109 protein-coding genes and 1 pseudogene (1 of these 110 running past the window's edge) are annotated in these 115,343 nt (G+C 48.4%); 54 read left to right on the top strand and 56 right to left on the bottom strand.

All coding sequences use genetic code 11. From position 1 onward, the window contains the following. Window positions 1–12: 12 nt before the first annotated feature. From dnaA to yidA, 5 genes are all read left to right on the top strand, one after another. A complete protein-coding gene (dnaA, locus tag CPY98_RS00005; RefSeq protein WP_071842595.1) occupies window positions 13–1,410 on the top strand; it encodes a chromosomal replication initiator protein DnaA in 1,398 nt (465 codons plus the stop codon). A gap of 24 nt (window positions 1,411–1,434) precedes the next feature. Beyond that, a complete protein-coding gene (gene dnaN / locus CPY98_RS00010; RefSeq protein ID WP_025797343.1) occupies window positions 1,435–2,535 on the top strand; it encodes a DNA polymerase III subunit beta in 1,101 nt (366 codons plus the stop codon). A 159-nt stretch (window positions 2,536–2,694) separates the two neighbouring features. Further along, the gene (gene recF, locus CPY98_RS00015; RefSeq protein WP_025797341.1) at window positions 2,695–3,771 is read left to right on the top strand and encodes a DNA replication/repair protein RecF; all 1,077 of its coding nucleotides are present in this window, start codon (window positions 2,695–2,697) and stop codon (window positions 3,769–3,771) included. Between the two features lie 30 nt (window positions 3,772–3,801). Then, on the top strand, window positions 3,802–6,216 hold the full coding sequence (gene gyrB, locus CPY98_RS00020) for a DNA topoisomerase (ATP-hydrolyzing) subunit B (protein ID WP_025797338.1): 2,415 nt from the start codon (window positions 3,802–3,804) through the stop codon (window positions 6,214–6,216). Between the two features lie 141 nt (window positions 6,217–6,357). Continuing rightward, window positions 6,358–7,173, top strand: a complete 816-nt coding sequence (yidA, locus tag CPY98_RS00025) for a sugar-phosphatase (protein ID WP_096385867.1) — start codon at window positions 6,358–6,360, stop codon at window positions 7,171–7,173. A 322-nt stretch (window positions 7,174–7,495) separates the two neighbouring features. On the opposite strand, the pseudogene CPY98_RS20960 reads toward yidA, so the two are convergent. Continuing rightward, a pseudogene (locus CPY98_RS20960) lies at window positions 7,496–7,688 on the bottom strand (threonine/serine dehydratase); the annotation flags it as partial. A gap of 212 nt (window positions 7,689–7,900) precedes the next feature. On the opposite strand from CPY98_RS20960, the gene CPY98_RS00035 reads away from it, so the two are divergent. The 7 genes from CPY98_RS00035 (at window position 7,901) to CPY98_RS00065 (ending at window position 15,023) form a co-directional block, all read left to right on the top strand. Next, entirely contained in the window at window positions 7,901–8,599 is a 699-nt protein-coding gene (locus CPY98_RS00035) for a FadR/GntR family transcriptional regulator (protein WP_043489979.1), read from the top strand. Continuing rightward, window positions 8,596–9,498, top strand: a complete 903-nt coding sequence (locus CPY98_RS00040) for a 2-dehydro-3-deoxygalactonokinase (RefSeq protein WP_043489981.1) — start codon at window positions 8,596–8,598, stop codon at window positions 9,496–9,498. The genes CPY98_RS00035 and CPY98_RS00040 overlap by 4 nt, the downstream gene beginning before the upstream one ends. Further along, window positions 9,482–10,099 (top strand): 2-dehydro-3-deoxy-6-phosphogalactonate aldolase, encoded by a 618-nt coding sequence (locus CPY98_RS00045; protein WP_043489983.1) that lies wholly within the window; start codon window positions 9,482–9,484, stop codon window positions 10,097–10,099. The genes CPY98_RS00040 and CPY98_RS00045 overlap by 17 nt, the downstream gene beginning before the upstream one ends. Beyond that, window positions 10,096–11,244: a galactonate dehydratase gene (gene dgoD, locus CPY98_RS00050; protein WP_096385870.1), complete on the top strand. Its 1,149-nt coding sequence runs from the start codon at window positions 10,096–10,098 to the stop codon at window positions 11,242–11,244. Before CPY98_RS00045 ends, dgoD begins: the two co-directional genes overlap by 4 nt. A gap of 264 nt (window positions 11,245–11,508) precedes the next feature. Next, window positions 11,509–12,801, top strand: a complete 1,293-nt coding sequence (locus CPY98_RS00055; RefSeq protein WP_096385871.1) for an MFS transporter — start codon at window positions 11,509–11,511, stop codon at window positions 12,799–12,801. 109 nt (window positions 12,802–12,910) lie between these two features. Beyond that, on the top strand, window positions 12,911–13,672 hold the full coding sequence (locus CPY98_RS00060; protein WP_043489990.1) for an EAL domain-containing protein: 762 nt from the start codon (window positions 12,911–12,913) through the stop codon (window positions 13,670–13,672). Between the two features lie 61 nt (window positions 13,673–13,733). Beyond that, window positions 13,734–15,023: a DUF3748 domain-containing protein gene (locus CPY98_RS00065; protein WP_096385874.1), complete on the top strand. Its 1,290-nt coding sequence runs from the start codon at window positions 13,734–13,736 to the stop codon at window positions 15,021–15,023. Window positions 15,024–15,060: 37 nt separating this feature from the next. Here CPY98_RS00065 and CPY98_RS00070 read toward each other — a convergent pair whose 3' ends face one another. Then, on the bottom strand, window positions 15,061–15,429 hold the full coding sequence (locus tag CPY98_RS00070) for a YceK/YidQ family lipoprotein (protein ID WP_072008136.1): 369 nt from the start codon (window positions 15,427–15,429) through the stop codon (window positions 15,061–15,063). Between the two features lie 347 nt (window positions 15,430–15,776). Here CPY98_RS00070 and ibpA point away from each other — a divergent pair, with 347 nt between their 5' ends. The 3 genes from ibpA (at window position 15,777) to CPY98_RS00085 (ending at window position 18,263) form a co-directional block, all read left to right on the top strand. Further along, window positions 15,777–16,190 (top strand): small heat shock chaperone IbpA, encoded by a 414-nt coding sequence (gene ibpA / locus CPY98_RS00075; protein WP_025797316.1) that lies wholly within the window; start codon window positions 15,777–15,779, stop codon window positions 16,188–16,190. A gap of 126 nt (window positions 16,191–16,316) precedes the next feature. Continuing rightward, on the top strand, window positions 16,317–16,790 hold the full coding sequence (gene ibpB / locus CPY98_RS00080; protein ID WP_096385876.1) for a small heat shock chaperone IbpB: 474 nt from the start codon (window positions 16,317–16,319) through the stop codon (window positions 16,788–16,790). A 189-nt stretch (window positions 16,791–16,979) separates the two neighbouring features. Beyond that, on the top strand, window positions 16,980–18,263 hold the full coding sequence (locus tag CPY98_RS00085) for a valine--pyruvate transaminase (protein ID WP_043489995.1): 1,284 nt from the start codon (window positions 16,980–16,982) through the stop codon (window positions 18,261–18,263). Window positions 18,264–18,324: 61 nt separating this feature from the next. Here the strand turns inward: CPY98_RS00085 and CPY98_RS00090 are convergent, their stop codons facing one another. The 9 genes from CPY98_RS00090 to CPY98_RS00130 all read right to left on the bottom strand — a co-directional run bounded on the left by CPY98_RS00090 (window position 18,325) and on the right by CPY98_RS00130 (window position 28,890). Next, window positions 18,325–18,693, bottom strand: coding sequence for a YibL family ribosome-associated protein (locus CPY98_RS00090; protein ID WP_043489998.1), 369 nt, complete (start codon window positions 18,691–18,693; stop codon window positions 18,325–18,327). Window positions 18,694–18,808: 115 nt separating this feature from the next. Beyond that, the gene (locus CPY98_RS00095) at window positions 18,809–19,363 is read right to left on the bottom strand and encodes an MltR family transcriptional regulator (protein ID WP_227658341.1); all 555 of its coding nucleotides are present in this window, start codon (window positions 19,361–19,363) and stop codon (window positions 18,809–18,811) included. Between the two features lie 165 nt (window positions 19,364–19,528). Next, entirely contained in the window at window positions 19,529–20,686 is a 1,158-nt protein-coding gene (locus tag CPY98_RS00100; RefSeq protein ID WP_043490003.1) for a mannitol-1-phosphate 5-dehydrogenase, read from the bottom strand. A gap of 120 nt (window positions 20,687–20,806) precedes the next feature. After that, the gene (locus CPY98_RS00105; protein WP_025797304.1) at window positions 20,807–22,789 is read right to left on the bottom strand and encodes a PTS mannitol transporter subunit IICBA; all 1,983 of its coding nucleotides are present in this window, start codon (window positions 22,787–22,789) and stop codon (window positions 20,807–20,809) included. 500 nt (window positions 22,790–23,289) lie between these two features. Then, window positions 23,290–24,114 carry a DNA damage-inducible protein D gene (dinD, locus tag CPY98_RS00110; RefSeq protein ID WP_043490006.1) on the bottom strand — a complete coding sequence of 275 codons (825 nt, stop codon included), beginning with the start codon at window positions 24,112–24,114 and terminating at the stop codon, window positions 23,290–23,292. Window positions 24,115–24,326: 212 nt separating this feature from the next. Then, window positions 24,327–25,046: a DUF3053 domain-containing protein gene (locus CPY98_RS00115; protein ID WP_043490008.1), complete on the bottom strand. Its 720-nt coding sequence runs from the start codon at window positions 25,044–25,046 to the stop codon at window positions 24,327–24,329. Window positions 25,047–25,195: 149 nt separating this feature from the next. Continuing rightward, on the bottom strand, window positions 25,196–27,265 hold the full coding sequence (glyS, locus tag CPY98_RS00120; RefSeq protein WP_025797298.1) for a glycine--tRNA ligase subunit beta: 2,070 nt from the start codon (window positions 27,263–27,265) through the stop codon (window positions 25,196–25,198). A 7-nt stretch (window positions 27,266–27,272) separates the two neighbouring features. After that, window positions 27,273–28,205 (bottom strand): glycine--tRNA ligase subunit alpha, encoded by a 933-nt coding sequence (gene glyQ / locus CPY98_RS00125; protein WP_004094047.1) that lies wholly within the window; start codon window positions 28,203–28,205, stop codon window positions 27,273–27,275. A 163-nt stretch (window positions 28,206–28,368) separates the two neighbouring features. Beyond that, on the bottom strand, window positions 28,369–28,890 hold the full coding sequence (locus CPY98_RS00130) for an autotransporter domain-containing protein (protein WP_096385879.1): 522 nt from the start codon (window positions 28,888–28,890) through the stop codon (window positions 28,369–28,371). A gap of 221 nt (window positions 28,891–29,111) precedes the next feature. Between CPY98_RS00130 and CPY98_RS00135 the strand changes: the two genes are divergently transcribed. The 4 genes from CPY98_RS00135 to CPY98_RS00150 all read left to right on the top strand — a co-directional run bounded on the left by CPY98_RS00135 (window position 29,112) and on the right by CPY98_RS00150 (window position 32,155). After that, on the top strand, window positions 29,112–29,690 hold the full coding sequence (locus tag CPY98_RS00135) for a DNA-3-methyladenine glycosylase I (protein ID WP_043490017.1): 579 nt from the start codon (window positions 29,112–29,114) through the stop codon (window positions 29,688–29,690). 3 nt (window positions 29,691–29,693) lie between these two features. Beyond that, window positions 29,694–30,146 (top strand): N-acetyltransferase, encoded by a 453-nt coding sequence (locus tag CPY98_RS00140; RefSeq protein ID WP_043490020.1) that lies wholly within the window; start codon window positions 29,694–29,696, stop codon window positions 30,144–30,146. A gap of 209 nt (window positions 30,147–30,355) precedes the next feature. Beyond that, complete coding sequence (locus CPY98_RS00145; RefSeq protein WP_025797291.1) at window positions 30,356–31,015, top strand: OmpA family lipoprotein; 660 nt, start codon at window positions 30,356–30,358, stop codon at window positions 31,013–31,015. Window positions 31,016–31,135: 120 nt separating this feature from the next. After that, a complete protein-coding gene (locus tag CPY98_RS00150) occupies window positions 31,136–32,155 on the top strand; it encodes a LacI family DNA-binding transcriptional regulator (RefSeq protein ID WP_046360667.1) in 1,020 nt (339 codons plus the stop codon). Here CPY98_RS00150 and tusA read toward each other — a convergent pair whose 3' ends face one another. Next, window positions 32,156–32,407: a sulfurtransferase TusA gene (gene tusA, locus CPY98_RS00155; RefSeq protein ID WP_040045256.1), complete on the bottom strand. Its 252-nt coding sequence runs from the start codon at window positions 32,405–32,407 to the stop codon at window positions 32,156–32,158. It lies immediately after the preceding gene. 232 nt (window positions 32,408–32,639) lie between these two features. On the opposite strand from tusA, the gene CPY98_RS00160 reads away from it, so the two are divergent. From CPY98_RS00160 to CPY98_RS00170, 3 genes are all read left to right on the top strand, one after another. Further along, window positions 32,640–33,305, top strand: coding sequence for a 7-cyano-7-deazaguanine/7-aminomethyl-7-deazaguanine transporter (locus CPY98_RS00160; RefSeq protein ID WP_025797284.1), 666 nt, complete (start codon window positions 32,640–32,642; stop codon window positions 33,303–33,305). A gap of 76 nt (window positions 33,306–33,381) precedes the next feature. Further along, window positions 33,382–33,840 carry a GNAT family N-acetyltransferase gene (locus CPY98_RS00165; protein ID WP_096385881.1) on the top strand — a complete coding sequence of 153 codons (459 nt, stop codon included), beginning with the start codon at window positions 33,382–33,384 and terminating at the stop codon, window positions 33,838–33,840. Between the two features lie 94 nt (window positions 33,841–33,934). Beyond that, entirely contained in the window at window positions 33,935–34,510 is a 576-nt protein-coding gene (locus CPY98_RS00170) for a DcrB family lipoprotein (protein ID WP_043490026.1), read from the top strand. A 41-nt stretch (window positions 34,511–34,551) separates the two neighbouring features. Here CPY98_RS00170 and CPY98_RS00175 read toward each other — a convergent pair whose 3' ends face one another. Both CPY98_RS00175 and CPY98_RS00180 read right to left on the bottom strand, forming a co-directional pair. Then, a complete protein-coding gene (locus tag CPY98_RS00175; protein ID WP_096385884.1) occupies window positions 34,552–36,228 on the bottom strand; it encodes an AsmA family protein in 1,677 nt (558 codons plus the stop codon). Window positions 36,229–36,363: 135 nt separating this feature from the next. Further along, entirely contained in the window at window positions 36,364–37,773 is a 1,410-nt protein-coding gene (locus CPY98_RS00180) for an NCS2 family protein (RefSeq protein ID WP_043490030.1), read from the bottom strand. 233 nt (window positions 37,774–38,006) lie between these two features. Here CPY98_RS00180 and gltS point away from each other — a divergent pair, with 233 nt between their 5' ends. Continuing rightward, entirely contained in the window at window positions 38,007–39,221 is a 1,215-nt protein-coding gene (gene gltS / locus CPY98_RS00185; RefSeq protein WP_040045251.1) for a sodium/glutamate symporter, read from the top strand. Between the two features lie 80 nt (window positions 39,222–39,301). On the opposite strand, the gene recG is transcribed toward gltS, so the two are convergent. Genes recG through gmk form a run of 5 tightly spaced genes read right to left on the bottom strand, consistent with a single transcriptional unit; the run spans window position 39,302 to window position 45,155 of the window. Then, entirely contained in the window at window positions 39,302–41,383 is a 2,082-nt protein-coding gene (recG, locus tag CPY98_RS00190; protein ID WP_096385886.1) for an ATP-dependent DNA helicase RecG, read from the bottom strand. Between the two features lie 2 nt (window positions 41,384–41,385). Next, complete coding sequence (trmH, locus tag CPY98_RS00195; protein ID WP_096385889.1) at window positions 41,386–42,078, bottom strand: tRNA (guanosine(18)-2'-O)-methyltransferase TrmH; 693 nt, start codon at window positions 42,076–42,078, stop codon at window positions 41,386–41,388. A 4-nt stretch (window positions 42,079–42,082) separates the two neighbouring features. Then, a complete protein-coding gene (spoT, locus tag CPY98_RS00200) occupies window positions 42,083–44,182 on the bottom strand; it encodes a bifunctional GTP diphosphokinase/guanosine-3',5'-bis pyrophosphate 3'-pyrophosphohydrolase (RefSeq protein ID WP_025797268.1) in 2,100 nt (699 codons plus the stop codon). 19 nt (window positions 44,183–44,201) lie between these two features. Further along, entirely contained in the window at window positions 44,202–44,477 is a 276-nt protein-coding gene (gene rpoZ / locus CPY98_RS00205) for a DNA-directed RNA polymerase subunit omega (RefSeq protein WP_004094076.1), read from the bottom strand. Between the two features lie 54 nt (window positions 44,478–44,531). Next, the gene (gene gmk / locus CPY98_RS00210; protein ID WP_025797264.1) at window positions 44,532–45,155 is read right to left on the bottom strand and encodes a guanylate kinase; all 624 of its coding nucleotides are present in this window, start codon (window positions 45,153–45,155) and stop codon (window positions 44,532–44,534) included. A 272-nt stretch (window positions 45,156–45,427) separates the two neighbouring features. Here gmk and ligB point away from each other — a divergent pair, with 272 nt between their 5' ends. Then, on the top strand, window positions 45,428–47,158 hold the full coding sequence (ligB, locus tag CPY98_RS00215) for an NAD-dependent DNA ligase LigB (protein WP_096385891.1): 1,731 nt from the start codon (window positions 45,428–45,430) through the stop codon (window positions 47,156–47,158). Here ligB and CPY98_RS00220 read toward each other — a convergent pair. The 3 genes from CPY98_RS00220 to CPY98_RS00230 form a co-directional block, all read right to left on the bottom strand. Next, window positions 47,085–47,702: a trimeric intracellular cation channel family protein gene (locus CPY98_RS00220; protein ID WP_025797260.1), complete on the bottom strand. Its 618-nt coding sequence runs from the start codon at window positions 47,700–47,702 to the stop codon at window positions 47,085–47,087. The two genes, ligB and CPY98_RS00220, sit on opposite strands and share 74 nt — an antisense overlap. A gap of 200 nt (window positions 47,703–47,902) precedes the next feature. Beyond that, window positions 47,903–48,835 carry a LysR family transcriptional regulator gene (locus CPY98_RS00225; protein WP_096385894.1) on the bottom strand — a complete coding sequence of 311 codons (933 nt, stop codon included), beginning with the start codon at window positions 48,833–48,835 and terminating at the stop codon, window positions 47,903–47,905. Window positions 48,836–48,970: 135 nt separating this feature from the next. Next, window positions 48,971–49,846, bottom strand: coding sequence for an NAD(P)-dependent oxidoreductase (locus CPY98_RS00230; RefSeq protein ID WP_096385896.1), 876 nt, complete (start codon window positions 49,844–49,846; stop codon window positions 48,971–48,973). 270 nt (window positions 49,847–50,116) lie between these two features. Here CPY98_RS00230 and CPY98_RS00240 point away from each other — a divergent pair, with 270 nt between their 5' ends. Together CPY98_RS00240 and CPY98_RS00245 are read left to right on the top strand one after the other, a co-directional pair. Beyond that, window positions 50,117–50,557: a DMT family transporter gene (locus tag CPY98_RS00240; protein ID WP_096385901.1), complete on the top strand. Its 441-nt coding sequence runs from the start codon at window positions 50,117–50,119 to the stop codon at window positions 50,555–50,557. Window positions 50,558–50,562: 5 nt separating this feature from the next. Beyond that, on the top strand, window positions 50,563–51,027 hold the full coding sequence (locus tag CPY98_RS00245) for a DMT family transporter (RefSeq protein WP_025797252.1): 465 nt from the start codon (window positions 50,563–50,565) through the stop codon (window positions 51,025–51,027). A 76-nt stretch (window positions 51,028–51,103) separates the two neighbouring features. Here the strand turns inward: CPY98_RS00245 and CPY98_RS00250 are convergent, their stop codons facing one another. Next, entirely contained in the window at window positions 51,104–51,967 is an 864-nt protein-coding gene (locus tag CPY98_RS00250) for a YicC/YloC family endoribonuclease (protein ID WP_096385904.1), read from the bottom strand. A 226-nt stretch (window positions 51,968–52,193) separates the two neighbouring features. Between CPY98_RS00250 and rph the strand changes: the two genes are divergently transcribed. Together rph and pyrE are read left to right on the top strand one after the other, a co-directional pair. Then, a complete protein-coding gene (gene rph, locus CPY98_RS00255) occupies window positions 52,194–52,910 on the top strand; it encodes a ribonuclease PH (protein WP_096385907.1) in 717 nt (238 codons plus the stop codon). A gap of 112 nt (window positions 52,911–53,022) precedes the next feature. Then, a complete protein-coding gene (gene pyrE, locus CPY98_RS00260; protein WP_040045244.1) occupies window positions 53,023–53,664 on the top strand; it encodes an orotate phosphoribosyltransferase in 642 nt (213 codons plus the stop codon). A 60-nt stretch (window positions 53,665–53,724) separates the two neighbouring features. Here the strand turns inward: pyrE and slmA are convergent, their stop codons facing one another. The 3 genes from slmA to coaBC all read right to left on the bottom strand — a co-directional run bounded on the left by slmA (window position 53,725) and on the right by coaBC (window position 56,069). Continuing rightward, entirely contained in the window at window positions 53,725–54,321 is a 597-nt protein-coding gene (gene slmA, locus CPY98_RS00265; protein ID WP_043490061.1) for a nucleoid occlusion factor SlmA, read from the bottom strand. 97 nt (window positions 54,322–54,418) lie between these two features. Beyond that, the gene (gene dut / locus CPY98_RS00270; protein ID WP_043490063.1) at window positions 54,419–54,877 is read right to left on the bottom strand and encodes a dUTP diphosphatase; all 459 of its coding nucleotides are present in this window, start codon (window positions 54,875–54,877) and stop codon (window positions 54,419–54,421) included. Beyond that, entirely contained in the window at window positions 54,855–56,069 is a 1,215-nt protein-coding gene (gene coaBC / locus CPY98_RS00275; RefSeq protein WP_046449024.1) for a bifunctional phosphopantothenoylcysteine decarboxylase/phosphopantothenate--cysteine ligase CoaBC, read from the bottom strand. Before coaBC ends, dut begins: the two co-directional genes overlap by 23 nt. Window positions 56,070–56,247: 178 nt before the next feature. On the opposite strand from coaBC, the gene radC reads away from it, so the two are divergent. The 4 genes from radC (at window position 56,248) to mutM (ending at window position 58,512) form a co-directional block, all read left to right on the top strand. Continuing rightward, complete coding sequence (gene radC, locus CPY98_RS00280) at window positions 56,248–56,934, top strand: DNA repair protein RadC (protein ID WP_025801515.1); 687 nt, start codon at window positions 56,248–56,250, stop codon at window positions 56,932–56,934. A gap of 237 nt (window positions 56,935–57,171) precedes the next feature. Next, complete coding sequence (rpmB, locus tag CPY98_RS00285; RefSeq protein ID WP_008815765.1) at window positions 57,172–57,408, top strand: 50S ribosomal protein L28; 237 nt, start codon at window positions 57,172–57,174, stop codon at window positions 57,406–57,408. 11 nt (window positions 57,409–57,419) lie between these two features. Then, window positions 57,420–57,587 carry a 50S ribosomal protein L33 gene (rpmG, locus tag CPY98_RS00290; protein WP_001051798.1) on the top strand — a complete coding sequence of 56 codons (168 nt, stop codon included), beginning with the start codon at window positions 57,420–57,422 and terminating at the stop codon, window positions 57,585–57,587. A 115-nt stretch (window positions 57,588–57,702) separates the two neighbouring features. Beyond that, the gene (gene mutM / locus CPY98_RS00295; protein WP_043490157.1) at window positions 57,703–58,512 is read left to right on the top strand and encodes a bifunctional DNA-formamidopyrimidine glycosylase/DNA-(apurinic or apyrimidinic site) lyase; all 810 of its coding nucleotides are present in this window, start codon (window positions 57,703–57,705) and stop codon (window positions 58,510–58,512) included. Window positions 58,513–58,515: 3 nt separating this feature from the next. Here mutM and coaD read toward each other — a convergent pair whose 3' ends face one another. Then, on the bottom strand, window positions 58,516–58,995 hold the full coding sequence (gene coaD, locus CPY98_RS00300; protein ID WP_025801513.1) for a pantetheine-phosphate adenylyltransferase: 480 nt from the start codon (window positions 58,993–58,995) through the stop codon (window positions 58,516–58,518). Window positions 58,996–59,006: 11 nt separating this feature from the next. Further along, window positions 59,007–60,284: a lipid IV(A) 3-deoxy-D-manno-octulosonic acid transferase gene (waaA, locus tag CPY98_RS00305; protein ID WP_096385909.1), complete on the bottom strand. Its 1,278-nt coding sequence runs from the start codon at window positions 60,282–60,284 to the stop codon at window positions 59,007–59,009. 438 nt (window positions 60,285–60,722) lie between these two features. Between waaA and rfaQ the strand changes: the two genes are divergently transcribed. From rfaQ to CPY98_RS00340, 7 genes are read left to right on the top strand one after another with little or no spacing between them, the layout of a single operon-like run. Further along, a complete protein-coding gene (gene rfaQ, locus CPY98_RS00310) occupies window positions 60,723–61,796 on the top strand; it encodes a lipopolysaccharide core heptosyltransferase RfaQ (protein ID WP_096385912.1) in 1,074 nt (357 codons plus the stop codon). Beyond that, window positions 61,796–62,920, top strand: a complete 1,125-nt coding sequence (locus tag CPY98_RS00315) for a glycosyltransferase family 4 protein (RefSeq protein ID WP_096385914.1) — start codon at window positions 61,796–61,798, stop codon at window positions 62,918–62,920. Before rfaQ ends, CPY98_RS00315 begins: the two co-directional genes overlap by 1 nt. Then, window positions 62,913–63,710 (top strand): lipopolysaccharide core heptose(I) kinase RfaP, encoded by a 798-nt coding sequence (rfaP, locus tag CPY98_RS00320; protein ID WP_096385917.1) that lies wholly within the window; start codon window positions 62,913–62,915, stop codon window positions 63,708–63,710. The genes CPY98_RS00315 and rfaP overlap by 8 nt, the downstream gene beginning before the upstream one ends. Window positions 63,711–63,748: 38 nt before the next feature. Next, a complete protein-coding gene (waaO, locus tag CPY98_RS00325) occupies window positions 63,749–64,756 on the top strand; it encodes a lipopolysaccharide 3-alpha-galactosyltransferase (RefSeq protein ID WP_096385918.1) in 1,008 nt (335 codons plus the stop codon). 28 nt (window positions 64,757–64,784) lie between these two features. Next, the gene (rfaY, locus tag CPY98_RS00330; RefSeq protein WP_043490161.1) at window positions 64,785–65,510 is read left to right on the top strand and encodes a lipopolysaccharide core heptose(II) kinase RfaY; all 726 of its coding nucleotides are present in this window, start codon (window positions 64,785–64,787) and stop codon (window positions 65,508–65,510) included. 9 nt (window positions 65,511–65,519) lie between these two features. Further along, window positions 65,520–66,299, top strand: coding sequence for a 3-deoxy-D-manno-oct-2-ulosonate III transferase WaaZ (waaZ, locus tag CPY98_RS00335; RefSeq protein ID WP_025801506.1), 780 nt, complete (start codon window positions 65,520–65,522; stop codon window positions 66,297–66,299). Window positions 66,300–66,344: 45 nt separating this feature from the next. Beyond that, a complete protein-coding gene (locus tag CPY98_RS00340; RefSeq protein ID WP_096388696.1) occupies window positions 66,345–67,430 on the top strand; it encodes a glycosyltransferase family 9 protein in 1,086 nt (361 codons plus the stop codon). 26 nt (window positions 67,431–67,456) lie between these two features. Here CPY98_RS00340 and rfaL read toward each other — a convergent pair whose 3' ends face one another. Genes rfaL through rfaD form a run of 4 tightly spaced genes read right to left on the bottom strand, consistent with a single transcriptional unit; the run spans window position 67,457 to window position 71,685 of the window. Next, window positions 67,457–68,683 carry an O-antigen ligase RfaL gene (rfaL, locus tag CPY98_RS00345; protein ID WP_096385921.1) on the bottom strand — a complete coding sequence of 409 codons (1,227 nt, stop codon included), beginning with the start codon at window positions 68,681–68,683 and terminating at the stop codon, window positions 67,457–67,459. Window positions 68,684–68,711: 28 nt separating this feature from the next. After that, the gene (rfaC, locus tag CPY98_RS00350) at window positions 68,712–69,671 is read right to left on the bottom strand and encodes a lipopolysaccharide heptosyltransferase RfaC (RefSeq protein WP_096385923.1); all 960 of its coding nucleotides are present in this window, start codon (window positions 69,669–69,671) and stop codon (window positions 68,712–68,714) included. Continuing rightward, window positions 69,671–70,720 (bottom strand): ADP-heptose--LPS heptosyltransferase RfaF, encoded by a 1,050-nt coding sequence (gene rfaF / locus CPY98_RS00355; protein WP_025801502.1) that lies wholly within the window; start codon window positions 70,718–70,720, stop codon window positions 69,671–69,673. The genes rfaC and rfaF overlap by 1 nt, the downstream gene beginning before the upstream one ends. A 35-nt stretch (window positions 70,721–70,755) precedes the next feature. Beyond that, window positions 70,756–71,685: an ADP-glyceromanno-heptose 6-epimerase gene (rfaD, locus tag CPY98_RS00360; protein ID WP_096385926.1), complete on the bottom strand. Its 930-nt coding sequence runs from the start codon at window positions 71,683–71,685 to the stop codon at window positions 70,756–70,758. A 309-nt stretch (window positions 71,686–71,994) separates the two neighbouring features. On the opposite strand from rfaD, the gene kbl reads away from it, so the two are divergent. Together kbl and tdh are read left to right on the top strand one after the other, a co-directional pair. Beyond that, entirely contained in the window at window positions 71,995–73,191 is a 1,197-nt protein-coding gene (kbl, locus tag CPY98_RS00365; protein WP_043490096.1) for a glycine C-acetyltransferase, read from the top strand. Between the two features lie 13 nt (window positions 73,192–73,204). Continuing rightward, window positions 73,205–74,230 carry an L-threonine 3-dehydrogenase gene (tdh, locus tag CPY98_RS00370; RefSeq protein ID WP_025801499.1) on the top strand — a complete coding sequence of 342 codons (1,026 nt, stop codon included), beginning with the start codon at window positions 73,205–73,207 and terminating at the stop codon, window positions 74,228–74,230. 41 nt (window positions 74,231–74,271) lie between these two features. On the opposite strand, the gene CPY98_RS00375 is transcribed toward tdh, so the two are convergent. From CPY98_RS00375 to gpmM, 4 genes are all read right to left on the bottom strand, one after another. Beyond that, window positions 74,272–75,885, bottom strand: a complete 1,614-nt coding sequence (locus CPY98_RS00375; RefSeq protein ID WP_096385928.1) for a phosphoethanolamine transferase — start codon at window positions 75,883–75,885, stop codon at window positions 74,272–74,274. A 75-nt stretch (window positions 75,886–75,960) separates the two neighbouring features. Further along, window positions 75,961–76,878 (bottom strand): divergent polysaccharide deacetylase family protein, encoded by a 918-nt coding sequence (locus CPY98_RS00380; RefSeq protein WP_096385931.1) that lies wholly within the window; start codon window positions 76,876–76,878, stop codon window positions 75,961–75,963. 58 nt (window positions 76,879–76,936) lie between these two features. Further along, window positions 76,937–78,298 carry a murein hydrolase activator EnvC gene (gene envC, locus CPY98_RS00385; RefSeq protein WP_096385934.1) on the bottom strand — a complete coding sequence of 454 codons (1,362 nt, stop codon included), beginning with the start codon at window positions 78,296–78,298 and terminating at the stop codon, window positions 76,937–76,939. A gap of 9 nt (window positions 78,299–78,307) precedes the next feature. Then, entirely contained in the window at window positions 78,308–79,852 is a 1,545-nt protein-coding gene (gpmM, locus tag CPY98_RS00390; protein WP_046360688.1) for a 2,3-bisphosphoglycerate-independent phosphoglycerate mutase, read from the bottom strand. 386 nt (window positions 79,853–80,238) lie between these two features. Between gpmM and CPY98_RS00395 the strand changes: the two genes are divergently transcribed. The 5 genes from CPY98_RS00395 to cysE all read left to right on the top strand — a co-directional run bounded on the left by CPY98_RS00395 (window position 80,239) and on the right by cysE (window position 83,435). Next, complete coding sequence (locus CPY98_RS00395; protein WP_040045304.1) at window positions 80,239–80,670, top strand: rhodanese-like domain-containing protein; 432 nt, start codon at window positions 80,239–80,241, stop codon at window positions 80,668–80,670. 17 nt (window positions 80,671–80,687) lie between these two features. After that, window positions 80,688–80,936 (top strand): glutaredoxin 3, encoded by a 249-nt coding sequence (gene grxC, locus CPY98_RS00400; protein WP_025801494.1) that lies wholly within the window; start codon window positions 80,688–80,690, stop codon window positions 80,934–80,936. Window positions 80,937–80,998: 62 nt separating this feature from the next. Further along, window positions 80,999–81,472 carry a protein-export chaperone SecB gene (gene secB / locus CPY98_RS00405; protein WP_040045303.1) on the top strand — a complete coding sequence of 158 codons (474 nt, stop codon included), beginning with the start codon at window positions 80,999–81,001 and terminating at the stop codon, window positions 81,470–81,472. Further along, window positions 81,472–82,491 carry an NAD(P)H-dependent glycerol-3-phosphate dehydrogenase gene (gpsA, locus tag CPY98_RS00410; protein WP_040045226.1) on the top strand — a complete coding sequence of 340 codons (1,020 nt, stop codon included), beginning with the start codon at window positions 81,472–81,474 and terminating at the stop codon, window positions 82,489–82,491. The genes secB and gpsA overlap by 1 nt, the downstream gene beginning before the upstream one ends. Window positions 82,492–82,613: 122 nt before the next feature. Next, on the top strand, window positions 82,614–83,435 hold the full coding sequence (cysE, locus tag CPY98_RS00415) for a serine O-acetyltransferase (protein ID WP_040045225.1): 822 nt from the start codon (window positions 82,614–82,616) through the stop codon (window positions 83,433–83,435). A 60-nt stretch (window positions 83,436–83,495) separates the two neighbouring features. Here the strand turns inward: cysE and trmL are convergent, their stop codons facing one another. The 3 genes from trmL to cpxR are packed head-to-tail and all read right to left on the bottom strand — an operon-like array spanning window position 83,496 to window position 86,077. Continuing rightward, window positions 83,496–83,969 (bottom strand): tRNA (uridine(34)/cytosine(34)/5-carboxymethylaminomethyluridine(34)-2'-O)-methyltransferase TrmL, encoded by a 474-nt coding sequence (gene trmL, locus CPY98_RS00420; RefSeq protein ID WP_040045302.1) that lies wholly within the window; start codon window positions 83,967–83,969, stop codon window positions 83,496–83,498. A 42-nt stretch (window positions 83,970–84,011) separates the two neighbouring features. After that, the gene (gene cpxA, locus CPY98_RS00425) at window positions 84,012–85,382 is read right to left on the bottom strand and encodes an envelope stress sensor histidine kinase CpxA (RefSeq protein ID WP_025801489.1); all 1,371 of its coding nucleotides are present in this window, start codon (window positions 85,380–85,382) and stop codon (window positions 84,012–84,014) included. Next, complete coding sequence (gene cpxR, locus CPY98_RS00430) at window positions 85,379–86,077, bottom strand: envelope stress response regulator transcription factor CpxR (protein ID WP_025801488.1); 699 nt, start codon at window positions 86,075–86,077, stop codon at window positions 85,379–85,381. The genes cpxA and cpxR overlap by 4 nt, the downstream gene beginning before the upstream one ends. 151 nt (window positions 86,078–86,228) lie before the next feature. Here cpxR and cpxP point away from each other — a divergent pair, with 151 nt between their 5' ends. Further along, window positions 86,229–86,702 (top strand): cell-envelope stress modulator CpxP, encoded by a 474-nt coding sequence (cpxP, locus tag CPY98_RS00435; protein WP_025801487.1) that lies wholly within the window; start codon window positions 86,229–86,231, stop codon window positions 86,700–86,702. Between the two features lie 82 nt (window positions 86,703–86,784). On the opposite strand, the gene CPY98_RS00440 is transcribed toward cpxP, so the two are convergent. After that, window positions 86,785–88,512, bottom strand: a complete 1,728-nt coding sequence (locus CPY98_RS00440) for an LTA synthase family protein (protein WP_096385936.1) — start codon at window positions 88,510–88,512, stop codon at window positions 86,785–86,787. 332 nt (window positions 88,513–88,844) lie between these two features. Here CPY98_RS00440 and fieF point away from each other — a divergent pair, with 332 nt between their 5' ends. The 3 genes from fieF (at window position 88,845) to CPY98_RS00455 (ending at window position 92,159) form a co-directional block, all read left to right on the top strand. Next, window positions 88,845–89,747 carry a CDF family cation-efflux transporter FieF gene (gene fieF / locus CPY98_RS00445; protein ID WP_025801485.1) on the top strand — a complete coding sequence of 301 codons (903 nt, stop codon included), beginning with the start codon at window positions 88,845–88,847 and terminating at the stop codon, window positions 89,745–89,747. 255 nt (window positions 89,748–90,002) lie between these two features. Beyond that, the gene (gene pfkA / locus CPY98_RS00450; protein WP_004094193.1) at window positions 90,003–90,965 is read left to right on the top strand and encodes a 6-phosphofructokinase; all 963 of its coding nucleotides are present in this window, start codon (window positions 90,003–90,005) and stop codon (window positions 90,963–90,965) included. 204 nt (window positions 90,966–91,169) lie between these two features. Then, window positions 91,170–92,159, top strand: a complete 990-nt coding sequence (locus CPY98_RS00455; RefSeq protein WP_040045222.1) for a sulfate ABC transporter substrate-binding protein — start codon at window positions 91,170–91,172, stop codon at window positions 92,157–92,159. A 63-nt stretch (window positions 92,160–92,222) separates the two neighbouring features. On the opposite strand, the gene tpiA is transcribed toward CPY98_RS00455, so the two are convergent. Continuing rightward, entirely contained in the window at window positions 92,223–92,990 is a 768-nt protein-coding gene (gene tpiA / locus CPY98_RS00460) for a triose-phosphate isomerase (protein WP_025801482.1), read from the bottom strand. Between the two features lie 126 nt (window positions 92,991–93,116). After that, window positions 93,117–93,800, bottom strand: coding sequence for a DUF1454 family protein (locus tag CPY98_RS00465; protein WP_096385939.1), 684 nt, complete (start codon window positions 93,798–93,800; stop codon window positions 93,117–93,119). Between the two features lie 177 nt (window positions 93,801–93,977). Here CPY98_RS00465 and CPY98_RS00470 point away from each other — a divergent pair, with 177 nt between their 5' ends. Continuing rightward, window positions 93,978–94,409, top strand: coding sequence for a DUF805 domain-containing protein (locus CPY98_RS00470; protein ID WP_025801480.1), 432 nt, complete (start codon window positions 93,978–93,980; stop codon window positions 94,407–94,409). Between the two features lie 48 nt (window positions 94,410–94,457). Here the strand turns inward: CPY98_RS00470 and fpr are convergent, their stop codons facing one another. Together fpr and CPY98_RS00480 are read right to left on the bottom strand one after the other, a co-directional pair. Beyond that, on the bottom strand, window positions 94,458–95,204 hold the full coding sequence (fpr, locus tag CPY98_RS00475) for a ferredoxin--NADP(+) reductase (RefSeq protein WP_025801479.1): 747 nt from the start codon (window positions 95,202–95,204) through the stop codon (window positions 94,458–94,460). Window positions 95,205–95,206: 2 nt separating this feature from the next. Beyond that, complete coding sequence (locus CPY98_RS00480) at window positions 95,207–95,830, bottom strand: metalloregulator ArsR/SmtB family transcription factor (RefSeq protein WP_025801478.1); 624 nt, start codon at window positions 95,828–95,830, stop codon at window positions 95,207–95,209. Window positions 95,831–96,122: 292 nt separating this feature from the next. Between CPY98_RS00480 and emrD the strand changes: the two genes are divergently transcribed. Beyond that, window positions 96,123–97,307 carry a multidrug efflux MFS transporter EmrD gene (emrD, locus tag CPY98_RS00485; RefSeq protein WP_025801477.1) on the top strand — a complete coding sequence of 395 codons (1,185 nt, stop codon included), beginning with the start codon at window positions 96,123–96,125 and terminating at the stop codon, window positions 97,305–97,307. 55 nt (window positions 97,308–97,362) lie between these two features. Here emrD and glpX read toward each other — a convergent pair whose 3' ends face one another. The 3 genes from glpX to CPY98_RS00505 all read right to left on the bottom strand — a co-directional run bounded on the left by glpX (window position 97,363) and on the right by CPY98_RS00505 (window position 101,432). Further along, a complete protein-coding gene (gene glpX, locus CPY98_RS00490; protein WP_096385941.1) occupies window positions 97,363–98,373 on the bottom strand; it encodes a class II fructose-bisphosphatase in 1,011 nt (336 codons plus the stop codon). 615 nt (window positions 98,374–98,988) lie between these two features. Further along, window positions 98,989–100,497 (bottom strand): glycerol kinase GlpK, encoded by a 1,509-nt coding sequence (glpK, locus tag CPY98_RS00500; RefSeq protein ID WP_025801473.1) that lies wholly within the window; start codon window positions 100,495–100,497, stop codon window positions 98,989–98,991. Window positions 100,498–100,586: 89 nt separating this feature from the next. Further along, on the bottom strand, window positions 100,587–101,432 hold the full coding sequence (locus CPY98_RS00505) for an MIP/aquaporin family protein (RefSeq protein ID WP_046360695.1): 846 nt from the start codon (window positions 101,430–101,432) through the stop codon (window positions 100,587–100,589). Window positions 101,433–101,952: 520 nt separating this feature from the next. On the opposite strand from CPY98_RS00505, the gene zapB reads away from it, so the two are divergent. Continuing rightward, window positions 101,953–102,195 carry a cell division protein ZapB gene (gene zapB, locus CPY98_RS00510; protein ID WP_025801471.1) on the top strand — a complete coding sequence of 81 codons (243 nt, stop codon included), beginning with the start codon at window positions 101,953–101,955 and terminating at the stop codon, window positions 102,193–102,195. A 73-nt stretch (window positions 102,196–102,268) separates the two neighbouring features. Here the strand turns inward: zapB and rraA are convergent, their stop codons facing one another. From rraA to priA, 7 genes are all read right to left on the bottom strand, one after another. Next, window positions 102,269–102,754 carry a ribonuclease E activity regulator RraA gene (gene rraA, locus CPY98_RS00515; protein WP_025801470.1) on the bottom strand — a complete coding sequence of 162 codons (486 nt, stop codon included), beginning with the start codon at window positions 102,752–102,754 and terminating at the stop codon, window positions 102,269–102,271. Window positions 102,755–102,887: 133 nt separating this feature from the next. Then, complete coding sequence (locus CPY98_RS00520) at window positions 102,888–103,805, bottom strand: 1,4-dihydroxy-2-naphthoate polyprenyltransferase (protein WP_025801469.1); 918 nt, start codon at window positions 103,803–103,805, stop codon at window positions 102,888–102,890. 232 nt (window positions 103,806–104,037) lie between these two features. Then, window positions 104,038–105,369, bottom strand: coding sequence for an HslU--HslV peptidase ATPase subunit (gene hslU / locus CPY98_RS00525; RefSeq protein WP_025801468.1), 1,332 nt, complete (start codon window positions 105,367–105,369; stop codon window positions 104,038–104,040). Between the two features lie 11 nt (window positions 105,370–105,380). Further along, entirely contained in the window at window positions 105,381–105,911 is a 531-nt protein-coding gene (hslV, locus tag CPY98_RS00530; protein ID WP_025801467.1) for an ATP-dependent protease subunit HslV, read from the bottom strand. A gap of 86 nt (window positions 105,912–105,997) precedes the next feature. Continuing rightward, the gene (ftsN, locus tag CPY98_RS00535) at window positions 105,998–106,978 is read right to left on the bottom strand and encodes a cell division protein FtsN (RefSeq protein ID WP_072053356.1); all 981 of its coding nucleotides are present in this window, start codon (window positions 106,976–106,978) and stop codon (window positions 105,998–106,000) included. A 65-nt stretch (window positions 106,979–107,043) separates the two neighbouring features. Then, window positions 107,044–108,072 carry a DNA-binding transcriptional regulator CytR gene (gene cytR / locus CPY98_RS00540; protein ID WP_025801465.1) on the bottom strand — a complete coding sequence of 343 codons (1,029 nt, stop codon included), beginning with the start codon at window positions 108,070–108,072 and terminating at the stop codon, window positions 107,044–107,046. Between the two features lie 279 nt (window positions 108,073–108,351). Then, a complete protein-coding gene (gene priA, locus CPY98_RS00545; RefSeq protein ID WP_096385944.1) occupies window positions 108,352–110,547 on the bottom strand; it encodes a primosomal protein N' in 2,196 nt (731 codons plus the stop codon). A 258-nt stretch (window positions 110,548–110,805) separates the two neighbouring features. On the opposite strand from priA, the gene rpmE reads away from it, so the two are divergent. Further along, entirely contained in the window at window positions 110,806–111,021 is a 216-nt protein-coding gene (rpmE, locus tag CPY98_RS00550; RefSeq protein ID WP_025801463.1) for a 50S ribosomal protein L31, read from the top strand. A gap of 123 nt (window positions 111,022–111,144) precedes the next feature. Here rpmE and CPY98_RS00555 read toward each other — a convergent pair whose 3' ends face one another. Beyond that, window positions 111,145–112,872 carry a phosphoethanolamine transferase CptA gene (locus tag CPY98_RS00555; RefSeq protein ID WP_025801462.1) on the bottom strand — a complete coding sequence of 576 codons (1,728 nt, stop codon included), beginning with the start codon at window positions 112,870–112,872 and terminating at the stop codon, window positions 111,145–111,147. 342 nt (window positions 112,873–113,214) lie between these two features. After that, window positions 113,215–115,343 carry the 3' portion of a phosphoenolpyruvate carboxylase gene (gene ppc, locus CPY98_RS00560; RefSeq protein WP_043490132.1) on the bottom strand. 508 nt of this gene lie beyond the right edge of the window, so 2,129 of the gene's 2,637 nt are visible here — the last part of the coding sequence; its start codon lies off the right edge, out of view; the stop codon is at window positions 113,215–113,217.

Here is a 115,343-nt window from a genome sequence, read left to right on the forward strand (position 1 = left end):
GTGGAGTCCGCCGTGTCACTTTCGCTTTGGCAGCAGTGTCTTGCCCGATTGCAGGATGAGTTACCTGCCACAGAATTTAGTATGTGGATCCGTCCTTTACAGGCGGAACTGAGTGACAACACCCTGGCGCTGTATGCTCCTAACCGTTTTGTATTGGATTGGGTTCGTGACAAATATCTCAACAACATCAACGGATTGTTGAATGATTTTTGTGGCAGCGATGCGCCGGTTTTACGTTTTGAAGTTGGCACCAAACCTGCGATGGCCATTCCGGCACAAAGCCCGGTTACGGCCAGCGTTTCTGCGCCTGTCATCCAGACCGCGGCTCGCAGTATTGCACCTATGCGTCCGAGCTGGGATAACTCACCGGCGCAGCCTGAACTGTCTTATCGCTCGAATGTAAATCCTAAGCATACGTTCGATAACTTTGTTGAGGGTAAGTCTAACCAACTGGCCCGCGCGGCGGCGCGTCAGGTGGCTGATAACCCTGGCGGCGCTTATAACCCGCTGTTTTTATATGGCGGCACCGGTTTAGGTAAAACTCACCTTTTGCACGCGGTGGGAAATGGCATTATGGCGCGCAAAGCCAATGCCAAAGTGGTGTATATGCACTCTGAGCGTTTCGTTCAGGATATGGTTAAGGCCCTGCAAAATAACGCGATCGAAGAGTTTAAACGCTACTATCGTTCTGTTGATGCTCTGCTTATTGATGATATTCAATTTTTTGCGAATAAAGAGCGCTCGCAGGAAGAGTTCTTCCATACCTTTAACGCACTGCTTGAAGGCAATCAGCAAATCATTCTGACGTCAGACCGCTATCCAAAAGAGATCAATGGCGTGGAAGATCGCCTGAAATCGCGCTTTGGTTGGGGATTGACCGTCGCTATCGAGCCGCCTGAATTAGAAACGCGTGTCGCTATTCTGATGAAAAAAGCCGATGAAAATGATATTCGCCTGCCGGGTGAAGTCGCCTTTTTCATCGCCAAGCGTCTACGCTCTAATGTGCGTGAACTTGAAGGCGCACTGAATCGCGTCATTGCGAATGCCAACTTTACCGGTCGCGCAATTACCATCGATTTCGTGCGTGAAGCATTGCGCGATCTGCTCGCTTTGCAGGAAAAATTAGTCACTATCGATAATATTCAGAAGACAGTCGCTGAGTATTATAAAATTAAGGTGGCCGATTTACTGTCTAAACGCCGTTCCCGCTCGGTTGCTCGCCCACGCCAAATGGCGATGGCGCTGGCAAAAGAGTTGACCAACCATAGCTTGCCGGAAATCGGTGATGCATTTGGTGGTCGTGACCATACTACGGTCTTGCATGCCTGTCGTAAGATTGAACAGCTGCGTGAAGAAAGCCACGACATCAAAGAAGATTTTTCTAATTTAATCAGAACGTTGTCATCCTAATCAAATAACAGTCATCGTAGCGATATGAAATTTATTGTTGAACGTGAACATCTGCTAAAGCCGTTGCAACAGGTAAGCAGCCCGCTGGGTGGCCGACCAACGTTGCCTATTCTTGGTAATCTGCTGCTGCAGGTTGAAGACGGCCATCTATTGCTGACAGGCACCGACCTTGAAATGGAAATGATCGCCCGTGTTCCTCTTGCTCAAGAGCATGAGACGGGTGCGACAACGGTTCCTGCGCGTAAGTTTTTTGATATTTGCCGTGGCCTACCAGACGGTGCGGAAATCACCGTGATATTGGATGGCGACCGCATGTTGGTTCGCTCTGGACGTAGCCGCTTCTCGCTGTCTACGCTGCCTGCCGCTGACTTCCCTAATCTCGATGATTGGCAGAGCGAGGTGGAATTTACTCTGCCTCAGGCAACGCTGAAAAAGCTGATTGAAGCCACGCAGTTCTCAATGGCTCATCAGGACGTGCGTTATTACCTGAACGGCATGTTGTTTGAGACCGAAGGCGAAGAGCTGCGTACCGTTGCGACCGATGGACATCGACTTGCCGTTTGCTCCATGCCTATTGGCCAGAGTTTGCCAAGTCATTCGGTGATCGTGCCGCGTAAAGGCGTGATGGAACTGTCTCGTTTGTTAGACGGTGGTGAAACACCGCTGCGCCTGCAAATTGGCAGCAATAACATTCGTGCTCACGTGGGTGACTTCATCTTTACCTCTAAGCTGGTTGATGGCCGTTTCCCTGACTATCGCCGCGTATTGCCGAAGAACCCGGACAAAACGCTAAAAGCTGGCTGTGACGAACTCAAGCAAGCATTTGCGCGTGCGGCGATTTTATCGAATGAAAAATTCCGCGGTGTTCGCCTCTATGTCAGCCATAACCAGCTGAAAATTACTGCGAATAACCCAGAGCAGGAAGAAGCGGAAGAAATTCTGGATGTGAATTACGAAGGCACCGATTTAGAAATTGGTTTCAACGTTAGTTACGTTCTGGATGTCCTCAACGCACTCAAGTGTGAAGACGTGCATATGTTACTGACTGACTCCGTATCTAGCGTTCAGATTGAAGACGCGGCGAGCCAGTCAGCAGCCTACGTAGTCATGCCAATGCGCTTATAACCATACCCGTCATACTTCGCGCTGCACGTGCGTTGGCTGCCTTCGCTCACCCCAGTCACTTACTTGTGTAAGCTCCTGGGGATTTGCTCAGTTGCCGCCTTCGTGCAACTCGAATTATTTAGGGTATACGAATGCTGGCTTTGCACGGAATAGCTTTTGATGGCTTTAACGCGTCTAACGATCCGCGATTTTCGCAATATTGAATCGGCGGATCTCTCTCCTGCTGAGGGATTCAACTTTCTGGTCGGTGCCAACGGTAGCGGAAAAACCAGCGTGCTCGAGGCTATTTATACGCTTGGGCACGGGCGGGCTTTTCGTAGTTTGCAGGCGGGAAGAGTGATCCGCCACGACCAGAATGAGTTTGTTCTACATGGTCGCATTGATACTGGTGCAGAACGCGAGCTGTCTGTCGGGCTGAGTAAAAGCCGTGCCGGTGATAGCAAAGTGCGTATTGATGGCAGCGATGGTCATAAAGTGGCGGAGCTGGCGCAGATGTTGCCGATGCAGCTTATTACGCCAGAAGGTTTTACCTTATTGAATGGCGGGCCAAAATTTCGGCGCGCTTTTCTCGACTGGGGCTGCTTTCATAGCGACCCCGGTTTCTTTGTTGCCTGGAGCAACCTTAAGCGGCTGCTAAAGCAGCGCAATGCGGCGTTAAGACAGGTAACCCGCTATGGACAACTACGTCCATGGGATCAGGAACTGATCCCGCTGGCAGAACGTATCAGCCAATTGCGAGCGCAATACAGCGCGGCGATTGCTGAAGATATCAGCGCAACATGCGCGCAGTTCTTGCCTGAATTTGCACTAACGTTTTCTTTCCAGCGTGGCTGGGATAAAGAGAGCGATTACGGAGAGTTGCTAGAGCGTCAATTCGAACGCGATAGAGCTCTGACCTATACCGCGGTTGGTCCACACAAGGCAGATTTCCGCATCCGGGCAGAAGGTACACCGGTTGAGGATTTGCTGTCGCGTGGGCAACTGAAGTTACTGATGTGCGCGCTGCGTTTGGCACAGGGTGAATATCTTACCCGCCACAGCGGTCGCCGTTGCCTTTACCTTATCGATGATTTTGCTTCTGAGCTGGATACGGGGCGCAGACGTTTATTAGCCGACCGATTGAAAGCCACTGGCGCACAGGTTTTTGTGAGTGCGGTGAGTGCAGAACAGGTCTCCGATATGGTTGATGAAAAGGGCAAGATGTTCCGCGTGGAACAGGGTAAAATAGCGGTTTAATCACAGTTTTTTAATGAGCGAGAAAGGCTGATGTCAAATACTTATGACTCCTCAAGTATCAAGGTATTAAAAGGGCTGGACGCCGTGCGTAAACGCCCGGGCATGTACATCGGTGATACCGATGACGGCACCGGTCTGCACCATATGGTATTCGAGGTGGTGGACAACGCGATTGACGAGGCGCTCGCTGGCTACTGTAAAGACATTATCGTTACCATTCATAGCGACAACTCAGTGTCGGTTCAGGATGATGGCCGTGGTATTCCTACTGGCCTACACGAAGAAGAAGGTGTGTCTGCTGCCGAAGTTATCATGACCGTGCTGCACGCCGGTGGTAAGTTCGATGATAACTCTTATAAAGTTTCCGGTGGTTTGCACGGCGTTGGTGTTTCCGTAGTTAACGCCCTGTCTGAAAAATTGGAATTGGTTATTCGCCGTGAAGGTAAAGTTCACGAGCAGACCTATGCGCACGGTGTTCCCCAGTTCCCGCTGAAAGTGGTTGGTGATACTGAAATTACCGGTACCACCGTACGTTTCTGGCCAAGCCTGCAGACATTCTCTAACCATACCGAATTCCAGTACGATATTCTGGCTAAGCGCCTGCGTGAGCTCTCCTTCTTGAACTCCGGCGTGTCTATTCGTCTGCGCGACAAACGTGACAACCGTGAAGATCATTTCCACTATGAAGGCGGTATCAAAGCGTTCGTAGAGTATCTGAATAAAAATAAAACCCCGATCCATCCAAACGTGTTCTATTTCTCAACCGTGAAGGATGATATCGGCGTTGAAGTTGCGCTTCAGTGGAACGATGGTTTCCAGGAAAACATCTACTGCTTTACCAACAACATTCCACAGCGTGATGGTGGTACTCATCTGGCCGGTTTCCGTGCTGCGATGACGCGAACCCTAAACAGCTATATGGAAAAAGAAGGCTACAGCAAGAAAGCCAAAGTTAGCGCCACCGGTGACGATGCGCGTGAAGGTTTGATTGCGGTGGTTTCTGTTAAGGTTCCAGATCCTAAGTTCTCATCTCAGACCAAAGACAAACTGGTTTCTTCTGAGGTTAAAACTGCCGTTGAAACGCAGATGAATGAACTGCTGGCTGAGTACCTGCAAGAAAACCCAGGCGATGCCAAAATCGTTGTGGGCAAAATTATTGATGCTGCGCGCGCGCGTGAAGCGGCTCGTAAAGCACGTGAAATGACGCGTCGTAAAGGTGCGTTGGATTTAGCCGGTCTGCCGGGCAAACTGGCTGACTGTCAGGAACGCGATCCTGCCCACTCTGAACTGTACTTAGTGGAAGGGGACTCTGCGGGCGGCTCTGCAAAACAGGGGCGTAACCGTAAGAATCAGGCGATTCTGCCGCTGAAAGGTAAAATCCTGAACGTCGAGAAAGCGCGTTTCGACAAAATGCTTTCTTCTCAGGAAGTTGCCACGCTGATTACCGCACTGGGTTGTGGTATCGGTCGCGACGAATATAACCCTGACAAGCTGCGTTATCACAGCATCATCATCATGACCGATGCCGACGTCGATGGCTCGCACATTCGTACGCTGCTATTGACCTTCTTCTATCGTCAGATGCCAGAAATTATCGAACGTGGTCATGTATTTATTGCTCAGCCTCCGCTGTATAAAGTGAAAAAAGGCAAGCAAGAACAGTACATTAAAGATGACGACGCGATGGATCAGTATCAGCTTTCTATCGCTTTGGATGGCGCTGAATTGCACATCAATGCCGATGCGCCAGCGATGTCTAACGAGCATTTAGAGAAGTTGGTGACCGAGCACTATCAGGTTCAAAAACTGATTGGTCGTATGGAGCGCCGTTATCCTAAGGCGTTGCTGAACCAGCTGATTTATCATCCAACGCTGGTAGAAGCCGATCTTGGCGATCAGGCTAAAGTGCAGCAGTGGATTGAATCACTGGTAAATACGCTGAACGAAAAAGAAGTTCACGGCAGCACCTACTCTGCGATTGTGACTGAAAACCGTGAGCGCCAGATGTTTGAGCCGTCGCTGCGTATTCGTACTCACGGGGTTGATACCGATTATCCTCTGGACTTCGAATTCATTCACGGTGCGGAATATCGCCGCATTTGCAACTTGGGTGGTACGTTGCGTGGTCTGATCGAAGAAGATGCGTTTGTTATGCGTGGCGAACGTCGCCAGCCAATTACCAGCTTCGAACAGGCGTTGGAATGGTTGGTGAAAGAGTCCCGCCGTGGCCTCGCTATCCAGCGTTACAAAGGTTTGGGTGAAATGAACCCTGAACAGCTGTGGGAAACCACCATGGATCCGCAGAGCCGTCGTATGCTGCGTGTTACCGTGAAAGACGCTGTGGCTGCTGACCAGTTATTCACTACGTTGATGGGCGATGCGGTTGAACCTCGCCGTGCATTTATCGAAGAGAATGCGCTGCGCGCTGCAAACCTCGACTTCTAATTTCAGAAGAACGACAAAAGGGACGATTTATCGTCCCTTTTTTTATGCTTTTGTTCCTCGTTTTTGCCTCGCATAAGCAATGACAACCTGACCTAGATTGATTACCGTTACACTATTATTCTGACCCGAAGGGAAAATGTGATGTCGATTAAATTGATTGCCATAGATTTGGATGGAACCCTGCTTAATAACGATCGGATGGTGGCTCCTGCGGTGAAACAGGCTATTTTGGCGGCCAAAGCGCAAGGCGTGCATGTGGTGTTAGCGACCGGACGTCCATTTATCGGCGCACAGCAATATCTGCGTGAATTGGAGTTGGATACCGCCGGATGCTACTGCCTCTGCAACAATGGTGGTCTGATTGTTCATGCCGAAAACGGGGAACCTTTATTTGAAACCCTGCTTGATAATGCCGACTATTTATACCTCGAATCGCTATCGCGTCAGGTCGGTTCACATTTCCACGCGCTCGATCACCACAAGCTGTATACCGCCAACCGTGACGTCAGTAAATATACCGTTCATGAATCGTTTATTACCGGCATTCCTCTGCATTTCTGCCCAGCGGATGAAATGGATAAAAGCATTCGCTTCCCAAAAGTGATGATGATCGACCATCCTGAAGTGCTTGATGCTGCGATTGCCCGCATTCCACCGGAAGCGTATGAACGCTATACCATGATGAAAAGCAGTCCGTATTTCCTCGAAGTATTGAACAAAGATGCAGACAAAGGGAAAGGCATTGCTCGTTTGGCGCAGTATCTGAATATTCCACGCGAAAACGTGATGTGCATTGGCGATCACGGCAATGACCTAGCCATGGTGGAATACGCCGGCGTGGGTGTTGCCATGGGTAACGCCGAGCCAGCAATTAAAGACGCCGCCCAATTTGTTACCACAACGAATCAGGAAGATGGCGTTGCTGTAGCGATCAATAAGTTTGTATTGGGGAAATAAAATACTTATTTAGCCTTCAATGACAATTAAGCCGCAGAATGTTGGTTTTGAGCTTCTCGGCACGTTACCTGACAGCCGAATGAATCATGAAGGTTAGGATTCGCCGACAGGGATGTCGGCGAAAGAACGGAGGAGCCAGGATGGCGATTGCCGTTCGTTCCGTTAAACCGTAATGATGAAATGAGGGAACCCGCGGAGCGGGCTGGAAGGTGGTGCCAAGCCGAGGTGTTGGAGGGCGGCGATTGGCCCTCCAACTCGGACGCCTGCACGGAGGTGATGTAATACTTGGTGCTATAGGCGTTCGAAACCTTTCACGGAAGCTTTATGCTACGGCCTTCAAATAATTATCCAACACGATGTTTTTACCGCGCATAACAACCGCAATTTTTTTGCCCTGATATTCAGCTGCTCATTTCATCAACACCTGTGCCCCCTTCAATCATCCAGCGATCGGTAACGGCAATAAGCTTCATGGCCCGTTTAATCTCTTCTTCACTGATCAACACCCGATTATTTCCGTTTGTGGTGAGGGGGTTTTAGCCACGGCGTAAAACGAAATTGTATTGTCTATTTTGTGATCCAAATTGTAGTACTAAATTATAATTTAACACTACAATCTTGAGGTGGTTATGAGTTAGCGTTTTGGTTTTGTACTGCATTAGTGCAGTTATTTTGCTCACTTAACGGTAAAGTAGGGGGAATGTTACGAGCCTCTAAGTGGAAAATCATGAACAAAACTGAATTGAGTAAAACCGATCGCATTATTGCTGAGATTGGTCAGCAGATTATCAGTGGGAAGTATGTACCTGGCTCATCTCTGCCGTCAGAGGCTGAGATGTGTGAGGAGTTCCAAACCTCGCGCAACATTATTCGCGAAGTGCTGCGAGCGCTTACGGCGAAACGGTTGGTTGAGGTGAAGCGCTATCGCGGTGCTTTTGTGGCTGCGCGTAATCAATGGAACTACCTGGATACTGACGTGCTGCAGTGGGTACTTGCCAATGATTATGACCCTCGTCTGATTAGTGCATTGAGTGAGGTGCGTAATTTGGTTGAACCTGCTATTGCCCGCTGGGCTGCTGAAAGGGCGACCTCCAGCGAACTGGCGACAATAGAGGCCGCGCTGAATGATATGAACCAGCATCATCAAGATTTTAATGCATTTAACGAGGCTGATATTCGCTTCCACGAAGCCGTATTGTCCTCAGTACATAACCCTGTTTTACAGCAGTTAAATGTAGCAATTAGCTCACTACAACGGGCGGTTTTTGAGCGTACGTATATGCCTGATGAGGGCAATATGCCAATAACGCTGCGCGAGCATCAGGCTCTTTACGATGCAATTCGTCATCAGAATGCGGATGCAGCAGAACAGGCAGCGCTTGCAATGATTGCGAGTTCGACGAGGAGATTAAAGGATGAGACATGAATGAAAGTTTTATAGCGATTGATTGGGGATCAACCAATCTCCGTGCATGGCTTTATAAGCAAGGGTTATGCATGGATTCTCTTAATTCAGAATCTGGCGTAACCCGTTTGCAAGGGCAAACTCCGCAGCAGGTTTTTTCTCGCCTTATGCAGCCTTGGTTTCAGGAATATGGCGAGCTACCCACGCTAATGGCTGGAATGGTGGGGAGCAATGCAGGATGGCAAGCGGTCCCTTATCTACCTTGCCCTGTTTCACTGGGTGAAATAGCGCATCATCTTACCCCTGTCCACTCACCGAATATGCCCAGCATCCACATTATTCCGGGGCTATGCATCGATCGCTCTGACAATGCCAACGTGATGCGGGGAGAGGAAACACAGCTTATCGGCGCGCACCAAATGCACGCATCCTCTCGCTATGTTATGCCTGGCACCCACAGTAAATGGGTACATCTATCGGGTGACTGCGTTGATGACTTCCGCACAGTGATTACCGGCGAGCTGCATTATTTGCTGCTACAGCACGGCCTCATCGGCGTGGGTATTGGTGAACAATTGGCTTCTCCAAAGGCGTTCCGTGAGGGAATGGAGACAGGATTCAATGATGCCAATATTTTGCGCTGTTTATTTGAAACACGCGCTGCGCATCTGCTGGGAAGAAGAGACAAAAACACGGTAAGCGATTGGCTATCTGGCGTATTAATTGGCAACGAAGTTGCCCAGATGCAGCAGGATTATGCATTGTGCTCCCACGATGATATTACGCTGATCGGTAGCCAAAAATTGACCGAGCGCTATGCACAGGCGCTGGCGTTCGCCGGTATTAATTACCAAACGCTCGAAGGGGATGTGGCGTTTCAGGCTGGGATAAGGAGTGTTGCAAATGTCTTGGGTTACTAATCTGCCGTTGATTGCCATCTTGCGCGGAATTAAGCCGCAAGAGGTTGAAGCCCATATCACCGCGTTATTAGACGCTGGATTTGATGCCATAGAGATCCCGCTAAATTCACCGGAGTGGGAAAAAAGTATCGCACTGGCGGTGACGCTGTTTGGACACCAAGCGCTAATTGGCGCTGGCACCGTATTAAAACCAGAACACGTTGAGCGGTTACATACGTTGAACAGCAAGTTGGTTGTAACGCCAAACACAGAGCCTGACGTTATTCGCCGTGCGGTTGAGTGCCAGATGTTGGTCTGTTGCGGATGCGCCACGGCGACAGAGGCGTTTCATGCGATCGATGCAGGCGCTCAGGCGTTGAAGATTTTTCCTTCGGCGGCATTTGGGCCTGATTATGTGAAAGCGCTTAAGGCGGTTCTTCCTGCCGAAATCCCTGTATTTGCCGTTGGTGGCGTGACGCCGGAAAACCTCCATGAATATCTTAACGCAGGCTGCATTGGTGCGGGTTTAGGCAGTGATTTGTACCGTGCAGGGCAGAGCGTAGAGCGAACCCATCAGCAAGCGAAGGCTTTCGTGAAAGCATATAAGGATGCAGCGCAATGAAAATTACCAAATTAACTACCTACCGTTTACCGCCAAGATGGATGTTTTTAAAAATAGAAACCGATGAAGGCATCGTTGGTTGGGGTGAGCCCGTTATTGAGGGCAAAGCGAAAAGCGTTGAAGCCGCAGTACACGAGCTAGGTGAATTTATCATTGGGCAAGATCCCGCGCGCATTAATGATATTTGGCAAATGCTTTACCGTGGCAGCTTTTATCGCGGCGGCCCTATTTTAATGAGCGCTATTTCAGGTATTGATCAGGCGCTATGGGACATTAAAGGCAAAGCATTGGGCGCACCGGTTTACCAACTGCTTGGCGGATTAGTTCGTGACAAAATTAAAGCCTATAGCTGGGTTGGTGGCGATCGGCCATCTGATGTCATTGATGGTATTAAAAAACTCACGGCGGCTGGATTTGATACCTTTAAGCTCAACGGCTGTGAAGAAATGGGCATTATTGATAACGCCCGCAAAGTGGATGCCGCGGTTGAAGTTGTGGCAGAAATCCGAGCAGAATTTGGCAATCGCATTGAGTTTGGTTTGGATTTTCATGGCCGCGTTGATGCGCCGATGGCAAAAATCCTTATTAAAGAGTTAGAGCCTTATCGCCCTCTGTTTATCGAAGAGCCCGTATTAGCTGAGCAAGCTGAATATTACTCTCGTCTTGCGGCTCAAACACATATCCCTATTGCCGCGGGTGAGCGCATGTATTCACGCTTTGATTTTAAACGTGTATTGGCTGACGGCGGTTTGGCAATTGTACAGCCCGATCTTTCTCATGCAGGTGGTATTACCGAGTGCTTCAAAATTGCCGCTATGGCTGAATCCTATGATGTTGCGCTTGCGCCACATTGTCCTTTAGGCCCGATTGCGCTGGCTTCCTGCTTACATTTGGATTTTGTGGCTCGTAATGCCGTACTACAAGAACAAAGCATGGGAATTCACTATAACCAAGGTGCTGAACTGCTTGATTACGTGGTGAATAAAGAAGATTTCAATATGGTTGATGGCCATTTTTATCCATTAAATAAGCCCGGTCTTGGCGTTGAAATTAATGAAGAAATGGTGAGAGAACGCAGTAAAAATGCACCTGACTGGCATAATCCGGTTTGGCGGTATCCCGATGGCGCCATCGCCGAATGGTGATCAGCCTTCGTAATTGAACTTGTATCTGTGTTGGCTGCGTTCGCTTACCCGAATCACTTACTTGAGTAAGCTCATCGGGATGCTCTCACTTGCCGCCTTGATACAACTCCAATTTCATTGGCTGCTCGTAGGCGTTAAATATATAAACAAATAATAAATATTAAATGGCGTATCTTTCTCGCTGGGGATCGTGACGCCTAAAGTCGGCGTTAAATAATTACGCCATTCAAATATATATACTCCGATATTATAAGTGAGAAGAATATGAGTGATATAACACTGTCTTCTGTCCCTACAAAAATGCGTTATTTAACGCTATTAATGATTTTTATTACCGTCGTAATTTGTTATGTCGATCGTGCTAATTTGGCCGTTGCCTCTGCGCATATTCAAGCGGAGTTTGGCATTAGTAAATCAGAGATGGGATATATTTTCTCGGCGTTTGCATGGACATACACATTATGCCAAATACCGGGCGGGCGCTTTCTCGATCGCATGGGAGCTAAGACAACCTATTTTATCGCTATTATGGGATGGTCTATTGGAACCTTATTCCAAGGTTTTGCCAACGGGCTGGTATCGCTGATCACCCTGCGTGCGGTAACCGGCATGTTTGAAGCTCCGGCTTTTCCAACCAATAACCGCATTGTCACTAGCTGGTTCCCTGAGCAAGAGCGTGCGTCTGCGGTAGGGTTTTATACGTCTGGGCAATTTGTGGGTTTAGCGTTTTTAACCCCTTTGCTGATTTGGTTACAAGAGAAAACCAGCTGGCACTGGGTATTTATCGTGACGGGTGCAATTGGTATTCTGTGGGCTCTGATATGGCGCTTTGCCTATCAGGCTCCACGTAAAAGTAAGTTCGCCAATCAGGCCGAGATTAACCATATTGCTAACGGTGGGGGCATGGTTGATGGCGACGTTGCGACAGGAAAAAAAGAGGCTGCGCCTTTAACGACGGCAGACTGGAAGCTGGTGTTCCATCGCAAGTTAGTGGGGGTTTATATTGGCCAGTTCGCCATTGCCTCAACGCTATGGTTTTTCCTAACCTGGTTCCCGAATTACCTCACTCAAGAAAAGCATATTACCGCGCTGACCGCTGGTTTTATGACAACGGTGCCGTTTATGGCTGCATTTTTTGGGGTGATCCTTTCAGGTATTGTGGCGGATAAATTACTGAAAAGCGGTAAGTCGATTGGTTTTGCGCGCAAAACTCCTATTATCTGTGGCCTGTTGTTATCCACCTGCATTATTGGTGCGAATTATACCAATGACCCTATGTGGATTATGATCCTGATGGCAGTGGCATTCTTCGGCAACGGATTTGCGTCTATTACGTGGTCGCTGATTTCATCTTTGGCACCGATGCGGTTAATTGGGCTTACCGGAGGTGTGTTTAATTTCATTGGCGGCTTAGGCGGCATTACCGTTCCATTGGTGGTGGGATATTTGGCTCAATATTATGGTTTTGCACCTTCGTTAACCTACATTGCCTCTGTGGCATTGATTGGTGCTCTCTCATACATATTCTTAGTCGGGGATGTGAAACGTATCGACTGATATTCAAATCACATCATTAATAAGACTTTTCTAAATAGCGCTATTTCATTAAGTTTTCCAGCCGACGTGTCGCCTCTAACCTAGATTGGACACTCGGCTGGAACCCGCAATGGAAAAAAGTGCAAATTTTGTTATAAAAAAAGTGATGGAAAATAGCCTTAACCTAACGGTAGATATTTTCTTACAGCCAGTTTTCGATCTCTCTAGCTTTAAATGTGTAGGGGCAGAGGTTTTAGTTCGAGGTTTTTATCGTCGCAATATTGTTGCGCCAAATTTATTTATTCATCAGCTAGAAGAGAATGGCGGCATAATTTGTTTAGGTAGTTATGTTATTGATCAGACGTTTAAATATATGTCTGAAGTTTTGATCCCCAATAATTTCCTCTATATCCTGAGCGTCAATATTTCGCTTGTGCAACTTAATGAGCAAGGATTTGCACAAACCGTTATCCAATTGGCTGAAAAATATAAAATTCCTGCTGATAGAGTGATGCTTGAACTGACTGAAACGCAGGGGCATCCCGATATCAATGGGCAACATAATGCCGCTCAGCTACAAGAATATGGTTTTCTGCTGGCTTGGGATGACGTGACCAGCGCTGACGAAGCTGAGCAAAAAATGAAGCTGGTAAAAACAGACTTCATAAAGCTCGATCGATCTTGTTTCAAGAAAGGCGCGATGGATGAAACGCTTAAATTGATTGATAAGGCACAGTCGCTTGATACTGACGTGGTTGCTGAAGGTATTGAAACTTTTGCACAAACATCACTGATGTTAAAACATGGCGTTAGGCTGGCTCAGGGCTTTTTGTTCTCACGTCCGTTGAACAAAGATGATTTCAACGAGGAATACATCCGTAGGCTTCAGTGATCGAAAACTCCGCTTAGTTTATGCTAATGAGATATGCGTTACCTTGCTAAAGGAATCTATCATGTCTCGCTATGCTGAAAAGCAACTCACATTTGATCCGCGTGGGCACCAGCTCACCAACATTAATATTTGGACACCAGACAGTGAGTGGCTGGCATACGATGTACGGCCTAGCGGTGCCTCTTTTACCGGGCTGTGCATTGAGCGTGTGAATGTTCATGATGGACGTGTGGAAGTCGTTTACCGCGCACAGCATGGCGCACATGTTGGCGTGGTGACGGTAAGCCCTCAACAACCCACACGCTACGTTTTTATTCATGGTCCAGAGCATCCAGATGCCCACTGGCATTATGATTTCCATCATCGGCGCGGCGTGATTGTCAGTGAGCCAGACAGAGAATTGGCCGAAACGCTTGATGCGATGGATATTACCGAGCCTTATACCGCAGGCGCCCTACGCGGTGGAACGCATGTCCATGTGTTTAGCCCAGATGCCACTCGTCTGAGTTTTACCTATAACGACCATGTTATGCATGAAAAAGATGTGGCGCTCGATCAGCGTAATGTGGGTATTGCTATACCTTTGCATGCGGTTAATGTGCCGAAACAACATCCACGCGAATATGACGGCAGCCACTTTTGTGTTCTGGTGAGCCAAACTACGCTTAACCCTGAGGTAGGAAGCGACCAGATTTCTCGTGCCTATGAAGAGGGATGGATTGGTAATGAGGGCTATCTAAAGCCAGACGGGACCCGCCAGCGCTGGGCTTTGGCTTTTATCGGCGATACCGTTGGTGATAAAGGCGCTAAAGTTCCTGAGATCTTTATCGTTGATCTGCCAGAGCAAAACGCAGCCTATTCGCAGGCGGGAAAATACCCATTGCAAGGCACCGTAGATAGGTTGCCGGCGCCGCCTGCAAACGTACATCAGCGTCGAATTACCTTCACTCATCAGCGCATTTTCCCTGGAATTGCAACGACACCACGCCATTGGCTGCGTTCTTCACCAAACGGTGCCGAAATTGCTTTCCTGATGCAAGATGATGCGGGTGTGGTTCAGCTTTGGACTATTTCGCCTAATGGTGGAGAGCCACGGCAGATAACGCACGGGAAGCATTCCGTGCAGTCGGCATTGAGTTGGCATCCTGATGGGGAGTCGCTGTTTTTCGTGATGGATAATAGCGTTGTGCGATGCAAAGTACATTCAGGCGAAATCACTCGTCTAACAATACGTTCAGAGCAACCACCGTGCGCGGAGGCCGTGGTGGTTTCCCCCGATGGAAACCACGTTGCATTCATGCGTGAGATTGCAGGCTGGCCACAAATTTTTATGGTGAACTTAAACGGATAATGACGCCCAAGCTTTCTGTTTGGGGATGATTTCAGTTCTATTCATAATGCGGAGCGGCATTGTCCTGAACGGTATAGTTCGGGGCAACATTGTTGACTCCGCTGGTTTGCTCGTCGCGCAAAACGCGCGCACGCGGAGAATCATCTTCTGGATTTGAGCCTGAACGATAGTAGTCGTAAGGCAATAGCAGCGTATCCACTACGGCAGAAAACGGTAGATCCAGAGCAAGAAGCGGTGTCATCGCCCAACCAGTATCATCATCTTTGATCATTTTGATGTCATTTTTGGCACCAGAATAATAACCCTGACTCGGTCCAACACGGGTCATGACGCTGGAACAGCCTCCCGCAAGCAGCGTGGTGCCAGCAAGCAGAGTTATCGTCAAGCATCTAATCCGTTGTCTCATAAATCCATCCCAATAATGGCTGCACTGTGCTTAAGCCAGAGTTGTTGAGTTATAGCATCTGTGCCGAGAAACTGGCAAAACCATCCGTTGGCTCTGTGGCAGCTATCTCACTTCACAAAAATAGTGTACCTGATTGTATCTTGCCTGTTTATGACAGTGATTTGAACAATTCGTGCGCTCTCATAAAAATTAAATTTTTACGCTTGAAAAATTTCGCACCGACTCCATCTTATTAGCAGGCCGATGAGAAATATGCCGTAAGGGTGTTTCTGGCTTAATGATTATATAGTCTGTCCATGATGGAAGATTATTTTTTCCTCGCTGATTTTATTAGGAGGCATATTTTTATGCGCAACTACGATTTATCTCCACTTTATCGCTCTGCTATCGGCTTCGACCGTTTATTTAACCTGATTGAGTCAGGTCAAAATCAGTCTAACGGGGGATACCCTCCTTACAACGTTGAGCTGGTAGATGACAATCACTATCGCATTTCTATTGCGGTTGCTGGTTTTGCTGAGCATGAGTTGGATATCACTGCGCAAGCTAATACGCTGATTGTTAAAGGCTCTCATGAGCAATCAGACAAAGAACGCACCTATTTATATCAAGGTATCGCCGAGCGTAACTTTGAACGTAAATTCCAATTGGCTGAACATATTCAAATTAAAGGTGCCAACTTGGAAAATGGGCTGTTATATATCGATTTAGAGCGCATTGTTCCAGAAACATTGCAGCCACGTAAGATTGAAATTAAGTAATTAACTGTAGCTAATAGTTGTTAAAGATCAAATTAAATAGCCTGCCTACGGGGGGCTTATGGTCGGCTGTGATACATTGATAAAGCAGCCGTAAATAATATCTCGCTTCTTAGAAGGAGTTTATATATGCGTAATCACGATCTTTCTCCATTACTTCGTCAGTGGATTGGCTTCGATAAATTGGCCAATGCGATGCAAAGCGGACTAGAGCCTCAAGGGTTCCCTCCATACAACATCGAGAAAAGTGACGATAACCACTATCGCATCTCTCTGGCATTGGCCGGGTTTAAGCAGAGCGAACTGGATATTGAAGTTGAAGGCCCGCGCTTAACCGTGCGTGGTAATCCAACCCATCCGGAAAAACCGGTAGAGTATTTACATCAGGGGCTGGTTTATAAGGCGTTCGACTTAACCTTTACCTTGGCTGAACATCTCACCGTAGATGGCGCTAAGTTTGAAAATGGGCTGTTGAATATCGATCTGGTGCGTAATGTACCGGAAGCGTTGCAGCCTCAGCGTATTGCTATCGGTGGGCAAACAGCAACTCCAGCACTGGAGCAGGCCCAGACCCCAGCAAGTGACGCTGAAACCAGTAACTAATAAGCATCTCTGATCTACCCCTCTCTAATCATTCTTTGGCGCAGGAAACTGCGCCCTTTTTTTATTCTGTATATTACGTTTTATGTAGAATTATATAAAAAACCGATAATTTTATGCGGGTTGTTCGTACAGGGTGTAGCAGGTATGGTGTCGGTTGTCTTTTCCTAATAATTACCTGTGATTGCTATCATGACTTTTTCTGTATTTGGCGACAAATTTACCCGCTACGCGGGGATCACCCGTTTGATGGACGATCTGAATGATGGCCTGCGTACGCCGGGCGCCATAATGCTTGGCGGCGGTAATCCGGCTAAAATCCCTCAGATGACGGATTATTTCACTCAACTTTGTGCGGATATGTTGAATGAAGGCAAACTCACCGATGCGTTGTGCAACTATGATGGCCCACAGGGTAAAGATGCGCTGTTGCAGGCGTTGGCCAAAATGCTGCGCGATGAGTTTGGATGGCAAATAGAAGCACAAAATATTGCACTAACAAACGGCAGTCAAAGCGCGTTTTTCTACTTATTCAATTTGTATGCCGGGCGTCTTTCTGACGGTTCTCGTCGTCGGGTTTTGTTCCCATTGGCACCCGAATATATTGGTTATGCCGATGCTGGGTTAGACGAAGATTTGTTTGTTTCAGCGAAACCCACTATCGAGCTATTGCCTGAAGGCCAGTTTAAATATCACGTTGATTTTGACCATCTCAATATTGGCGATGACGTCGGGCTGATTTGCGTTTCTCGTCCGACTAACCCAACGGGGAATGTTTTAACCGACGAAGAGCTTATTCGCCTTGATGCTTTAGCTCAGCAGCGCAACATTCCGCTGTTGATCGATAACGCCTACGGTTTACCGTTCCCAGGAATTATCTTTTCTGATGTGAATCCGTTGTGGAACCCTAATATTATTCTGTGCATGAGCCTGTCGAAGTTGGGGCTACCGGGTTCTCGCTGCGGCATCGTGATTGCTGATGAAAAAGTGATCAGCGCAATCAGTAACATGAACGGGATTATCAGCCTTTCCCCGGGCAGTCTTGGTCCCGCTATTGCGCTTGAGATGATTGAGCGTGGTGATTTGCTGCGTCTATCCAACGAGGTGATTAAACCGTTTTATCGCCAGCGTGTAGAGCAGACGATCGAAGTGATTCGTCGCTACTTACCGGAAGAGCGCTGTTTGATTCATAAACCAGAGGGCGCGATTTTCCTGTGGCTATGGTTTATCGATCTGCCGATCAGCACGGAGATTTTATACCAGCGGCTGAAACAGCGCGGCGTATTGATGGTGCCAGGGCACTATTTCTTCCCTGGGTTGGAGCACGAGTGGCCGCATACGCATCAGTGCATGCGCATGAACTATGTCCCTGAACCGGATCAAATCGAGAAGGGGGTGCAGATTCTTGCGGAAGAGGTTGAACGCGCACATCAAGAAGATGCGGGTAAGAAGAAACGCTACGTCGGTAAACGGTAGTTAACCGCGTGATAAAACAAACCCCGCAATAGCGGGGTTTGTTTTAGCTAAGAGTAAAAGATTAGAACTCTTTTTTCGCGTAGCCAGTAACCACTTTCAAGCCCATTTCACGGCCTAGCGCCGTCATTGGATGAACCACCTCGATACCACGTACGGCCTTTTTCAACGATCCCATATCAGCCTGTTCTTTTTTGGTGATTTCACGGCTGAATGGCATCTTTAAAAGCTGCTGTGCTTTGGTGCTGAAATGGCTTGCTTGAACGGCACGCAGGCGCTCAATCTCTGCGCTCAATTTTTCTTGCTCGGTGCGGTTCTCATCTAGCGCGTGCGTCGTTACAGAATCAATCTCTTGTAACAGCAGGCCAGCTTCTTTACGACGCAGTGCGTCCAGCTTGTCGCTCAGGCGTTTAATTTCTGCTTTTTCTTTCATGACATATCTTCCGGTCATCAATACTTTTAGGGATTAGGAGATAGTTTAACAGCTGTCGGCGTTAATGTGGCGATTGGCTGAAAAGAAGACGCCCCAGTCTTGAAAACTGGGGAGATTAGAAGGCTTTCTTATGGCACAAACGAGTGACTAAATCGGTGATACTGAGCACCAGCGTTGAACGAACCATTTGTTGATAACGTTGCTCCTGCATATTCACTAGCAGATCATCAACAACGTCTTCGGGCAGATGAAGCGTGGGCTGCGGAGGAAGTGCGGTCATGCTATGTAGCATGTTGATTGGCCCGAGTATTTCATCATCGGTGAAGCTATAGATTTTGTTCTCATGCTTTAATTCGTTGTTGAGGGCGAGTAGAAGCTCTACGTCTTCATATTCATCACGGCTAATCACGCCTAGCGCGTAGATAAGCTTTAGCCGCACGGGCAAATCAGCAAGTGGACCGCTTCCTTCCAGTAGGGGCTCCACCGCATATTTCACCGCATAGTCATCTTTACGAAAGGCTTGAAGAACCAAAAGATCTACCGCTTCGGCGAGCAGCCCTACGGTGGCCTGAATAAAACCCGCCACCGTTTGTCGAGCGTTTAGGCGCTCAAGAATGCGGTTTTCAAAAGCCTGGCTTTTATAAAGGTCAGATTCTTCCATGGTTGCCATAGTCGTTGCTTCACTTGCCGAATATCGTTGCTTTTCTGGGGCGGCGACACTCGGAAGTTCCCTTTCTCTTTCAGGTTGTGCACTGTTACGCACGCGATTTAATTTCATTTTACCCTTCTCATTTGGAGTTGCCGCTTCGCCGCAACTCCAACCATATGGGTTACATCATGCTTTGCGCTGCATGGCGTTATACACATTAGCGATCTGTGCGACAAGTTCTGGCTGATCTTCCAGCTCACAAACTTGCGCCACGGTGTTGCTCACGCCTATTTCGTCAAGGAGCGTTGTCATTTCTAACGCCTGAGGATCTTGATGACTGCGGTAGCTCAGGGCGGCGGCAATACCGATGATTAAATTGTGGTTGGTAAGACCGTATTCAAGCGTTCCTCGTAACGGCTTGATCAGGCGATCGCCGGCGCTAAGTTTACGCAGTGGTTGGCGCCCAACACGTTCGACATCATCATGCAGGTAAGGGTTTTCAAAACGGCCAAGAATTTTTTCGATATAGGCCGCATGTTGCTGGGGATCAAAACTGTAGCGCTTGATGAGTACCGCTCCGCTTTCTTCCATCGCGCCTTTTACCACGGTACGAATGGCGGGATCGAGAATAGCCTCGCGAATGGTTTGATAGCCTGCGAGCTGACCCAGATAAGCAGTGATTGCATGCCCGGTGTTAAGAGTGAAGAGTTTACGCTCAACGTAAGCCATTAAGTTAGCGGTAGACTCCATTCCTGAAATTTGCGGTAACTGGCCTTTGAACTGTGTGCTATCAACGATCCACTCGCTGAAGGTTTCAACCGTGACCTCTAACGGGTCGTCGTTCGCTGCGGCGCTCGGTGGCACGATGCGGTCTACCGCAGAATCGACAAAGCCGATGTGCTCTTCTACCCAAGCATGAAGCTCGACGGGCATTGCCTCAAGGACATGCTGCTTGAGCTGGCTAGTGCCACGCACCATGTTTTCGCACGCAATGATATTCATGGGCTGTTGGTTACCATTGCTGTGACGAGCCATTAATCCCTGCGCCAGCGTATGGGCAATTTTACTAAGAACCTGCGGGCCAACGGCGGTGGTGATGATATCTGCTTGTGCAATTTGTTGAATGGCATCAGCGCTGTTGCTATGAATGGCGCTTACGCGGTTAACCTGTTCGACGCGCGCATTTTCACCCACGACGTTGACCTGATAGCTTTGCTGGTGAGCAAGCTGATCGACCAACGGCTGGTTTACGTCTGCAAAAGTGAGTTCCGCCTGTGCATCTGCCAATAATTTACCAATAAAGCCACGACCGATATTACCTGCACCAAAATGAATCGCTTTCATATTTTTGACCTCAAACCTATCCGTAAAAAGGGGGGCGGGGGAGCCCCCAAGAACGGCGTCGACAGCAACGGCACTTTTATAGGGCCGACTGGCTGCGGTGAACAACGCCGTGTAATTGCCTTATGCCGCTTGTTCGCCAGACAGAAGATCTAAGATCTCCTGAACACTGGTGGTTTGCGCCAGACGTTCGATTACGCCTTCGTCATCCAGTGCGTTGGTTAAGCGGGCAATGACCTGAATGTGCTCGTTATTACGCGCAGCGATGCCGATAACCAGTCGAGCGACATCGTCTGGTTCATCACCGAATCGAACGCCGTGAGGGTATTGGCAAATGACGATCCCGGTGCGTAATACGCGGTCTTTGGCTTCTACGGTGCCGTGCGGAACGGCGATAGATTCTCCTAAATAAGTTGAGGTAAGTGCTTCGCGGGCGAGCATGGCGTCGATGTAATCCGGTTCGACATAGCCGCCAGATACCAGCATTTCACCGGCAAAGCGAATGGCTTGCTCTTTGGTGTCGGCGGTTAAGTTCAGGAAGATGTTGGCTGCGCTGAGCTTAAATAGATTCTCTTCGCGATCGGTTGATTCAAATGAGTCATCGTTAGCGGCGATGATAGTTTGGTTGATCAAGCGGTTGTCGTTTGCCGCCTGCGGCAGTTTGGCCGCTAGTAAACGGGTTGTAAGATCGGTATACAGCCCGCTATCAAGGAAATTGCTTAATGAAATATGCATCGCCTGTGGTGCGTGGCGCATCGCGCGTTCGGTTAAATCCTGATGAGTGATCACCAGATCAACGTCTTCAGGCAGGCTGTTAATCGCGCAGTTCACTACGGAAATATGGCTCAGCCCTGCGTCTTTTACCTTTTTACGTAGAACTCCCGCGCCCATCGCGCTTGAGCCCATTCCGGCGTCGCAGGCCACGATAATTTTGCGCACGTGATGTAAATCTTTAGACAAATCAAGCGTGGCACGCATGGCTGGCTGAGGTTCGACTCCAGTCACTTTTCCACCGGATTTAGACTGTTGTTTCATGCCTTGCATGCGACGAGTGGCTTCCGCTAAGCCGTTACTTTCTTCATCACCGACGCGAGCGCGTTTAAGCAACATGGCAGAGGTTAAGAACGAAACCAGCGTTGAAGCCATAATCGACAGCACGACGCCGATAAGAGATGCTTTTGGTGTCATTAGCAACACTGCAAAAATAGAACCCGGAGACGCAGGGGAAACTAAGCCCGCGTTAAAGAGGGTCAGCGTGAATACGCCGGTCATGCCACCCAGAATCACGGCCAGAATCAGACGTGGATTCATTAACACATATGGGAAATAGATTTCGTGGATACCACCGAAGAAATGGATGATTGCGGCACCGCCAGCGGACTGTTTTGCACTGCCTTTGCCGAAGAACATGTAAGCCAGCAGAACACCTAGTCCTGGACCTGGGTTTGCTTCAATCAGGAAGAAAATGGATTTGCCGGTTTCTGTTGCCTGCTGAATACCTAACGGTGAGAAGATCCCGTGGTTGATGGCGTTATTCAGGAACAAAATCTTGGCGGGTTCGACGAAGATAGACGTTAATGGCAGCAGGTTGTTCTGCACCATAATATTCACGCCAGCCGCTAATATTTTTGAAAGCGACTCTACCAACGGCCCAATCGCCATGAATGCCAGCATCGCCAGCAGCATGCCGATAATGCCCGCGGAGAAGTTGTTCACCAACATTTCAAAGCCGCTTTTGATTTTGCCGTCAACCCAGCGATCAAAGTGTTTGATTGCCCAGCCGCCTAATGGGCCTGCAATCATTGCGCCCATGAACATGGGCATATCTGCGCCCACAATCACGCCCATGGTGGTAATTGCACCCACCACGCCACCGCGCTCACCGCCGATTAAACGGCCACCGGTATAACCAATCAATAATGGCAGCAGATAGCTGATCATTGGGCCAACCAGCTTGGCTAATGTTTCATTTGGCAGCCAGCCGGTAGGAATAAATAAAGCGGTAATCAAACCCCATGCGATGAATGCGCCGATATTGGGCATCACCATATTGCTGAGGAAGCGGCCAAAATTCTGTACCTTGACCTTGATATCTGGTGATAACATAAAACACCCCTCGTGGTGCGCTAAGATGTTGCGCGTCGTAATAGTTGTGGTGGTTTCGCCAAAAACCGTCCTGTCGTTCTGTATGCAAAATCGACTCTATCACGCCGTTTTCATCTCGCGTACCCCGTGGGGGATTTGTGATCTTGATCTCGTAATTTCCCCCTCTATTGGGGTGTTTATGGTGATATTGATCACATAAGTAGGCTGAAAGTCTGCTACAAAGTTAAAATATCGCCCGTTATGGGTGGTTTTGTGTGACGCAAATCACTTAAGTTGTTAGTGGTTTTGTTTTTAAATTGTGATTCTCTTCACAAGTTATTTTGCATCCCATCAGCATGCCATCGACACACCTCAGGTTTTCACCCAACGCGTTATAAAATTACATGTAGTGTTTTTTGGGTATAAAAAAACCACACAATCTGGTTAAGTAGCCAGCATTACGCAATCTAGTGGCTTACGAAGCTAGGTGCATGCAAGTTTGCAGCGCTAGCTTTGCTAAGCTATTTTTTACTCAGTTTTTTAGTGGTGGATTCTATGTGCTGGATGCTGTGCTTAGGAACAGGAAGGTTTTCTGGCATGGTGCCGCCTAGTTCTTCAATGGTTTTCCGAACCTTTTGGCCCACATTAAAATGTGTCTGATTGGCTTGTTGCCTTGATTTTATCTGGTCACGACGTAGCTTTTCTTCTGTTTGTGTTGCTCTAAACAGGTTGGCTGCTAATTCAGTAGAACCCATGAAATCGAGAATTTTTTGACTCTTTTTGAGCTCTTTACGCTGGTGAATGGCATTTTGGTCTAGCCCGCCGTAGAGGCCTTTATATCCATGGTTCTGGAAAATGGCAAAATCCATCGTGGTTGCAACACCGGCTTGTTGAGCGGCTTCAACGAGTTGTTTGTTATGTTCTTTTAATTCATTACGCAGAAACAAACGTTTTTCATCTTCTCGTAAACGCTTAAAAGTTTCGTCATCAGCTAATTCTTGGCGTCGAGTTTGAAGTGCGAAGTATGTTTGACCTGCCGCTATGACGGGTTTGTTAGGATCGCCGTTTTGAACCACGAGGTAGCAGGCATAACGGGAGAGGGCGATATCTTTTAACTTTCGTTGAGCTCCAGAGCCAATTTTGACCATATCGAGGACATCCTCGAAATGGTCACCAGCGTTGTGCCCACTGTTTAAACATGCATCTTTTGCCCGCTCTAATACAGGAATAAAATGCCGGTATTCTGAGTAATCCAGCAGCTTTGCCAGTGCTCTTGCAGACCAATATTCAGACCCAGATTCATCTACCTGTTTAATTTCTTCGAAGGGCTGGTGGTGCTTATTCATGGTTCACTCCATGTTATTGCATGATGTTTGGAGATGATATCGATCGGTGGTGATGTTGCTGGAAGCAATATCTCATATCCAGATTTTTGCTGGATGGGCAACGAAGGAGTAGCGTTGCCTCCGTTAAAGAAAAACACCCTGTGAGCACTAAGGCTGACAGGGTGTTTCGGCTATTTAATCAGGCTACGAGATGTAAATGTGTTGCCTAAATATTAATTCTGGAAAATAGCCGCGCTGCGGTTTTTCGCATTTAATAATTCTTGATGCTTGGCAGCAATTGAGGTCATTAACTGATTGTATTGATCGACCTGCTGCTGGGTTTGTAGCTGGATGCTTTGGTTATCAAAGCGCGCCTGAGTCCCAATGCTTTGCAGGAAATCACCGACCTGAATCAAATCCTGTGACAGGCTAGCCGCCATAGGAATGATTGGCATCACGGCATTCGCCGGATCGGTGACGACTTTCGCAAAGGCTTGGTCATAAACTGCTTTCACATCATCAGGCTGTTTAAGTGCGGCACGCGCAGTGTCTGCGGTCGATTTGGCACTTTGAATCTGTTGGCCGAGCAGGTTCAGTGCACCAGCTTCCTGACGCAGATCGTCGCGTTTGAGCAGATAGTCCTGAGGAACACGGATCTGATCGATAGTGGTAAAGAGCGGATTTAAGCTGCTATCCATCGAACGGCTGAAATTCTGTGAAAACGTTACTAAGATCGCGTAATCGCTGACATAGTTGCCGAGTTTCTGCTTTTGGTCTTCGCTCAGGGTTGGTACGGTGATGCTGCCACGCATGACGGTATTTTGCAGATAGTCGATGAAAGCTTTACGTTGTTCTTTATCGTTGTCGCCACAGCCAGCTAGTTGAAACGCCATAATGACGGCGAAAATTGGCATCAACCAACGCTGTGCCTGTTTAGTTACTGCAAATGACATGTAATTACTCCTGTAACCACGCGAAAAAAATCGGTCGATATCATTCTGTTGAAATTCTACTCATCAAGTTAGTTTAACCTGATAATTTGGGGATAACAGCCAGAAAGTAAAAAACCCGCCGTAAGGCGGGCTTTATTTTACTCTCGGGGTTACTGCAGAACAGAAATATCCGCAACCTGTAGGAACAAATCGCGTAGCTTGCTCAGCAGAGTCAGGCGGTTGATGCGCACTTGCTCATCGTCAGCCATAACCATCACTTGTTCGAAGAAGTTATCTACCGGTTCACGCAGTGCAGCCAGTTCTGATAAAGCTTCTTGGTAGCGACCTTCAGCAAACAGCGGTTCCAACTTATCGCGCAGAACAACCAGATGGGTTGCCAGTTTGATTTCTGCTGCTTCTTTCAATACAGAAGCATGAACGTGATCGCCCAGTACTTCGGTTGATTTAGCCAGAATATTGGAAACACGCTTGTTGGCAGCAGCCAGCGCAGCGGCTTCAGGCAGCGTACGGAAGTGTGAAACTGCCTTCACGCGTGCATCAAAGTCTGCTGGTTTGGTTGGACGACGAGCCAGTACAGCCTGAATAGTGTCAACGCTGTGGCCTTCTTCCTGATACCAAGCGCGGAAACGGCCCAGCATGAATTCCACCACGTCATCAACGACGTTCGCGTTAGTCAGCTTCTGTCCGTATAAGCGCGCGGCTTCTTCAGTTAGCGTGACCAAATCCAGCGGCAGCTTTTTCTCAACGATAATACGCAATACACCCAACGCAGCACGGCGCAGAGCAAATGGGTCTTTATCGCCTTTAGGATGCTGACCGATGCCGAAGATACCGGCGAGGGTATCCATTTTATCGGCAATCGCGACAGAACATGCCACCAGAGAGTCTGGCAGTGCATCACCGGCGAAGCGTGGTTGGTACTGTTCGTTCAGGGCAACGGCAACTTCTTCGTTTTCGCCGTCGTGGCGTGCGTAATGCATGCCCATAACGCCCTGTGTATCGGTGAATTCGAAGACCATATTGGTCATCAAATCACACTTGGACAGCAGGCCTGCGCGGGTCGCTAGATTAACGTCAGCGCCGATTTGTTCTGCAACCCAACCGGACAATGCTTCAATGCGGTTGGTTTTGTCACGCAGCGTTCCCAGCTGTTGCTGGAACAGAACGGTTTCTAGACGAGGCAGGTTATCTTCCAAGCGCTGTTTGCGGTCGGTCTTGAAGAAGAACTCCGCATCGGCTAAACGTGGACGAACAACTTTCTCGTTACCAGAGATAATCTGCTGTGGGTCTTTAGATTCGATGTTGGTGACGAAGATAAAGTTTGGTAGCAGTTTGCCGGCAGCGTCATACACAGGGAAGTATTTCTGGTCACCTTTCATGGTGTAAACCAGCGCTTCAGCAGGTACGGCGAGGAATTTTTCTTCAAACTTGGCGGTTAACACTACTGGCCATTCAACCAGAGAAGTCACTTCTTCCAGCAGGCTTTCGCTCATATCAGCGATGCCGCCGATTTTCTGCGCAGCCAGCTCGGCGTCACGTTTGATGATGGCTTTACGCGTGGCGTAATCAGCGATGACTTTGCCACGTTCCATCAAGATCTGCGGATATTGCTCGGCGTTATCGATGGTGAACTGCTGTTCGCCCATGAAACGATGGCCACGGATCACGCGATCGGACTGCACGCCAAGAATGGTAGCAGGGATCACTTCGCTACCCAGCAGCAGCGTGACGGTATGAACCGGACGCACAAATTGAGTATCGTTGTCGCCCCAGCGCATCAGTTTTGGAATTGGCAGTTTGCCTAATGCATTGGTTACCAGCGTTGGCAGCAGTTGCTGTGCGCTCTGACCTTTTTGGTGCGCGCGGAACAACAGCCATTCACCTTTGTCGGAGGTCAGACGTTCAGCCTGATCGACGGTGATGCCACAACCACGAGCCCAGCCTTCGGCAGCCTTGGTTGGTTTGCCTTCAGCATCGAATGCCTGAGCAATAGCTGGACCACGTTTTTCAATTTCGCGATCGGGCTGAGATTCATGCAACGCTGCGACTTTCAATGCTAAGCGGCGCGGTGCGGCGAACCAAGTCACTTCGCCATGGGCGAGGTCTGCGTTATCTAGTTCAGCGGTAAAATTAGCTGCAAAAGATTCTGCCAGAGAGCGTAGCGCTTTCGGTGGCAGCTCTTCGGTGCCGATTTCCACCAGAAAAGTTTGTTGGGTCATGGCTGCCTCAAATATTCTCTAATTTAGAATCGTCGCTTTTTTTACACATTGGGAAGCCCAGCGCCTCACGGGAGGCATAGTAGGCTTCAGCGACCGCTTTGGTCAGGGTACGAATACGCAGAATGTAGCGTTGGCGTTCGGTGACCGAGATCGCCTTGCGCGCGTCCAGCAAGTTAAAGCTGTGCGCGGCTTTCAGAATGCGTTCATACGCTGGCAGAGGCAGAGGTTTTTCCAACTCCAACAACATTTTGGCTTCTTTCTCATACTGCTCGAAGCAGGAGAACAGGAAATCGACGTCTGCGTATTCAAAGTTATACGTGGACTGTTCCACTTCGTTTTGATGGAACACGTCGCCGTAGGTTGTTTTACCCAGAGGGCCGTCGCTCCAGACCAGATCGTAAACGCTGTCTACGCCCTGAATATACATCGCCAAACGTTCCAGACCGTAGGTGATCTCACCGGTTACCGGCTTACATTCCAAGCCGCCAACCTGCTGGAAGTAAGTGAACTGAGTCACTTCCATGCCGTTAAGCCACACTTCCCAGCCTAAGCCCCATGCGCCCAGCGTTGGGTTTTCCCAGTTATCTTCGACGAAGCGAATGTCGTTCACCAGCGGATCTAAACCGAGCTCTTTCAATGAGCCCAGATACAGTTCCTGAATATTTTCTGGTGATGGCTTGATGACTACCTGAAACTGGTAGTAGTGCTGCAAGCGGTTAGGGTTTTCGCCATAGCGGCCATCGGTTGGACGGCGGGATGGTTGCACGTAGGCCGTTGCCATCGGCTCTGGGCCGAGTGCACGCAGGCAGGTCATTGGGTGTGAGGTGCCAGCGCCAACTTCCATGTCCAGTGGTTGAACAATGGTGCAGCCTTGGCGCGCCCAATAGTCCTGCAGAGTCAGGATCAGCCCCTGAAAGGTCTTGGTATCAAACTTTTGCATATTGGATGAGTTCGCGCGATACAAGTGGATTTATATAGAATGTTGCAGTATACCGCCTGAACGTAAGATATACAGCCCGAATCCCGACTCAATGGGGGGGATTTTGCGTGTATTTTGCCATAAAACATGGCAAAGGCTGGGAACATTCTCCGTGAAGGTCGAGTTAAAAGTTGGCGCTCACGCCAATATTGTACATAAATTGCTCGCTATTGTTGAGGCGATTGGTCTGCGATAGCTCGGCAAATGCGGCTATATAATCGGTTAGCGGGATATTGGCACCCACGGTGACATCAACCCAGTGCGCTTCTTGATTGGGGATCTCACGGCTAAATAAGTTTTGCGGTGCGCTAAATTCTCCCACCTGTTTATAAGACTCGTTGCTTGATAAACGCTGATAGCTGATTTCAGCATAGGGCGTGAACAATTCTAGATTGGAATCTAACCGCCAGCCCAAAGAGCCCACTTGCTGTTGGGTGGTTGGGTTTAACGCCGCAGAGGCCAATGAGTTGCTGCCCACCCAATGCGTTGAAAACCCCGGTTCAATGGACGTTGAAGCGCGATCGAGCGGAACGATATCGCTCGAGCTATTGTCATTCACAAAAACATCTTTTAAATCATACGACAAAGCAGGTAGTGAGAGCAGGGCGCAGCTCACTAAAAAAACCGATGCCAGAGGTCTAATCATTGATGCCACTCCATTAAAAGGGAGGCGTTATTCGTTATTATTTTGTGATGCTGCACTCTTAACTATTTGACGAGGTTGCGACTGCGTCAAGGTGGGTTGAAATAAATAGTCAACGCTTCGCGAAACGTTATAGTTGTCTCTCACGTTGTTGGCATTGTTGCTCGGTAAACAGCACAAAAAACCCGATGATTCACAAAGGGTTTCTCACAAGGAATAGGATTATGAGCCAGACATTTGAAGATAAAAAAATTCGCTGTGGTTGGGTCTCATCCGATCCCCTGTATATCAGCTATCACGATAATGAATGGGGTCAGCCCGTCTACGACGATGCTCATCTATTCGAACTGTTGTGTCTTGAGGGGCAACAGGCGGGACTTTCGTGGATAACCGTGCTGAAGAAGCGTGAAAACTATCGTAATGCTTTCCATCACTTCGATCCGCGCAAGGTGGCGGCGATGACGGATGAGGATATTGATGCACTGATGCAGGACGCTGGCCTTATCCGTCATCGCTTGAAATTAGACGCCATCGTAGTTAACGCCCGTGCCTATATGAAAATGCAGCAGGAGGGTGAGGATTTTTCTCAGTTTTTATGGTCGTTTACCGAAGGCAAGCCACAGCTAAACCGTCCTGAAACCCTCGCCAACGTGCCTGCAAAAACCGAGATTTCTGATGTGATGTCCAAGGCGCTGAAGAAGAAAGGCTTTAAGTTTATTGGCTCAACGATCTGTTATGCCTTTATGCAAGCCAGCGGCATGGTGAACGATCATGTCAAAACCTGCTTTTGTGGGAAGCACTAAGCCATGATCCGCCCTGCTGTGAAACAAGATATGCCGGCTATTATGGCGTTGTGGCTGGTTAGCACTACCGAGGCGCACCCGTTTATTTCTGCGCAGTATTGGCGTGAAAGCGAAGTCGTGGTGCGTGATACCTATTTACCGAATGCGCTGACGTGGGTGGCAGAAGATAAGGGTGAAATCATAGGGTTTATCAGCGTGCTTGAGCAGCAGTTTATTGGCGCTTTATTCGTGGATAAACGCTATCACGGCAAAGGTGTTGGGCAGTTGCTGATGATGCATGTGAAGATGATTTTTCCACAGCTGATGCTCGAGGTGTATCTGGAGAATCACCGCGCACTACGTTTTTATCAGCATGAGGGGTTTCAGACTCAAGATACCCAGTTCAATGAGGACACCCAGCACCAAACGGCAATAATGTTGTGGGAGAAAACCCCTGGCGCTTGGCTTGAAGATTAAACAAATCCTGCTATTTGGCGCGTATTTGTCTAATTTATTGGAATTTTAGGAATTGTGACCATTATTTTTTAATGGGAATTTGCTGAAATGCCACCGCCGTAGATCCCGATTCACGGTTTTGGGCACGATTTTTTTTGGGTCAGTGGATTACTGGCCTGTTACAGCAAATATCTTGAGCGATTACGCTCTGTGCAAGATGAGGTTCCATAATGAGTAAAAGCCGTTTCTGTATTGCTGGCGCAGTATGCGCTGCGCTGCTGCTGTCTGGTTGTACAACTAACCCTTATACCGGTGAATCCGAAGCGGGGAAATCGGGTGTGGGCGCAGGTTTAGGTGCGCTGGTTGGTGCTGGCGTGGGGGTTCTGTCCTCTTCTAAGCACGATCGCGGCAAAGGCGCTCTAATTGGTGCGGCAGCTGGCGCGGCGTTAGGCGGTGGTGCCGGTTACTATATGGACGTTCAAGAGTCAAAACTGCGTGACAAAATGCGTGGTACCGGCGTGAGCGTAACGCGTCAAGGCGACAACATTGTGCTGAATATGCCAAATAATGTCACCTTCGACTCCAGCAGCAGCACCTTGAAACCAGCCGGTGCCAATACCCTGACCGGCGTGGCAATGGTTTTAAAAGAGTATCCTAAGACCGCGGTTAACGTGGTGGGCTACACCGATAGTACCGGTAGCCAAGATCTGAATATGCGTCTTTCTCAGCAGCGTGCCGACAGCGTCGCAAGTTCTCTGATTGTTCAGGGCGTTGAAGCCAGCCGCGTTCGTACTCAGGGCATGGGCCCAGCAAACCCAATCGCGTCAAATAGCACGACAGAAGGCAAAGCTCAGAACCGTCGTGTTGAAATTACACTAAGCCCGATGTAATTCATCTCTTCTTTTAGCCTCCTGCTTTGCCTGAGGAGGCTATTTCCTCAACCTTATCTCATCAGTTCCCCTGTGGTTATGCTAAATTTGCCTATCCGTTGAATTTCAGAGGAACACGTCGTGAGCAGTCAGGGAATCCGCGCCACCATCAGTGATGTCGCTAAGGCCGCTAAAACCGGTAAAACGAGCGTTTCGCGCTATTTAAATGGCGAACAACACCTGCTGTCCGACGATCTCAAACAGCGCATCGAACAAGCCATACAACGCCTTAATTACCGCCCAAGTCAGATGGCTCGCAGCTTAAAAGGCGGGCAAACTCGCCTTATCGGCATGATTATCGCTGATATCACCAATCCCTATTCTGTAGATGTTTTGCGCGGCGTAGAAGAAGCCTGCCGTGTGCAAGGTTTTACGTTGCTGGTGTGTAACACCAACAACGAAATCAATCAGGAGCAGCACTACCTTGAGCTGTTAAGTAGCTATCGCGTTGAGGGTTTAGTAGTTAATGCGGTGGGGATGCGTGAAGAGGCGTTATCCAAGCTACAACAGTCTTTGCTGCCAATGGTGCTGATTGATCGAAAAATACCCGACTTCTCCTGCGATATGGTGGGATTAGACAATCATCGCGCTGCCACAGAAGCGACTCGGCATTTAATTGAGCAGGGTTTTGAAGCGGTGATGTTTTTAAGTGAACCACTGGGGTTGGTTAATACTCGGCTTGAGCGTTTGCATGCTTTTCAAAACACGATGGCAGAATGCCCTGAGCTGATCGCCTGCCATGCCGAAGTTGTGCTTAACAAAGGTGAACTTCTGGATCAGGCATTGAGCCAGTTTTGTCATCAGCATCGTGGTATGCGTAAAGCCGTAATGTCTGCCAACGGTGCACTAACCCTTCAGGTGGCTCGCTCCCTGCGTCGTTTAGGCCTTAATTGGGGCAGCGATATTGGTTTGCTTGGCTTTGATGAACTGGAGTGGGCGGAGCTGGCAGGGGCGGGGATTACCACGCTTAAGCAGCCGACCTATCAGATCGGCTACGCTGCGCTTGAGCTATTAGTGAACCGCATTCAAGGCGACGAACAGCCTACCGTTGAGCAAAAATATCCGGGCGAGCTTATCGTGCGGGGCTCCACGTTGCGTTAATTAGGCGGGAGTCCCTTTGCGTAACAAATAGCGATAGGGTGCTTGCTCGGTTTCTTGCGCGATCAGTTGATGATCCATAAAACGACAGAAACCCGGAATATCACGGGTGGTTGCTGGATCATCCGCGATAATCAGCAGCGTTTGTCCATCATCCATATGGCGCACGGTTTTACGCACCATCATCACAGGCTCAGGGCAGCGAAGCCCAAGTGCATCCAGCGTTTTATCGGGATTAGCGAAAAGGTCGGTCATGGTTTTTCTCTGAAGGCCGATTTGCGCAATCGTACTGGCGAAGGGCTACGGCTGAGTGAAGTTTAAAACGCCCCTAGTTTACCTGCTGGAAAATAGTCTGCAAGGGACGTGAACGTTTGCGTTAAAATTAACCATTGCATGTGGAAATTATCGCGGTATCATCCGTGCCGCATCTCAGATACACACATTTTTTATTGGGTTCCCTCACCCCAATCTCCAAAAAGGCCAAAATATGTTTGATTTTACTCCGCAACAGCGGATGAAAGCCCTTTGCTGGCTTTCTGTTTTTCACGTTCTGATTATTACGTCCAGTAACTACTTGGTGCAGTTACCGATCTCGATTTTCGGTTTTCACACCACGTGGGGCGCATTTACTTTCCCGTTTATTTTCTTGGCAACAGACCTCACCGTCCGTGTGTTTGGCGCGCCTTTGGCTCGTCGAATTATTCTGGCAGTTATGGCGCCTGCGCTGCTGATTTCATATTGTATTTCAGCGCTGTTCTTTCAGGGCGAGTGGCAGGGTTTTGCCGCGTTGGGCGAGTTTAATGTGATGGTGGCGCGTATCGCGACCGCAAGTTTCATGGCCTATGTTCTTGGGCAGATCCTTGACGTGCATGTCTTTAACCGCCTGCGTCAGCGTAGCGCGTGGTGGGTAGCTCCGACGGCTTCAACGCTGTTTGGTAATATCAGCGATACCTTGGCGTTCTTCTTTATCGCGTTTTACCACAGCACAGACCCCTTCATGGCCGCGAACTGGGTTGAGATCGCGCTGGTAGACTACACGTTTAAATTGCTGATCAGCCTGATTTTCTTCCTGCCAATGTACGGCGTTATGCTCAACGTGGTTCTGAAGTATCTCTCAGCTAATCGCCAAGATCCGCATCCACAGCTGAATTAAAAAACGTATCGCGATGCCGAGAAGCGCTTTTTCTCGGTATCGTATATGCTGATGTCCCTGAGCTTCGGAGGATGTCATGCCCGCAATTAACGTCAAATACGCCACCGTTGAAGATGTTCACCATCTTTATAACTTACTGCCCGAATTCTCCGTGTTACATAGCCTGCAAGATTTAATTAACCGACTGAATAATAAAGAAACTTGTATATTGGTCGCCTATAAAAATGAAAAACCTGTTGGTTTTAAGTTGGGTTATGCGCTTAGTGACACCACTTTCTATAGTTGGTTAGGTGGTGTACTTCCTCACTCTCGCCGCGACGGAATAGCCCAAGTCCTATTGCATACACAGGAAGATTGGGCTTTAAATCATGGGTATCAGCGTATTGAAGTGAAAACCAGAAACTGTTTTCCAGCTATGCTGATAATGCTCATAAAAAATGGCTACCAGTTATCTGAGCTAGAAGTAGCTGACAACATAGCCGATAACCGAGTCCGACTGGTGAAGTGTCTGACGCACGGAACCAATGATAAGTAGCGAAGCTACAATATGTTACTTGCATTTAGTGCACCGATAAGGTGCGATACGTTTATTGGTCAATCGAGACGTTAGGACAATAGAAGGAATTACCATGCGTAATTTAGTGAAGTTTATGGGAGTGGGGTTGCTCGTGGCAGGACTTGCCGCGTGTGATGGCCAGTCAACTGATAACACCACCTCTGCGGCCAAAGGATCTACGTCGGTAGAAGCTAGCGTACCTGCCGGAGAGAACATTAGCCTGCTCAATGGAAAAGTGACCTTTACGCTGCCGGCTGGCTTAACTGACCAAAGCGGTAAGCTAGGCTCTCAATCAAACAGCATGCATGTTTACGCGAATAAGAGCGGTCAGCAGGCGATCATTGTGATTATGGCTCCGTTACCGGCAGACAGCCTGAGCACATTGAGTGGTCGTTTGGTTGAACAACAGAAATCTCGTGATCCAAGCCTGAACGTGCTTTCCGATAAGAGCATTGAAGTGAGTGGGCAGCAAGCTCAGGAAGTGAATAGTCTGCAAACGGCCAAAGGCCAAGTTTCCTATTCCAGCATCGTACTGGCTAAAGCCGGCGATCAGTTGATGACCATGCAGGTATCTCTGCCGGGTGAAAATCAGCAGGAAGCGGCTAATATTGCCAACGGTGTGATTAACACTCTGAAGATTGCCGAGTAATTTTTTGCAAAAGCCCTCCCTGTGCAGGGAGGGCTAGAATGTTAGTTTACTACGCCGTTAACCATCTTCTGCGTAACCTGTTGCCCACTCGCATTCTGCGCGCTTAACGTGGCATTTACACTAGGCTTAAGCGGTGCATCACCGGTCAGTACGCCTTGTAATCCTAGCTGCATATTGACGTCTCCTTTAATCGGCAACGCTGGCCATCCCCATTCAACTAGTTGATCGGCAGGGACTGCTTTCCCCTTAAGATCCAAGCTGAGCTGGCGTCCAGACTGCGTGAGCGACGCGGTGGCTTCCAAAATTCCCTTTTGTGATAACGCGCTGAGTTCAGTGACGCTAATTTGCTGGTCGTTTGCGTTCAGACTAATAGAAAGCCGTTGCAGATCGACCTTATTAAACGTTGCGCCGCTAGCGTTGAAGGTTGCTTGACCGTCCCATAGCCCAAATAGGCGGTTATGGACTAAGCGAATGTTGCTGCCAAAGCCATCCAGAGCGGTGATTTGGAAAGGAAACTCAGGGTTGATATCGACTATCAGATTTCGGCTGCTGGAGAACTTGGTGACGATCACATCGTTTAGCCAAGTCGGCAGCGGTGCTTGCCAGATATCACGCCAGTTTTGCGGTAGCGTATATTCCAAGCCAACGAGCGTAATTTCATCGAGGGTAAGTTGTTGGTTACTGCGCAACCAGCTGCCGCTTGCTCTAAGCAAACCGCCTTCCCAGCGAGTGCTTAACTGTTTTATCGCCACTCCCGCATTCGAAAGATCGGCGCTAAAGATAGGCTCAACAAAGTGCACATTGCCCACGATGATATCGTTAGCATTAAAGGCGATAGTCCCTTTATCACTTTGCCAATTGCCGTTGTTCCACGTTACACCGTTCAATTCTGCGTCTAAATCACTGAGTGCCCAGCCAGCCCCTTCCAGCTTGGCGTCGGTAATACTCATTTTTCCCAGCGTGATTGCCGGAAGTTGCTTCAGCGGCGCAAAGAAAGCGTCTAGAGATTGGCTAGTCTGCCAGTGGAGATTACTTAGGCGTAAGTTATTGATGACCCAGGTTCCATCGGCTTTGCGTATGCCGTCACCGGTGGCTTGGCCTTGGGCAAATTCAGCGCCAGCGTTGATTATTGTGAGTTGACCCTGTTTATCACTACCTTGGATCAACACGTTCTGTGCAGGAATATCATTTAGCGTTAGTTTGCCTGCGCTGAACTGAAACTGGTTGTTCTTGCCAAAGATTTGCCCTGAGACGGGCTGCCACGGTGAAACATAGCCGTTGACCTGAGACGCGTTAATTTTTTGTTGGGGCTCATTTTGTTGCACCTGCATATTGAGCATGCGCAGGCTCTGGGCCTGAATTGGCAGTGCAGTTTGAGCCGTGGCTGAAAGTGTTAGCGATCCATTTTCGAGCGTGACGCTATCGAAATCTTTCGGTTCGGTTAGCTGGCGTACGCTGAGCGATAAACTGATTTTTTCAGCGCGTAGAAAAGGAGGCTGACCAACGTTAGCGAGCGTGACATCGTGTAATGTCATTTCAGCGGGATCGCGAATATCGTGGTGTATTTTTCCAAGCGACAATCGATATTGGGTATTTTCATTCACCCAAGTGCTGATGTGGCGGGCGCCCCATGTGGTTTGTGCAATCACATAAGCCACAATACCCAGCGCGATGATAATCGCGAGCAGGATTAAAAGTAGTTTTCCAATAAATTTCACGGCATTAGTCCTTCAGGCCAAAGGTACTTTAGTTTATGCCGTATTAAGTAGGATGGCTCAAGGGATGAAATGTAAACACCAATAAAAAAGGCCGAATGCAGAAACATCCGACCTTTTTCAGCCATTTATGCGGTTTTAATCTTCGTGTGGGAAAACCAGATTTAAGACAATGGCAGTAATACCGCCAGCCGCAATGCCTGAAGACAGCAGAGTTTTCATCCAATCCGGCGCGAATTGTAAAATCAACGGCTGCTGAGAAACCCCTAAACCAACGGCTAAAGAGAGCGCCATAATCATAATGGCGCGGCGGTTTAATGGTTCACGCGAGACAATACGCACGCCCGATGCTGCGATAGTGCCGAACATGACGATGGTAGCGCCTCCCAGAACGGGCTCAGGGATGTGCTGTACAAAACCCGCCACCGCAGGGAACAGACCTAAAACAATCAGCATGAGGGCGACCACAAAGCCCACATAGCGGCTTGCGACACCGGTTAGCTGGATAACACCGTTATTCTGGCCAAAGCAGGAGTTAGGGAAGGTATTAAATACCGCCGACAGCATCGAATTCAGCCCGTTGGCGAGAACGCCCCCCTTCAGTCGCTTCATGTAGAGCGGGCCAGAAACGGGCTGCTCGGATACGTCAGAGGTCGCCGTAATATCGCCGATGGTCTCTAAAGACGTCACCATAAAGACCAGCATCAGCGGGATCAGCAGATTCCAGTCAATGCCCAAGCCATAATAGAGCGGCGTTGGCACCATCAGCAGCGAGGTGGTTTTTTCCATATTGCTGGTGTCTGGCAGCATCCCCATCGCCCACGCCAACGCGTAGCCAACGGCCATGGCGATCACCAGTGAAGAGACACGCAGATAAGGGTTGCGCTGGCGGTTAAGCAAAATAATGACCACCAGAACTGAACCGGCTAGCATCAAATTACCCGGCGCACCAAAGGTGTGATCGTTCATGGCGCTGTAGCCACCGCCAATAGAAACCAAGCCGACCTGAATCAGCGATAAACCGATGATCATGACCACCACACCAGAGACTAATGGCGTAATAATTCGGCGTGCTAGGTGCAAGAAACGCGACAGGATAATCTCGGTGCAGGAAGCCAGCATTAGCGTTCCAAACAGCGTTGCCATCATCGTTGGGATATCAGCGCCGCCGTTTTTCAACGCCATTCCGCCCATAATCAGAGGGCTAACAAAGTTAAAGCTCGTTCCCTGAATAGACAACAAACCCGAACCCACAGGGCCCCAGGTTTTAATTTGCAAGATAGACGCCAGCCCTGAGGCAAATAGCGACATGCTGATAATGTGTTGCGTGTCCTGTGCTGGAAGACCTAATGCCTGACAAATCAGTAGTGCGGGCGTAATAACCGCCACAAACATGGCGAGTAAATGTTGGCAGGCAGCGAAAAGGGTTTGCGGGAGAGGTGGACGGTCTTCGAGACGATATATCAGCTCACTTTTGGTTGGCGCGGTAGCGCTAGGCTTCGCGATTGAAGAGTGAACTTGGTCGAACTCAGTGGATGGCGTGGTCATAATCCATATTCCAGAAGCAACAATGCACGCATTTTAATGATAGTTGTCACAAAAGCAATCGGTTGCGTATAAATTTACCTAAAAAGGATGAGACTTTTGGATCGCATTTTTTGCTAAAGAAACTTGCCCAAGAGTTACGTTTTGCTTTCTAATTAAGCGTTTATCATTTTTAGATAACAGAGAGAAAATTATAATTATTTGAAATAAATACAATTATTACATGGAGTAATAAAATGATTCATCTGGACGTATACGGTACGCTAGTCGCGGCGACCTTGGTGCTTCTGCTCGGGCGCCAAATGGTACAAAAAATCCCTTTCCTAACGAAATACACGATTCCTGAACCCGTTGCTGGCGGCTTGCTGGTGGCGCTCGGTTTCCTGTTGCTTAAACAAACCACGGGCTTTGAGGTCAGTTTTGACATGTCCCTCAAAGATCCGTTGATGCTCGCCTTTTTTGCCACCATCGGCCTTAACGCAAACTTAGCGAGTTTGAAAAAAGGCGGCAAAGCGTTAAGCATTTTTGTTTTTGTCGTTGTGGGGTTACTGCTGGTACAAAACGCCATTGGTATTGGCATGGCGAAAATGCTGGGGCTTGATCCTCTGATGGGGCTATTAGCGGGCTCCATTACGTTGTCCGGTGGACACGGTACGGGCGCGGCGTGGAGTAAAGTTTTCAGCGAACGCTACGGGTTTGAGAATGCGACTGAAGTGGCCATGGCATGTGCCACCTTTGGTTTAGTGCTTGGTGGATTGATTGGCGGGCCAGTGGCTCGTTACTTGGTGAAGCATTCGTCTACGCCCAACGGAACGCCGGACGATACTGAAGTCCCAACCGCGTTTGAAAAACCCTATAGCGGCCGTATGATCACGTCGCTGGTGTTAATTGAGACGCTGGCTTTGATTGCGATCTGTTTAACCGTAGGCCATGTCATCGCTGATTTTCTCCGCGGGACGACGTTCGAGCTGCCAACGTTTGTCTGCGTATTGTTCGTTGGGGTTGTACTGAGTAATACGATGCATGCGGTTGGTTTCTATCGCGTGTTTGAGCGTGCGGTATCGGTGCTCGGAAACGTGAGTTTGTCGCTGTTCTTGGCTATGGCGTTGATGAGCTTAAAACTGTGGGAACTTGCTTCTCTGGCGCTGCCGATGTTGGCCATTTTGCTGGTTCAAACGCTGGTGATGGCGCTGTACGCTATTTTTGTTACCTATCGAATTATGGGCAAAAACTATGATGCAGCGGTGCTAGCCGCAGGCCATTGCGGTTTTGGCTTAGGCGCAACGCCAACGGCGATTGCTAACATGCAGGCGATTACCGATCGTTTCGGCCCGTCGCATTTGGCTTTCCTGGTAGTACCTATGGTTGGTGCGTTCTTTATCGATATCGTTAATGCGATTGTGATCAAGCTGTACCTGATGCTGCCGGTATTTCCTGCGGTGATGGGGTAGTTTTCGATTATCACGATCTGACCCCACCCCTCCCTTTCTCAGGGGAGGGAACCGTTCCGGAGAAGGGGAGGTACACGAGACTATGCGTTGGTATATCGGCTGCGTTCAGGCAGCCAGCGCTCGATAAGTGCCTGCGCATGTTCTGGGTAGTTTTGATGAATATGGCGTGCAATGCGCTGAACTTCAGGGATAAGCGCCTGATCGCGTAGCAAGTCAGCTACCTTAAATTCGGCGCTACCGGTCTGTTTGGTCCCTAATAGCTCACCGGGGCCACGAATTTCTAAGTCTCGTTGAGCAATCACGAAGCCATCATTGCTATCACGTAATACCTGTAGACGTTTTTGCGCGGTTTGGCTCAGAGGTGTTTTATAAAGCAGGACACAGTGTGATGCGACGGCACCGCGCCCGACGCGGCCACGCAGCTGATGTAACTGCGCCAAACCCAATCGCTCAGGGTTTTCAATGATCATCAGGCTGGCGTTAGGCACGTCAACGCCAACTTCGATTACGGTAGTGGCGACCAGCAACTGAGTTTCACCTGCCTTAAATGCCCGCATCACTTCCTGTTTTTCTGCTGCTTTCATGCGGCCATGTACTAACGCGACCTTAATTTCAGGCAGAAGCAGTTTGAGCTCTTCTGCGGTAGCCTCTGCGGCCTGAGCCTCCAGCATCTCTGATTCTTCAATCAGCGTGCAGACCCAATAAGCCTGTCGACCCTCTTTTAAACAGGCATTTTTAACGCGTTCAATGACATCGGCGCGGCGTGAATCTGGAATAGCAACGGTGGTCACCGGCGTTCTGCCAGGCGGAAGCTCATCAATAACCGACGTATCAAGATCGGCGTAGGCAGTCATCGCCAGCGTGCGCGGTATCGGGGTTGCGGTCATGATTAGCTGATGCGGATGGAAACCTTGTTCTTCGCCTTTTTCCCACAGGGCAAGACGCTGATGTACGCCAAATCGATGTTGTTCATCAATGATAACCAGTGCCAAGCCAGAAAATTGCACCTGATCTTGGAAAATGGCGTGTGTGCCCACGATCATATCGACTTCGCCACTGGCAATAGCTTCCATCTGTGTCTGACGCGCTTTACCCTTCTGCTTGCCTGCAAGCCAGCCCACTTTCAATCCTAGCGGTTCAAACCACTGACGAAAGTTATTGGCATGCTGCTCGGCAAGCAGTTCGGTCGGTGCCATTAAAGCGACCTGTTTGCCATGGGCAATCGTTCGCAGCGCGGCAAGTGCGGCAACCAAAGTTTTACCCGATCCCACGTCGCCTTGAACCAAACGCATCATAGGGACGGGCTTCGCCATATCGGCTTCGATATCAGCCACCACGCGCTCTTGCGCACCCGTTGGTTTAAAGGGTAAAGAGGCCAGCATCTGGTTTTTGAGACGATCATCCGCAGAAAGCGGCAGCGCTTTATGGCTTTGCGCTCCGGCTCGTACCGCAAGCATGCTGAGGTTATGAGCCAGCAGTTCTTCTAAAATTAGACGACGCTGAGCAGGATGTTTTCCATGCTCCAAATCGGCAAGCTGCATATTTGGCGGTGGACGATGCAGCATGCGCAATGCATCTGGCAGGCTCATTAACCCTTGGCGCAGTTCATCGGGCAATAGTTCCGCGATGGGCACCGTATCGAGCAAGGCTAATGCTTGGTCGGTTAGCTTACGCAGCGTGGCCTGACGAATGCCTTCGGTAGTGGGATAAACCGGCGTAAGGGCTTCTTGCAGCTCAACGTTCTCGGTTTCACCCTGAATTTTATATTCAGGATGGATAATTTCTGCGCCTAGATTACCGCGTTTGATTTCACCGTAGGCTAAAACATGCTTACCGACAGAAAGACTATTCTTCATCGCAGCGTTAAAGTTGAAGAAGCGCATCGTCAGCATACCGGTGCCGTCGCTTATCTGGCTGGTCATCATGCGGCGGCGACCAAAGCTTATATCGGTGCGCAGCACTTCGCCTTCTACGGTTGCAAAAATGCCGGGTAGAAGATCGTTGATAGCATACAGGCGGGTGCGGTCTTCGTAGCGCAAAGGCAGGTGCAGCAGCAGGTCTTGGATATTCTCCAGACCAATTTTGGAGAGTTTACCTGCTTGGCTGGCGCCAACGCCGGCTAAAGAAGTTAATGCGATAGCATCCAGCAAGCGGCCTTTCATCGTTAGCCTTTAGTTGACTGCATGGCATCCCACCATGCTTGAGGGGCGTCGATTTGCCCTTCGTTATCGATACGTGGGCGCGGCAGCTTCTTGCGTTTGGCAACGTTGGCCAACACGGGATATCCACCTTCCCACAGTAAACGCTGTTGGTCTTCTTCGCTCAGCGGGCTGTGTTCGCGTTGGTACATGCCTGCGTTTTGGCGCTGGCGCTGGGCTTCATACAAAATGAGCGCCGAAGCCACTGAAACATTAAGTGACTGAACCATACCAATCATGGGAATGATAATGTCTTGATCGGCCAAGGCGAGAGCTTCGGCCGTGATCCCGTGTTTCTCTTGCCCCATCAAAATGCAGGTCGGGCGCGTGTAGTCTATTTCACGGAAATCAACGGCAGTGCTGGAGAGATTCGTTGCCAGAATTTGCATGCCTTCAGACTTTAACGTCGAAACCGCTGAAGAGATATCTGGATGTGTTTTTACGGATACCCAGCTGTTGCTGCCTGCTGCAGTAGAGACCATGGTGCGCATGCTTTTTCCTGGCCATACGGCATGGACCTGATGCACACCCACGGCGTCAGCCGTGCGGATAACGGCTGAAACGTTATGCGGTTTGTGTACTTGCTCCATGCAGACGGTAAGATCCGACTGTCGGGTGGCAAGCATCTGACAAATCCGCGCATAGCGTTGAGGAGTCATAGAATTAGTTTCGGTTGCGGTTAACTTTAATCACATCCGGCATGATACGAATTTTACGCATGATATTCGCCAGATGGACGCGATCGCGGGTGGTCAGGCGGATGAAGGCGCTGTATACCCGGCCATCTTTCTCTTCGGTATTCATGCTTTGAATATTTGATGCGGTGGCATTGATTGCAGCCGTCAGATTCGCCAGTGCGCCCTGATGGTTAAACATATCCACTTTGATTTCAGCGATGAATTCCTGCTCGATGTCTTTATCCCATTCCACGGCCATAAACTTCTCTGGCTCTTTTTGATAGCCACGAATGTTGCGGCAAGACTCGTGATGAATGACCAGGCCTTTACCCGGGCTCACGTGCGCAATAATCGGGTCACCGGGAATTGGACGGCAACATTTGGCAAAGGTGAGCAGCACGCCGTCAGCGCCTTTGATTGGCAGTTTACGGCCAGAGCTGGAGCTGCTTTGCTGCGGATCGCCGAGCAGATTTTTCGCCACCACCACGCTCATGGCATTGCCTAGGCCGACTTCGGCCAATAGGTCATCCATCGAATGAAGTTTCATGCGATCCAATTCGCGCTGAATATTCTCTGGAGGCAGATCAGACAGCTTACGTCCGTTGCCGAGCGCGTGATTTAACAGACGACGGCCAAGGCTTACTGAATCATCGCGCTTGAGGTTTTTCAACATCTGGCGGATTTTAGCGCGCGCTTTGGAGCTGACGACGAAATTCAGCCAAGCTGCATTTGGGCGAGCGCCTGGTGCAGTAATGATTTCAACGTTTTGCCCGCTGTGTAGCGCCTGAGACAGTGGATATGGCTGTCTATCAACGCGCGCACCTACGCAGGCATGGCCGATGTCGGTGTGTACGGCGTAAGCAAAATCGACCGGTGTTGCTCCCGCTGGCAGTTCGACAATGCGACCTTCCGGCGTGAACACATAGATTTCGTCTGGGAACAGATCGGATTTAACGCTCTCAATGAACTCGAAGGAGCTACCTGCGCTTTGTTGCAGTTCGAGCAGGCTTTGCATCCAGCGTTGTGCACGGATTTGCGCCGTGGTGCTGGATTCACCTTCTTTATAGGCCCAGTGAGCAGCAACACCCATCTCTGCCATTTGGTCCATGTCTTCGGTGCGAATTTGCACTTCGACAGGAACACCGTGCGGGCCAATTAGCGAGGTATGCAGCGATTGGTATCCGTTGGCTTTAGGAATGGCAATATAGTCTTTAACGCGGCCCGGGCGCGGCTTATATAAGCTGTGCGCCTGACCCAAAACGCGGTAGCAGGTATCCACATCCTTGACGATCACGCGGAAAGCGTAGATGTCCATAATGGAGTGAAAACGCTGCTCTTTGAGATGCATTTTGCGATAAATCGAGTACAGATGTTTTTCTCGACCGTTGACGTGACACTCAATCCCCGCCTCGGTGAGACGACCTTCAATCTCAGAAAGGATCTTCTGAATCATCTCTTTACGATTACCACGAGCGGCTTTCACCACCTCTTTGATAACGCGATAGCGGTTTGGATAGAGGGCTTCAAAACCCAGCTCTTCGAGCTCCGTTTTTAGGTGATGGATACCTAAACGATGTGCCAGAGGGCTATAGATTTCTAGCGTTTCTCGCGCAATGCGGCGACGTTTATCTGGGCGCAAAGAGCCCAGCGTGCGCATGTTGTGCGTGCGGTCGGCGAGTTTAATCAAGATCACGCGGATGTCCTGCACCATCGCCATGATCATTTTGCGGAAGTTTTCTGCCTGAGCTTCTTTCTTATCACGGAATTTCAGCTTATCCAGCTTTGACACACCCTCAACCAGTTCGGCAACACTTTTGCCAAACAGTTGTTCCATATCTTGATAGGTAGCGGGCGTGTCCTCAATGACGTCGTGCAATAACGCCGCCATCAAGGTTTCATAGTCGAGGCGCATTTCTGCAAGGATGCAGGCTACCGCGACCGGGTGAGTTATGTAGGGCTCACCGCTGGAGCGTGTCTGTCCCTCGTGCGCATCGCGCGCGACAAGGTATGCCTGTTTAAGGCGCTTAATCTGCTCTTCTGGCAGGTATTTTTGAATCAGCAGATTCAGGCTTTCAAACAGATACAAAGGCAGCTCTTCGTGTTAATTAACGACGGCCTTCAGCAATCGCAGTCACCGCTTGAATTTCTGCGGCTTCTTGCTCTTGCTGTTCCTGGCGCTCACGTACGTCGAGGATCTGGTTGTTGATCAGACCTTCTTCGATTTCGCGCAGGGCGATAACGGTGTACTTATCGTTCTCTTCTGGTACTAACGGATCTTTGCCGCCAGATTGCATTTGGCGTGCCCGACGAGCAGCGACCAACACCAGGTCAAAACGGTTACCAATTTTCTCTACAGCGTCTTGAACAGTTACGCGTGCCATAAATGTGCTACTCCACAGGTGAAGAAATGACTGGGCATGATACTGAAAGAGTCTTCAGTCTGCCAACAATTTGGTTATTAACGCGTCATGTCGCATTTTCTGGCGACCTAAACGCAGACGTTCAGCGCGGATAATGGTTTTGAGATCGGACAGTGCCAAATCAAAATCATCATTCACGATGAGGTAATCATATTCGGCATAGTGCGTCATCTCAGCAACGGCTTGCGCCATGCGTTTGGCGATGACTTCTTCGCTATCCTGACCACGACCGCGTAAGCGGCGACCTAATTCATCTTTCGATGGTGGCAGAATAAAAATGCTGCGTGCCTGCGGCATTTTTTTACGAATTTGTTGTGCGCCCTGCCAGTCGATATCAAGGAAGACATCCACGCCGGTCGACAAAATCTGCTCAATCGCTTTACGCGATGTGCCGTAATAGTTGCCAAATACTTCCGCATGTTCAAGGAAGGCGTCTTCCCCAATCATCTGGCGGAATTCGTCATGAGAGACGAAAAAGTAATGCTCGCCGTGATTTTCGCCAGGACGTTTAGCACGAGTGGTGTGCGAAATCGAAACCTGCGTATCGTACAACGGCTGAGTTTTCAGCAATGCCTGAATCAGGCTGGATTTTCCTGCCCCGCTTGGCGCGGAAACAATATATAGCGTGCCTTGAACCATAGTGGGTCTTATTGATGTCGTTCGTGTTAAAAGAACAAAAGAAAGATACAACTCCCCGTAGTATACACGGCTACTCGCCGTGATGCAGCGCCCACTTTCAGTCTACGGCGTGAATTTATTTGTCATCTCTGCGCATTGCGAGCCTGTTTGCAAAAAAAGTGCAACCTCTTGTCGGCGATTAAATCTCTGATGAATCCGTTTCGCAAAGGCTAGCAAGACCGCTGGAATACTGCCCTGCTTGCGTTTTAATTGCCGCAAATAGGAGGTGACATATGGCATGGAAAATATGGATGGCGCTACTCGTATGGTTTGTTTCCGGTTTTAGCCGAGGCTGGGCTCAGCCTCTTTGTCCACAGTGGACTGCCGAACATGGAGCTAGTGAGATCAATGCGTTGCAAAAGCAGATCGCCAAGTGGGATGAAGACTATTTTCTACAGGGCTCATCGGCCGTACCTGATGAAATCTATGACCAAATGGCCCAGCGGTTGAAAATATGGAAGCACTGCTTTGCTCAGGTAAATCTAAACCAAGCGGCGCTTGAACCGCCTAGTTTAGGCAATACACTTCGCCATCCTGTGGCACATACGGGGCTGAATAAGCTAGAAAATGCGGCTGCGGTGCAGGCGTGGTTACAGGGTAAAAAAGGTGTTTGGGTGCAGCCCAAAATTGATGGCGTGGCAATTACGCTGCATTACCAGCGTGGGCGTTTAATCAATATGATCAGCCGTGGCGATGGTCTGAAGGGGCAAGATTGGAGCAAAGCCGCGATGGCGATTGCGGCCATTCCTAAAAAGATTACTGATGAAAGTGCCGATGTTGTGTTGCAAGGGGAGCTGTTCCTGAAGGTGACCGATCATCAACAAAAAAGAGACGGTGGGATCAATGCTCGGGCAAAAGTCGCAGGGGCGATGAGGTTAAAGGTTTTGCCTCCTGACACCGCCGCACAGCTGGATGTTTTCATCTGGGGATACCCCGACGGGGCGGATAATATGCGGCAAAGATTAAGCTCATTGACGCGGTTGGGGTTCCCGCTGGCAGGGCAATATACCCATGCGGTGGCAGATATTGGTGCCGTTGAGCATTGGCGCGACTATTGGTATCAACATGCTTTGCCTTTTGTCACCGATGGCGTGGTGTTGCATATGGATCAACAACCCGCTTCATCGTTGTGGCAGCCGTCACCACCGGGATGGGCCGTGGCTTGGAAGTATCCGCTGAAATCCCAAGTTGCTGAAGTTAAAGACGTGCAGTTTAGTATTGGGCGCAGTGGGAGAATCAATGCCATCCTGTTGATCGAACCTGTGATGGTTGATGATAAACGCGTTAGCCGTGTGAGCTTAGGTTCTGTGATGCGTTGGCGGCAGTGGGATGTTCAACCTCATGATCAAATTTCGGTGGTGTTGGCAGGGCAAGGCGTTCCCCATTTAGAAAAGGTGATTTGGCGTAGCCCTGACCGAGTCATCATCAATGCGCCGGACCAAAATAAATACCATTCCTTAAGCTGTTGGCACTACACGCCAGACTGCGAGCAGCAGTTTGTTGCACGCGTAGTGTGGATGGTTCAAACCTTGGGTGTTTCTGGTATTGGAGAGGCTTACTGGCGAGAGTTGGCGCAGCATGGATTGTTATCTGACGTGGATGCTATTTTTAGGCTGAGCGAGGCTGATTTCGGAAAGGTGGGCGTTGGCGTAAATCGAGCTCGTACGTTTAGCAGCGAGCTTGAAAAAGTGAAAGCAGCGCCAACAATAACGTGGCTGAAAGCGTTGGGGATGCCAAATACGTTGGCCAGCTGTGGCTTAGAAAGCATCGATTGCCACTTTTCATCGGCTCAAGAAAAACAATATCAGCGGATCTGGCATAACACAGAGTGGCTTGAGGTTGTTGCGCGATTAAGGCAGCAGGGCGTTGCTGCCTTTAATCAATTTTCTATTAGTGATCGGGTTGCTGATAGTCAAAAACCGGCAACCCTAAGCGGAAGCGTAGCGCCAGTAAACGCGCAGTGAAGCCGGCAAATAGCGTAATCATCACGGTGAGATCTTGCGGGATAGAGAAATAAAGTAATCCCATATAGAGCCACGCGGCGGCAAAAGAGATCCCTGCATACAGCTCTTTTTGGAACACCAACGGGATGCGATTACAGAAGAGATCACGTAGGACGCCACCAAAGACGCCGGTGACAACGGCAGCGATAGACGCGATGATCGGTCCATGTCCCATCTCTAACGCGACCTGAGCACCGATAATCGAAAACACGACGAGCCCAACGGCATCTAAAACTAAAAAGAGTTTACGTAGATGCGTCATTAACGGTGCAGCCCACGTTGTAACAATGGCGGCAACGGCAACAATAACGATATTTTCAGGGTGTTTGACCCAGCTCAAAGGATAGTGGCCTAACAGCATGTCACGTACAGAGCCGCCGCCAATGGCTGTGGCAGAAGCAATGATAATAACGCCAAACATATCCATTTGACGGCGGCCAGCGGCAAGTGCGCCGGTCATGGCTTCAGCAGTGATCCCAACAATATAAAGAATACTCAGTAACATGACCCAACAACCTTTTAGAGCTGAAATGAGATAATAGAGCATGCAGAGTAGTGACTTGCGGTGACTATCTCGACTGAGTTTTTCTAAAGGATAAGGTTTCGAATTAATATATCTATGCCAAAAAGTTATCTTAATGCTGAATATATAGGCTTTATTTTATTTTAAACATTAATAGTAGATAAGAATTTATAATTCGAAAATCAAACATTATCCCAATAAGCTGGGGTTCCAAATTTCTGGACAAAGAAATCAATGACAACACGTACTTTAAGCGGAAGCCGTCGGCTTTGCGGATAGAGAGCCGCTAGCTGCTGGGGCTCTAGCCTCGTGGATACAGGGTATTTCTCCATCAAACTCACCAGACGCCCGTCTTGTAATGCATCCCCTAATAGCCATGTTGGCAATACTACGATCCCTAAACCTTGGATCGCTGCATCTAGCAGTGAATCGGCATTATTTCCGGTCAGAGAACCATGCAGACTGTAAGGAACCCATTGATTATTCATGTGGAAAAACCATCTCTGCGCGCCAGCAAAACCCTTAAATACGATGCAGTTATGATGTTCTAATTCTTCAGGCGTGGTTGGGATCCCAAAGCGATGTAAGTATTCCGGACTCGCGGCAATGCGATAGTTTTGTTGGGCTAGCACTCTGCCTTGCAGATTGGAGTCTGACAAAATACCGATACGAAACAGAAGGTCAGATGCATCTTGCATCGGATCGACAAAATTATCTGTTTGCACCATTTCAACGCAAAGCTTGGGGTATTTTTGGCAGAGCTCGGGAATATAGGGCGCAATATGCAGCCGACCAAACACCACCGGAGCATTGATGCGCACAAGCCCCGCAGGTTCGAGCTTCTTTTCCTGCAACGCTTGCTCAGCTTCCTCGAGTTGCTCAAGGACTCGCCGAGCGTATGTTGCCAATAATCGACCGCTTTCCGTTGCGGTCACCGCGCGGGTGTGGCGGTACAACAATTGTTGATTAAGCGCTTGTTCTATTAGCTGCATTTGGCGTGAAATTGATGATGGTGCAACGCCTTCTTTGCGGGCAACCTCCGAAAAACTGCCGTAATCGAGGACGGCAACAAACAATCGTAGTGCTTTTATGTTGAGTTCATTGAACGCTTGCATGCTGTGCATATTCCGCAAAGATATTTTATCTATGGTGCGTTTTTGTGAAAGGTTTTGCTAGTGGGCTACCATGAGAATTCCCTCTCCACGGCGGAGAGGGGTGGCACAATGACGATATCAAGGTTTTACGTTTAACTACTTTAAACCACTGCGACGGGCGGAGACATTGGCCAGAGCTGACCAATCAAGATTACCGTCGCCTTGAGCGATGGCGTCAATGAAGTTATCTCTTAATACGCTAGCGAACGGCATGGGTACGTTTTTCTCTTCGGCTGCCTGTTGTGCCAAGCGAACGTCTTTCAAACCAAGCGTTAGCTTGAAGCCTGCGGGGGTATAGCGCTCTTCAGCGATCATGCCGCCATAGTTTTTGTATACGGGAGCTGAAAACAGCGTACTGGTCAGCATATTGATAAAGTCTTTAGGCTCAATGCCGTGCGCTTTAACCAATGCTGCGGATTCTCCAACGGATTCAATGACGGTAGCCAGCATGAAGTTTGCCGCGAGTTTAACCGTGCTGGCCTGTTCTGGATTATCGCCGAAGTGCCAGGTTTTTTGTCCTAATACATCGAATATAGGCTGTACGCGGCGGAGCTGCTCGGGTTCTCCGGCTGCCAGAATATTTAAATTTCCTGCGGCCGCAACGTCGACTCGCCCTAATACCGGCGCTGCAATGTAATGAATACCTTTCTCTGTGCAGTAGCTTGCCATCTTACGCGTAAGGTCATTAGAAACCGTAGCCATATTGATATAGACCGCCCCTGCTGTTAATGAATCTAACGCGCCCTGAGCGATCATTACATCATGGGTAATCGCATCGTCGGCTAGCATCGAAATAACAACTTCGCTTCCTTTGATATCCGCAGGGCGTTGGCAAAGCCTTGCGCCATCGTCAACGAGAGTGCCTGCTGCCGCTGGGCTACGGTTCCATACCGCGATTTCATATCCTGCTTTTAGCAGGTTATACGCCATAGGCTGGCCCATAGAGCCCAATCCAAGAAAAGCGATCTTCATGCGTTACTCCTCGTTATTGTCTTCCGGTTGAGTGCAGGTTCCGGTTATCTGTGTATCTCCACCGTAGAGTTTCAGGAAAGACGAGTCAAATCTCTCCATGCTGTGCGTAATTCGCAAAACTGTTTAGCGACTCATGCTGTTTTTCGAAAGATAAAGGTGGTTGATAATGCCAGTCATCGGATTTAGCGGCTTTCGCGAATCGTTTGAATGATGCGGAGTGAGTAATAGATGACACAGCCAGAGCGATGTAAAACAGCGCATTCAGGCTCAATGAACGGTGCCTACATTCCATTGGTCATTATGGCGGGTATGGGGCTTTCGGTTGAAGCCGGATTGCTTGGGCCACTTGGTGAGGAGGTGGGGCATTTATGGGCGACGTTGAGCATATTTGGCGTAGGCGCAGCTCTATTGTTCCTTATCTCGTTATTAACCGGGAAGCCGACAGAGCAGCGCTCTTTTAGCTCACTTCCCCGTTGGCAACTGACGGGCGGTTTGCTAGGGCCTCTCTACGTCATTATGTTGACGCTGGCGACGCCGGTGATTGGTGTTGCCATGACGATGATTGCCATTCTGTCGGGTCAGGTCGCGAAAAGCTTATTAATCGATCATTTTGGTTGGTTTGGGATCTCGCGTAAACGTGTGGGTGTGCAGCGCCTACTCGCATTAGCGCTCATTGTAGCGGCTTTGATTCTTATAGCTGAGGGGGCGTAACAATAATGGGACATATCATAATGTTGGCGCTGGTTGTTTTGGCTGGTGCTGTTCTGAGCATGCAGGCCGCTATCAATGGCCGCCTAGGTGAAAGCGTGGGTGTGATACGCAGCAGCCAACTGACGTTTGTCGTTGGTGCAGTGTTTAGTGGATTGCTGATTTTCTTCTTTGAGCCCACACATTCTCAGACTTTGCTTACCGTTCCTAAATGGCAACTGGCCGGAGCATTGTTTGGCATGTTTTATATGTTAGTGATGGTGGCATCGGTACCGAAAATTGGCGTTGCGACGGCAACGGTGGCGGTGATTTGCGGGCAACTATCGATGGGGATGATGATTGATACGTTTGGATGGTTTGGCAATCAGGCAATCGGCTTTTCCAGCAGCCGTATGGCCGCTTTAGTTTGCTTAGCCTTAGCGCTGGTATTGATTTATCGCAGTAACCAAGCAGAAGAACAATCCACAGAGTGATTGTTTATGAGAAATGAAAAAGCCCGGCTCTACGATGGTAGAACCGGGCTTTTGTTTGTAGAGGTTGAGCAGAAAGTTACTCGATGTTTTGGATCTGTTCGCGCATCTGTTCGATCAATACTTTCAGTTCGATAGCGGATGCGGTGACGTCTGCATTGATAGACTTGGAAGCCAAAGTATTCGATTCACGATTGAATTCTTGCATCATAAAGTCGAGACGACGGCCTACGGCTTCTTTCTTCTTCAGAATGACATAGGTTTCTTTGACGTGCGCTTCGAGGCGATCCAGCTCTTCTGCAACGTCAACACGCTGTGCCATCAGAACCAGCTCTTGTTCTAGACGGTTATTTTCCAACTGAACCTGAGCATCTTCTAGCTTGCTCACCAAACGTTCACGCTGCCACTGTAGGATTTCAGGCATCTGCTGGCGAACTTTAGCCACTTCAACAGATACACCTTCCAAACGCTGCTCGATCATCGCTTTTAGGGCATTACCTTCACGTTCGCGGGCATCGATAAAGTCATCAATTGCAGATTCCAGTGCGGCCATCAGCTCGGTGCTGATAACGTCCAGATCTTGTTCGGCGGCAGACATCACGCCCGGCCAGCGCAGAACTTCCAGTGGATTAATTTCGCCCTCATCGCTTTGCATTTTGACCCAGTTCGCGGCTTCAACCAGCTGCTTTGCCAGTTTTTCGTTCAGGATCATGGAGCTTTGTGCGCTTGGGTCGAGCTCAAAACGCAGGTTACATTCGATTTTCCCGCGAGTTAAACGCGTACGCAGTCTTTCACGCACCACAGGCTCTAGGCTGCGGAACTGTTCCGGCAGGCGAATATAGGTCTCAAGATAGCGCTGGTTAACGGAGCGTAGCTCCCAAGCTGCGCTGCCCCAGTTGCCTTTAATTTCACGGCGGGCGTAGGCTGTCATGCTGCGGATCATTTTGCGTACCTGTAAAAATGAATGATGTCAGGATTATAGCCCCGCACCGCCTGCCATGATAGGCATAAGCTCACGAACATGGCATATCGCTTTTGGTTGATGAGAAGAGGTGGCTGATGTCTTTATCAATAGCCTTTCGTTGGCGGGCTTGCTGCAACTCAAATTAATTTGGGTATAATGCGCAGCCACATTGAAATAAATATGAATGCTAGCCGGAGACAAGCTTATGCGTCCAGAAGGCCGAACTGCCGAACAAATCCGCCCGTTAAAACTGACCCGTAATTACACTAAACACGCTGAAGGGTCTGTGCTGGTGGAGTTTGGTGAAACTAAAGTGTTGTGCAACGCCACCGTTGAGGAAGGAGTTCCGCGCTTTCTAAAAGGTCAGGGACAGGGTTGGGTCACGGCGGAGTATGGCATGTTGCCACGATCCACCCATAGCCGTATGGCGCGCGAAGCGGCCAAAGGTAAGCAGGGCGGTCGTACCATGGAAATTCAGCGTCTGATTGCGCGCTCTCTTCGTGCTGCGGTTGACCTGAAAAAACTGGGTGAGTTTACCATTACGCTGGACTGCGACGTCATTCAAGCTGACGGTGGTACCCGTACTGCATCGATTACCGGTGCCTGCGTGGCATTAGCTGATGCGCTGAACGCATTAGTCGCTGCCGGTAAACTGAAAGCCAACCCGATGAAGGGTATGGTTGCCGCGGTGTCTGTGGGTATCGTCGATAGTCAGGCAGTATGCGATCTGGAATATGTTGAAGATTCTGCTGCAGAAACGGACATGAACGTTGTGATGTTGGAAGATGGCCGCATGATTGAGGTGCAGGGCACCGCAGAAGGCGAACCTTTCAGCCATGAAGAACTTCTCCAGCTACTGGCACTCGCCAGAGGCGGGATAGAGAAAATTATCCAAGCGCAGAAAGCGGCGTTGGAAAATTAATTGTTTTAGGCGACTTGTTAGTCGCCTTTTTTATGCCTGCAATTTGGCATGAGAAAAACGGTTGTACCCACGAGTGAATTATTTAATTACCGACAATGAAGGAGATGCACGCATGAAAGCCTATCAGCGCCAGTTTATTGAGTTCGCGCTAAGCAAGCAGGTATTGAAGTTTGGCGAATTTACGCTGAAATCAGGCCGTACCAGCCCATATTTCTTTAACGCTGGCCTGTTTAATACTGGACGCGATCTGGCATTGTTGGGGCGTTTCTATGCCGAGGCTTTGGTTGATAGCGGCATTGATTTTGATTTGCTGTTTGGCCCAGCCTATAAAGGCATCCCTATTGCAACCACCACGGCGGTGGCGCTGGCAGAGCATCATGACCGCGATTTACCGTATTGCTTTAATCGCAAAGAAGCTAAGTCTCACGGTGAAGGCGGGACATTGGTAGGTAGCCCACTACAGGGCAAAGTCATGCTGGTGGATGATGTGATTACTGCGGGCACCGCAATTCGGGAATCAATGGAAATTATTCAGGCCCACAATGCTAAGTTAGCCGGAGTGCTGATTTCGCTCGATCGCCAAGAGCGCGGTCGTGCCGATATTTCTGCGATTCAAGAAGTTGAGCGTGATTATGGCTGTAAGGTGATTTCAATTATTACGCTGAAAGATTTGATCAGCTATTTGGAAGAGAAGCCGGAGATGGCTGAATCCTTGGCGTCAGTAAAAGCGTATCGTGAGCAGTACGGCGTTTAAGTGATAATGACCAAGAAAAACGGCCACTGATGAGTGGCCGTTTGTGTTTATGCTTTTAAGCTATTGAAGTTGGCTTGCTAACAACGGCCAGCGCAAATCGAATTCCTGCGTTGGGCGGTAGCGGAACTCTGAACGCACAAAGCGCGACAGCATGCCTTCACAGAAGGCTAAAAGCTGCCCTGCAAGCAGCGTTTCATCGTGAACAAACCCTTGCCCCTCACGGATCTTTCTCTCTTTGAGCACCTGTCGGATTTGGGCTTCAATACGCTCAAATAGCTGATTGATGCGCCCTTGAAGGCGATCTTGTTCAAACATCAAGGCATGACCGGTCATAATACGAGTCAGCCCCGGGTTGCGTTCTGCAAATCCCAGAATCAACAGCAGAATAAGACGAAGCCTATTAAAGGTTTCTTTTTCATCCTGCAAGATGAGGTTAATGCGGGTGATCAGACTGTCTTCGATAAACTCGATAAGACTATCAAACATCCGCGTTTTACTAGGAAAATGGCGATAAAGTGCAGCTTCTGAAACACCCACGTTCGCAGCAAGTTTTGCAGTAGTAATGCGTTGGCTACCGTCACTGGATTCCAGCATTTGCGCCAGCGCCTGCAAGATTTCCTCGCGACGGTTCCTTTTCGTATTTTCTTTTTCTGCCATGCCAGACAAGATCCTTGCTAAGCGGTGATAACGGGCACACCAAACAGTTAGCCACCTCAGGGTGGCTTATTGGTTTTTTGTAGCGTGGTAAAACGGCTTATTGGCGACCTGAGTGACCAAAGCCACCTGCACCACGTTCGCTCGCGTCGAAAGATTCGACGAGATTGAAGTCTGCCTGTACCACAGGAACTAGCACCATCTGAGCAATTCGTTCACCCGGCTCGATGGTAAAGGTCGTTTGACCGCGGTTCCATACGGAAACCATCAACTGACCTTGGTAGTCAGAATCGATCAAACCGACCAAATTCCCCAGTACGATCCCGTGCTTGTGGCCCAAACCAGAGCGAGGCAGGATGATTGCCGCAAGACTAGGATCTTCAATATGAATTGCCAGACCGGTTGGTAACAGAGTGGTTTCACCCGGTGCCAAAATGACGGCTTCATCTAAACAAGCGCGTAGGTCTAGACCCGCAGAACCTGGAGTTGCATAGGTTGGCAATGGGAATTGTTCACCGATGCGGGGATCTAAAATTTTAACGTCTATTTTTTTCTTCATAATGGCTGACAATCTCGTCAATTAAATAGTGGCCCAACAAGGACTTATTGCTGAGTGGCAGCTGCTTATCGCCCTGCGGCCAAAAAAGGTGTAAGGCATTGGTATCGGTGTTAAACCCTTGCCCTTCTTGGGAAACATCGTTCGCACAAATCATATCCAGATTTTTACGTGCAAGTTTTTGCTTGGCGTATTCTTCCACATTCTGGGTTTCGGCGGCAAATCCTACGACATAGGGGCGATGCTCAGTCAGGGCTGCAACACCGGCCACAATATCAGGGTTTTTCACCAGCTTAAGCGTGATTTCATCACCCTGTTTTTTTATTTTTTCGTCGCAAATTTGCTCGGCGCGATAGTCTGCCACTGCAGCGCAAGAAATGAAAATTTGATGTGCTGGAACATGAGCAAGCACCTCTGTTTGCATTTCTAATGCGCTTTCTACGTCGATACGCACTACACCTTCAGGTGTTTTTTGATTCACGGGCCCGCTCACCAGTGTGACTTTAGCGCCACGTTTTGCGGCAGCCGCTGCGATAGAAAAGCCCATTTTTCCTGAACTATGGTTAGTGATGAAACGTACAGGATCTAGGGCTTCACGGGTTGGCCCCGCAGTGATAAGAATGCTGTATTGTGCGAGATCCTGCTGCTGAGCAAAATGCGCCTGAATCATAGTGACTAACACCATTGGGTCGAGCATGCGGCCAGGACCTACATCGCCACAGGCTTGGCTACCGCTGTCTGGCCCCCAGAGTTGTAAGCCTCGGCGCTCTAGCGTTTTCAGATTCTCTTGTGTGGCCGCAGCGCGATACATCTGCTGGTTCATCGCTGGGGCAATTGCAATAGGTGCAGCGGTTGCTAAACATACGGTGCTGAGAAGGTCATTCGCCATTCCGACGGCAATGCGCGCAATTAAATCAGCGGTTGCCGGTGCAATAACGACCAAATCAGCCCATTTGCCGAGCTCGATATGCCCCATCGACGCCTCTGCTGCCGGATCAAGCAGGTCATCCGATACTGGGTAGCCTGAAACAGCTTGTAAGGTTAGCGGGGTGATAAAGGCTTCAGCGCCTTTTGTCATTACCACGCGAACCTCTGCGCCACGTTCTCGCAGTCGACGTACTATTTCTGGGCATTTATATGCAGCGATGCCCCCGCTGATGCCTAATACAATGCGTTTGCCTGTCAGTGCAGTCATGGTGTTGTTCCATTCGAGGCAGAAATTAGCGTGATTTTACCATAAGCGGAGAAGATGACATGTGTTGCAGTCGTTGCGATCGTTTTTTGCGCACTTCTTCGCATTGATGGCGTTTGGTACTCGACGCCATTTTTGAACTTGAGATGATGGCTGAAAACCATCTTGTGAGTTTTATTTCATGGAAGAGAGCGTAGCGGTAGCGTACTGGCCTTCAATGCTGGCCCCAAGAGAAAAATTATTATCCCTAGGTCGTGAATCGTTATCCGATCAGGAACTGCTGGCGATATTTTTACGAACAGGGACGAAAGGGATTAATGTGATGGCGCTGTCATCACATTTGATTCGTGAGTTTGGCTCAATTTACAGTCTGATGCAGGCCGATTACGATAGTTTTTGCTCGAAACCGGGCCTTGGTATCTCTCGATATGCACAGTTGCAGGCCGTGATGGAACTGTCAAAACGATTTTTGCATCGGCAGCTTACTGAACAAAGTGTCATCAATCGACCCGAGTTAACGGCGCTATATTTGCAAAATGTGTTCTCTGGATATGAGCGAGAAGCCTTTTTTGTTTTATTTTTAGACAACCAGCATCGCGTAATTCGCTCTGAGGAGATGTTTTCGGGTACTATAAACTGTGTGGATGTATATCCACGCGAAATTGTGCGTGGTGCGCTTAAGGTAAACGCCGTTGCGTTAATCCTCGCACATAATCATCCGTCCGGAATAGCAGAGCCCAGTGCAGCAGATCGTGTGCTCACAGAAAGAGTGGTGAAAGCTTGCGCATTATTGGATATCCGCGTGCTAGATCATATGGTGATCGGTCACGGCCAGAGTGTGTCTTTTGCTGAAAGAGGGTGGCTTTAAGCTTTTTTTTCGCGATCCTTTGGGATCTTTGCTGTTCGGGTCTTGAGCACTTACGCTTCAGAGCGTATACTACGCCACCTTTGAGAATCTTGGTTGTAGCGTTAAGAGCCTATCTCAGCAGGTTTCGACCTGACTCAGAGTCTCCTCGGTGAAGTTTGCTGAGATGGGCTCTAAAGCCTGACGAGGCGGCTACTTCCTATACGAAGCTCGAGCTGATTTGATTTTTGGAGAATAGACATGTCCCGAGTCTGCCAAGTTACTGGCAAGCGTCCGGTGGCCGGTAATAACCGTTCCCACGCGATGAACGCAACCAAACGCCGTTTTCTGCCTAACCTGCATTCACACCGCTTTTGGGTTGAAGGCGAGAAGCGCTTTGTAACTCTGCGTGTATCTGCTAAAGGTATGCGTGTTATTGATAAAAAGGGTATCGAAACGGTCTTGGCCGAAATTCGCGCCCGCGGTGAGAAGTATTAAGGAACTGAATCATGGCTAAAGGTATTCGCGAGAAGATCAAGCTGGTTTCGTCTGCTGGTACTGGTCACTTCTACACCACTACCAAGAACAAACGTACCAAACCAGAAAAACTTGAACTGAAAAAGTTTGATCCGGTTGTACGTCAGCATGTGATCTACAAAGAAGCTAAAATTAAATAATTTTAGTGGATTTAAGAAAACCCAGCTTCGGCTGGGTTTTTTTTATTCTAAAATGCCCCCACATGGTGATTGTAGCCATCAGCAGATGGCAAATGCCTTTGAGTTGGGGAGTAAAATGCCAGAACTACCAGAAGTAGAAACTAGCCGCCGAGGGATCGAACCTTTTTTAGTCGGCCATTCAATCGAACATCTTGTGGTTCGCCAACCTAAACTCCGATGGCCAGTCTCTGATGAGCTGCTTCGATTAAGCGATAAGCCGGTGCTTAGCGTGCAGCGTCGTGCCAAGTATTTGCTGATTGAGTTAGCTGATGGATGGATTATTGTTCATCTTGGTATGTCTGGTAGCGTTCGTATCTTGCCCGCCGATGAACCCCCTCAAAAACATGACCATGTCGATATGATCTTGTCGAGTGGCATGATGCTGCGTTACACCGACCCGCGCCGCTTTGGTGCTTGGCTGTGGTGTAAAGATTTAGACTCATCCAATGTATTAGCTCATCTTGGCCCTGAGCCGCTCAGTGACGAGTTTGACGGTGATTACCTGTATCAGAAGTCACGTAATAAGAAGACCGCCGTAAAGGCGTGGCTGATGGATAATAAGGTGGTAGTGGGCGTCGGAAATATTTATGCCAGTGAATCATTGTTTACCGCACGCATTAGCCCCGATCGGCCAGCCGGTTCATTAACGAAAAAAGATGCTGATGTGCTGGTGGTAACCATAAAAGCAGTGCTACTACGTTCGATTGAACAGGGTGGTACGACTTTGAAAGACTTTTTGCAGTCCGATGGTAAGCCGGGATATTTTGCGCAGGAACTACAGGTCTATGGCCGCGCAGGGGAAGCATGCCGAGTGTGCGGCGAGAAAATACTGAGCGGAAAGCATGGGCAGCGCACGACGTTTTTTTGCCCACGCTGCCAGAGGTAGGATCTAGATAAGTTTCTCACTCAGTGCCTGAGCAATGATCTCAGGCACGAAAGGAGCGATATCGCCACCGTGGCGAGCGACTTCTTTCACCAGAGAGGATGAGATAAACGACCATTCTTTGGAAGGCATAAGAAAAACGCTTTCTAATGTCGGCATCAAATGGCGGTTCATATTTGCGAGCTGCATTTCATATTCAAAATCAGAAACAGCTCTGAGACCACGAACCAAAATATTGGCATTTTGGTGCTGAGCGAAATGCGCCATGAGTTCGCTAAACCCTAAAACTTCCACATTAGGCAGATGAGCTGTCACCTGAGTCGCTAAGGCAACACGTTCTTCGAGACTGAACATCGGTTTTTTACTTGGGCTAGCAGCAATCGCAAGAATAACGTGATCAAACATGTTAGCGGCACGAGTCACTAAATCTAAATGACCGTTGGTCATCGGATCAAAAGTACCGGGATAAATGGCGCGCTTTTCCATGGTTACCGCTCTCAATGGTTCTTTACGGGAAGATAAGGTTCAAGCAGGTGTAACAATTTCTGTAATGCACCCTGATTCTGATATAGCACTTCGACGGCGTGGCGACCATAGTAGCTACGGTAGTCTTCATCAGTTAACAGCGTCGTGATCTCTTTTACCAAAGACGCTGCATCTGTCACGGTAATTAAACCATCGGCCTGTTCTAGTCTGGCACAGATGTCTTTAAAGTTGATGGTATGTGGGCCCATAAGCACAGGGATTGCGTGCGCCGCGGGCTCCAGCGGATTGTGCCCGCCTCGTTCGACTAAGCTACCGCCGACAAAGGCAAGATCGGCGATACCGTATAGCAACATTAATTCGCCCATCGTATCGCCAATAACGACTTGAGTTTTGGCTGAGGGAATTTCTCCAGATGAACGAGTGATGTAGCTTAGGTCTGCTTGCTGCGTCAGCTTAATGGCGTCGTTGAAACGTTCAGGGTGACGTGGGACAAGAATAAGCAACAGCTCAGGGAAATGCGCTAGCAGCTGTTTGTGAGCATCAATCAAAATGGCTTCTTCGCCTTCGTGGGTGCTGGTTGCAATCCAAACTTGACGATGCGGTGCCCACTGGCGTCGGAGTGTCACCGCTTTAGCTGCGAGCTGTGGCGTGACAGAAATATCGAACTTTAGACTGCCAGTGACGGCCAATTGGGATGGTTTTAAACCCAAGGAGATAAAGCGTTCACCGTCTTCTTGGTTTTGCGCGGCTATCAGCGTGATACGACGCAAGATATCACGAATAAAACTACCGAGTTTTGCGTAACCTTTTGCCGAGCGGGCAGACAAACGTGCGTTGGCAATAACTAGCGGTATCTGGCGTTTATTGAGCGCGGTAATCAGGTTTGGCCACAGTTCAGTTTCCATGATGAGAACTAGCTTCGGGTTAACGCGGTCTAGAAAGCGATTAATGGAACCTGGTAGATCATACGGCAAATAGACATGCTGAACGTCCTTGCCAAACGCTGACTGCACACGCTCTGAGCCCGTTGGCGTCATCGTGGTTACTGTGATCGGTAGCGTTGGATAGCGATGGCGCAAGGCTCTAACTAACGGGATCGCCGCCAGCGTTTCCCCTACGGAAACAGAGTGCAACATGATCCCACCGGAAAGCATTTTGTTTGAGCAAAAGCCATATCGCTCCGCCCAACGCTTTCTATAGGCAGGAGCTTTACGACCACGCATCCACAATCTGATCCAAATGAGCGGCTGGATTAGGTAAAGCAGTATGGTGTAAAGCGTTTGAAGCATAAGAGGTTTGTATGGTAGGTAAACTTGGTTGGGATTCTAAGTATTTAACTAAGGCAAAGCCATCACTTTTGGTCTTCAACTACCTGAAAAACCGAGAAATCACTTACAACTCATTGTTAATAATGTGGTTTTATGAAGATTGTATTATTAATTGATAAAATCAATTCGATAGATAATGTTTTGCAGGGCCGCGTTTTCTTTTGTCATAGATAATTCTCTTATTAGTTTGATTTTAAATGATTTATTAATTTTTGTTAGAAATAAGGAATTCGGCACCTGCAATAACTAGTGATACAATAGCAAAATATAAACAGAGAAGATTTTATCAGTGAATTGGTTGCTGTAGAGCCAAGGGCGGTAGCGTGCCTATTCGCGGATCGCGTTTATGCATGAGTTTTCGCATACAGCGTCTTATAACCCGATAGATAAGAGCGGCAAGTGGATAAACAATATAAAAGAATACTCGTCATCAAGCTTAGGTTTCATGGAGACATGCTGCTGACAACTCCAGTCATCAGTACGCTAAAGCTCAACTATCCAGATGCTAAAATCGATGTCTTATTATATGAAGACACTATGCCAATTCTCTCGGAAAACCCTGAGGTTAATGCACTCTACGGGATCAAAAATAGAAAAACATCAGCATTCGAAAAACTACAAAATGTAGCGAAGACGATTAGTTTGCTGAGGAAGAATAATTACGATTTAGTGATTAACCTGACAGACCAGTGGCCAGTCGCTTTTTTAGTTAAATGCTTGCAGGCTAAAGATAAAATTTCGCTACAGTTTCACCACCGTAAATCGATATTTTGGACAAGCTGCTTTAGTGAATCGGTCGAACCTAAAGGTACACATATCGTAGAGCGTAATTTATCGACTCTTGCTCCTCTGGGTTTGCAAAAAATCATCACTGAAACAAAGATGAGTTATCTGCCCGATCATTGGCATACCATTCAGCAGCGGCTCTCTGAGAACGGTGTAGATAGCCAGCATTATGTTGTCATTCAGCCAACGGCTCGCCAGATGTTTAAATGCTGGGATGAAGAAAAATTCTCAGAGGTTATTGATTCATTGGAATCTCGTGGGTATAGCGTGGTGCTAACCTCAGGGCCAAGCGCTTCTGATATTGCCTGCGTAACTAAAATTAAAGAGCACTGCAAAATAAAGCCTGTTACAGCGTTGGCCGGTAAAACATCGTTCCCCGAGCTTGCGGCTCTGATTGATCATGCGTCTCTGTTTATTGGCGTTGATTCTGCACCGATGCACATTGCTGCGGCACTGAAAACGCCAATTGTTTGCTTATTTGGCGCCACCGATCACCGGTTCTGGCGTCCGTGGAGTGATAATTTCGTTATGTTTTGGGCGGGTGACTACCAACCAATGCCTACGCGAGACAATCTGGATCGCCATCGCAAGTATTTATCCTGCATCCCTGCAAGCGACGTTATTGGGGCTACAGAAAAGCTTTTGGAAGCTAGCTCAGATGAACTCATTCCTAGGGATAGCGAATAATGAATATTGCGTTCTGTTTATATAAATATTTTCCGTTTGGTGGATTGCAGCGCGACTTTCTACGTATTGCACTGGCATGCCAAGCTCGTGGGCATCATATCCGTGTTTATGCGATGTCTTGGGAAGGTGAACGTCCAGCAGATTTCGAATATATCCAAGTGCCAACTCGCTCACATTCAAACCATGGCCGAAATAAAGAATATAGTGATTGGGTAACACATGATCTGCAGACCAATCCAGCCGACATAGTGGTAGGCTTCAACAAGATGCCGGGGCTCGATTATTACTATGCCGCAGATGTGTGTTATGCCGAAAAAGTGGCACAGGAAAAAGGATTTTTCTACCGATTAACTTCACGTTATAAGCACTATGCCGAGTTTGAGCGCGCGGTATTTTCAAATGAAAGCCACGCTGAGTTGCTAATGCTGACCGGCAAGCAAATTGCTGATTTCAAAAGGCACTATCAAACTGCGCCTGAGCGTTTTCATATTGTTCCGCCAGGAATATCTTTAGATAGAAAATATGATCACCGTGCAGCCAATATTCGCGAGGATTTTCGTCAGCGTAATGCTATTGCTGATGATGAATTGTTAGTGCTACAGGTGGGGTCTGATTTTAAACGCAAAGGCGTTGATCGAACGTTGCGTGCAATTGCTGCATTGCCAATGGCGACTAAGGTAAAGACAAAGTTAATTGTTGTAGGGCAAGACAAGCCTAAGCGTTATCAAGCACTCGCCGCGAAATTGGATATTTTATCTCAGGTTCAATTTTACTCTGGCCGAGATGATATCCCTGAATTAATGGCTGCTGCGGACGTGTTAATGCATCCTGCATATCAAGAGTCAGCGGGTATCGTTTTAATTGAGGCGATTGCGTCTGGCTTGCCGGTTATTACAACAGAAACTTGTGGCTATGCTCATCACGTTGCTAGCGCTGATTGTGGAGTGGTGATTTCTGAGCCATTCGAACAAACGCAGTTAAATGAAGTTTTAGCGCGCGGGCTAGATGACAAAAAACTAAGAGAAACATGGTCCGAACACGCTAAAGCGTATGCGGATAAAGAAGATCTGTATAGCTTGCCAGAAAGAGCGGCGGATCTCATTTTAGGTGGTAAAAATGATTGAGTTAAAAGAGCCCTTAACCACATTGTGGAAGGGAAAAGATCCTTTTGTTGAAGTAGAGAAGCTTCAAGGAGAGGTTTTTCGTGCTTTGGAGACTCGTAAAACGCTTCGTTTTTCTTTAGCAGAGAAATCATATTTTATTAAAATTCACTATGGCACTACGCTAAAGGAAGTTTTGAAAAATCTGATTTCTTTCCGTATACCTGTATTGGGTGCCGATCGTGAGTGGAAAGCGATTCACCGTTTGTACCAATTAGACGTTGATACCATGAAAGGGATTGGCTTCGGTCAAACGGGAGCTAATCCGCTGACGCGGAAATCTTTTATTATTACTGAAGATTTGGCGCCCACAATTAGCCTAGAAGATTACTGTGCTGATTGGAAGCAAACCCCCCCTGATTTTCGTATTAAGCGTATGCTAATTAAGCGATTGGCAACAATGGTGAGGAAGATGCATCGTGGTGGGGTAAATCATCGCGATTGTTATATTTGCCATTTTTTACTTCATTTGCCGTTCGATGGCGATGAAAATCAGCTCAAATTATCGGTTATCGACTTACACCGATCGCAGATCCGTGACAAAGTGCCGAAGCGTTGGAGAGATAAAGATCTGATTGGTTTATATTTCTCATCTTCCAATATTGGGCTGAGTAAAAAAGACATTCTTTATTTTCTTAAAATTTATTTTGATGCTCCGTTGCGCCAAACATTGACGCAAGAGCGGGAATTGCTAGAAAAAGCGATTACTAAGTCTGAAAAAATTAAAGAACGTACTATACGCAAATCGCTATGACCGATCTTTCAGTGTATTGAGAGGATAAGTGAGAAACTATGTTTTTCCATGAAGAGCAGTACATCAAGGACGTCATAACATATATTGGTAATAAACCTGACGATAGCAGCCAATATCAGAATATTGCTTACGGTACGGATAAAAATTTTTTGTTTGGCTGTGCAGTATCAATCACGTCATTTCTTATCCATAATTCAGAGCTAAAATTTAATTTCCATGTGTTCACCGACTCTTTTTCTGAGAGCGATAGAGAAAAATTTAAAGCATTAGCCGAGCAATATAAAACTAACATCTCTATTTATCTCGTTAATGCGGATAGTTTAAAATCTCTGCCGGAAAATAAGCTTTGGACATATGCTATTTACTTTAGATTCATTATTGCTGATTATTTTAGCGGGAAGTTAGAACGCATTATATATATTGATTCTGATGTTGTATGCAATGGTTCAATACAAGAACTTGTTCATCTTCCTCTGAATGGTGCTGTGGTTGCTGCAGTTACTGAGCGTGATGAAAAGTGGTGGCTTCAACGTGCTGAGGTGTTAGGGAATGATCTGATCGCCAAAGGGTATTTTAATACGGGTGTCTTGGTGATTGACCTAGCTGAATGGCAAGCACTTGATGTTAGCATGCAGGCTATGAAGTCATTAAACGATAGTAATATAAGAAGCAAACTGACTTATTACGATCAAGATGTGCTTAATATAATCTTAGCTGGGCGGGTACTGTTCTTAGATAAGAAATACAATACACAATTTAGTTTAAATTATGAACTAAAAAAGAATTGTAAAAGCCCTGTTGACAAAAATACGGTACTCATTCACTACATCGGTCCAACGAAGCCTTGGCACGAATGGGCTCAATACCCCAGTGCGACACCGTTTTATCAAGCGAAAAAGCACTCCCCTTGGGGGATGACATCGCTGATAAAGCCTCAGAGTAGTAGCCAGCTTCGCTACTGTGCTAAACATAAATTTAACCAGCATAAATCTTTTGAAGGCATCTACTTTTACTTTATGTATTTTGTAAAGAAAATGTTTGGATGAAGTTCAATATCAATATTCGGATATTTTCATGATAGTTAGTAAAAATATAAAAAATTTCAAAGTCTATATTAAAGACAATAATGAAATTTACGAAAAGATATTCAGAGATTTCCTCAATAATGATCTTGATGTCATAAAAGTATTTCGTAGTATCGAAGACACCAAGGTTTCATTGATTAATACTCCCCATGGGAAATTTGTATTCAAGGTTTTCGCACCAAAAGAAAAAAAAGTTGAACGTTTTTTTAAGTCTTTTGTTAAAGGTGACTACTACCTGAATTTGTTGCTTCAAACTGATAGAGTAAGAAATGAAGGAATTACATTCCCGAATGATTTCTATCTGTTAGCGGAGAAAAAAATATTTAACTACGCTAGCGTATTTATCATGATAATTGAATTTGTTGATGGTATTGAACTATCGGATGTTGAAGATTTCAATGAAAGCATTCGTACTGAAATTCATGCTAAAATGAATGAGTTACATCAGCATAATATGGTTTCTGGTGATCCGCATAAAGGCAATTTTATTTTATCACAAGATGGAATAAGAATTATCGATTTATCGGGCAAAGCGTGTAATGCAAAGCGGAAAGCCAAAGATAGAATTGATATGGAAAGACATCTTAATATTGATAATGCTGTTAATGATTTTGCTTATTATTCTGTTGTGTATAAAAACATTTTACGTCAAAAAATAAAATCATTTAAAGCAAAAATAAAAATGTTTTTAGGGTTTAAAAAACGTAAGGCCTGAGTTAATTTTATGAATCATCCTCAATACATTTCAAAAAATGATGTAGATATGTTGATGAAAGAGAAGATGCATGAAAATGCAGTTATTTTTCTTTCAGGCCCAACATCGGTAAATACACCAATTTCATTACTCAATAAATCAGATGTCATAGCGGTCAATGGCTCTGCTCGTTATCTCATTGAAAATGAAATTAAACCATTTATTTATGTATTAACGGATGACAGATTTTTATTACAAAGAAACGATGACTTTAAGTTTTTTGTTAAAAATAGCCAACATACTATAGTTAATTGTGATGTGTTTGAGAAAGCAAGTTTAGAGGATAAGCAATTTCTGCAAGAAAATTGTCACATCATGAAAATGCTTTATAAAAGAGAGAAGGGTGGTTTTTTTAAAAAGATAAAATTCAAAATTTTGTCACTGAGAAATAAAAATATTTTAATTGATGTGCCAATGTCAAAAAGAAGAAGATTAGTTGGATTTAGTTTAGATATTAGTGATGGATATTGTTCTTGTCATACCGTGGCATATGCTGCAATCCAAATCGCCTATAGTTTACGTTATACAAAAATCATATGCTCTGGGTTAGATTTAGTGGATTCGTGCTCTCGCTTTTATGATAAGAATGGAGAGTCATCTATGCCTTCCGAACTAAGTCGAGATTTAGGGAAAATACTTCCATTCTTTCAATTTATGAAAAGTAACGTCAAAGATATTGAAATATATAACTTATCAAATAATACGGCAATTGATTATAAAATAATCCCGTATCTAAATATGAAAGAATAAGTGGTTTTAGTTAATTTTGTTTGGAATTTTATTGGAGTCTCATCAGTGAAATTAGGTTCCTTTCACAGAAGAAAGAAAGTTTTTATTAAAGACTTTAAAATTTTCATGATGATGGTTTTGTTTTTCCGTTTTAAAAAGCCTGTTTTTGAAACGAAAAAAATAAAAAACATTTTAATCATGAGAGATAATAATAAGCTTGGCGATATGATCATATTCACTCCGCTTTTTCGTGAGTGTCATCGACTAGGCCTCGATGTATCTGTCGTTACGGGTGATGTATGTGCTGAGTTGCTAAGCGAAAATAAAAATATTAAACATATATTCGTCTGTAAAGAACATTTCTTTAATATGTTTTTTCTCGCTCTAAAATTGAGAAAGAAAAAATATGATTTAATTATTGATCCACTTAATGAAGTGCATAGCTATCGAAGTATCATGATGATGCAGGTAATCAATCCCAAACATATTCTAGGTTTTAATAAGGAAGGAAAATATAAAACTTATGATATTAGTTTGTCGGAAGACCTATCATTAAATCGGCATACATCTGAAAGAATTAAATCAATTTTACAAAAAATAAATCCCGATATAGATCTTGATAAAATAGATATGTCATATGAGTTACCGATCTCCTCGGATGTCGATAACACGGTGAAAAAATATCTAGAGCGTTTTAACGGAAAAACAACCGTGTTGCTAAATCCGTTCGGTGCGCTAAAAACACGAAAATTTAGCTCTGCTAAAATTAATTCGATTGTCGATCTTATTAAGAAAAAGATCGCAAATCCAGTAATAATTATTTCTGGTCTTGAGTCAGAAATTAAGGATATAGAGATAGATGGTGTAGAGAAAACACCGTTTACGCGGTATATACATGCGACATCGTTGGTAAAGCAAGTCGATTACATTGTTTCTGTTGATACATCGATAGTTCATGCAGCTACTGCATTTAATAAACCTATCGTAGCTTTTTATCCGATGTCTAAAGCTCGGGTTAATTCACAGCCTTTAACTTGGGGGCCAAACAGCGAACATGCTATTCAGGTATTATCGGATACGCGAAATGTTGAAGATATTCCTGATGACATTATCAAGTATGCTATTGAAAATATGATCTCGATGAGAAGTTAAAAGGGCCCAGTTGGGCCCTTTTATTTTTAGTTATTTATGTAGTATTTTTTCGCATGTAAAGCGAGAAGAATACCAATGATAACCGCAATGTTTTCAATTCTTACCGTTTCGAAAGCGCCTCTAACAACAAAGTCACCAATTAGTATGAGCGTCAAGATGAGGAATGCATCTTGTGCAGGACCATTGCTTTCACGGTACCCTTTGATACTCGAAACTAATGTTGATGCTAATAAATAATAAAGTGATGCTAACCCGATTATGCCGCCTGCAAACCAGATGGAAAGCGTCAAGTTATGCGGTCCGATAGATTTTTTAAAACGCCAGTCAGGGTAGCTTGGAGAGCGTTCATTATAAACATGATGATAAAGATCGTTACCAAAGCCATAGCCTTTGATGGGATTTTCAAGGATAAGATCGAGTGCTGCGCCCTGCGTACCATTTTCATAACGGCCGCTACTGTCAGTTTGTTGCAGTTTGTAGAATAACGTTTTGACCTGCTGTGGATCTTTTTGATGAACGGCAAATAGGCCGAAACCAATCACGACTAGTGCTATCAAAGGTAGCTTCCATTCGCGTTTAATCAGTGCCCAAATCAATGCGGGAACTGCTAATGATAGCCAAGTTCCTCGTTGCAGTGTACCAAGCATGAGGATAGCGAAAATTGCTGCAAGTACGAAAAATAGTATTTTGTACTTTTTGCTAGGTATAACCCATAAAGTGAGTATGGCAGGGAATATAAATATTAGAGTATCTGAAATTCTGCGGTGTTCGGCTTTTGTAAATGGCATAATACCGATTTTGTACTCTTCAATATATTGATGAATCTCTGTTCCGGTTAGGATAACCAGCGTGGTGATAAGAGCCGCTATTAGCATAGTGGCTATTTTGCTGTTGTCTTCTTTGTGAAGAACAGCTGCAATCATCACGGATACCAGAAGCATTTTTTCAAACACTGTATTTAGAGCACGCTTTAGGCTTAGCGATGGTTCTACTGAAATTGCTATTGCATATATTATTGCGATGCAAAAGATAGTTAAAGATAAGAAAAGGTTATTCTTGAAAATGCTGAATATTTTTTTCCTCTGCTTAACAATATAAACTAATCCAGTTATGTATATAGCGTAGCTAATTGCATGTTTGTATCGACTTACCCCATCAAAAAAATAGGTTACTATAAATAAAAATACAATAGATCTATTCCATATAGACTGCCAATCGATATTCCTTCTCTGATTTGGTAGTACTGAGCTCATATATACTCCGAAGATAAAACCGTTCTTATTAAATTTTAGCTAAAGCGCTATATACAGTATTAGCTGATAAATTAGTTAATGATTTATCCTGAGAACAACACGCCACCTGATTTTCTCCATATCCTCCAATCAGTCCCGGATCGGTTGGACCATACAGCGTAATATTTGGTCGATCGAGTGCGGCTGCGAGATGGCTTAACCCAGTATCGACAGATACAACGGCCTTCGCCCCCGCCAATACTTCCGCCACCTGTTCTAACGATAAACGTGGCAGCACCTCTACATGACTGAAACCTTCAGCCAAGCGCTGAGCGCGTTGGTGCTCATGTTCCGCCCCCCAAGGTAATTTAATCTTCATACCTGTAGGCTCAACCAGAGCAATAAGGTCACGCCAATGTTCTTCTGGCCAGTGCTTATCGTCGCGTGTTGTTGCATGTAAGAACACGAAATACTGGCCGTTATCCGCTGGGAGATGGCTGAGGAAACGCTGAGAGATAGCGTAGTCCCCTCTGCTTTCTGGTTTTGTGTAGCCTAAGCTCAGTGCAAATAACTCACGTGTTCTTTCGACCGCATGCATTTTTTTATTAATGCTGTAGCGATGATTGAAGAACCAGCTGGCGAAGGGTTCACGAGCGCTTTGACAGTCTTGTCCGTGGCGCGGGCCTTTTGCTATACGGGTGATTAACGCGGCGCTTTTTATCAGCCCCTGAGCATCAATGACGGCATCATAGGTGCGGCGCTGCACTTCTCGTTTGAAATCACAGCGCTCTTGACGTGTATTAGCGCCAAACCAGTTCTTCCTCCAGCGGCGGATAGCCACTGGGATCACGCGATCGACCGCAGGATGCCAGCTTGGTATCTGCGCGAACCCTTCTTCTACCACCCAATCAAATTTAATACCTGGAATGGCATGCATAGCATCTGTCAGTGCTGGTAGCGTGTGCAGCACATCGCCCATCGATGAGGTTTTGACAATCAAGACATGCATTACTGCTGGGTATCCTTTGGTAATAACTCGTTCAATGCTTGCATAACAACATCAGGCTGAATATCGATCAGGCTCTGGTGATAGCCTTGATTTGCATCACCTTTGCGTATTTTGAGATAACCCGTAATCAGGCGGATAACTTTAGCTTTGTTTGACAGCGGCGGTGTGAAATCTGGGCTGCTAGGGCCATAAAGCGCGACTAATGGTTTATCAAGCGCGGCGGCTACGTGCATTAGGCCGGAGTCATTGGTCACAATCGCCTGACATGCCGCAATTAATATCACGGCTTGATCTAAGTTTGTTTGCCCTGCGACATTCAAACAATATTCGCGGGCGTCTTCAGTTAGCGCTTGGCAAATTTCTTCACCGGCTTCGTGGTCTTTGGCTGAGCCAAATAGAGCCACCTGATATCCTTGTTCAATCAGTTTTTGCGCTAACGCGGCATAGTGGTAGTGCGGCCATCTCTTCGCTGGGCCAAATTCAGCGCCAGGACAGAAACCAATAATTGGGCGGTGGTCTGTCAGATTAAACGCCGCCGCTGTTTCAGCAATTTCTTCATCTGAGACGCTGAGTGCTGGCCAAAGCAGTGGTTGAGGCAAATCTTTGGCAGATTTTATCTGCTGTGCCGGATAAGCCAATGCGACATACCGTTCAACCATTAACGGGAATGCGGCTTTATCGAGCTGGCGGACATCTGTCAGCAAGCCATAGCGCATTTCACCTTTCCAACCTGTTCTAGCCGGAATGCGTGCAAAGAAAGGGATTAACGCAGATTTAAACGAGTTTGGCAGTACGTAGGCACGATCATAGCCTTTATCACGCAGGCTTTTGCCTAAGTGGTAGCGCTCGCCCAGCGCGAAAGAACCATGCCCTAAGGGCATGGCGATCGCTTCGTTAACTTCTGGCATTCGCGCTAACAAAGGACGGCACCAGTTCGGTGCCATCACGTCAATTTTAGCGTCAGGATGTTCGGCCTTCAGGGTTCGATACAAGCTTTGCGACATCATCATATCGCCTACCCATGAAGGGCCGATAACCAGTATTTTCATACCGTGTTTCATTCCTTACGGTTGTGGAGCCGTGTTTAGGCTTTGTTATTCAGCCACGCAAGATATTCGCTCACGCCTTCAGCAACGGTTTTAAACGGCTTGTCATAGCCAGCCGCACGTAGTTTGGTGGTATCAGCTTTGGTGAAACCCTGATAGCGGCCTTTTAGTTTGTCTGGGAAAGGAATGTAGCTGATGCTGCCTTTCTGATGATAGGCAACAACCGCGTCAGCGACGGCTTGGAATGATTCAGCACGGCCAGTACCGCAGTTAAAGATGCCAGAGACACCTTTCTGCCAGAACCACAGGTTCACATCAGCAACGTCGCCTACATAGATGAAGTCACGTTTGAAGTCATCGCTGCCTTCAAACAGCTTTGGATCTTCGCCGTTGTTGATTTGGTTATTCAGATGGAATGCAACGCTTGCCATGCTGCCTTTATGACCTTCACGAGGACCATAAACGTTGAAGTAGCGGAAGCCACAGATCTGAGATTCTGCCTCTGGTAGGATCTGACGAACGTACTGATCGAACAGGAATTTGGAGTAGCCATAAACGTTTAATGGGCCTTCGAATTCGCGTTCTTCAGTGAATTGTTCAGTTAAGCCATAAGTGGCGGCAGAAGATGCGTACAAGAATGGGATCTGGCGTTCCAAACAGAAATGCAGCAGCTCTTTGGAGTACTGATAGTTGTTATCCATCATATACTTGCCATCCCATTCGGTCGTGGATGAGCATGCACCTTCATGGAAAACGGCTTCGATATCGCCGAAATCATCGCCCGCCACAACGCTGGCAATAAAGTCTTCTTTATCCATGTAGTCGGTAATTTCTAAATCGACCAAATTAACAAATTTAGTGCCATCTTTAAGGTTATCGACCACGAGAATGTCGCTGTAGCCTTTATTATTCAGTGCTTTAACGATGTTGCTGCCGATCATGCCAGCGCCGCCGGTTACAATAATCATGAGATTTACCTTTAAATAAACGAAACAGTGGCGCACAACGCCCCACGTTATATGACCTCATAATAGCATTTCATGCTTAAGCATTCAGCGTATAGGGCATGAATCTGAATCAAAAGCCCCTAAATTAGGCCTCATACTGTCATGAGTGGTGTATGGCGACTAATTCATAACTGAAAGTAATTATTTCCCGTAATCTGAAAACAGCGTGATATCTGCTGCATTTTTCACATTCTGTGAGTTACAAACTCGTTTCATTTGCAACAAGACAGTAATATGTTTCACAAACTTGCCCATCCAGGAGATAACACCATGTCTGCGGATTTTTACCAGCAACTGACCCAGCAATTAGAAACGACCCGTTCCGAAGGTCTGTATAAAAATGAACGTATTATTACTTCTGCACAGCAGGCTGATATCGCGGTTGCAGATGGCCGCCATGTTATTAATTTCTGTGCAAACAACTACTTAGGTTTGGCTAACCACCCTGCATTGATCCAAGCAGCGAAAGAAGGCATGGATTCTCATGGTTTTGGTATGGCATCGGTGCGCTTTATCTGTGGCACGCAAGATAGCCACAAACAGCTAGAACAACGACTGGCTGATTTTTTAGGCATGGAAGACTCCATTTTATATTCTTCCTGCTTCGATGCTAACGGTGGGCTGTTCGAAACGCTGCTAGGTCCTGAAGATGCCATTATTTCTGATGCACTGAACCATGCTTCGATTATTGATGGCGTGCGTTTGTGTAAGGCTAAGCGCTATCGCTATGCTAATAACGATATGGCTGAATTGCGTGCCCAGTTAGAAATGGCGAAGGCCGATGGCGCTCGCCATATCATGATTGCGACCGACGGCGTGTTCTCAATGGATGGCGTTATTGCCGATCTGAAATCGGTGTGCGATTTAGCCGATGAGTATGGCGCGTTGGTGATGGTTGATGATTCCCATGCGGTTGGCTTCGTTGGCGAAAATGGCCGTGGCACTCATGAATACTGTGAAGTGATGGGGCGTGTAGACATCATCACCGGTACTTTAGGAAAAGCATTAGGCGGCGCATCCGGCGGCTATACCGCGGGCCGTAAAGAAGTGATCGAATGGCTGCGCCAGCGTTCGCGTCCTTATCTGTTCTCCAACTCTTTGGCGCCTGCCATCGTTGCTGCATCAATCAAAGTGCTTGAGTTACTGGCTGATGGTGATGAATTGCGCAACCGTCTGTGGAGCAACGCCCGTTTATTCCGTGAAAAAATGAGCGCGGCGGGCTTCACTTTAGCGGGTGCCGATCATGCCATTATCCCTGTGATGTTGGGTGATGCAAAATTGGCGCAAGAATTTGCCAATGAATTGCTGAAAGAAGGCATCTATGTAACAGGATTCTTCTTCCCTGTTGTTCCTAAAGGTCAGGCGCGTATTCGTACCCAAATGTCTGCTGACCATACACCAGAACAAATTGAACGCGCAGTCGCGGCCTTTATTCGTATCGGCAAGCAGCTGGGTGTGATTGCCTAAGGAACTCATCGTTATGAAAGCATTGTCAAAACTGAAGGCGGAAGAAGGGATTTGGATGACCGATGTGCCTAAGCCAGAGCTTGGGCATAACGATATCATGATTAAAATCCGTAAAACGGCGATTTGTGGCACTGACGTCCATATTTACAACTGGGATGAATGGTCGCAAAAAACGATTCCTGTACCGATGGTCGTTGGGCATGAATACGTGGGCGAGATTGTTGCGATCGGGCAAGAAGTCACCGGCTACAAGATTGGTGAACGTGTTTCTGGTGAGGGGCATATTACCTGCGGTCACTGCCGTAATTGTCGCGGCGGACGTACGCATCTATGCCGAAATACCACGGGCGTGGGTGTTAACCGCACCGGCGCATTTGCTGAGTATTTAGTTATTCCGGCATTTAACGCGTTTAAAATCCCAGACAATATTCCTGATGAGTTAGCGGCCATATTTGATCCGTTTGGCAATGCTGTTCATACCGCGCTTTCATTCGATTTAGTGGGTGAAGACGTCTTAGTTTCCGGCGCGGGGCCGATTGGTATTATGGCGGCGGCGGTGTGCAAGCACGTTGGCGCGCGTAATGTCGTGATTACCGACGTGAACGAATATCGTCTGGATCTGGCTCGCAAAATGGGTGTGACTCGTGCAGTGAATGTGAGTAAAGAAAATCTCACGGATGTGATGAATGAACTGGGTATGACCGAAGGGTTTGATGTCGGTTTGGAGATGTCTGGAGCACCGCCAGCGTTCCGTGCGATGCTCAGTACCATGAATCACGGTGGCAAAATTGCGATGCTGGGGATCCCGCCATCAGATATGGCCATTGATTGGAATCAGGTGATTTTCAAAGGGCTGTTTATCAAGGGCATTTATGGCCGCGAGATGTTTGAAACATGGTACAAGATGGCTGCGTTGCTGCAATCAGGCTTGGATTTGAGCCCCATCATCACTCACCAGTTTGGTATCGATGATTTCCAAAAAGGCTTTGATGCTATGCGTTCAGGCCAATCAGGCAAGGTTGTTCTGAGCTGGGATTAAGATCCTCATATGAGTAAAAGCCCCGATCGGGGCTTTTTTTGTTAGTGAGATAGCGGCTCTTCAGCGGTTTTTCTCAGTTGGTGATAATCCAATTTCTCGTAGCGATTATCGAGAACGGAGGAATCACCTGCGAATTTATCAATGACGGCGTTAATATTGGCGAATGCCCCTCGCTGCGCATCGGTAACTCCTAGCCATGTTGCGATGAGAATATCATTGTAGCTGGTTGAGAAAACGGCGTTAACTTGCCCGGTTTCATCTTTATCTTGTCGCGCTAATGCTGGGCTATACCATATAAACATAGGTACATGATAAGCCTCTTGGCTGGGTGTAATACCGCCGTGGAAATAAGGTGCACTTTGTCTTGGATCTCGCTCTAACGCATGGTCAGAGAAATAAAGCACCGAAGCTTTATTTTGCTTCAATAAACTAAATACTTCGCCTAATAAACTATCCGTATATCGAACGGAGTTATCGTAGCAGGCGTCTATATCATTCGATTTATTAAATACGGTTTCGTTCGCGGGGTATCTTTTACATGCTGGCTCATGGCTACCATATAAGTGCAGAACGATAAGTTTTTTATCATGCGCTGGTGCCTGTAATGCTGTTTTTAGGTGAGGCAGCAGTTCTTTGTCATAGCCTTTAATATACAGCTTATCTTCGGCATTCATGGCAATGCCTGCAACGGAAGAACCATAGTTGCCAAAAGCCGTTTGTGCACTTAGCCACATGGTGTGGAAACCTGCTTGATTAGCGAGGTTAATGATATTGTCTGAATAGTTTGTAAGATTATGATTATGAATATTGTCTGCACTCAGCGCCATAGGTACAGCAACGGATGTAAATGGCACGCCGCTAATCGCTTGGTTAAACAGTTTTAAGTACGGTTTTTGCGCTTCTAACAGAGGCGTAGTTGGCTTTTGGTAGCCATAAATGCTCATGTTTTTAGCGCGCTCTGATTCACCAATAATTAATACATAGGTATCAATACCCGTATCTTTAACGCTAAGACTATAGTGCGGCGCTGCTCCACTAATATTCTTCAAGATTTGGCTTTCCTGTATGGCTGTCAGGAAATAACTCATGTTAAAGAAAGGCATGTAGGTTGTGAATCGGGCAGCAACTTTGAGCTCTGCTTTTGCACCTTCATTGACGGGGCGTTTTTGAACGAACTTAAAAGAGGAGATAAGTGCAATCGCACAGATAACAATCAGTAGAATTCCGGTTGTTTTTTTGGAGATCATTCTTCCCTGAGCAGGGCGGATCGCCAAAATAAACAAAACAAGCAATGCTAGGCAGATAATGACAAAGCGAATATAGACGCCAAGCATTGCAAGCATCTCAATCGGATTACTTTCAAGCGTACTGGCAGCAAAGCCATCGTTAAATGGTGTTTTGAAAGTAAACCAAGAGTAAAGGCTAAGGCTAATATCCGCGGAACAAAGAAACAGAAGCGGTAAGGCCAATATGATTCGCAAAGCCGTTAACCGAATCGCTTTAAGAAATAATAACGATAGAGTGAACGTCACAATGCGGTAAGACATGTGAATGTTGGGAGCCATCAGTATATTGATAATACTGAAAATAATTACGCTAATAATTAGCAGTAAATACTCTTTTCCGAAGAGTAGAAAGGGTGTTTTTTTATACATTTTGGTTTGGTAATTAATTCATAATCCGCAACACAACATTATGCCGGATTATGAATTAATTTAATACTGACGCAATTACAGCCAGTAATGCCAGCGGGCCTGTATGAATTTCACCGGGGCTGAATTTGCTACGCTGGTGCCAATGACATCAAACATGGCGGTGGCGTACACCTTCTCTGGTGCTTTTTTGCTGATGCACTGTTTAACACCACGGAATGGGTTACGTGGTTTTTGCTGTGTTGGCAGCGGGTTTTTATCTGGTACGGAAGCGCCATTAAGCAGTGAGCTAGGGCGAACCAACACAATATCTGCCGGTAACGACGGTAGCATTTGTTGTAAGACGCGTACCGTTGATGGGTGTGGATGGCCGATGGCTATTGCGGACCCACTTTTCCGTGCAATTTGAATGGCGCGGTTAAACTGTTGGCGGATAGCGGCTTCGTTTTGAGAATCATCCAGAAAGACTTTGCGTTTAATGACTTTAATCCCGGTACCGGCAGAGGCGTTTGTTACCTGACTATTGCCGATCGTCATGCTGTCGAGGAAATAAAGAAAATGATACTGCTCCAGTGTGCGCATGACTTTCTGCATGCCCTGCAGGTTTGACGTCATCAGGCTGCCCATATGGTTGTTCATCCCAACGGCATAAGGCACAGCGTTTACGGATTGGCGGATGATGCGCTGGATTTCAGCCTCGCTCATTGAAGGCTGCAATGTGTCTTTCTCTAGCGGTTGTTTGCTAATTGGCGCCATTGGCAGGTGGATCAGAATTTCGCGCCCCTGAGCATGCGCTTTGTTTGCCATTTCACGCGCATGAGGTGCGGTGGGCAAAACGGCAACGGAGATAGCCAAAGGCATTTGCAGGATTTTATTTTCTTCTTGTGGGCGATAGCCGAAATCGTCAATGACGATAGCTAATTTTCCTGCATAGGCAGATACCGTGCTACAGGTAAAAATCAGAAGTGCGGAGGTGACAGCATTGAAAAAGCGCAATGTGTTTTCCCTTGTTGTTGCAGGAGCGGTAACTGCGGGTGAATGAGGGCTCTTGGGGCTAACGTCCAAGCCACGGTAGTGGGTTGACGGCTTGGCCTTGGCGGCGGATTTCAAAGTAAAGAGCAGGTTGGCCTTGGCCACCGCTATTACCGACCAGTGCGATAGGCTGTCCTGCACGAACCTGTGCGCCGACGTTAACCAAAGCGCTTTGGTTATAGCCGTACAGACTCATATCGCCTTTGCCGTGTTCAACCACAACGACCAGACCATAACCTTGCAGCCAATCGGCTAGCAGTACGCGACCATCTGCGATGGCTTTCACTTCACTGCCTTCGGATGCGGCAATAACCATCCCTTTCCAGCGAAGTTCGCCCTGTAGCGTTTCGCCGAAACTGTGAATAGTTCGGCCACGAACGGGCCACATTGCCTGACCATTGCCACGTCCTAAACCACCGGTACGCGCTATCAATGAACGCTCGCTTTCCGTTGGTTTGTATTTATACGTCGTGCCTTTTTTCTTCGCCTGCTCTTCTTTAGCCTTCATTTGGGCTTGAAGCTTGGCGGCTTCGCGCGCCTCACGTTCGGCGCGTGCTTTCGCTTCACGCTCGGCCTTGGCGATCTGATCGCGCAAGCGTGATTCGTTCGCTTTCATTTCGGAGAGTTGTTGCTGATCTTTAGCCAGTGAGCTTTCCAATGATGAGAGGGTTTTTTGGCGCTGAGCTCGGGCTGACTCCAGTTGCTGCTGCGCTTGCTGCTGGGTAACCAGAATCGCTTTTTGCTGATTCTGTGCTGCTTCCAGCTCTTTCTTTTCGCTGGCTAAGTCGGTGCGGGTTTGGTTTAGCTTATCGATATTTTTTTGGCGTGCTTCATTAAGATAACCAAAGTAAGCCAAAATACGCTCGCTGCGCTGGCTTTCTTCACCGCTCAGTAAAACCTGAATACCGGTATGTTTGCCTAAACGAAAAGCCATATCGAGCTGATGCTCGAGCAGCTTCAGGTGTTTGTTTTCTTGCGACTGAAGTTTTTTAATCGATGCGGTCAGCTTGGTAACGTTGGCACTTAGCGTTGCCAGTTCAGACTGCGTTTCTCGAAGAGAACGGCTCGCCTGAGCAATGATTTTTTCCTGCGCTTTAAGCTGATCTTGCAGCGAACTGCGTTGCTGTTGCTGTTGTTTGACGGCTTTTTCTTTTTCAGCAATGTTTTGCTGAATAGATTTTAGCTGCTGCTTGTTGTCATCAGCGGCCTGAGTGGGGAATGAGGAAAACCATGCGCCAGCATAGATTACGCTGGCACACAGTATCGGTAACATGCGAAACGCTGCGGGAGTGGGCGATAAACGGGTGGGTTTATCGCCGATGTTTTTATCCGCTTTGAGCGCTAAGGCTACCTTTGATTCGTGAAATTGATCTTTTCCCCTCATGGGGATCGATTATTCCACGATGAACAGCGGCTTACCAGTCATCTCTTTAGGCACTTCCATGTCCATCATGGTCAGCATGGTCGCTGCGATGTCAGACAATTTTCCGCCTTCAACGGCTTTAGCCGGTTTGCCAACGTAGATTAATGGCACTGGCAGGTTCGTGTGAGCGGTATACGCAGCACCTGTCACCTGATCGCGCATCAGCTCGGCGTTACCGTGGTCCGCAGTGATCAGCAATTGGCCACCTACGTTTTGTACGGCTTCGACGACCTGACCGACACAGTGATCCAGCGTTTCAACGGCTTTTACTGCGGCATCGTAAATACCGGTGTGGCCAACCATGTCGCCGTTAGGGTAGTTACAGATAATCGCATCGTATTTACCGCTGTTGATAGCGCCAACCAGTTTTTCGGTCAGTTCAGCAGAGCTCATTTCTGGCTGCAGATCGTAAGTCGCCACTTTTGGCGAGTTGATCAGGATGCGGTCTTCGCCTTTGAACGGCTCTTCCACGCCACCGTTGTAGAAGAAGGTCACGTGAGCATATTTTTCTGTTTCAGAAATACGCAGCTGAGTTTTGTCATGCTTCATCAGCCATTCACCGAAGGTGTTTGCCAGTGAAGATGGTGGATAAGCACAAGCCGCTTTGATGTCAGCCGCATATTCAGTCAACATCACGAAGTTGCTGAAGTTAACCACTTTGTTGCGTTTGAAACCGTCAAAGTCAGCGTTAACGAAGGTGCGAGTGATTTGGCGAGCACGGTCAGCACGGAAGTTCATGAAGATCAGCGCATCGCCGTCGTTCATGGAGGCATCAGCTTCACCTGCCGCTTTGATAACGGTTGGTTTAACAAATTCGTCGTTTTCGTCGCGAGCGTAAGCCGCTTCAAGACCTGCAACCGCATTTTCTGCGGTGTATTCGCCTTTCGCTTCAGTCAGCAGGTCGTAAGCTAACTGAACGCGGTCCCAACGGTTATCTCGGTCCATTGCGTAGTAGCGACCAACTATGGACGCGATGCGGCCTTTGCCCAATTCGGCAAATTTCTCGGTGAATCGTTTCAGTGTATTTTCAGCACTACGCGGCGGGGTGTCGCGTCCATCCAAGAATGCGTGCAGGTAGATAGCTTCTGCGCCACGCTTGGCTGCCAACTCGACCATAGCAAGAATGTGTTCTTCGTGGCTATGAACGCCACCCGGAGACATCAGACCCATGATGTGAACGGCTTTACCCAGAGATACGGCTTTATCAACCGCACCGACCAAAACTTCATTGGCAAAGAAGTCGCCATCTTTGATTTCTTTGTCCAGACGGGTCAGATCTTGATAAACGATGCGGCCTGCGCCAAGGTTTACGTGACCAACTTCAGAGTTACCCATCTGGCCGTCAGGCAGACCTACGTCCAAACCGGAAGCAGAAATCAGGGTGTGCGGATACTCTTTCCACAGACGATCCATAACGGGACGTTTAGCGTTAAGAATCGCGTTATCTTGGGTTTCTTCGCGGTAACCATAACCGTCTAGAATTACCAGTACCATTGGTTTTTTGGCGCTCGACATTGCAACAACCTCGTTTCTTTATAAGTTCAAAGTTTGAGTTCAAAATACGTTCAAGTGTGAATAGCCGTTTAGGTTAAAACGGAATCACTCACACGCCCGCTGAGCGGTGCCTAAGCAAAGGCCGAATAACATACACGGCTATTTGCACTCAAAGTAGTGTAATTTTACTACAGTCTGTGGTGAATTGAGCGCAGAAAGATCAAATGATCGTTTCTGTACCTTGTTTCAAGCAGGTAAATCCTGTCTGAAACATAAAAAATTTCGGGTTATGCCGCAGATTCGTTTTTAGTAACAGGTCTTCTGGCTGTAATTGACGCACTGCGCAGGTATACTCTGACTCTTTGATTTTATCCCTTAACTGACGGGAGTAGTTACACCCCATGCAAATGCAAGAGATTATGCAATTTGTGAGTGCCCATCCCATACTTAGCGTAGCGTGGATTGTTCTGTTTGTAGCAGTGCTGGTCACCACCTTTAAAAGCCGTTTCTCCAAAGTAAAAGAAATTACTCGTGGTGAAGCCACTCTTCTGATTAACAAAGAAGATGCCGTTGTTGTTGATACCCGTACTCGCGAAGATTTTCGCAAGGGTCATCTGGCAAACTCTCTGAATCTAACGCCTAGCGACTTGAAAAATGGCAGCTTTGGTGAGTTAGAGAAACATAAAACTCAGCCAGTTATCGTGGTTTGCGCCAATGGCATGAGCTCTCGTGAATCGGGTGAGCATTTAGTGAAAGCGGGCTTTGAGCGCGTGTATACGCTGAAAGACGGTATCGCAGGCTGGAGCGGTGAAAATCTGCCTTTAGCTCGCGGCAAATAATCTGCAAGGAATTCATCATGGCAAACATTGAGATCTATACCAAAGCGACCTGTCCTTTCTGTCATCGCGCGAAAGCGCTGTTGCAGTCAAAAGGCGCTCAGTTTAATGAAATTGCTATTGATAACGATCCGAAAAAGCGTGAAGAAATGATTGAGCGCAGTGGTCGTACAACCGTGCCACAGATTTTTATTGATGGGCAGCACATTGGTGGCTGTGACGATTTACACGCGCTGGATGCAAAAGGCGGCCTCGACCCGTTGCTGTAATCCGTGCGGTATTCGCCCCATAATTCCCATTTATGGATATTAACTTAAAAGGTATTAACGCTATGTCAGAACAAAACAACTCAGAGATGTCTTTCCAGATCCAACGTGTTTACACCAAAGATATCTCTTTCGAAGCTCCAAATGCGCCGGCTGTATTCCAGAAAGATTGGCAGCCAGAAGTTAAACTGGATCTGGACACTGCATCCACTCAACTGGCTGACGGCGTGTTTGAAGTGGTGCTGCGCGTAACGGTAACGGCAACTTTGGGCGAAGAAACTGCATTCCTGTGTGAAGTTCAGCAGGCAGGTATCTTCACTATTTCTGGCATCGAAGGAACTCAGATGGCGCATTGTCTGGGTGCTTATTGCCCGAACATCCTGTTCCCGTATGCACGCGAATGCATCACTAGCCTGGTTTCTCGTGGTACTTTCCCACAGTTGAACCTAGCTCCAGTGAACTTCGACGCACTGTTCATGAATTATTTGCAGCAGGCTGAAGGCGCAGAAGGTGCTGAACCGCAGCCTCAGGATGCCTAATGAATAACCCTACGGCTTCAATGACCGTCATCGGTGCTGGCTCGTACGGCACCGCTTTGGCAATTACGCTGGCGCGTAATGGGCATCAAGTGGTGTTATGGGGTCACGACCCTAAACATATCAAAGCACTGGATGCCGCGCGCTGTAATCAGGCATTTCTGCCTGATGTTCCTTTCCCTGATACGCTGACGCTGGAAACCGATCTTGCGAAGGCAATGGCTGCAAGCCGTGATGTGCTGGTCGTTGTACCGAGCCATGTGTTTGGTGAAGTGCTGCGTCAACTGAAGCCATTCCTGCGTACTGATTCACGAATCGTTTGGGCAACCAAGGGATTAGAAGCAGAAACAGGTCGTTTGCTACAAGATGTTGCTCGTGAAGCGCTTGGTCCTGATATTCCTTTAGCTACGCTGTCAGGCCCGACGTTTGCCAAAGAGTTGGCGGCAGGCTTGCCTACGGCAATTGCGCTGTCATCTACCGACGCACAGTTCACCGACGATTTACAGCAGCTATTACACTGCGGCAAAAGCTTCCGTGTTTATAGCAATCCTGATTTCATCGGTGTACAGCTAGGTGGTGCGGTAAAAAACGTGATTGCCATTGGCGCAGGTATGTCTGACGGCATCGGCTTTGGTGCTAACGCCAGAACTGCGTTGATCACGCGTGGGTTGACCGAAATGAGTCGTCTTGGTGTTGCGCTGGGTGCCGATCCAACCACCTTTATGGGGATGTCTGGATTGGGTGACTTAGTGCTGACCTGTACTGACAACCAGTCTCGTAACCGCCGTTTTGGGATTATGTTGGGGCAGGGCGTTGGCGTGCAGGAAGCGCAGGATAAGATTGGCCAAGTGGTTGAAGGCTATCGAAATACCAAAGAAGTGATGGCCTTGGCCCAACGCTTTGGTGTGGAGATGCCGATCACTGAGCAAATCTATCAGGTGCTTTATTGCCATAAAGATGCTCGTGAAGCGGCGTTGACGCTGTTAGGCCGAGCACGCAAAGACGAAAAAACTAGCCGTTAGAGATCAAGTTTTTAACATCAAGGCTTGACCATGCTACGGCTGGTCTGATTAATTGTTGTCTGAATTATAACTATAGCTGATATAGTAACGGCAGCAATTAAATTGATTGAAGGGAGTGTTGTATGTCGATAGAAGAACTAGAACAAATCTGGCAATGCATCAAAACCGAGGCGCGTGGTTTAGCCGAGTGTGAGCCGATGCTGGCTAGCTTCTATCACGCAACACTCCTTAAGCATGAAAATTTGGGCAGTGCACTGAGCTATATTCTGGCGAATAAACTGGCCAATGCCATTATGCCAGCGATTGCTATTCGCGAAGTGGTGGAAGAGGCGTATCGCGCCGACACCAATATGACCGACTACGCGGCACGCGATATTCTCGCGGTTCGCCAGCGAGATCCTGCGGTAGATAAATACTCCACGCCATTGCTTTACCTGAAAGGTTTTCATGCCTTGCAGGCCTACCGAATTGGTCATTGGCTGTGGTCGCAAGATCGCAAAGCGCTGGCTATTTACCTGCAAAATCAAATCTCGGTTGTTTTTGGCGTTGATATTCATCCTGCGGCGCGAATTGGTTGTGGGATCATGCTCGATCATGCGACGGGTATTGTGATCGGCGAAACGGCCGTGGTTGAAAACGACGTGTCTATTCTGCAATCCGTGACGCTAGGTGGTACGGGTAAAGAAGGGGGCGATCGTCATCCGAAGATTCGTGAAGGCGTTATGATCGGCGCGGGTGCTAAAATTCTGGGTAATATCGAAGTGGGTCGCGGAGCCAAGATTGGTGCAGGTTCAGTGGTTCTACATCCTATTCCTGCTCATACCACGGCGGCGGGTGTGCCTGCGCGCATCGTGGGGCGTCCTGAAAGTGAAAAACCGTCCATGGATATGGATCAGTTGTTTAACGGTTCACACGATGGTTTTGAGTTCGGCGACGGAATTTAACGGCAGGTTCATTTCATTCTACGGGGCAGACACTCGCCTGCCTCGCATATCACAGTAAACTTACTCTTTGAGCAAAGCACCTTCGTAGCCTAATTGGCGCCATGCTTCGTAAACCACCACTGAAACTGCGTTAGACAGGTTCATGCTGCGGCTGCTAGCAAGCATCGGGATGCGGATCTTCTGCTGTGCAGGAAGTGCATCCAAAATGTAGGCGGGTAGGCCACGTGTTTCTGGGCCAAATACCAAATAATCTCCGGCCTGATAGCTCACAGCGCTGTGCGCTGGGGTCCCTTTAGTGGTCAATGCAAACAGGCGTTCTGGTTTTTCGCTATCGAGAAATGCTTGATAGTCATGGTGTTTCTTCAGCGTAGCAAATTCGTGATAGTCCAAACCTGCGCGGCGTAAGCGTTTGTCATCCCATGTGAAGCCTAAAGGCTCAATGAGGTGCAAGCTAAAGCCAGTATTGGCGCAAAGACGGATGATATTGCCGGTATTCGGTGGGATTTCAGGTTCAAATAAAACGATATTAAGCATGTAATGCGCCCCCAAGGTCAGGGGGCGCATTATACTCCAAACTTATCGCGTATAAAGCGGAAGCCAAAGTGTCAGGCGTAAACCACCCAATGGGCTGTCTTCGGCTTTCACCCAGCCGTTATGCTGTTCAACAACGGTTTCTACAATGGCGAGTCCCAAGCCGGTTCCTCCTGACTCGCGATCGCGCGCTTCATCGGTGCGGTAGAACGGCCGGAAAATTTGCTCACGATCTTCTGGAGCAACGCCCGGACCATCATCATCAACATGGATAGTGATGCCCTGATTGTCGCAGCTAAACGTCACCGCAATTTGATGGTGAGAGTAACGTAGCGCGTTACGCACGATATTTTCAACCGCGCTATCCAGAGCTGCATGGCTGCCAAATAACGGCCAAGGTCCCGGAGGGCTGATGATCTCTAACGTTTTCCCAACCTGCTCAGCCTCAAACTTCGCGTTGTCTAACACGTCATCCCAAAGCTCATCGGCTTTCAAATGTTCGCGTTCTAGCTCGGTTTTATGCTGATTGCGTGATAACGCCAACAGGTCGTTAATCATGCTGTCGAGGCGATGCGCCTCCATCTCAATGCGTGAAAGCTCGTTGTATTCACCGTGGCGACGACGCATCAGCGCAGTGGCAAGCTGTAAGCGCGTGAGCGGCGTTCTTAGCTCATGCGAAATATCAGAGATCAAACGCTGCTGTGCATTAACCATACGCTCAAGCGCGCTAACCATTTGGTTAAAGCTGGCGCCTGTGGCTAAGAATTCCTGTGGGCCAGCCTCGAGTTCTGGATGCTGTTTAAGGTTACCGCTGGCAACATCATCGGCGGCGTTTTTAAGCTTACGAGCGGGGCTTGCGAGGCTCCATGCGAGCCAAAGCAGCAATGGTGAGCTGATAAGCATGGTGACAAGTAGCAGCAACAGCGGTCGGTCAAACATCAGATTGATGAAATCAGACTGAGGGCTGCTTGCTGGGCGAACCAGATAGAGCTGATAGTTATCTTCGCCATCACGAATAGGGAATGGCCCGAGCATTTCAAGTCGGCCATATTTTTTCTTTTTCGGCTGGTCTGCGTTATCAGACTGGCCGATAAAGTTACGTACAATCTGCATTTCATTGCGTTGAGCGCCAATAACGCGCCCTTCGCTTGTCACCAGCAGAAGGCGTTGACCCGGAGGTGACCATTTATCAATGGCGCGGAACAAACGACGCCACCACATCAAGTCATTCGCCGGATCAACAGCTAGCTCTGCTTCTACGTGCTGCTCCAGCATAATGCCTTGACGGCGTTCACTGTCCAGTAATGAGGTTAGCTGGCGCGAGTCGAGCTTTGGCAGCATGAGCACCACCATTAGAACTAACGCCAGCGTTAACCAGAAAATGGCAAAGATACGTGCCGTAAGGCTATTAATCATGAAACAGACACCATCAGATAACCGCGACCACGCAGCGTTTTGAACCAAGGCTGACCATCTTTACGTTCTGGCAGCTTACGGCGCAGGTTGGAAATATGCATATCAATCGCGCGGTCAAAAGGTGTTAGGCGTTTGCCGAGCACTTCTTGGCTTAAATGTTCACGTGACACTACCTGACCCAAATGCTGTGCCAGCAAGTAGAGCAAGGTAAATTCAGTGCCGGTGAGCTCTAAGGTTTCCCCATCAAAGCTGGCTTCCTGACGCCCAGGATTGAGCAGCAGGTGATCCACTTCCAGCGTTGGCGCATTGCTTTCGTTGCTTTGCTGTTGTTCGTTCCAGTTGGAGCGACGCAGAATGGCACGAATACGCGCAACCAGTTCACGATCGTTAAATGGTTTTGGCAGATAGTCATCTGCACCAAGCTCAAGACCCAATACGCGGTCCAGTTCGCTGCCGCGAGCCGTGAGCATAATTACCGGCGTTTGATGATGCTGGCGCACTTCTTTTAAAGTATCGATACCGTTTTTCTTTGGCATCATTACGTCGAGCAATAATAAATCAATGCTGGAATCTAAAAGTTCCAGAGCCTGTTCGCCATCGTGCGCTACCACGACGCTAAAACCTTCTAAATCAAGCAGTTCTTGCAACAGTGACGTCAGTTCGCGATCGTCATCAACCAGTAAAATTTTATTCATAGGTGTTTACCTCCTGACGCAAAATACGACAACAAGTGCCGCTATTCCATGACTTTACTTAGTTTTACATGCACTGACGCTAGTTTTCAGGCCCCGAGTTACACTGATTCTCGTTGATTCACATAAGCGAGCCAAAGCAAAGGAGTAGATGATGCGTAAAGTAACCTCGTTAGCCATGACTTTGATGCTTGCGATGGCCTCTACCGCAGCATTTGCCGATGGCACTCAACAAAACGGTATGTTGTATCAAAGTATGGATCATAACCGCATGTTTGACGGTGTGAATCTTACCGAACATCAGCGCCAACAAATGCGCGATTTGATGCAACTAGCGCGACACGATTTACCCCGCGTTGATATAGCGGAGGCTGAAGCCATGCATAATCTGGTAACGGCAGAAAAGTTCGATGAAGCCGCAGTGCGGCAGTTAGCCGAAAAAATGGCTCAGGAGAGTATAAACCGTCAGGTTGAAATGGCGAAAATTCGCAACCAGATGTACAACCTGCTGACTCCCGAGCAAAAGGCCCAGTTAAATGAGCGTTACCAGCAACGTATTGCCAGTTGGCAGCAGCAGGTAGCGACCATGCAGAATACTTCAGCCCTGAAGTTAGGTACGAAAGAGTAGCACCCTGTTTTTCCTTGCCATAGACACCATCCCTGTCTTCCCCACCTTACGGTGGGGTTTTTTTTGTCTAAATTTTTGAGGGTTATGGAGCGCTGTGTCTTGATGCCGCGTGTAGTTCCCCGTAGATATAGTTCTTATAGCTCTCCACGAGTTTTTGGTCGGCGCAGTCGTTGAGTTCACCTTTGCAAAGGTGGCGCATTTCGATATTTGCGCGATAAAACGGCGAAACGTTTAAATTGGCATGTTCTAAAACCATCCCCCCTAGGAAGGCAATATCCGTCATTCGCCCTAAATCGGTAACGGCTGGCGAGTTGGTGTTATCACGCAGACTAAATTGGGTTAAATGCATCGGGTCTGACAGCGTGGTGGTGTAGCCATTGGCCCAATCAATAGCGGGCTGGTGATCGCCAAAGTGCATAAAAATGGTCGGTTTCTGGCGTGTATCAACAAAGTGGAAGAAATCCGCTAGTGCGGCATCAGAGGTCTTTATTTTTTCCACATAGTGGCTGAACTCGCCAGCAGAACCACTATTTTTTACGTAGTTTGCTAGATGATAATCGTCGCTGTGCTTTTCATCATAAGGACCGTGTTCATACATGGTTAACGCATATATAAACAGCGGTTTATCTGTCTTTTTCGACATGATTTGCTTGACGTATTTCAACATGTCGGCGGTGCTGATGTGCCAAAGGTTATCCTCAAGTTTACCGGGATATCCCAGTTCTTGTGGCTGAAGGATTTGGTCGATTCCCATCTCGTGGTAAGCATGGCCCGCGTTATAGGCTGATTTATTAAATGGTGTAAGCACGATGGTGTAATAACCATTGTTTTTCATCTGCTGAAATAAACTGTCATTGACGTGGTCGACAGCAGAATAGAAAACGGAGTTTTTCATGGCACCAAAATCATCGCTGCGTAAGCCGGTTAACAGGGCGAATTCAGATAGCCACGTACCGCCACCAAATGTTTGTACGCGCATTGGCGTATGTGCTTTTACGTTACCGCCATGCTCAAACATGGTGAGACTTGGTATCATTTTCGGATCGGGTACCGAATAGAGTCGAGGATCGACCGTAGACTCTTGTAGCAAGACGATGATATCTGGATGTTGGCTGTTGCTAGCGGCGTGGAGATTTAACGCAGCGGCTCGTTGTTTAAAATATTCGGCAGTTTCGCCGCTAAAAGTGGGAGGCTCATAGTCAACTTCACTGGCTGACATCACAAGGTTTGAAACAACGCCAGTTCCCCCTGGAAGCGTTGTGGCCCAAACGTGCTGATACTGTGTGACACACAGCGCGACCAATGCCCCACCGACAACGATCATTCCTGCCCCGGACCACCATACACGACCGTTGGTCTTGCGCTGGGCTGCACGCCATGTCACAACCACCGTGGCCACTATCCATACCAGCAACCCGAATATGGCCAGCCCTGCTGAAGGGTAATGCAGCAGCGTGGCAGTATTGGAGGGATCGGCAGCCAGATAGATGTCAGGAAACATTAAATGGTCTTTGTAATAGTGGACTTTTAACTGGTTAATAAACTGCAGCACGATAACCAAAAGGCTACTGATCGATAGGGCAAATAGGGCTCTGCCTGAAAGCAAATAGAAAAAGCCGACAGTGAAAATAAATGTACTGAATGCAGCGACTGCCGGATAGACGGCCGATAGCGTATTGCCTCCAAGGATGACAATTGCAACGATGACTAAAAGCAGGCTGTATGACCATGTTTTAGGGCTTTGCTTAACTTGGTTTAACGTTGAACTCTTTGACTGCTGGCTTGATGCGGGTGAGCGAAAATGGCCCATGATGATCTATGCCTCAGGCGATTTCATTTCATAGAAGAGCACATCATGTTGCTGCGTCATTCAATGGCATGTAAATCAGTATGATTAAAAGCTGCTCAAATATCGGTGGTTGCCGATTTTGCGGATATGGCCGTCTGGGTGATAACAATTGATGCGGCAAATTAAGATGATCGAAGTGAGAGAGTTGGTCAAGCTGTCGCCGAGCAGATATATCTTTCCAAACGTAACATGGCATGATGCTAATCCGACGTGAACCTCGTCATTTTCCAACAGGCTTTTTTTTGTCATTAATTCGCTATACTGAACAGCCCTAATCGTTAAAGGAAATTTTCATGGACCAGCAGTATGCACGGTTAGTCAAAACCGCTGCGCTGGGAGCCACGGTTACTGCCACCGCTCTCCTTATTATTAAAACGCTTGCCTGGTGGCATACTGGCTCGGTGAGCCTATTGGCGTCGCTGGTGGATTCTGTGGTTGATATCGCAGCCTCGCTGACAAACCTGTTTGTGGTTCGCTATTCCCTTCAGCCGGCTGATGAAGAACACACGTTTGGTCACGGTAAAGCCGAATCTCTGGCCGCGCTGGCTCAAAGTATGTTTATTTCTGGTTCGGCGTTGTTTTTATTCCTTACTGGGTTCCAGCACCTTATCAATCCAGAGCCGATGACCGATCCCGGCCTAGGGATTGGAGTCACCATTATTGCTTTAGCCTGTACGATGGTGCTGGTCACTTTCCAGCGTTGGGTAGTGCGTAAAACGCGTAGTCAGGCAGTGCGTGCCGATATGCTCCATTATCAGTCTGATGTGATGATGAACGGCGCGATCCTTATTTCTCTGGGGCTGAGCTGGTATGGCTTTACTCGCGCAGACTCCCTATTTGCCCTGGGAATTGGGGTTTATATCTTGTATAGCGCGCTGCGTATGGGATATGAAGCCGTACAGTCTTTGTTGGATCGGGCGTTGGACGACGATGAAAGACAAGCGATCATTGATATTGTGCACGCATGGCCGGGCGTTAGCGGCGTGCATGATCTAAGAACCCGTCAATCTGGGCCGACTCGTTTTATTCAGTTACATATTGAGATGGACGATAACCTGCCTTTAATTCAGGCTCATGGCATTGCTGAACAAGTTGAGCAGGCGATTTTGCGACGTTTCCCTGGTTCAGACGTGATTATCCATCAAGACCCCTGTTCGGTGGTGCCTGATGGGCAAAAAGGGCATTGGGAGCTCTAATCACGGCTAAACTATAAGAAATAATGTTATTAGTGTGGTGGGTTTCTAAATTTATTCTTTAAGTGCTTGGGAATTTTTTTACCACAAACTAGACTGACCTGAATCAATTCAGCTGGATAACTTTGATATAATATTCAGCAGTAGCAGCGATAAACGTTCATTTTTTATACCTGTGTCCTGTACCACATATAATAACGTTTAGCGCGATGGCGAAAACAATTCTTAAGAATAGCATCTACAAGCTCAGAGGTAGTCATGATCAAGAAAATCGGTGTATTGACGAGTGGCGGTGACGCTCCAGGTATGAACGCTGCGATCCGTGGTGTTGTACGTGCAGCGTTAGCGAAAGGGTTAGAAGTCTACGGTATTGAGGACGGCTACCTTGGCTTGTACGAAGGTCGAATGAAGCAGCTGGATCGCTCTAGCGTTTCTGACATGATTAACCGCGGTGGTACTTTCTTGGGTTCTGCGCGTTTCCCAGAATTCCGTGACGATAAAGTCCGTGAGAAAGCCGTTGATAACATGCGTAAAGTGGGTTTAGACGCATTGGTTGTTATCGGTGGTGATGGTTCATACATGGGTGCGAAGCGCATCACTGAAATGGGCTTCCCTTGCATTGGTTTGCCGGGCACGATTGATAACGACGTAGCCGGTACCGACTACACCATCGGTTACTTCACCGCGTTAGAAACCGTGGTTGAAGCGATTGACCGTCTGCGTGATACCTCTTCTTCCCACCAGCGTATCTCTATCGTTGAGGTGATGGGCCGCTACTGTGGCGATTTGACCCTGGCGGCGGCGATTGCCGGTGGCTGTGAGTTCATCGTTCTGCCAGAAGTTGAGTTCAAACGCGAAGATCTGGTTAACGAAATCAAAGCGGGCATCATCAAGGGTAAAAAACACGCGATTGTGGCTATCACCGAGCATATCTGTGATATCGATGAGTTGGCGAAACACATCGAGCAAGAAACCGGTCGCGAAACTCGCGCAACGGTACTGGGCCACATCCAGCGCGGTGGTGCGCCGGTTGCTTATGACCGCATTTTGGCTTCCCGTATGGGTGCATACTCCATTGAACTGCTGCTGCAGGGCTATGGCGGTCGTTGCGTCGGTATTCAGAACGAAAAACTGGTTCACCATGACATCATCGACGCCGTTGAAAACATGAAGCGTCCGTTTAAAGGTGACTGGTTAGAAACTGCGAAAATGCTGTACTAATCGTTTCACAAACAGACAGTGAATCTGATTCTAAAAGCCCCGTCTTGGGGCTTTTTGCTTATCTCTACGAATAAATCCCCTGAGTAAAACGCTTTTTATTATTCCCTGAAGGCATAACTGTATCTTTTTTATTCTTTAATGATTCCTCAGGTTTCTGGCAGGCTCTACCTTAACTTCTTGGGGACAAAGTTTTGGAGAGCGGTGATGCATAAATTCGGGATTGGGCTGTCGTTACTGCTGGTGGCTACCGGTGCACTGGCAAAAGATATTCAGTTGCTAAACGTTTCTTACGATCCAACGCGAGAGCTTTATCAACAATACAACGAGGCTTTCAGCAAACACTATAAGCAAGAAACGGGCGATAACGTGACGATCAGGCAGTCTCATGGCGGCTCCGGCAAACAAGCGACCTCGGTCATCAACGGTATCGAAGCCGATGTTGTCACGCTTGCGCTGGCTTATGACGTTGACGCCATCGCTGAACGCGGCCGCATTGATAAAAACTGGATCAAACGCCTACCCGATAACTCTGCACCTTACACTTCGACCATTGTATTTTTGGTACGTAAAGGCAATCCCAAACAGATCCACGACTGGAATGATTTAATCAAGCCGGGCGTTGCCATTATCACGCCTAACCCAAAAACCTCAGGCGGCGCGCGCTGGAATTATTTAGGCGCATGGGGTTATGCATTGCAAAACAACAACAACGATCAGGCGAAAGCGAAAGAGTTCGTGAAGGCGTTGTATAAAAATGTAGAGGTGCTGGATTCTGGCGCGCGTGGCGCAACCAATACCTTTGTTGAGCGAGGTATCGGTGATGTGCTGATCGCATGGGAAAATGAAGCGTTGCTGGCGCAGCATGAGCTGGGCAAAGATCAGTTTGAAATTGTAACGCCAAGCGTTTCTATTCTTGCAGAGCCAACGGTATCGGTTGTCGATAAAGTGGTCGATAAGCGCGGTACGCGTCAGGTTGCTGATGAATATCTGAAGTATTTGTATTCACCGGAAGGTCAAACTATCGCGGCGAAGAACTATTACCGCCCGCGCGACGAGGCCATTGCCAAACAATACAGCCAGCAGTTCCCACAGTTGAAGCTGTTTACCGTTGACCAAGTCTTTGGTGGCTGGCAGAAAGCGCAAAAAGAGCACTTTTCAACCGGCGGCGAGTTTGATCAAATCTCGCAGCGATAAAATATCAGATATAAAAAAACCCCGGAGATCCGGGGTTTTTGCATTTAAAGCATAAATAAGCGATTAGGCTTTTTTCGCTTCAGCTGCTGCTTTAACAATAACTGCGAAAGCGTCAGCTTTCAGAGATGCACCGCCAACCAGCGCGCCATCGATGTCTGGCTGGGTGAACAGCTCAGCAGCGTTAGCGGCATTTACAGAACCACCGTACTGAATGATCACTTCTTCAGCGGCTTCAGCGTTGTGTTTAGCGATATGATCACGGATGAATTTGTGAACGGCCTGAGCCTGTGCTGGCGTTGCAGATTTGCCAGTACCGATTGCCCATACTGGTTCGTAAGCGATGACTGCACCTTTGAACACCTGAGCGCCCATGGTTTTCAGCACGGCGTCTAACTGACGCGCACAAACTTCCTGAGTTTTACCTGCTTCGTTTTCTGCGTCGGTTTCACCGATGCACAGAACAGGGATTAAACCTGCTTCTTTAACCGCTGCGAATTTCTCAGCAATGAACTCGTCGCTTTCTTTGTGGTAAGTACGACGCTCTGAATGGCCGATAATGATGTATTTAGCACCAACATCTTTCAGCATCTGAGCAGAGGTTTCACCAGTGAATGCGCCAGATGCGTTGATACCAACGTCTTGCGCGCCCAGAGCGATACGAGAACCTGCCAGAGTATGTGCAGCCTGATCCAGATAGATAGTTGGTGGCGCGATAGCAACGTCACAGTTGGCCACTTCGCTCAGTTCGTTACGCAGCGCAAGGATCAGTTCGTTGACCATGTGGTGGCTGCCGTTGAGTTTCCAGTTGCCCATGACTAATGGTTGACGCATTTTCATTTCTCCAATTCGGGAACACATAATCGTAAAAGTCTGCCTTACGGCATTGTCTGTAAATCAGTATAGAAAGCTCGCGACTAAGAAGTTTTGTTTTCCATCATGAAATACGAAAGGATGCGACTAAGTTGCATTATCTGATAACGACAGCTTAATCGGTTCAACAGCGAAAGTAATACCTTTTTCTGCGCTATCTGACACCACATAGCGCAATGCCCCATCGTTTTGGGCGAAATAGAGCTGGCCTTTCCCTTTATTCAACAATGAGGAGACCTTAGCGGTGCATTGATCAAAGGACAGTGTAGGCGAGAAATGACGCATGATGGCGGCCATATAATTTACAGCCAGCGCACGTGATGCTTTGTCTTTGTCGTCCGGCTTAACCGTTTTCTTGTCCTCAGCTTTACCACTCTCTTTTTCATCTTTTACGGGAACGGGGGGGATATAAGTAATCTGTAAGCTTTTAATCTTACCGGTGCCTTTTTCCAGCACCACGGAAGAGTAGAGGTCGTCATTGATTTTGCTCGCCGCGCGGGTAATCGCGGTTTCTTCATTTTTAACGCTGATGGCACGGTATTCATTGATGATGAGCGTTGGATTTTCAATGTTGTACTTAGACCGGAACTCAACCAGCGTTAAATCAAAGGTAGGTGCGTTGGGGAGCAGATAAGGCGCCGCAGGGAGTTCGTCACTCAGAGAATGCTTATCATCTGCTGCATGAGCTGAGAAGCTGATGGTGGAGGCCCATAGAAGCAGCATCGGTAAGAGGAAAACGTTGTTGGATGTGTAGCAACTCATTTTTTTCATTGTTGGTCTGATTTTCCAATCCACTATTCTGAATGCTGGTAATACACACGCCTGATACCTGATTAAAGCGTTTTAGGAGGGTGATTGTCAAAATTGTGTGCAAAATTCCCCGATGGCCAATCGAGATAAGGTAGACTTTGCCGCCATTAGGTTTAATTACGTAGGTAACGTCGGAAAATGACCATTCAAAAATGGTGTTTCTCTTTTAACGGACGGATCGGGCGGCGCGATTTCTGGATTTGGATGGGGTTGTGGGCGCTGCTTTTAGTGATTATTTTTTCCATTGCAGGAAGCGGCTGGGTTTCACTACAAACGGCGGCATTTGGCTTGGTATTTTCTCTTTGGCCAACGGCTGCGGTGCTGGTGAAGCGTTTGCACGATCGTAATAAGTCAGGTTGGTGGGCGCTTTTAGTGGTACTGGCATGGATGCTAGCTGCGGGGAATTGGAGCATGTTGGCCGAGATCTGGCAGTGGGGGGTTGGGCGTTTTGTCCCTACGCTGATTGGTGTGATGATGCTGATTGACTGCGGCTCATTCGTGGGAACAGAAGGTGATAACCGTTTTGGCCCAGAGCCTACACCTGTCGATTTTAAGAACGCAGGGCGTTAAAGCAAAAAAAGTGCCGAACAAATTATCCGGCACCCGATCGTGGCGCTATTACCAGTAATGCTCGCTGGTGATATGGCCTGGTTTACGGCGCAAATGCTTACGCATTCCACGCGTTTCCTTCAGTACCTGCTGGGTATCGCGCACCATCTGCGGATTACCGCATAACATAATGTGGCTGTTATCGGCATCAATTTTCAGGCCGACGGCGGCTTCCAGCGAGCCATCCTCAATTAGTGCGGGAACTCGCCCCTGCAGTGAACCCGCAGCGTTCTCACGGCTAACTACGGTTTGAATCCGCAGTTTACCGTTATAACGCTGCTCAAGTTGTTGCATCAGCGGCAAATAGCTTAGGTCTTGCGCCAAGCGAGCGGCATGAACCAAAACGATATTTTCAAAGCGTTCTAGGTCTTTGCCTTCCTGCAGAATTGACAAATAAGGCCCCAGCGCGGTCCCTGTCGCGAGCATCCATAGCGTATTACAGTCAGGCACCTCTTCCAGAACAAAGAAGCCTGCGGCCTCTTCAGTCACTTGTAAAGTATCTCCGGCCTGCAAGCTGTGCAGGCGAGGGCTGAGCTTGCCATCAGGCACGGTCACCAGATAAAACTCTAAGTTATTATCACTCGGCGCGTTGACGTAAGAGTAAGCGCGTTGCACACGCTCACCGTCGATATCCAAGCCGAGTTTGGCAAACTGGCCAGCCTTAAAGGCATTGACCGGTGCTTGCACTTGTATGCTGAACAGATTATCTGTCCAGTGTTGAACTTGAGTAATGGTTCCCGTTACCCATTCTGCCATGGTTACAACTCCCGAGGTGTAATGCGATATGCACAGCGGCGTGAGTTGGAAATAATATGCTCGACTCGGTCGATTTCATAGTTCGGCCCTAAAAGACGATGCAATAAACTCAGCTCTGAGTTGCATAAGTTACCGCAGTTATGGGCTGCAACGCCAATCGGACAGTGGTTTTCGATCAGGACAACGGCATCGTCTTCGACTTCCAACTCGGCCATATAGCCGTCGTTTTGGCGCAGGCGAGCCAAGGCCTGAAAGCGCTCCTCACCTTCGGGATGCTTTTCAAGCTCGGTCGTATAACGCTGGAAGAGAGAGTCTTCGCGCACGTTAATGAGTTTGTCGACGCCTTCATCACCAAATAATTGCTGTGCGGCGCCAAGTAACACGCGTGACAGATCTTGATGACGATCTGGGAATTGGCCGTGGCCCTTGGTGGTTAATGACCAATAACGCGTTGGGCGACCTACCTTGGTTCTGGCCTCTTCATAACAGACAAGCTCACGTTGCTCGAGCTGCTGTAAATGCTGGCGAATGCCCATAGTCGTGATAGAAATTCTATCTGCGAGCATTTTGGCTGATTGAGGGCCTAGGCTCTTCAACTGCAGCATAATCAGTTCTGGTGTCTTCATGACTCAAATCCTTTTGGAAAGTGGGTATATAGTTTAATAACTTATAAATCGCTATTAAATGATTAATATTCTCTATTTTTAATCTCGTCGCAGAAAGAACATGTTGCTGTAACTTTTTCTTTACGAGTCGGGTACTTTTATATGCCAAATCACACCAGAATAAAGAACCTTACTCTCTCGTTTATTTAAACCAATCTGTTAGATTATGCGCCGATCTATGGGTTTAACTTCCTGACTTTCACCAAGTGAATGGTCGATTATACTAATTTAATGCGTCGGCAAGCGTAAGATAATGAGAAAGCTCGAAAATTTTCATCTGTTAGTGATGTTGATTCTATTAGTCGCCGTTGGACAGATGGCGCAAACCATTTATGTGCCTTCTATTGCCGATATGGCGCGCGATTTAGGTGTGCGTAGCGGTGCGGTGCAGGGCGTAATGGCGGCGTATTTACTGACCTATGGTGGCTCGCAGTTGATCTACGGCCCGATATCCGATCGGGTGGGCCGTCGCCCCGTTATTCTGCTCGGTATGGGGATTTTCATCGCTGGTGCCTTGTGGGCATTGTTGTCTACCAATTTAGACATGCTGATCATGGCGAGTGCCTTGCAAGGAATGGGGACGGGTGTTGCCGGCGTAATGGCGCGAACGATGCCCCGCGATCTTTACGAAGGGCCTTCTCTGCGTTATGCCAATAGCCTATTAAACATGGGTATTCTGGTTAGCCCGCTGCTGGCACCGGTCATCGGCGGCATGTTGGATTCGGTACTAGGCTGGCGTGCTTGCTATGGCTTCCTACTGCTGCTGTGCGTTTGCGTTATGTTTTCGATGTATCGCTTTCTGCCAGAAACTCGCCCAGCTAACGCACCGCGTAAGAACATGCTTGCCAGCTACAAGATGTTGCTGACTAACGGCTCGTTTGGTTGCTATCTGATTATGCTGGTTGGTGGACTGGCCGGGGTAGCTGTATTTGAAGCCTGCTCCGGCGTCTTAATGGGCGGCGTATTAGGGCTTAGCGGCATTGTCGTTAGTATTCTGTTTATTCTGCCTATTCCTGCGGCCTTCTTCGGCGCTTGGTACGCAGGGCGTCAGGGAAAAAGCTTCTCTACGTTGATGTGGCATTCGGTGATTAGCTGTTTGGTTGCCGGATTTATGATGTGGATACCAGGCTGGTTCGGCATTATGAATATCTGGACGCTGGTTGTGCCTGCTGCCTTGTTCTTCTTTGGCGCTGGAATGCTGTTCCCACTGGCGACCACCGGTGCTATGGAGCCATTCCCGTTCTTGGCGGGTGCTGCGGGTGCTTTAGTGGGTGGATTGCAAAACGTAGGTTCTGGTGCGATGGCGTGGTTTTCAGCACTGCTGCCTCAGACGGGGCAATTCAGTTTAGGCATGTTAATGACGGCAATGGGCGTGATGATTCTGCTTTGCTGGCTGCCGCTGGCGCATAAAATGCAGCAGCAAGGGCATATGGCGTAGTCGTTGAATTAACATCGTTCAGCCTCCTTGAGAATGGGAGGCTGAACGACTGAAACTAGATAATCAATTCGCAGATCTTCGGATCTTTACGGTCCAGATAATGCGTTGAGCGAATGCGGCGAATAGTACGCGACTTACCACGAACCAGCAGCGTTTCCGTTGTCGCCATATTGCCTTTACGATAAATCCCTTCCAGCAAATCGCCCTTCGTGATCCCCGTTGCGGAGAACACCACGTTATCGTTACGCGCCATTTCATCCAGACGCAGCACTTTACCGGCTTCAATACCCATTTCAGCACAGCGCTTCAGCTCTTGCTCGCCTAAAGCACGGTTTTCAGGCGTGTCGCCTTTTACGTCGTGGCGTGCCAGCAGGCGGCCATGCATATCGCCATCCAGAGCACGAATAACGGCGGCTGATACTACGCCTTCAGGCGCACCACCGATGCCATACATCACATCGACTTCGCTTTCAGGCATACAGGTCAGAATTGAGGCGGCAACATCACCGTCAGGAATGGCAAAAACTTTAACGCCCATCGCCTGCATTTCCGAAATAACGCCATCATGGCGAGGTTTTGCCAGCGTGATGACGGTCAGTTCATGCAGTGGTTTTTCCAGTTTTTCAGCTACTAAACGCAGGTTTTCGGCCAATGGACGATTTAAATCGATAACCCCCTTAGCTTGAGGCCCTACGACTAACTTTTCCATATACATATCTGGCGCGCGTAAAAACGTACCCTTATCACCGACAGCCATCACGGCGAGCGCATTTGACTGCCCCATGGCCGTCATGCGAGTGCCTTCAATAGGATCTACCGCGATATCAACCTGATCGCCGTTGCCAGTACCGACACGCTCGCCGATATATAACATTGGCGCTTCATCGATCTCTCCTTCACCGATGACGATTTCCCCGTCGATATCGACCTGATTAAGCATAATGCGCATCGCATTTACGGCAGCGCCGTCGGCGGCATTTTTGTCACCACGACCTAACCATTTATAACCTGCCAGTGCTGCGGCTTCTGTGACGCGGGAGAACTCGATGGCTAATTCACGTTTCATTGTAGATCCGTATTGGTTACTGAAAGTTTGAAGGATAAAGACGGGAGGGGATTTTAGCACAAGGTGAGTGGGGGGATTGGAAAACGATTGCAGGGGCTTCATTGCGGCTACCTTCTACTCTATGTTGGAGCGGTGAAGGGTTTCGTCCGCCAGTCAGCAAATTTGTTTCCATGAAACCGCGGCGTAGGCGTCCGATGAGAGCCCCGTTGCGCGGGGGCTCTCAACTCGCGCGCTTTTTACCGAGCTGTTTGGCCGACCGGTCTCGGAGCGCACATCCTGTGCGCCCTCAACCTGCCACCAGCATCCCTGCTGGCGGCTCTAAAATACATTCTTTCAACAGGACAAGACAAAAGATAAAAGGCAAAAGACATTTTTGTCTTTTTAACTATTTAAGTTTTGGTAGAGAGAGCCGCCGGTACAGGGATGTACCGGTGGAGTTTGGGGCGCCCTGGATGGGCGATACCAAACCGGAGCGGAGATGGCGTCTCGGACAAAAGCGCGAGGATTGAAGGGGCGCGCGCTGGCGCCCCTCATCGGTCGCCTACGCCAGTGGTTGCAGAAAAACACAACGGATAGCGGGCGAACGAAACCTTACACCTTAGCTTTACATAAATATCAATCGTGCTCTTCCCACGCCTGAGCGCGTGACACCGCTTTTTTCCAGCCGCTGTAGCGGTAGTTACGCTCCACGGTTTCAATGCTTGGACGGAATTCACGTTCGATAGTCGCTTTACTGCGCAGCTCTTCCAGGTCGCTCCAGAAACCAACGGCTAAGCCAGCCAGATAAGCAGCACCCAACGCGGTCACTTCTAGCACCGCAGGGCGTTCAACACGCGTACCAAGGATGTCAGACTGGAATTGCATCAGGAAGTTGTTGGCAACGGCACCACCGTCGACACGCAGTGCTTTCAGACGAGTACCTGAGTCTGCCTGCATGGCGTCTAGCACATCACGAGTTTGATAGGCGATAGATTCCAACGTGGCACGGATGATGTGGTTGCTATTGACGCCACGGGTTAGACCGAAGATCGCGCCACGTGCATACGGGTCCCAATACGGTGCGCCCAAACCGGTGAAGGCAGGAACAACGTACACGCCGTTGCTGTCTTTGACTTTCGTAGCGAAGTACTCAGAGTCGGCCGCATCGTTGATAAGCTTCATCTCATCGCGCAGCCACTGAATGGATGCACCACCGATAAATACTGCACCTTCCAGCGCATAGTTAACTTCACCGCGTGGGCCACAGGCGATGGTCGTTAACAGGCCGTGTTTAGAAGGAACTGCTTCTTTGCCGGTGTTCATCAGGAGGAAGCAGCCGGTGCCATAGGTATTTTTCGCCATGCCTTCCTGGACACACAGTTGGCCATAAAGCGCTGCCTGCTGGTCACCCGCGATACCCGCGATAGGAATACGTGTCCCGCCTTTACCACCGATGTTGGTTTGACCATAGATTTCTGACGATGGGCGTACGGTTGGCAGCATTTCGCGAGGGATATCCAGCGCTTCCAGCATGCGCTCATCCCACTCAAGGGTGTGGATGTTGAACATCATGGTACGAGAGGCGTTGGTATAATCAGTGACGTGAACACGCCCCTGAGTCATTTTCCATACCAGCCACGTATCCACGGTACCGAACAGCAGTTCGCCGCGCTTCGCACGTTCACGCGAACCTTCAACGTGATCCAGAATCCATTTTACTTTGGTACCGGAGAAATACGGGTCAACCACTAAGCCTGTATTGTGGCGAATGTACTCTTCCATGCCCGCTTTTTTCAGCTTTTCACAAATGTCAGCGGTACGGCGGCATTGCCAGACGATAGCGTTATAAATTGGCTTACCGGTTTCTTTTTCCCACACGATGGTGGTTTCACGCTGGTTGGTGATACCGATACCGGCGATTTGATCTGAACTAATATCTGCCTTCGCAAGAACTTCGACCAGAGTAGAACTTTGCGTCGCCCAAATCTCCATTGGGTCATGTTCAACCCATCCTGCTTTTGGATAGATTTGCTCAAATTCACGCTGAGAGACGCTGATGATATTAGCGTCATGATCCAGTACCACGGCACGAGAGCTGGTGGTTCCTTGGTCGAGCGCGACGATGTATTTTTTTTCGGTCGTCATAACATTAATCCTGCGTTGATGAACTGAAAACGACATGGTGTCTCAAAGAGATGAAAACCGGCGCAGATATCGCCTACGCCGGTGAATGACTAAGCCTTACGCTGTTCGGGTTTCGCTGCTGGCTCATCTTCTAACTTGCACACATCACATGGCAAGTGGCGGCCAATCAATGAGCGGTAACCGAAGGCACCAATACATGCACCGACGATTGGGCCAAAGATAGGTACTAAGAAGTATGGAATATCACGGGCACCCGTAAAGGCCACTTCACCCCAGCCTGCCACATAGGCAAAGATTTTAGGTCCAAAGTCACGGGCTGGATTTAGGGCAAATCCGGTTAGTGGACCCATGGATGCACCGATAACTGCGATCAGGATACCGATCAACAGCGGCGCTAATGGCCCACGCTGAATCCCGTTGCCGTCATCGGTAAGAGCGAGGATCAAGCACATCAGAATGGCGGTAATCACGGTTTCAACCAAGAAGGCTTGTCCAACCGAGATATGTGGATTTGGGTAAGTTGAGAATACGCCCGCCTGATCCAAGCTGGCTACGCTGCCGCGCACGATGTGGTTGGCTTGTTCGAAATCGACAAACAGGTTGTGATATAAGCCATACACCAGCGCTGCCGCGCAAAATGCACCTGCGATTTGCGCGATGATGTAAGGCACAACCTTACGTTTATCGAAGCAGGCAAATAGCCATAACGCGATGGTCACGGCAGGGTTAAGGTGTGCACCAGAAATGGCGGCGGTAAGGTAAATTGCCATGGCAACACCCAAGCCCCAAATGACGCTTATTTCCCACTGACCAAAACTTGCGCCCGCCAGCTTGAGTGCGGCTACGCAGCCACATCCAAAAAATATCAGCAACGCGGTGCCAAGAAACTCAGCGATGCATTGCCCTTTTAACGTTGAACTAGCTGTTTGGCTCATGACTTGATGTCCTAACGACGAATTATTGTAGGGAGTAAGGCTCAGCCCTTATCTATTTATTTTGGGCTTGTTGTAAATTTATCGTTAACGAGCAAAAACGAGAAATAGCGAAATCAAAATGTGTGTGCTTCGTCATAAAAATGAGTGAAGCCGCGCATTTAGTGCTCTTTTAGCGAAATTTTTTTGTGATCTGACCACTGACACAGATCATGGTGACACGATTTTGTAAAATAATTGTGAAAACAACATCGTAGAGAAAAATGCTTTTTTTAGGGATTTGCTGATAGGCAGAAGGTGCGAATTTGTTACAGACTGCACTTTGCCTCAGTATCGCGCTAGACAGTAGAGAATGGGGTACATACAATCGGAGTTGAAACGAATTTATTGCGCAGTGGCTTGCGCGCCTTGAGGTGACAGCAGCCGTTGTGTTTATGGGCGCAACTATATTTTCGCAGTGGGTGCTAAAGAAACGCACTCACTACAGCAGATGTACGCCTGGCTATGATAAGGGGACAGAAGAATGTCATTTGAAGTATTTGAAAAATTGGAAGCAAAAGTTCAGCAGGCGATTGATACCATTACGCTGTTGCAGATGGAAATCGAAGAGCTGAAAGAACAAAACACTCAACTGAATCAAGAAGTTCAGCAAGCCGCTGGCTCTCGTGAGTCTTTGGTGCGTGAAAACGAACAGCTTAAAGAAGAACAAACTGCATGGCAGGAGCGCCTGCGCTCTTTGTTAGGCCGCATGGATGAAGTTAACTAAGCTGTCTTTATTCATGGTTAAGATATAAAAAAGGCGCTCAATGAGCGCCTTTTCTCACAAAGGAAGCGATGGATTATTCAAGATCCAACGGTTCTTCGGAAAGAATAATACCGGTGTTATCTGCATACAGATGATCACCAGAGAAGAAGGTCACGCCGCCGAAATTGACGCGGATATCGCTTTCGCCGATGCCTTCTCCGTCTGCGCCAGCAGGAATGGCCGCCATTGCTTGAATACCGATATCCAGTTCCTCAAGGTCATCGACCTGACGAACGGCACCGTACACCACAATGCCTTCCCACTCATTCTGAGCTGCAAGACGAGCCAGTTCCGCGTTGATTAAAGCACGGCGCACAGAACCGCCGCCGTCGATGACCATTACGCGTCCACGTCCGTTTTCTTCCAGCAATTCATAGAGCAGGCCGTTATCCTCAAAGCATTTCACGGTAGTGATCTGCCCGCCAAACGAAGTACGCCCACCAAAGTTGGAGAACAACGGTTCTACTACATTCACATCTTCATGATAAATGTCGCATAGTTCGGAAGTATCGTATTTCATAGGATTAACGTCTGTTTGCCGCAGGGGGGTCTAGTATATCCCCTTATTCATGTTGTTTGCAAAAACACCAATTGTTAAATATGACTAAACGCGGCGCTGGCGCACGTTTTGCGCGCCAGCGAAAAGAGGGGAATTAGCTGAGCACGGTGCCAATGGCGAATAAGACGTTGGCTAGTAAGGCACTTTTCACCATGTTTTCTAGCATCGGTCGCATTGCTTCTGGCGTGCGGTGTGTGAAAACGTAGCGGCCATGCTTATACAGCATGGGGATAGCGAGAACGAACAGCCAGCCAAACGCGCTTTTGAGATTCACCAAGGCGAACAAGGCTAAGCACACCACGGCGCCAATCAGTAAAGCCACGTGGTAGACGCGTGCTTTGATGGGCCCGAGACGTACAGCCAGCGTGTTTTTGCCATTCACCGCATCATTTTCGATATCGCGCAGGTTATTGATATTCAAAACCGCCGTGGCTAAGAAACCACAGGCCGTGGCTGGCAGCATGACAACGCTGTCAAAAGTCCCCGCCTGCAGATAATAGGTGCCTGCTACGCTGAGCCAGCCAAAGAAGACCAGCACGGAAATATCGCCCAAACCCATATAGCCATAAGGACGAGTGCCTACGGTGTAGGTAATCGCGGCGACGATGGCCATCAAACCTAAAACCAAAAATCCGATGATATCTTGTGGCTTCTGGCAGGCGACGGCAATGAGTGCAATACCGGACAAAATGGTGATCACCACGGTAATGCCGAGCGCTCGCTTCATCTGCGCTTGGGTAATCACGCCTTTTTGCATACCACGCAATGGCCCGATGCGCTCTTCGGTATCGCTTCCTTTCACGGCATCGCCATAGTCATTGGCGAGGTTGGAGAGAATTTGCAGCATCGCCGCCGTCAGTAGCGCAAGCAGGGCAATTTCGACCTTAAAGGTATGTTGCCACGCTGCAATGGCAGAACCGGTGACAATAGATGCCAAAGCCAGCGGCAAGGTACGCAGGCGCAAACTTTCCAACCAGGCGCGTGGCCTGCTAATTGTTGTTGATGAACTCATTATTCGCTTCAGTCGCTCAGGGGATCCCATCGTGAAATATTCGGGTGAGGGTTCCAGTTAAGGTCGGTAATCTACCATATTTTATCAAATGGATATTGTATACCCGTTATACGTGATGCTGCCTCGGTGTTAGCCGTGGCGTGTAACGCCAATATTTTAGGGTATAGACGTAAAAAAGGGAGGCCAAAGCCTCCCTTTTACCACAACCGATAGGGACGGTTCTTAAAACGAATTATAGGATAAACCGGCTCAGATCTTCATCTGCAACGAGCTCATCGAGATGATTACGCACATATTCCGCATCAATCGTCACTGTTTGGCCGCTCATATCGCTGGCTTCGAAGGAAATTTCTTCGACCAGACGTTCCAGAATGGTGTGTAAGCGACGTGCACCGATGTTTTCTGCGCTTTCGTTAACTCGCCATGCCGCTTCAGCGATATGACGTACGCCGTCAGCGGTGAAGTTAATGGTCAGGCCTTCGGTGGCCATCAACGCCTGATACTGTTCTGTCAGGGACGCACTTGGCTCGGTCAGGATACGTTCGAAGTCTTCTGTCGTCAGCGCCTGTAGCTCAACGCGGATTGGCAGACGGCCCTGTAGTTCTGGGATCAGATCCGATGGGCTAGATACTTGGAATGCGCCAGAAGCAATAAACAGAATGTGATCGGTTTTCACCATGCCGTGCTTGGTGGAAACGGTGCAGCCTTCAATCAGAGGCAACAGGTCACGCTGAACGCCTTCGCGGGAAACGTCTGGGCCAGAGGATTCACCGCGTTTACAGATTTTGTCGATCTCATCGATAAATACGATACCGTTTTGCTCAACGGCGTGAATCGCCTGCTCTTTCAGCTCTTCTGGATTAACCAGTTTTGCGGCTTCTTCTTCAATCAGTAGCTTGAACGCTTCTTTGATTTTGATTTTGCGCGCTTTCTGCTTTTGACCGCCCAGATTTTGGAACATGGACTGCAGCTGGTTGGTCATTTCTTCCATGCCAGGAGGTGCCATGATTTCAACGCCAACCGGTGAAGCGGCTAATTCTAATTCGATTTCTTTATCATCGAGCTGACCTTCACGCAGTTTCTTGCGGAAGCTCTGGCGTGCAGCGGATGGCTCGGCGCTTTGCTCAGCCTGACCCCAGTTGTTTTTTGCTGGTGGGATCAAGACGTCCAGAATACGCTCTTCGGCCATTTCTTCGGCGCGATAGCGGTTCTTTTCGATGGACTGCATGCGCACCATTTTCATGGCGGAGTCAGTCAGATCACGGATGATAGAGTCAACTTCTTTGCCCACATAGCCCACTTCGGTGAACTTGGTGGCTTCAACCTTGATGAACGGTGCGTTGGCTAATTTAGCCAGACGACGGGCGATTTCGGTTTTACCGACGCCGGTTGGGCCGATCATCAGAATATTTTTTGGTGTCACTTCATGACGCAGCTCATCGTTGAGCTGCATACGACGCCAGCGGTTACGCAGGGCAATTGCCACGGCGCGTTTTGCCGAGTGTTGGCCAATGATGTAGCTGTCGAGTTCGCTGACAATTTCGCGTGGGGTCATCTCAGACATGTTTGGAGTCCTTACGCTTTGGAGTCTAATTCTTCAATGGTGTGGAACTGATTGGTGTAGATGCAGATATCACCAGCTATACCCAGCGCTTTATCAACGATTTCGCGGGCACTCAGTTCTGTGTTTTCTAGCAATGCGCGAGAGGCTGCCTGAGCATAAGGGCCGCCGGAACCTATCGCGATTAAATCATTTTCAGGCTGAATAACGTCACCGTTGCCGGTGATGATGAGGGAGGCGTTTTCATCCGCGACGGCCAGCAGCGCTTCGAGCTTGCGCAGCATGCGGTCGGTGCGCCAGTCTTTGGCAAGCTCAACGGCGGCTTTAACCAAATGTCCCTGATGCAGTTCCAGTTTACGTTCAAAGAGTTCGAACAGGGTGAAGGCATCTGCGGTGCCGCCAGCAAATCCGGCAATAACGCGGTCGTTATAGAGACGACGCACTTTACGAACATTACCTTTCATCACGGTATTGCCCATGGTCGCCTGACCATCACCACCGATCACCACTTTACCGTTGCGGCGTACGCTTACTATTGTTGTCACGAGCAGACCCCCGTAGCTGACGAAATAAGAACCCCACACTTTTGTGTGGGGGCATTGTCAGATAGATGGGGGGGATATTTTGCTTTTCAACCCCCGACGGAGAGGGCAATACAGCCAGACATCCCATCACCCTTCAATCGTTGCAGCATTTTGTCTGCTGAAGCGCGGCTGGTGTATGGGCCTAACAGAACGCGATTCCAGCCACCGCCAGCGGTAATACGGCTTTCTACGCCGCCAAAGGCGAGCTGGGCTCTGACTGATTCCGCCTGATCGGTACTGCGGAATGAACCACATTGCACCATCCATTTCTGCGCGTTTTCTTTTTCAGGTGCTTTCTCAGCCGCTTTTTCTGTTTTGGTCTCTTTTGCTGGTGCAGGTTGCTCTGCCACGCTTGTCACCGGAGCCGGTTTTTCTTTGTGCGGCTGCTGAACCGGTGGCTGAGTCGCTTGCACTGGTGGTGCTGTGCGCACAGGACGTGCCGGTTCAGTGGTGGTTTGGCGAGGCTGAGAAGGTGCCGTATTTTGCTGAGAGAACGGATTGCGTGGCTGCGAACTCGTGACCGGCTGTTGCTGGGTATAGGTTTGATCCGGCATCCGGCTATTTTGCGGCGCGCGACGTGCAATCTGCGTTTGATCGTTATACGGCACTTCAGACAGCTGAGTTGGCTGCTGACGCATATCAGACTGCATTTGGTCGAGAAGCTGGCGCTGTTCTGCGGTCAGCTGTGGCTGCTGCGTAGGTGCAGTGGCTGCGCTACTGGTGGGATCTGTAGGCGTAGCAACGCCAACCTGACGATTCTCAAGCTCTTTGATGTAACGCCAGCGCTCTTCCGGTTTTGGAGGAAGACCATTACCCGCATGTTTGGCCTGCGTCGGTAACAGTTCATCACTGTCTGGCTTATGGTGAGTCAGGAAATAAAGGCCGGCAGCGAAAGTCACTAAAACCCCCAAGGCGACAACCACCATGGTTTTAGAGATACCCCGAGATGATTTTTTCTTTTTCCGGGTATTGGTTTTGCGCTTCGCTCCTGATGAGCGGCCCCGGCTCACATAGTCTCTTTGTGCCACTGTCTTTTCGCTACATCGTGATTTTGAATTAAGAGCGCCATGTTACTGAACTCATCCCAATTTAACTAGCGTTTCGGCGCAGATGTACTTCCTCTGACGATAAATTCGCTGTCTAACAGTCTTGAACCGCTCACCACAGAGCGACTGTGAAGCTGTTCTAACAGCAATAACATCGCTTCTCGGCCAATTTGGTAGCGTGGTTGAGAAACGGTGGTCAGTGGAGGATCGCAGTACTGCGCCTGCTTGATATCGTCGAAACCTACCAGAGAAACGTCATCGGGTACGCGTAATCCCATGCGCTTGGCTTGAGAAAGCGCGCCAATCGCCATCACATCACTATGGCAGAAAATCGCCGTTGGTGGCTGTGGCAAGGACATCAGATTATGCATAGCCTGTGCGCCAGCCTCATAGGTAAAGTCGCCGCGCTCAACAAAACTTTTCTCTTCGGCGATACCGCAGCGGCGCAATGCCTGAATATAGCCACGTAGGCGATATTTACTCAGCGGCATACTTTCAGGACCTGCAATGCAGGCAATACGATGATGACCTAGCTCATGCAGATAGAGCACGGCCTCAAAGGCTGCGGTGAGGTTATCGATATGGACAGTTGGAAGTTCAAGTTCGGGAGCGAACTCGTTGGCCATCACCATCGGTGGCAAATTTTTCTGTTCTTCTTTGCTGGCATCAAAAGGAACGTTCGAGCCGAGCAGCAGCATGCCATCGATTTGTTTAGTGATAATAAGATTAACGAAGGTTTTTTCCTGCTGCTGTTGCTGAGCGCAGTCGCCTAGCAAAACCAAATACCCATGCTCAGCGGCGGTGCGTTCTACGCCTTGGATCACTTCGGCAAAAAAAGGATCGCAGATATCAGGCACAATCACCAGAATCGTGCGCGATTCATTTCGCTTGGCGCTGCGGGCCAACGCATGCGGAGAATAACCAACGGCTAATACGGCCTGTTCAACTTTTTGGCGGGTAGATGCAGAGACTTTCTCGGGGTTCATCAATGCTCGTGAAACGGTGGCCGTTGAGACACCGGCGTGTTCAGCCACATCTTTCATGGTGGCAGCAGACATGCTTTGCTTCTCTTCCAACGCTGTTCTCCTTGCGTCTGGCGAAACGCCGACGCGGCGAGTGTTGCTCGTCCTGTTTTACTGAATGAAAACCAGCTTCCTTGCGTCATCCCAAATTTTATTGTCTGGAATGCTCATACCAGTTCATGAATTACCATATGGATCACATTTTAAACAGAATGCACCCTGCTGTTGTTACCTAATTTGCATGAGAAATGTGACCTAGATAGATTTTTTAGATCGGGATCGCAAATCATCATTTTTATCTCTCTGTCTGATGGCCTTTCTCATCAAGGCAGATCAGTTATCGGTAGGGTCAACGTCCACTGTCCATTTTACTTTTTTCACCGTTGGCAACGTGCCAATCAGTGGCAGTGTGCCTTTAACAATTTTCTGTAAACGGGCACGAGACGGATGTTGAAGCAGCAACTGCCAGCGGAATCGTCCTCCGCGTTTGGGTTGCAGCGCGGGTACCGGCCCTAGAATCCAGAATGACTCATCACGCAGCGGGCTGGCTTCTAATAGATTTCTTAATTGTTGCAAAAACTGGGGTGCATTTTGGTTATCGTGATCGTCGGCGCGTACCATGATGTGGCTGGTATACGGGGGAAGAAATACGCTTTTGCGCTCTTTTAAGGCCTGCTCGGCAAACGCGTCATAGCCTTGGTTAAGCAGTGTCAGCAGTAAAGGGTGCTCTGGGTGATGGGTTTGTAATATGACTTCGCCCTGTTTTCCCGCGCGGCCCGCGCGGCCCGATACCTGCGTATAAAGTTGGGCAAAACGTTCGGCAGAGTGGAAGTCAGCGGAAAACAGCGCGCCGTCTACGTCAAGCAAAGCTACCAGCGTGACGTTAGGAAAGTGATGGCCCTTCGCCAGCATTTGGGTGCCGATCAAGATACGAGCGCCACCGCGGTGTACTTCAGCCAATTGTTGCTCTAATGCGCCTTTGCGGCTGGTGGTATCGCGGTCAATGCGGGTAATCGGCGTGTCAGGGAAAAGCGCCGCGAGCTCGGTTTCTAATTGCTCCGTTCCCAATCCAACAGGCACTAAATTGGTGGTGCCACACTGTGGGCACTGGCGCGGGATTGGCTTTTGGCTGTCGCAATGATGGCAGCGCAAATGGTGCTGCTGCTGATGCAGGGTGTAGTAATGATCGCAGCGCTGACATTCGGCAATCCAGCCACATTCATGGCACAGTAGCGCTGGAGCAAAACCTCGGCGGTTTAAAAATAAAATCACCTGATTACCGGCGTCAACGTGTTGTTTCATTCGTTGCAGCAAGGGCTGTGCAAGACCGGCTTTTAGCGGCAGGCCTTTTAAATCGAGCAAGTGTTGGGTGGCTGGTTTTGCGTTTCCCGCTCGCTGCGTGAGCCGCAAACGACGGTATTTACCCAACTCAACGTTATGCAATGTTTCTAATGCGGGTGTAGCCGAACCCAGCACGATAGGGATATCTTCCTGATGTGCGCGGAATACGGCTAAATCACGCGCGTGGTAGCGCCAGCCTTCCTGCTGCTTATAAGAACTATCATGCTCTTCATCAATGATGATAACGCCTAAGCGAGCAAAGGGCGTAAACAGCGCTGAGCGCGTCCCGATAACGATGGCGCTTTCACCGTTGCGCGCCCGCAGCCAAGCCGCGAGGCGTTCACTGTCGTTTAAACCAGAATGAAGCACATCTACCGGGGCGTTGAACCGTTCTCTAAACCGGGCGATGGTTTGCGGGGTGAGTCCTATCTCAGGTACTAAAACCAGCGCTTGGCGGCCCTGTGCGAGAATATTTTCGATGACGCTTAAATAAACTTCGGTTTTGCCGGAGCCGGTGACGCCCGCCAGCAACCATGCGCTGAACTGGTTGTCTTCGCTACGAATCGCGCCCACGGCGGTGGCTTGTTCAGTGTTGAGCTTTAAGCGCTCACCGTTTACCGCATAGTTTTTACGCCAGTCTTGAAGCTCTGGCGACTCAGCGCGTAACTCGGCCAGCCCTTTGGCTTTGATGCTTTGTAGTGCGGCATCGGTGAGATCGCATTCAACGACCTGATGGCGATACAGAGGCCGCTGCAACAACATGGCGAGCGCTTGCTGCTGCTTGGGGGCGCGTTTGAGTGTTTCAGGTAGGGTCGCTTTGCCCTGTTCCGTGATCACCCATTGCCAGAGTTGCCCATGCTGGGCGGGTTTCCCCTGACGTAGCATCACCGGCAGCGCATGAAATAAAACCTCGCCGATCGGGTAGTGATAATAGTCTGCCGCCCAGCGCAGCATGTGCCACATGCGGGAGGAAAATAGCGATTCATCGTCAATGATATGGTGAATCGACTTTAAATTTTCGAGCGGAAGTTCGCTGTGCTCGCTGACGCCGGTGATAATGCCGATCATTTTACGCTGTCCAAAAGGCACACTGACCCTTACACCCACGGCGGGTTTCACACCTGCGGGCAGAAGGTAATCAAAGGTGCGTGGCAATGGAACGGGTAAAGCTACGTGAGCGACCGACATGTTTTATCCTGCTTCTAAATGTATGCGTAGTTTACATGCAGGGAGGGGGGAGTGAATCAGTTTAATTGATATCGCTGATTTTACGTGTCGTAATAGAAGATGAATAAAGCCACTTGCAATTCGATTGCGGTGGATGTTTTATCTCTGTATAATTCGCCGCCTTTGATAGTCTTTTTTATCAAACCAAATTTATCAACCACGCGTGGTGTCTGGCGGAATAGGGCTGGATAGCGACGCGGCCTTAACTGAGGTTATCCCATGAAACAAGGTATCCACCCGAACTACGTTGCAATCACTGCAACTTGCTCTTGCGGCAACGTGATTAAAACTCATTCTACCGCAGGTCACGACCTGAACCTGGACGTATGTGGTAACTGCCACCCGTTCTATACTGGCAAGCAGCGTGATGTTGCTACCGGTGGTCGTGTTGACCGCTTCAACAAGCGTTTCAGCGTACCAGGCACTAAGAAGTAATTCTTTTTGCTCAAGAAAAAGGCACCTAAGGGTGCCTTTTTTGTTGCCTAAAATTCAGTGAAATAGGCGTACAAATAAAAAAGCCTCTTCGAGAAGAGGCTTTTTACTTTTAGTGATGACCTACTACTGATTACCTACCTGATCGCCATACGGCAATTTGTCGTAATCGTGCAGACCTTTCTTCGCATACGGGTTGCCGATCCAACGTGTTGTTTCCACAAAGTTTGGACTCACCAAACTTCTCTCTGGATTAAACAGGTCGTATTTCAAACCAGCCATGTCAGACCATGTATGAATCAGCTCTGAGCTGCTGTATTTACGATTGGTCATGGAAGTAAAGTCACGCGGGTGCGCTTGCTGCCAGCTTGGTGATGTCCACAGAATGAACGGGATGCTGTACATATGGCGCGTTGGTGCCGCCTCGTTACGTCCCTGAATGTTGTGTGGAGGTGTGTCATACACTTCTTCACCGTGGTCAGAGAAATACAGCAGGAAACCGTTCGGGTTCGTTGCGGAGTAATCTTTGATCAGGCTAGAAACCACGAAGTCGTTGTACAGGTTAGCGTTGTCATACTCGTTATAAGAGTCAATCTGATCTTGGCTTAAACCTGGAGGCACGCCTTCGGCGTTATTAAACTTATCAAATCCTTCTGGGTAGCGGAATTTGTAGTTAATGTGCGTACCCAGCAGATGTACCACGATAAATTTCTTCGGTGCAGGATCGGCCATCACTTCTTTAAATGGCTTCAGCACGTCGCCGTCGTACTGACGAGCGCTCTGTGTACGCTGTTGGTTCAGGTAATACTGCTTATCTGTCTGCTGGGAGAACAGGGTTAGCATGGTATTACGCTTGGTCATGGTTTGCTGGTTAGTGATCCAGAAGGTTTTGTAACCCGCCTGCTTCATCATGTTCATCAATGAAGGTTGGGTGAGATACAGATCTGGATTCTTCTCGTTAGCGAACGTCAGAGCCTGCTGCAAGATCTCGATGGTGTAAGGACGGGATGTAACCACGTCGTTGAACACGGTCAGGTTCTTGTCAGTTTTATGGATTTCATCCAACTGCGGCGTGGTCTCACGCGGATACCCGTACAGGCTCATATGGCCGCGTTGAGTTGATTCGCCAATCACCAGAACCAGAGTACGCGGTGCGTTACCGCTGGTATCGGTAAGGTTTGCAAGCGGAGGCAACGCGCTGTTTTCTTTCATCAGCGCCTGTAGGCTTGCAAGCTGGTTACGATATTCGAAATAGCCGGTGATCATTTGCCATGGAGCCGCGGGCTCCATACGTGACGTTAGACTCGGTAAGGAATCTACAAACGAACGTTTCTTAATCACCATGTTATAGGCCAGCGGATTAACGATCAGGCCATAGAAGATCGCGGCTGGAATAACATAACGCCAGAATGATGGGATATATACTGGGCGTACGCGAGTCCATAAGAACGCGCAAACAACGGTATAAGCCAGCAATAGAAGAGCGAGATGAAGGCTGAAATATTGACTGAAGTACTCTCCGGCTTCGCTGGTATTCGATTCAAACATCACAAACAGGACGCTTTGGGAGAACTCTTGTCCATAGATGATGTAATAACCCAAAGAACACAGCGATGCTGCCCATAAAATAATGCCAATAACCGCAGCAATAATGCGGGTTTTATTTGGGAATAAAAATACGGGAATTAGCCAAAGGGAACTGTACAGCAATGAATCGCGAATGCCGTTGGAGCCACTGTATCCCGTTACGAGGATAACAGCCTGAAGAACGGTAGAGAAAAACCAAAAGAACAGGAGAAGCCAGAATAACGCTTTCCAGCTGAATGCCTTATCTGCGTTTGGAGATGAAATCATATTATTTCAGCCTATCAGAGAATATCACCGCGGGGATGTTAGTCATCTAACCTTAAAGGAACCTTAGTTTTTATTAACGGATTAAGTAAACCGCAATAAACATGTGTCTCGGAATTAATGAACAACGAGTAAGCGCTGCAATAAAGCCGAACGATACTAGCAATATTATTTTTTCGTAACAATAGATGCTAATTTTTAATAAAAGTTCGTGATGTATTGTGATTTTTCATTGAAGGAAAGTATTACGTACAGTTGTTTGGCGAAGGCTTGAGAGATCTGAGGGGGGCGCTAGAAGAAAAACGCGCTACCTAAAGAGATAGCGCGTCTATTGTCAGGGAGAGATTAGCCTGTATTGCGCATACCGGCTGCAACGCCTGCGATGGTGACCATCAGCGCTTGTTCAACGTTAGCATCCGGCTCCGGCAACGAGCGTGAACGGTGCAGCAATTCAGCCTGCAGTACGTTTAAAGGATCGGTATACACATTGCGCAGCGCGATAGACTCTGCGATCCATGGCAGATCCTCCATCAAGTGATCGTCATTGGCGATAGTGAGTACCACTTTGATATCTTTCGAGAGCTGATCGCGCAGCTGTTTGCCTAGCGGCCACAGTTTTTCGTCAACCAAGCGCTGATCGTAATATTCAGCCAGCCATAAATCTGACTTCGCAAACACCATTTCTAGCATGCCAATGCGGGTTGAGAAGAACGGCCAGTCGCGGCACATGGTTTCCAGCGTTGACTGTTTTCCTTCATCGACGGCGGCCTGTAGCGCAGCACCGGCACCCAGCCACGCTGGCAACATTAAGCGGTTTTGCGTCCAAGCGAAGATCCATGGGATGGCGCGCAGGCTTTCTACGCCGCCGTTTGGTTTACGTTTGGCAGGGCGAGAGCCTAAAGGCAGTTTGCCAAGCTCAAGCTCAGGCGTGGCAGAGCGGAAGTAAGGCACGAAGTCCTTATTTTCACGTACATAGCCACGATACATATCGCAGGAAACGTCTGACAACTCATCCATTAAATCGCGCCATTCCTGCTTTGGTGCCGGCGGTGGCAACAGATTCGCTTCCAGAATCGCGTTGGTATACAGCGATAGGCTGCTGATGGTGACCTGTGGTAAACCGAGTTTGAAGCGGATCATCTCGCCTTGCTCGGTGACACGCAGACCGCCTTTCAAGCTGCCCGGCGGTTGTGAAAGCAGAGCCGCATGAGCCGGTGCACCACCGCGACCGATTGAACCACCGCGACCGTGGAACAGGGTCAATGCCACGCCCGCTTTTTCGCACACGTTAACCAAGGCTTCTTGAGCACGATATTGCGCCCATGATGCTGCCATCACGCCTGCATCTTTTGCTGAGTCAGAGTAGCCAATCATCACCATCTGCTTACCCTGAATAAAGCCGCGATACCAATCGATGCTCAACAGCTGAGTCATCACGTCTTCGGCATTATTTAAGTCATCCAGAGTTTCAAACAGCGGAGCAACAGGTAACGCGTAAGGGCAGCCCGCTTCTTTCAATAGCAGATGAACAGCGAGAACGTCGGAAGGGGTGCGCGCCATCGAAATCACATAGGCGGCGATGGAGCCCTGAGGTGCCTCCGCGATCACGCGGCAGGTATCAAAGACTTCTTTAGTTTCAGCGCTTGGCTCCCATTGGCGTGGAACCAGTGGGCGTTTAGAGTTGAGTTCACGCACCAAGAAGGCCTGTTTGTCAGCTTCTGACCAGCTTTCATAGTCGCCTAGGCCTAAATAACGGGTGAGCTCAGCTAAGGCTTCAGAGTGGCGAGTGCTTTCTTGACGAACATCCATGCGCACGAGCGGCACGCCGAAGCAGTGAACGCGGCGCAACGTGTCCAGCAACTGGCCATTGGCGATAATACCCATGCCGCAGGCTTTGAGCGATTGGTAACAGGCGTACAACGGTTCCCAAAGCTGCTCGTTTTTCACCAGCAGATTGTCTGGGCGCGTCGCGCGTTCGCCTTTGATTTTCGCGGCCAGATAAACCTGAGTTTCAGTTAGCTGCGTGCGCAGTTTTTTCATCAGCTCACGGTATGGCTCTTGAACCTCATCACCCCCAGCCAGAGCGCGCAGTTCTGGCGTGCATTCTGTCATCGACAGTTCAGAAACCAGCACGGCGATATCACGCAGGAACAGGTCTGTGGCTTTCCAACGGCTTAACAGTAAAGCATGGCGCGTGATGTCTGCGGTCACGTTCGGATTACCGTCACGGTCGCCGCCCATCCATGCGGTGAAACGCACGGGCACAGCTTCAACCGGTAGTTGGTAACCCAATGAGTTTTCTAGCTGTTCGTTAAACTCGCGTAAGAATGCAGGAACCCCTTCCCACAGGCTGTTTTCCACCACGGCATATCCCCATTTAGCTTCATCAATTGGGGATGGGCGATTTTTACGAATTTCATCGGTATGCCATGATTGAGCAACCAGCTGGCGCAGACGACGCATGATTTGATTGC

Source organism: Hafnia sp. CBA7124 (assembly GCF_002355555.1).
GTDB classification, from domain to species: Bacteria; Pseudomonadota; Gammaproteobacteria; order Enterobacterales; family Enterobacteriaceae; genus Hafnia; species Hafnia alvei.

Excerpts from the sequence above, each read along its gene's own strand:
- CPY98_RS00520 (WP_025801469.1), bottom strand. The coding sequence starts at position 103,805 with ATGAGTTCATCAACAACAATTAGCAGGCCACGCGCCTGGTTGGAAAGT.
- glpX (WP_096385941.1), bottom strand. The coding sequence starts at position 98,373 with ATGAAACGTGAATTAGCCATCGAGTTCTCCCGCGTCACAGAAGCCGCA.
- cysE (WP_040045225.1), top strand. The coding sequence starts at position 82,614 with ATGTCGATAGAAGAACTAGAACAAATCTGGCAATGCATCAAAACCGAG.
- zapB (WP_025801471.1), top strand. The coding sequence starts at position 101,953 with ATGTCATTTGAAGTATTTGAAAAATTGGAAGCAAAAGTTCAGCAGGCG.
- gyrB (WP_025797338.1), top strand. The coding sequence starts at position 3,802 with ATGTCAAATACTTATGACTCCTCAAGTATCAAGGTATTAAAAGGGCTG.
- CPY98_RS00480 (WP_025801478.1), bottom strand. The coding sequence starts at position 95,830 with ATGAAGACACCAGAACTGATTATGCTGCAGTTGAAGAGCCTAGGCCCT.
- CPY98_RS00440 (WP_096385936.1), bottom strand. The coding sequence starts at position 88,512 with ATGGGCCATTTTCGCTCACCCGCATCAAGCCAGCAGTCAAAGAGTTCA.
- CPY98_RS00230 (WP_096385896.1), bottom strand. The coding sequence starts at position 49,846 with ATGAAGATCGCTTTTCTTGGATTGGGCTCTATGGGCCAGCCTATGGCG.
- radC (WP_025801515.1), top strand. The coding sequence starts at position 56,248 with ATGGAAGAGAGCGTAGCGGTAGCGTACTGGCCTTCAATGCTGGCCCCA.
- dnaN (WP_025797343.1), top strand. The coding sequence starts at position 1,435 with ATGAAATTTATTGTTGAACGTGAACATCTGCTAAAGCCGTTGCAACAG.
- cpxA (WP_025801489.1), bottom strand. The coding sequence starts at position 85,382 with ATGATTAATAGCCTTACGGCACGTATCTTTGCCATTTTCTGGTTAACG.
- rfaF (WP_025801502.1), bottom strand. The coding sequence starts at position 70,720 with ATGAAAATACTGGTTATCGGCCCTTCATGGGTAGGCGATATGATGATG.
- rfaL (WP_096385921.1), bottom strand. The coding sequence starts at position 68,683 with ATGAGCTCAGTACTACCAAATCAGAGAAGGAATATCGATTGGCAGTCT.
- ibpB (WP_096385876.1), top strand. The coding sequence starts at position 16,317 with ATGCGTAATCACGATCTTTCTCCATTACTTCGTCAGTGGATTGGCTTC.
- CPY98_RS00160 (WP_025797284.1), top strand. The coding sequence starts at position 32,640 with ATGTTTGATTTTACTCCGCAACAGCGGATGAAAGCCCTTTGCTGGCTT.
- CPY98_RS00070 (WP_072008136.1), bottom strand. The coding sequence starts at position 15,429 with ATGAGACAACGGATTAGATGCTTGACGATAACTCTGCTTGCTGGCACC.
- trmL (WP_040045302.1), bottom strand. The coding sequence starts at position 83,969 with ATGCTTAATATCGTTTTATTTGAACCTGAAATCCCACCGAATACCGGC.
- CPY98_RS00315 (WP_096385914.1), top strand. The coding sequence starts at position 61,796 with ATGAATATTGCGTTCTGTTTATATAAATATTTTCCGTTTGGTGGATTG.
- CPY98_RS00165 (WP_096385881.1), top strand. The coding sequence starts at position 33,382 with ATGCCCGCAATTAACGTCAAATACGCCACCGTTGAAGATGTTCACCAT.
- coaD (WP_025801513.1), bottom strand. The coding sequence starts at position 58,995 with ATGGAAAAGCGCGCCATTTATCCCGGTACTTTTGATCCGATGACCAAC.
- gpmM (WP_046360688.1), bottom strand. The coding sequence starts at position 79,852 with ATGTCGAGCGCCAAAAAACCAATGGTACTGGTAATTCTAGACGGTTAT.
- fieF (WP_025801485.1), top strand. The coding sequence starts at position 88,845 with ATGGACCAGCAGTATGCACGGTTAGTCAAAACCGCTGCGCTGGGAGCC.
- kbl (WP_043490096.1), top strand. The coding sequence starts at position 71,995 with ATGTCTGCGGATTTTTACCAGCAACTGACCCAGCAATTAGAAACGACC.
- CPY98_RS00105 (WP_025797304.1), bottom strand. The coding sequence starts at position 22,789 with ATGTTATCACCAGATATCAAGGTCAAGGTACAGAATTTTGGCCGCTTC.
- waaA (WP_096385909.1), bottom strand. The coding sequence starts at position 60,284 with ATGCTTCAAACGCTTTACACCATACTGCTTTACCTAATCCAGCCGCTC.
- hslU (WP_025801468.1), bottom strand. The coding sequence starts at position 105,369 with ATGTCTGAGATGACCCCACGCGAAATTGTCAGCGAACTCGACAGCTAC.
- dinD (WP_043490006.1), bottom strand. The coding sequence starts at position 24,114 with ATGAATAAGCACCACCAGCCCTTCGAAGAAATTAAACAGGTAGATGAA.
- CPY98_RS00470 (WP_025801480.1), top strand. The coding sequence starts at position 93,978 with ATGACCATTCAAAAATGGTGTTTCTCTTTTAACGGACGGATCGGGCGG.
- CPY98_RS00095 (WP_227658341.1), bottom strand. The coding sequence starts at position 19,363 with ATGGCAACCATGGAAGAATCTGACCTTTATAAAAGCCAGGCTTTTGAA.
- CPY98_RS00135 (WP_043490017.1), top strand. The coding sequence starts at position 29,112 with ATGAGCCAGACATTTGAAGATAAAAAAATTCGCTGTGGTTGGGTCTCA.
- coaBC (WP_046449024.1), bottom strand. The coding sequence starts at position 56,069 with ATGACTGCACTGACAGGCAAACGCATTGTATTAGGCATCAGCGGGGGC.
- tdh (WP_025801499.1), top strand. The coding sequence starts at position 73,205 with ATGAAAGCATTGTCAAAACTGAAGGCGGAAGAAGGGATTTGGATGACC.
- rraA (WP_025801470.1), bottom strand. The coding sequence starts at position 102,754 with ATGAAATACGATACTTCCGAACTATGCGACATTTATCATGAAGATGTG.
- CPY98_RS00465 (WP_096385939.1), bottom strand. The coding sequence starts at position 93,800 with ATGAAAAAAATGAGTTGCTACACATCCAACAACGTTTTCCTCTTACCG.
- CPY98_RS00115 (WP_043490008.1), bottom strand. The coding sequence starts at position 25,046 with ATGTCATTTGCAGTAACTAAACAGGCACAGCGTTGGTTGATGCCAATT.
- ligB (WP_096385891.1), top strand. The coding sequence starts at position 45,428 with ATGGCATGGAAAATATGGATGGCGCTACTCGTATGGTTTGTTTCCGGT.
- tpiA (WP_025801482.1), bottom strand. The coding sequence starts at position 92,990 with ATGCGTCAACCATTAGTCATGGGCAACTGGAAACTCAACGGCAGCCAC.
- rpmE (WP_025801463.1), top strand. The coding sequence starts at position 110,806 with ATGAAACAAGGTATCCACCCGAACTACGTTGCAATCACTGCAACTTGC.
- CPY98_RS00225 (WP_096385894.1), bottom strand. The coding sequence starts at position 48,835 with ATGCAAGCGTTCAATGAACTCAACATAAAAGCACTACGATTGTTTGTT.
- CPY98_RS00240 (WP_096385901.1), top strand. The coding sequence starts at position 50,117 with ATGAACGGTGCCTACATTCCATTGGTCATTATGGCGGGTATGGGGCTT.
- gmk (WP_025797264.1), bottom strand. The coding sequence starts at position 45,155 with ATGGTTCAAGGCACGCTATATATTGTTTCCGCGCCAAGCGGGGCAGGA.
- priA (WP_096385944.1), bottom strand. The coding sequence starts at position 110,547 with ATGTCGGTCGCTCACGTAGCTTTACCCGTTCCATTGCCACGCACCTTT.
- dut (WP_043490063.1), bottom strand. The coding sequence starts at position 54,877 with ATGAAGAAAAAAATAGACGTTAAAATTTTAGATCCCCGCATCGGTGAA.
- CPY98_RS00375 (WP_096385928.1), bottom strand. The coding sequence starts at position 75,885 with ATGTATAAAAAAACACCCTTTCTACTCTTCGGAAAAGAGTATTTACTG.
- emrD (WP_025801477.1), top strand. The coding sequence starts at position 96,123 with ATGAGAAAGCTCGAAAATTTTCATCTGTTAGTGATGTTGATTCTATTA.
- dgoD (WP_096385870.1), top strand. The coding sequence starts at position 10,096 with ATGAAAATTACCAAATTAACTACCTACCGTTTACCGCCAAGATGGATG.
- trmH (WP_096385889.1), bottom strand. The coding sequence starts at position 42,078 with ATGACTCCTCAACGCTATGCGCGGATTTGTCAGATGCTTGCCACCCGA.
- CPY98_RS00145 (WP_025797291.1), top strand. The coding sequence starts at position 30,356 with ATGAGTAAAAGCCGTTTCTGTATTGCTGGCGCAGTATGCGCTGCGCTG.
- CPY98_RS00035 (WP_043489979.1), top strand. The coding sequence starts at position 7,901 with ATGAACAAAACTGAATTGAGTAAAACCGATCGCATTATTGCTGAGATT.
- CPY98_RS00045 (WP_043489983.1), top strand. The coding sequence starts at position 9,482 with ATGTCTTGGGTTACTAATCTGCCGTTGATTGCCATCTTGCGCGGAATT.
- rpoZ (WP_004094076.1), bottom strand. The coding sequence starts at position 44,477 with ATGGCACGCGTAACTGTTCAAGACGCTGTAGAGAAAATTGGTAACCGT.
- CPY98_RS00085 (WP_043489995.1), top strand. The coding sequence starts at position 16,980 with ATGACTTTTTCTGTATTTGGCGACAAATTTACCCGCTACGCGGGGATC.
- cpxR (WP_025801488.1), bottom strand. The coding sequence starts at position 86,077 with ATGAATAAAATTTTACTGGTTGATGACGATCGCGAACTGACGTCACTG.
- CPY98_RS00180 (WP_043490030.1), bottom strand. The coding sequence starts at position 37,773 with ATGACCACGCCATCCACTGAGTTCGACCAAGTTCACTCTTCAATCGCG.
- waaO (WP_096385918.1), top strand. The coding sequence starts at position 63,749 with ATGTTTTTCCATGAAGAGCAGTACATCAAGGACGTCATAACATATATT.
- CPY98_RS00505 (WP_046360695.1), bottom strand. The coding sequence starts at position 101,432 with ATGAGCCAAACAGCTAGTTCAACGTTAAAAGGGCAATGCATCGCTGAG.
- glyS (WP_025797298.1), bottom strand. The coding sequence starts at position 27,265 with ATGACCCAACAAACTTTTCTGGTGGAAATCGGCACCGAAGAGCTGCCA.
- yidA (WP_096385867.1), top strand. The coding sequence starts at position 6,358 with ATGTCGATTAAATTGATTGCCATAGATTTGGATGGAACCCTGCTTAAT.
- rfaC (WP_096385923.1), bottom strand. The coding sequence starts at position 69,671 with ATGCATGTCTTGATTGTCAAAACCTCATCGATGGGCGATGTGCTGCAC.
- rfaP (WP_096385917.1), top strand. The coding sequence starts at position 62,913 with ATGATTGAGTTAAAAGAGCCCTTAACCACATTGTGGAAGGGAAAAGAT.
- glpK (WP_025801473.1), bottom strand. The coding sequence starts at position 100,497 with ATGACGACCGAAAAAAAATACATCGTCGCGCTCGACCAAGGAACCACC.
- CPY98_RS00170 (WP_043490026.1), top strand. The coding sequence starts at position 33,935 with ATGCGTAATTTAGTGAAGTTTATGGGAGTGGGGTTGCTCGTGGCAGGA.
- rfaY (WP_043490161.1), top strand. The coding sequence starts at position 64,785 with ATGATAGTTAGTAAAAATATAAAAAATTTCAAAGTCTATATTAAAGAC.
- fpr (WP_025801479.1), bottom strand. The coding sequence starts at position 95,204 with ATGGCAGAATGGGTAACGGGAACCATTACTCAAGTTCAACACTGGACA.
- glyQ (WP_004094047.1), bottom strand. The coding sequence starts at position 28,205 with ATGCAAAAGTTTGATACCAAGACCTTTCAGGGGCTGATCCTGACTCTG.
- mutM (WP_043490157.1), top strand. The coding sequence starts at position 57,703 with ATGCCAGAACTACCAGAAGTAGAAACTAGCCGCCGAGGGATCGAACCT.
- waaZ (WP_025801506.1), top strand. The coding sequence starts at position 65,520 with ATGAATCATCCTCAATACATTTCAAAAAATGATGTAGATATGTTGATG.
- CPY98_RS00395 (WP_040045304.1), top strand. The coding sequence starts at position 80,239 with ATGCAAGAGATTATGCAATTTGTGAGTGCCCATCCCATACTTAGCGTA.
- ibpA (WP_025797316.1), top strand. The coding sequence starts at position 15,777 with ATGCGCAACTACGATTTATCTCCACTTTATCGCTCTGCTATCGGCTTC.
- gpsA (WP_040045226.1), top strand. The coding sequence starts at position 81,472 with ATGAATAACCCTACGGCTTCAATGACCGTCATCGGTGCTGGCTCGTAC.
- CPY98_RS00065 (WP_096385874.1), top strand. The coding sequence starts at position 13,734 with ATGTCTCGCTATGCTGAAAAGCAACTCACATTTGATCCGCGTGGGCAC.
- CPY98_RS00555 (WP_025801462.1), bottom strand. The coding sequence starts at position 112,872 with ATGATTTCATCTCCAAACGCAGATAAGGCATTCAGCTGGAAAGCGTTA.
- tusA (WP_040045256.1), bottom strand. The coding sequence starts at position 32,407 with ATGACCGACCTTTTCGCTAATCCCGATAAAACGCTGGATGCACTTGGG.
- rpmB (WP_008815765.1), top strand. The coding sequence starts at position 57,172 with ATGTCCCGAGTCTGCCAAGTTACTGGCAAGCGTCCGGTGGCCGGTAAT.
- rph (WP_096385907.1), top strand. The coding sequence starts at position 52,194 with ATGCGTCCAGAAGGCCGAACTGCCGAACAAATCCGCCCGTTAAAACTG.
- pyrE (WP_040045244.1), top strand. The coding sequence starts at position 53,023 with ATGAAAGCCTATCAGCGCCAGTTTATTGAGTTCGCGCTAAGCAAGCAG.
- CPY98_RS00130 (WP_096385879.1), bottom strand. The coding sequence starts at position 28,890 with ATGATTAGACCTCTGGCATCGGTTTTTTTAGTGAGCTGCGCCCTGCTC.
- CPY98_RS00090 (WP_043489998.1), bottom strand. The coding sequence starts at position 18,693 with ATGAAAGAAAAAGCAGAAATTAAACGCCTGAGCGACAAGCTGGACGCA.
- CPY98_RS00060 (WP_043489990.1), top strand. The coding sequence starts at position 12,911 with ATGGAAAAAAGTGCAAATTTTGTTATAAAAAAAGTGATGGAAAATAGC.
- recF (WP_025797341.1), top strand. The coding sequence starts at position 2,695 with ATGGCTTTAACGCGTCTAACGATCCGCGATTTTCGCAATATTGAATCG.
- CPY98_RS00220 (WP_025797260.1), bottom strand. The coding sequence starts at position 47,702 with ATGTTACTGAGTATTCTTTATATTGTTGGGATCACTGCTGAAGCCATG.
- secB (WP_040045303.1), top strand. The coding sequence starts at position 80,999 with ATGTCAGAACAAAACAACTCAGAGATGTCTTTCCAGATCCAACGTGTT.
- cpxP (WP_025801487.1), top strand. The coding sequence starts at position 86,229 with ATGCGTAAAGTAACCTCGTTAGCCATGACTTTGATGCTTGCGATGGCC.
- CPY98_RS00250 (WP_096385904.1), bottom strand. The coding sequence starts at position 51,967 with ATGATCCGCAGCATGACAGCCTACGCCCGCCGTGAAATTAAAGGCAAC.
- envC (WP_096385934.1), bottom strand. The coding sequence starts at position 78,298 with ATGAGGGGAAAAGATCAATTTCACGAATCAAAGGTAGCCTTAGCGCTC.
- rpmG (WP_001051798.1), top strand. The coding sequence starts at position 57,420 with ATGGCTAAAGGTATTCGCGAGAAGATCAAGCTGGTTTCGTCTGCTGGT.
- CPY98_RS00040 (WP_043489981.1), top strand. The coding sequence starts at position 8,596 with ATGAATGAAAGTTTTATAGCGATTGATTGGGGATCAACCAATCTCCGT.
- CPY98_RS00140 (WP_043490020.1), top strand. The coding sequence starts at position 29,694 with ATGATCCGCCCTGCTGTGAAACAAGATATGCCGGCTATTATGGCGTTG.
- gltS (WP_040045251.1), top strand. The coding sequence starts at position 38,007 with ATGATTCATCTGGACGTATACGGTACGCTAGTCGCGGCGACCTTGGTG.
- CPY98_RS00055 (WP_096385871.1), top strand. The coding sequence starts at position 11,509 with ATGAGTGATATAACACTGTCTTCTGTCCCTACAAAAATGCGTTATTTA.
- slmA (WP_043490061.1), bottom strand. The coding sequence starts at position 54,321 with ATGGCAGAAAAAGAAAATACGAAAAGGAACCGTCGCGAGGAAATCTTG.
- CPY98_RS00455 (WP_040045222.1), top strand. The coding sequence starts at position 91,170 with ATGCATAAATTCGGGATTGGGCTGTCGTTACTGCTGGTGGCTACCGGT.
- CPY98_RS00100 (WP_043490003.1), bottom strand. The coding sequence starts at position 20,686 with ATGAAAGCGATTCATTTTGGTGCAGGTAATATCGGTCGTGGCTTTATT.
- CPY98_RS00245 (WP_025797252.1), top strand. The coding sequence starts at position 50,563 with ATGGGACATATCATAATGTTGGCGCTGGTTGTTTTGGCTGGTGCTGTT.
- pfkA (WP_004094193.1), top strand. The coding sequence starts at position 90,003 with ATGATCAAGAAAATCGGTGTATTGACGAGTGGCGGTGACGCTCCAGGT.
- grxC (WP_025801494.1), top strand. The coding sequence starts at position 80,688 with ATGGCAAACATTGAGATCTATACCAAAGCGACCTGTCCTTTCTGTCAT.
- recG (WP_096385886.1), bottom strand. The coding sequence starts at position 41,383 with ATGAAAGGCCGCTTGCTGGATGCTATCGCATTAACTTCTTTAGCCGGC.
- rfaD (WP_096385926.1), bottom strand. The coding sequence starts at position 71,685 with ATGATTATTGTAACCGGCGGCGCTGGCATGATCGGCAGCAACATCGTT.